This window comes from Enterobacteriaceae bacterium Kacie_13 (assembly GCA_013457415.1).
Classification (GTDB): Bacteria; Pseudomonadota; Gammaproteobacteria; order Enterobacterales; family Enterobacteriaceae; genus Rahnella.
In genome coordinates this window covers 1-115,343 of the sequence record CP045665.1, presented here as the reverse complement: position 1 = coordinate 115,343, position 115,343 = coordinate 1, and the positions used below count along the sequence as shown (strand labels likewise).

Genomic DNA, 115,343 nt, shown 5'->3' with positions numbered 1-115,343 from the left:
CCGGAGCATCCTTTGGCCAGTGGGAAATCAGTATCGTCTGGGGATTCGGTGTGGCAATGGCCATTTACCTGACCGCCGCGATTTCGGGCGCACATCTGAACCCGGCTGTAACCGTCGCATTATGTTTGTTCGCGAACTTTGAAGGACGCAAAGTTCTGCCTTACATCATCGCGCAAGTCGCAGGCGCCTTCTGCGCAGCGGCACTGGTTTACGGCCTTTACTACAACCTGTTCTTCGATTTCGAGCAAAGCCACAACATGGTGCGCGGCAGTGTGGAAAGTCTGGATCTGGCCGGTATTTTCTCGACCTATCCAAACCCACACATCAGCGTGCTTCAGGCCTTCCTGGTTGAAACGGTGATCACCGCTGTTCTGATGGCACTGATCCTCGGCCTGACCGACGACGGTAACGGTCTTCCGCGTGGCCCGCTGGCTCCGCTGCTGATCGGTATTCTGATTGCGGTCATCGGTGCATCCATGGGCCCACTCACCGGCTTCGCCCTGAACCCGGCACGTGACTTCGGTCCAAAACTGTTCGCTTTCTTTGCGGGCTGGGGCAAAGTGGCCTTCACTGGCGCACGTGATATCCCTTACTTCCTGGTACCGATTTTTGGTCCGTTACTGGGCGCTATACTGGGTGCCGCAGGCTATAAAGCTCTGATTAGCCGCCATCTGCCGCATCAGATTAACAATATTGCGGAAGACAAGGCACAGCAGCCTACCAAACAGCGTAAGGCCTGATCGGCTAAACTGTTCCATAGCTTACTTATTCGCAGGATGAAAATTATGTCAGCAGATACGACTCACGAAAAAAAATATATCGTCGCGCTCGACCAGGGTACGACCAGCTCACGCGCCGTGGTTCTGGATCACGATGCCAACATCGTCAGCGTTTCGCAGCGCGAATTCACCCAGATCTACCCGAAATCCGGCTGGGTAGAACACGACCCAATGGAAATCTGGTCATCGCAAAGCTCAGTATTGGTAGAAGTGCTGGCGAAAGCCGACATCAATTCAGACCAGATCGCCGGTATCGGTATCACCAACCAGCGTGAAACCACCATCGTTTGGGAAAAAGAAACCGGCAAGCCTATTTACAACGCGATCGTATGGCAATGCCGCCGTACTGCTGATATCTGTGAAAAGCTGAAGAAAGATGGGATGGAAGAGTACATCCGTCACAACACCGGCCTGGTGGTTGACCCGTACTTCTCCGGTACCAAACTAAAATGGATCCTCGACAACGTTGAAGGCTCCCGCGAACGCGCTGCCCGCGGCGAATTGCTGTTCGGTACTGTCGATACCTGGCTGGTATGGAAAATGACTCAGGGACGCGTTCACGTTACCGATTACACGAACGCCTCTCGTACCATGATGTTCAACATTCATAATCTGGAATGGGACGAACGCATGCTGGAAGTGCTGGATATCCCGCGCGCCATGCTGCCGGAAGTCCGTCCTTCTTCTGAAATTTACGGCCAGACCAACATTGGTGGTAAAGGCGGTACGCGTATTCCAATCGCCGGTATTGCTGGTGACCAGCAGGCTGCGCTGTATGGCCAGCTGTGCGTACAACCGGGTATGGCGAAAAATACCTACGGTACCGGCTGCTTCTTGCTGATGAATACCGGTACAGAAGCCGTGACATCGAAAAATGGCCTGCTGACCACCATCGCCTGCGGTCCGCGTGGCGAGGTGAACTATGCGCTGGAAGGTGCGGTCTTCGTCGGCGGTGCCTCCATTCAGTGGCTGCGTGACGAGCTGAAACTGATCAGCGACGCGACAGACTCCGAATATTTCGCCAGCAAAGTGAAAGACACCAACGGCGTTTACGTGGTGCCTGCCTTCACCGGCCTCGGCGCGCCTTACTGGGACCCGTATGCCCGTGGCGCGATCTTCGGCCTGAGCCGTGGCGCGAACAGCAACCACATCATCCGTGCAACGCTGGAATCCATCGCTTACCAGACCCGCGACGTGCTCGACGCGATGCAGGCTGATTCAGGCACCCGCCTGCAATCCTTGCGCGTGGACGGCGGCGCAGTCGCCAACAACTTCCTGATGCAATTCCAGTCAGACATTCTTGGCACACGCGTTGAACGCCCTGCCGTTCTGGAAGTTACCGCGCTGGGTTCAGCCTTCCTTGCCGGTCTGGCCGTCGGTTTTTGGAACGATCTGGACGAAGTGCGCAGCAAAGCCACCATCGAACGTGAATTCCGCCCAAGTATTGAAACGACAGAACGTAATGTTCGATACAAAGGCTGGCAGAAAGCCGTCGCCCGCGTTCGTTCATGGGAAGATCACGACGAATAATTGTCAGGTTTGAACGCCAGTACCCTTTCTGAAACTCCCCGTCTGGGGAGTTTTTTTATGCCTCTTTCCCACTGTGCTAAAATCCTCGCACAGATGAGCCATAGCTCACCGACCTCTTTTTTTCTTTCTACAGGCTTTCCAATGAAACGTGAATTAGCAATCGAGTTCTCCCGTGTGACCGAAGCGGCCGCGCTTGCCGGTTATAAGTGGCTAGGCCGTGGCGACAAAAACCTCGCCGACAACGCCGCCGTTCAGGCGATGCGCATCATGCTCAACAAAGTCGATATCGATGGCACCATCGTGATTGGCGAAGGGGAAATTGATGAAGCGCCGATGCTGTACATCGGTGAAAAAGTCGGTACCGGCAACGGCGACGCGGTGGATATCGCGGTTGACCCGATTGAAGGCACGCGCATGACGGCGATGGGCCAGTCCAACGCACTGGCAGTGTTGGCGGTAGGTGATCAGGGCTCATTTCTGAATGCGCCTGACATGTACATGGAAAAAATCGCCGTCGGCCCTGGTGCCAAAGGTGCGATTAATCTGGATCTGACGCTGGCGGAAAATCTGGCAAACATTGCCAACGCGCTAAACAAACCGCTGACCGACCTGACCGTCGCCGTGCTGGCAAAACCGCGTCACGATGAAGCAATCCGTGAAATGCTCGCCGCCGGTGTCCGCGTATTTGCTTTCCCGGACGGCGACGTCGCCGCAACCATACTGACCTGTATGCCGGAGAGTGAAGTCGATGTGTTGTACGGCATCGGCGGCGCACCGGAAGGCGTGATTTCGGCCGCGGTGATCCGTGCGCTGGATGGTGACATGCAGGGCCGTTTACTGGCGCGTCATGACGTGAAAGGCGATACGCCGGAAAACCGCCGCATGGGCGAAGAGGAGTTGGCGCGCTGTAAAGCGATGGGCATCGAAGCGGGCAAAGTTCTGAAGCTCGATGATATGGCGCGCAATGATAATGTGATCTTCTCGGCAACCGGCATCACTAAGGGCGATTTGCTGGAAGGCATCAGCCGTCAGGGCAATATGGCGACCACCGAAACCCTGCTGATCCGTGGTAAATCCCGCACCATCCGCCGTATCCGTTCAACCCATTATCTCGATCGTAAAGACGCTGCGCTGCACGAATTTATTATCTGACCCGACGCCTGAAAAATAAAAAGCAGAGCAACTGGCTCTGCTTTTTATTGGCCTGAAAAAAAGATTATACCGTATGGCCCTGCTCTTGCTGGCGGTTGGACATCGGCCACCAACACAACAAAATCAGTAACGACATCGCAAACATCAGCAGGCCAAGACTGAACTGACCGGTTTGCGGCAACATAGCCGACATCCACGCCACCAGCCCGGATCCCATATTCTGCAATCCACCCACCAGCGCACCCGCCGCGCCCGCGAGATAGGGGAAAGGCTCCATCGCACCCGTCGTCGCCAGCGGGAATAACATCCCGGCGCCGAAGAAGAATAAAGATGCCGGAACGATCAGCGTCCAGATGTTCATGATGCCAAGCCAGCCGGGGATCCACATGGTCAGCCCCGCCAGCAAACAGCTGATAACAGAATGCCACATCAGCTGCTGGAAGCTTTTCTCCGAACGACCGGCATACCAGGCACCGAAAAATGCCGCCGGGATCGGCAGGATAAACAGAATGCTGACCATCAGCCCGCTCAGACCCAGTACGCCGCCCATCAGTACGCCACAGCTGGCTTCAAACACCGCCACACCAGCCAAAGCGCCCACCAGCATCACCAGATAACGGCTGAAGTTGCCGTCGGCCAGCAGAAGACGCAGGCTGCTCAGCATTTTACGTGGCTGATGATCGGCGGTGAATGCCGGACGCGTCTCCGGCAGCCAGCGGTACATTGAGAATGCCACGCCGGCACACAGGATCAGCAGGAAACCAAAACTGGCACGCCAGCCTAACCATGCCGAAAGCGCACCACCAATGACTGGTGCCATCAGCGGGCTGACCAGAATGCCCATATTCAGCAGGCTATTGGCATGACGTAATGCCCCGCCGCTGTACAGATCGCGCGGCATGGTGCGCGCCATCACACCCGCCACACCAGTGCCCATTCCCTGAACGGCGCTGGCGACGATCAACATATTCAGACTGGAGGACATCATCGCGCCAGCCGCACCTATCAGAAAAATCATCAGCCCGGTCAGGATCACCGGCCTGCGGCCAATGTTGTCAGACAACGGCCCATAAACCAGCTGCGAAGCACCATAGGTGATCAGATACGCCGCCATCACCCGCTGCACCGCGCCCGGTTTGACCGACAGACTGGTCGCCATATCCGCGATGTTCGGCACGTAAATGGTTTGCGCCATTTGTCCGACTGCCACCAGCAAAATCAACATCACTAGCAGGTGAATGTTTTCCAGGTTTTTCATTTTTCAGTTCATTATCAAATAGAGTAGGGAAAGTGCAGAATAAATAACCGCTAATTTGAGCCTGTTACGGCGGCGCATAAGTTAACAAATTAAGATGAATAAGCGAGGATTACGGCAAACTCTCCTGCGCACCCGCTGGCAGCGGCAGGAGCCAGTGGTGTAACGCAAAGTGTACGGAATTCGACAGGAGATCACGGCGAAGGAACAGACTGATAACATTTAACCGATAAGGGAACGGAAAAAATTGAAATAAAATCAGCAGCTATATTCGGTAATCAAAAAAGACGGGAGTTTTTATGGCTGACTGGGTCACGGGAAAAGTCACAAAAGTTGAGCACTGGACGGACAATTTGTTCAGCATCACGGTCAATGCGCCAGTCGATCCTTTCACCGCAGGCCAGTTTGCCAAACTCTCGTTAGAACTCGGCGGCGAGCGGGTACAGCGCGCCTATTCTTATGTTAATCCGCCGTCCAGCAGCAATCTGGAGTTTTATCTGGTCAACGTGCCGGAAGGAAAACTCAGCCCGCGTCTGCACGTGATGCAGCCTGGTGATGAAATTCAGGTCACGAAAGAGGCTGCCGGTTTCTTCGTCATTGATGAAGTGCCGGAGTGCGAGCAGCTGTGGATGCTGGCGACCGGCACCGCCATCGGACCGTATTTATCAATATTGCAGGAAGGCAAAGGACTGGAGCGATTCAAAAATATCGTTTTGGTGCATGCCGCGCGTTTCGCTGCCGATCTCAGTTATCTGCCCCTGATGCAGGCACTTCAGCGCCGTTATGAAGGCAAACTTCACATTCAGACCGTTGTCAGCCGTGAAGAAATCTCTGGTTCATTGACCGGTCGTGTACCCGCGCTGATTGAAAACGGCGCGCTCGAAGAGGTGGTCGGCCTGAAAATGCTCGCCGACGACAGTCACGTTATGCTGTGCGGCAATCCGCAAATGGTACGCGATACCCAACAGGTGCTGAAAGAGACACGGGGTATGCGAAAACATCTCAAACGCAAACCGGGACACATGACCAGCGAGCATTACTGGTAGCCCCTATTTAAACCTGACCTCATCCGGCTCTGGGCCAAAGCGATTTGTGCCCGGAGTACCGACAAAGGCACCGCAGTCGATAATCAGCATAATAAAAATAACGGACGGCACCAGCCGGCCCAGTACCCAGCTCCATGTCTGCGGCATCGCGGCAGCCCAGTTACCGGCGACCAGCATCCAGGCCAGTACAAATAACAGCGCCCACCATGCCGATTTATTGCGGTCATGTAACCTTTTCACCAGCACTGCAGCAGTCGGCCAGAGTAAAACGACCAGCGCAAATCCGGCGGACTGATAAGTAATCCATTCCTGCGCGGCAAAGAAGAAATCCGCCGCCATCAAAATAAGCCAGCTGACCATCCAGAGCCAAAAATCACGGCGGCCCATCCGGCCATTAAAAGAAAACAGTGCGTGCTGTAACGTCATTGACAGTCAGTTCCATAGAAGACAATGGGAGTAAAAATGATAAACCGAAGCGAGTGTAACCCAGCGATCATCGCCGTGAGAATGTTTAAGGTCTCCTTTTGACATTACCCCTTGATCCCCGCTTTAATCGAACTATTCAGATACGCTAAGAAAACACTTATGAATGCTGCAAAAAACCTTTTATCTTTGACACTCCCGGTATTGCTGATGCTCGCAGGATCAAAGATGGCCTTCGCCGAGCCGCCAGCCGATCACTCAGGCACAGTAGAAATGCCGAAAGCCCCTTATCTGCTCGCCGGTGCGCCGACCTTCGAAACGACGCTTGTCAATTTTCGCGCAAAATATAATGAAGCAAATTCCACTCAGCAGATTGGTGAATTCCGCTCCATTAATGAAAAGGCGGCCAACAGCCCGCTGACCCGCGCGGCCAGCAAGATTAATGAGAATCTCTACGCCTCCACCGCGCTGGAAAAAGGCACGGGTAAGATCAAAACGCTGCAAATCACCTATCTGCCGATTCAGGGCGCAGAGGAAAAAGCCGCGCGTACGCTGGCAATAAGCTACATGGCGAATCTCATGCGCCAGTTTGATGCCACCCTTTCGACAGAACAAAGCGTGGCGAAAGTGGCATCGCTTATCCAAAAAGGCAAAGGCCAGCAGTATTACCAGCAGGAAGTTGGCGCGGTGCGTTTTGTAGTTTCAGATAATGGCGAAAAAGGACTGACGTTTGCCGTTGAACCCGTCAAGCTGGCACTGGCTGAGCCATGAGATGACGGTATTTAATGACAAAAAGCAAAGCCTTTGCCTTCAATGATCTCTATACTGTTGGACAGGTAATCTGCTTGTTTGGCAGAAATTTTAATCGACATTCGCGTCCCCTTTTGGAGGAAAAAACATGCGACATCCATTAGTGATGGGTAACTGGAAGCTTAACGGTAGCACCCACATGGTTAACGAACTGATTGCTGCTCTGCGTACTGAACTGAGCACGGTCGAAGGTTGTGGCGTTGCGATTGCTCCACCAGAAGTTTACCTGTCACAGGCTAAACACGCTCTGGCTGGCAGCCGTATCGCGCTGGGTGCTCAGAACGTTGATGCTAACCTGTCCGGCGCATTCACCGGTGAAATCTCTGCTGAGATGCTCAAAGATATCGGTGCGAAATACATCATCATCGGTCACTCAGAACGCCGTACTTACCACAAAGAAAGCGATGAGTTCATCGCGAAGAAATTCGGCGTGCTGAAAGACGCTGGTCTGATCCCTGTTCTGTGCATCGGTGAAACCGAAGCAGAAAACGAAGCGGGTCAGACTGAAGCCGTTTGCGCTAAGCAACTGGATGCCGTACTGAACACTTTGGGCGCAAAAGCGTTCGAAGGAGCTGTCATCGCTTACGAACCTGTTTGGGCGATCGGTACCGGAAAATCCGCCACTCCTGCGCAGGCTCAGGCCGTTCACAAATTCATCCGTGACCACGTCGCAAAACAAGACGCTGCGGTTGCTGAACAAGTCATCATCCAGTACGGCGGCTCTGTTAACGCGGCTAACGCGGCAGAACTTTTCACACAACCGGACATCGATGGTGCTCTGGTTGGCGGCGCATCACTGAAAGCTGATGCTTTCGCAGTGATCGTGAAAGCGGCAGCCGAAGCTAAAAAAGCGTAAGTCTGTTTCTTCTGCGCACAAAAAACCCCGGCATGCCGGGGTTTTTTATTGCCTGAATATGTTAACTCAGCGCATCAGCGTTTGGAGATTTGGTCGAAAATCCCGTCAGTCGCGAAGTGTTCTTTCTGCGCCTGTGCCCATGTGCCTGCCACCTGATCAATCGTGAACAGTTTCAGTTTAGGGAATTCAGACGCGAATTTTTTCTCTACTTGCGCATCTCGTGGACGATAATAGTTTTCTGCCGCAATGGTCTGGCCTTCCGGTGAATACAGGTATTTCAGGTAAGCATCCGCCACGGTCCGGGTATCACGCTTATCAACCACTTTATCAACCACCGAAACCGTTGGCTCAGCCAGGATGGACTCGCTTGGCGTCACGATTTCAAACTTGTCTTTACCCACTTCTTTGGTGGCCAGCAGCGCTTCGTTTTCCCACGCAATCAGCACATCGCCGATACCGCGCTCCACGAAGGTGTTGGTCGCGCCACGTGCACCGGAATCCAACACTTCGACGTTTTTGTACAACGCTTTCACAAAGTCCTGCGCTTTGGCTTTATCATTATTGTTGTGATGCAGTGCGTAACCCCACGCAGCCAGATAGTTCCAGCGCGCACCGCCTGATGTTTTAGGGTTAGGCGTAATCACGGACACACCCGGTTTGATCAAATCATTCCAGTCATGAATTTGTTTCGGGTTGCCTTTACGTACAAGGAATACGATGGTCGAGGTGTAAGGCGCAGAGTTATCCGGCAGACGGGTGATCCAGTTTTTATCGATACGACCACGTTCTGCAATCGCATCTACGTCATAAGCCAGCGCCAACGTCACCACGTCTGCTTCAATACCATTGATAACTGACGTTGCCTGCTTTCCTGAACCGCCGTGTGACTGACGCACAGTCACAGTATCGCCGGTTTTGCCTTGCCAGTATTTGCTGAAGGCTTTGTTGTATTGTTCATAGAATTCGCGGGTTGGATCGTACGACACGTTCAGAATTTGAATGTCTTTGGCAATCGCCCCTGTTGCTACCAGCAGTAATGCCAGGCCTGCACCCCATTTACGCATCGCACTCTCTCCCGAAGATAGTTTCTATGGATTTCATTTGTTTGGTCTGATGAAGAGAGCGTGCCAGAGAAAAAGAAAACGAATAAAGAATAAAAGGTTTCCTACTATTACTTTATGGAATAACAAAAAAAAGACTAAAAAAAACCTCCGGTTAAGGAGGCTCTTTGACTTAAATAATCCGCTGTTTTAGAACAGTTTTTTAGCGGTGTTATACCAGTCTTCTTTAAATTTGCTTTTCTTATTCTCTGGCGCGATGCACACGGAGATCAATTCATGCACCATTTTTTCGTTTTCAACACCGACGCAGAAACCGCCCTGAGTATAATCACGGCCTTCTTCAAGTAGCAGGTCGACAGCATAAGCGCCCATGCGGGAAGCTAAAATACGGTCGTAAGCAACTGGCGCACCGCCACGCTGGATATGGCCCAGTACGGTACCACGGGTTTCACGACACGTTTCTTTCTCGATGTATTTAGCCAGCTCATCAATATCATCTAACTTCTCAGTGATGGCGACGATAGCGTGCTTTTTACCTTTCGCGATGCCGGCTTTGATTTCAGCAACCAGATCATCACGTTTGAATTCGACTTCAGGAATAGCGATAAATTCGCAACCCCCGGCTATGGCCGCAGCCAGAGTCAGGTCACCACAGTAACGGCCCATAACTTCAACGATGGAGATACGCTGGTGTGAAGAAGAGGTGTCGCGCAGACGGTCAATCGCTTCAACCACGGTGCCCAGTGCAGTAAAGAAACCGATAGTGTAGTCAGTACCGGCTACGTCGTTATCGATTGTGCCAGGCAGGCCGATACAACGGATACCGCCCTCTTTGGTCAGCAGGTCGGCGCCAGCGTAGGAGCCGTCACCACCAATCACTACCAGACCATCAATGCCGCGATCTTTCATATTCTGCAGAGCAATTTTACGCATGCCCGGATCACGGAATTCAGGGAAACGTGCTGATCCCAGGAAAGTACCGCCGCGGTTGATCATGTCTGACACGCTGTAGCGGTCCAGTTTTCTCATGCGGTTTTCATACATGCCGAGGTAGCCATCTTCGATACCGTAAACTTCCAAATCTGCTGATAAAGCCGCACGCACAACGCCACGGATCGCAGCATTCATGCCTGGGGCATCGCCACCGCTTGTCAGTACACCAATTTTTTTGATCATGACTACCTCTGAACTTGTAGATGCAATTTCTTAAGAATCTTGAGCCTGCCTGTTGGGCGGAATTAACTTGTGCTGCCAAAGGGCTTATTAGCGTTTGAGCCTATAGTATAACAAAACAGCGGAGCTGAATTGATTCAAGTCAGCAAGAACACGCATACCACACTCTGTACTTCGCAATTTACTGATTCATACGGCTTTTACAAGATATTTCCGGCTCGTTACCGGCAGATTTCTATCTTGTTAATTGCCCGTTTTATGAAAGTTCGCAAAATGAAGGCAAAAAAAACCCCACCTTTCGGTGGGGGAAGACAGGGATGGTGATATCCATTTTAATGCAACACAATGAAATAAATGGAATTACTTCATTCAATGTCCACACATTGACCACATCAAAATAGCCTCTATTAAACAGGGGCTTTGTTTTATAAATACTCGGCGAGTAACATAATCAATCCAATTGATTGTTTAATAAATGCATATAAGCAATTGATACTTATAATAATAAAGCCCCGCCTTTGGATTTCAGCGTTTCAGCCAGATTTACGCGACAGTCTGCGTAGTGCCATTTTCATCCTGATCCACTGCAAAACAGGCGACAAGCTGATCGCCGTACTGTTTGAGCTGTGGCTGGAATTGTTTGCAGGTGCCGAACGCGCGGCGGCAGCGGGCATTGAATGCACAACCGGCTGGCGGGTTCAGCGGGCTTGGCAGTTCGCCGGTGAGCTTAATGCGTTCCCGACGCTCGTCCGGGTTCAGACGCGGCGTCGCGGAAAGCAGTGCCTGAGTGTACGGATGGCGCGGATTGTTGAAGATGGCGTCTTTTGAGCCCTTCTCCACGCAACGGCCAAGGTACATCACCATCACTTCGTCGGCGATGTGCTCGACCACTGACAAATCGTGCGAGATGAACACGTAGGACAGCCCCAGATCCTGCTGTAAATCCATCATCAGGTTCAGAACCTGGGCGCGCACGGAAACATCGAGCGCGGAAACCGGTTCATCAGCGATGACTACGTCAGGATCCAGCATCAGACCCCGGGCAATCGCGATACGCTGACGCTGTCCGCCAGAGAACATGTGCGGATAACGGTCGTAATGCTCGGTTTTCAGGCCAACTTTCGCCATCATCGCCAGCGATTTTTCACGACGCTCGGCGCTGCTCAATTTGGTATTGATCAGCAACGGCTCTTCGAGGATCTGCCCGACTTTCTTACGCGGGTTCAGTGATCCATAAGGATTCTGAAACACGATCTGGATCTTCTGACGGCGCAGCTTTTCCGCTGTCGCATCAGGTTTCAGCAAATCCTGCCCGCGGTAATACAGCTCGCCGCCGGTCGGGACTTCGATCATGGTCAGCAGACGGCCCAGCGTGGATTTCCCACAGCCGGATTCACCCACCACCGCCAGCGTTTTACCGCGTTCGAGGGTGAATGAAACGCCGTCGAGCGCCTTAACTGTACGTTCCGGGGCGAACATCCCTTTCTTCACCGGGTAATGCTTTTTCAGGTCAATCGCATGCAACAACGGCTGCGATGCGGTGTTATCAGGACTCATAAGTAGGTCTCCCGGCATCATCGAGCGGATAATGACATTTCGACTGACGCCCGTTGGCGAGATCACGCAGCGCTGGCTCTTCTTTACGGCAAAGATCCGTAGCATACGGGCAACGCGGGTTAAGCAGACAACCGTTCGGACGGTCATACTTACCCGGCACCACACCCGGCAATGACTGCAAACGCGCTTTGTCAGCGGCAAATTCCGGCAACGAGCGCAGCAGTGCCTGGGTATACGGATGGCGCGGCGCACGGAAAATCTCCGTGGCTCTTGCCGATTCCACCACCTGACCGGCATACATCACGATGATATGCTGCGCGGCTTCGGCTACCAGCGCGAGGTCATGAGTGATCAGCATCAGCGCCATGTTCTCTTGCTGTTGCAGCTCGAGCAGCAGTTCGATGATCTGCGCCTGAATGGTCACGTCGAGGGCGGTTGTCGGTTCATCGGCGATCAGCAGCTTGGGACGACAGGCGATCGCCATCGCGATCATTACGCGCTGGCTCATCCCGCCGGACAACTGGTGCGGATACACATCGAGACGCGAAGCCGGATCGGGGATACCGACCAGATTCAGCAGATCGATGGTGCGCTGACGACGGGTCTTTTTGTTGCCACCCTGATGCACCTTGATGGCTTCCATAATCTGGAATCCGACGGTGTAGCACGGGTTAAGACTGGTCATCGGGTCCTGGAAAATCATCGCGACTTCGGCACCGACAATCTGACGGCGCTCTTTTTCGCTCATGTCTTGCAGATCACGGCCACCGAATTCCAGTTTTTCAGCCATCACTTTGCCGGGGAAATCGATAAGCCCCATCAGCGCCAGTGAACTGACCGATTTACCGGAACCGGATTCGCCAACAATCCCGACCACTTCGCCCTGTTTTACGCTGTAACTGATACGATCTACGGCGCGAAACGGTGTGCCTTCGTCACCAAAATGCACGGAAAGCTTATCGACGGTCAGCAGCGTTTTGCCGACCGGTACGTCTTGAATTAATGTGGTTTCCATCGCTCGTCCCTTACTGCTTGAGTTTAGGGTCAAGGGCGTCGCGCAGGCCGTCACCCATCAGGTTAAATGCCAGTACCGTCAGCAGGATGACCACACCGGGGAAGGTCACAACCCACCAGGCGCTCTGAGCAAACTGTAAGACGTCGGACAGCATCGTGCCCCACTCCGGCGTTGGCGGTTGCGCGCCCATGCCGAGGAAGCCGAGAGCCGCCATATCGAGGATGGCGTTGGAAAAACCGAGCGACGCCTGAACGATCAGCGGCGCTAAGCAGTTTGGTAAAATATTGATGAACATCTGACGCGTCGCACCGGCACCCGCGACGCGCGACGCGGTCACGTAGTCACGATTTACTTCTACCAGCACTGCCGCACGGGTAAGTCGCACGTAGTGTGGCAGGGCGACGAACGTCAGCGCCAGCGAGGCGTTCACTATCGACGGACCGAAAATTGCCACCAGTACCAGCGCCAGCAACAGGCTCGGTAAGGCCAGCATGATATCGACCACGCGCATGATGATAGCGTCGATGACACCGCCATAATATCCGGCAAACAGACCGAAAATCACGCCGAGGATCAGCGAAAGCACCACGACCAGACAACCGACCAGCAGCGATAACCGCGCGCCGTACATCAGACGCGACAGAATATCGCGGCCCACATCGTCAGTCCCCAACAGGAATTTCCAGCTTCCGCCTTCCATCCAGACCGGCGGACGCAGCAGCGCATCACGGAACTGCTCAGCCGGAGCGTGTGGCGCTATCACATTCGCCCCAATCGCAATTACCAGCATGATGATGATGTAAGCCAGACCTGTAACGGCCCCTTTATTACGCTTGAAGTAATGCCAGAATTCGCGCAATGGCGGCATCGGCACTGGCGCAGCCGTCACGATTTCGTTCGCGACGGGCTCTGTAACCTGAGACATTTTGCGCCCCTTATTTTCTGTGGCGAATACGCGGGTTGACCACGCCGTAGAGCACGTCTACCAGCAGGTTAACCACGATGATCAAAGTAGCGACCAGCAACACTCCGCCCTGCACGACCGGATAGTCGCGGCGCTGGAGTGCATCGATCAGCCACCGGCCGAGTCCCGGCCAGGAGAAGATGGTTTCCGTCAGAATGGCACCACCGAGCAACGTCCCGACCTGCAAACCAATGATGGTCACCACCGGCAGCAGCGCATTGCGCAGTGCGTGGACGACAATCACCCGCATACGGCTGACGCCTTTAGCGCGCGCGGTACGGATATAATCTTCACCCAACACTTCCAGCATGGAAGAACGGGTCATACGCACGATAACCGCCAGAGGAATGGTGCCGAGCACCAGCGCAGGCAAAATCATGTGCATCACGGCGTCTTTGAAATCGCCCGGCTCGCCCCAGATGAGGGAGTCGATCAACATAAAGCCGGTCAGCGGCATGCTGTCATCAAGGAAAACGGTATCGCTTATTCGCCCCGATACGGGCGTGAGGTTGAGCTGCACCGAAACCAGCATCACCAGCATGATCCCCCACCAGAATATCGGCATCGAATAGCCGGTGAGTGAGATGCCCACTGCCGTGTGGTCGAATATTGATCCGCGTTTGACCGCCGCCAGCACGCCCACCGGAATACCGACAATAATCGCGAAAATCATCGCGCAAATGCCCAGTTCCAGCGTTGCTTTGAAGCGCGGGACAAACTCCTGCCAGACAGGGGTTCGGCTTTTTAAGGAAGTGCCCAGGTCGCCGTGCAGCACCCCGTTCACATAGTGGAAGTATTGCTGATAAAGAGGCTTATCGAGCCCCATATCTGCCATTAACTGGGCGTGACGTTCGGGGGAAACACCGCGTTCGCCTGCCATGATGGTGACCGGGTCGCCTGGTATCATATGTACGAAGGCAAAAGTCAGCAAAGTTATGCCGATAAACGTTGGGATAACTAACCCCAAACGTCGGAGTATGAACTGAAACATATCCCGTACTCTCTGTATAAAATGCCCGGAGAACCGTAGCTCGCCGGGCTTATTAGTAGCTCACAAAACTCTTAACTGTCGGATTTAATAGCGCAGGGCTATCACTCCATGCTGACGTTTTCGAAGTGGTGTTTGCCTAACGGGTCAACGACATAGCCTTTGACTTCTTTACGAACAGGTTCGTACACAGTGGAGTGAGCGATGATCAGCGCCGGAGCCTGGTCATGCATGACAACCTGTGCCTGCTGGTAGAGCGCAGCACGTTTGGCATGATCGGATTCAGCACGGGCTGGCTGGATCAAATCTTCAAACGGCTTGTAACACCAGCGGGAATAGTTGGAACCGTCTTTGGCGGCGGCACAGCTGAACAGCGTAGCGAAGAAGTTGTCCGGATCCCCATTGTCCCCGGTCCAGCCCATCATCACAGACTGATGCTCACCGGCTTTAGCACGCTTGAGGTATTCGCCCCACTCGTAGGTGACGATATTGGCTTTCACGCCCACTTTCGCCCAGTCAGCCTGGATCATTTCAGCCATACGGCGCGCGTTCGGGTTGTACGGACGCTGTACCGGCATCGCCCACAGATCGATAGTGAAACCGTCTGCGTGACCTGCTTCTTTCAGCAGTTCTTTGGCTTTCTCAGGATTGTAATCGTAATCCACTACGTCTTTGTTATAGCCCCACATTGTTGGTGGGATCAGGTTTTTAGCCGGCTGGCCAGCACCCTGATAAACCGCATCGATGATGGCTTTTTTGTTCACAGCCATGGTCAGTGCCTGACGCACTTTCACTTCATCCAGCGGTTTTTTCTCAACGTTGAAGGACAGATAACCGACGTTCAGGCCTGGCTGTTGCATCAGGTTGATGGTGTTATCTTTTTTCATTGCCGCGATGTCAGCCGGGTTCGGGTACGGCATCACCTGGCATTCATTTTTCTGCAATTTCGCGTAACGCACGGAAGCGTCAGGCGTGATGGAGAAGACTAAACGGTCGATCTGCGGCTTGGTGCCCCAGAAGCCCGGGAAAGCTTTGTAGAGGATGCGTGAATCTTTCTGGTATTGCACAAGCTGGAACGGACCGGTACCGATCGGATCCAAATCGACTTTCTCAGGGGTTTTCGCTTTCAGCATGTTATCCGCGTATTCCGCAGACAGAATGGAGGCGAAGTCCATCGCGAGGTCAGCCAGGAATGGAGACTCCGGGCGGTTCAGCACAAACTGGACGGTGTTGTCGTCGACTTTGACAATCTTGGCGATCAGGTCGCCCATGCCCATGCCTTCGAAGTATTCGTAGCTGCCGCCAGAAACGCCGTGGTATGGGTTATTTTTATCGAGCTGACGTTCGAAGGAATACACCACGTCATCCGCATTGAAATCGCGGGTCGGTTTAAATTCCTTGTTGTCCTGCCATTTCACGCCTTTGCGCAGATGGAAGGTGTAGGTTTTGCCGTCTGCCGACACGTCCCACTTTTCAGCCAGACCCGGCTGAATTTCAGTGGTCCCGATCTTGAACTCAACCAGACGGTTGTAGATAGGCACGGAGCTGGCGTCATACGTGGTGCCTGAGGTGAACAGCTGAGGGTTGAAACCTTCAGGTGAACCTTCAGAACAATACACTAACGTTTTTGCCTGCACGCTTGCTGCAACGGTCAGCGCAATCAGGCCCATACTGAATTTCAGTAGCCCCGACTTACCTAAGGAGATTGTCATCGCTTCTGCTCCATTGATTAATGGTGATGTGGATGTGTGTGTTGTGTTTGCAGCTCACGTCACCCTTTATTTTTATTTGCGGGTGACTGTGTTGGTGTGCGCTGCATTAAGTCCAACCAGAGCATGGTGAACTGCCATTTTTTTCCTACGGACTGTAAAGCGGGCTTTACGGTTCTTTACCGGAAATAATCACTGGTCTTCCTTGGGGCTATCAATTTGGCAACTCCTATCCCTGACGTCAATATAACCATCAGGCATTTACACAGACTGTGAGTAACAGCAAACAAACATAAAAAAACATTCCGTTAACCAAATCAGGACGAATGTTCAGTTTTTGAACCCGAACCCCACATAATCAACTTTGTAAAAGAATATTCCTGGGGGTTTTGCACATATTAAATCCCTAAAAATTTCTCGCTAAATGATGAATATATGAACGGTTATTTTTGAGATAGGGGTGGAAACCAGCTGAAAATGCTGAGAAGAGCAGCAGATGACACGGGACTGTCACAAAAGGCCTTGGTGCAATGAACCCTTTAAATACCCCAAAAAAGCGCAAATGCGCGATGATGGTGCAGACCCTTCCGGGGGTATGTTCGGTGTGTTTTATCATCGAAAGTCTGGGGACAGGCTGAAATACCTCGAAACCAAACTGTTCTTATAGCTCGAAGACTGGCGCGGTTTTTGCTTACACCAAGGGTGTCTGGATCCATGGCAGAAAGTTTTCTGTATTCCATGACGCGGCTACGCCGCAATTTGCGCGCTAAAGCGCATGAGACGGATGCAACGGTGTGAACAGATTGGGTTTCTTTCGCGACTGCCCACAGAATCCAGAAATTCCGGCCTTATATGCTTTCTGAACCGCGTTCCCGCCGTTATGCTCGCCCTCAGAGCTAGCCGATGTAAAAAAGACAATATGCGACAATTTGTTGCATTGAGCGATGTAATGGCGCACCCTGCTCTCAGGTATAAAAAATGACCAGAGGTAAACGATGGCAACCAGCATTCGCTTAGATGATGACTTCGTCAGTGACGTGAAAATTCATGCCGAAGCCACCCACCGCAGTATCCCGAAGCAGATTGAGCATTGGGCAAAAATCGGCAGGATCGCCGAAGACAATCCCGATCTGACCTACCGGTTTATTATGGAAACGTTATTAGCCAAAAGTGAAATAGATAACAACAAGGTCACGCGCTATGTCAGAAGGACCGACCGGTCAACGGATTGATACGTTTGAATCTCATCGCTTCATCAAAGCATTTGCGCGACTTTCCTTGCCACAACAGGTTGTCGTGGAAGATGAAATCGAGCGCATACAGGAGAACCCGACACTCGGGGAACTGAATAAAGGCGATCTGAGTTATTTACACGTCCATAAATTCTCGCTGGATAAACAGCAGGCGCTTTTGGGGTACAGCTGGCTGGAAGACAAGATCGAGTTGTATTTGCTGAGTCTTGATTCCCATGAAAATTTCTATCAGAGCCATAAAAATCATCGAAAAGGTGATTTGAAACTGATGACGTGAGAGCGTGCACAAAACAAAAAGCCCGCAACCAGAAAGATGCAGGCTTTGTTGAGACGAAAAAAAACCTGCTTTAAAAGCAGGTTTTTCAAATGTGGTCGGCGAGAGAGGATTACGCGCATCTTCGATGCTCGCCCTTCGGGCCGTTGCTAAAGCAACGTGGTCTCGCTTCGCTCGGCTCAAACCTCCTTCGGAGGTTCTCATCCTCTTAAACTACAGACGAAAAAAAACCTGCTTTAAAAGCAGGTTTTTCAAATGTGGTCGGCGAGAGAGGATTCGAACCTCCGACCCACTGGTCCCAAACCAGTTGCGCTACCAAGCTGCGCTACTCGCCGAATGGGGCGCATCTTACTGCGGTGGTTTCAGAGCGTCAACGGCTTTTTCATCCATATTCACCGACTGCCCAGAAATCATCCGATACGCCGCCAATTTGACCTATAACTTCTGTTCTGCCTGAGGTTTAGCACACCAGTTATTCGCCGGATTGATTCCGCCGTTCGGTGAGGTGTAACCCAGACAACCCAGAATCGAGTCGAATAACTCGACGTGACGCTTCTTCGCACCTGCTCGCTGCTGAGCCTGCAGCTGCTCAAATGCCAGTTTGTGATCGGGCTGCTCGAGGAAGCTGTCAGAGGCCCAGACCATCATCGGCACCCGGAACTGCTCCGGCGGTGCCATTTCGCGCGGCGTACCGTGCAGATGCGAGTTCTCATCAATCGACTCACCGTGGTCGGAGGCGTAAAACACCAGCGCTTTCTTGTCGCGCAGCTGGTCAATCACGCTGTCGATGAAGGTGTCGGTATACAGCACACTGTTATCAAAGGCATTGATCAGCTCTTCTTTCGTGCAGTTCGTTTTCTTACATTCCGGCGTATAACGCGCGTAGCTGCGCGGATAACGCTGGGAATAGAGATAATGCGAGCCTTTGGTGTGCAGGATCACCAGATGTTTGCCTTTCGGGTGGTTCTTCAAGGATTCCTGCAATTCGTTCACCAGCAACATGTCGTCCACCGGTTTACCATCATTACGTTTTTCAGAAGCAATAATTTCACGGAAGGAGAAATTGTTGGTATCGGCGTTGTTGTAGAACCACAGCTCACTTTGCATCGCGAAGAGTTCAGAGGTGAAGCCCAAAGATTTCATCACCGCAAAGATATTCTGCTCTTTCAGCGTACGTTGCGGGTTATCTTCCGCTCCGCCTTCGCGCACAAACATACAGCGCAGCGAAAGCTTGGTGGCGGTGTCGCAGGAGGTGCCGCGGAACGCCACCAGATTCTTCTCTTTCGACAGGCGCGGCGTGGTATCACGCTCGTAGCCCAAAATCCCCATGTGATCCCAGCGGGTGGTTTCCCCGATGATAAACACCACGTAGGTGTCATCGATATCCGCTGGCGGTACGTAGGTAAACTCTTTCGCCGGGTCAAAATAATGGCTGGCATCCCGCCCCTCATCAATCTGGGTGTAGGCATATAACCCAAGCGCGGCTACCCAGTTAGAGGGGAGATAAGAGTGCGCGACAACGCCGCCGTAGCTCGGTAAATCGACGTTAGTTTTCTTCTCGTTCACGCTTTGTTCGTGATCAAGATAACGCAACGGCAGCCACACCAGCAGTGCCGTGGCCAGCAAAACGATCAGCGGCAACGCGCGCTGTCCCGGCGTTTTAATCTGCTCTATCAGCGTCAGACGCAGATTATTTTTCCAGATCAGAAACAGCGGTAACGCACTGACCAGCACCATCCAGATAAACAGCTGCGGGCCGATAATCTCTTTACTGAGATCGATATCCGTAGTCATGACCGATACCACGATGCCGTAGCCGATCACCACGTTAAACATCACCATGTAATAACTGGCGGCGACGGAAATCAGAACCAGCAGGCTGGCAACGATGCGGAAAAACAGCCGTCCACCCAGCGATAACAAACGCAGTACGAAAAAGGTAAACAGGACGATTGCACACACTTCGGTGACGGCCTGCAAAAGTTCGGTGGACGTGAAATGATTAATCAAGGCGGCAAAGCGGCGATGAAACACGGAGACATTAAGGAAAATGCCAATATAAATCGCTAACAATAATGAAATATTTTGCTGCGATAGAGTCTTCACTCTATTCATGTAATGTGATTTTCCGGAGGATTTTGAAAGATTCTGAATCATTGTGACATGTTTATGTCTGGTGAGTTCACAGATTATACCGAGATTACGTATATATACAGTTCCGGAATGTTCCGTGCCAAAGCGGCTCACAGGCGAGATGAAGCACAGGTGCAGTCTTTATCAATGATAAATTCAGACATGAAAAAGGAGGCCGAAGCCTCCTGGGTATTTCTCAAAACGCCCCTGGTGAAGGCGGTACTTCTAAAAATCATTTAATATTCAATGTTACATCGATGTTGCCACGGGTGGCGTTGGAGTACGGGCAAACCTGATGAGCTTTGGCAACCAGCGCTTCTGCGTCGCTGCGCTCAAAGCCAGGCAGAGTGATATCAAGCTGAACTTCGATACCGTAACCGCCAGGGATAGCACCGATGCCTACCGCGCCTTCAATTTTGGCGTCAGCAGGGATCTTAATTTTTTCCTGCGCGGCCACGGCTTTCAGTGCGCCGAGGAAGCAGGCTGAGTAACCCGCAGCAAACAGCTGCTCAGGGTTGGTACCGCCGCCCATGCCACCCATTTCTTTCGGCACGCCCAGTTTGATATCTAACACGCCGTCGTCAGAAACAGCACGGCCATCACGACCACCGGTAGCAGATGCATGAGCACGATACACAACTTTTTCGATAGACATATTTCGTTCCTTTTCGGGTCAGATTACTGAGAATCAAAGATGACTTAACTAGAAATATTTAACACGATTTAATCGTGCGCTATGTATTTAATACTAGCAGACAAATTCGAAAGCGCACTGCGGATTTGTCTGTTTGCTGCGATAGGTTTAATCAATCATTCGCTGAACGGCGTACGTATCTATTTACTTTGCGATTCAGGCTTTATCTTTCAAATTCGCGCGCAGGGATTCCAGCTGTTGCTTGAGCGTGACCATTTCGCTGAGCTCACACTCGGTCGCACACAAAATCGCTTCGGGGATCTCTTTGGCTTTGTCACGCAGCTGCCTACCGGTGTCGGTCAGGGTGATAATTACCTGCCGCTCGTCCGCTTTGGCGCGGCGGCGCAGCAGAAAACCGGCGGTCTCCAGCCGTTTTAACAGCGGGGTCAGCGTGGCGGAATCCAGAAAGAGTTTGTCGCCAATCTCCGAGACGGTCACTTCATCACGCTGCCAGAGCACCAGCATCACCAGATACTGCGGATAGGTCAGATCCAGCTGGCCGAGCAACTTGCGGTAAACCTTATGCAATGCAAGATTCGCCGAGTAAAGCGCGAAACACATCTGCTGATCCAGATGCAGCATGCTGTTGGGCGTTGATTCGGTATCTGTTTTCATGTTCATGCCGCCAATGTATATAGCGCGCGATATAATCGCAAGCGCTTTCGGGTGAATGTATTAACACTGGTGAATGCCTTCACTCTGTTGCGGAACTTCAAAACCCCCTGATTCTCTGCAACACGTAAGGGTAAAACGGATTTGATGATACACGCATCAGTTGATCCATACTCACCACCAGCGCACCATTTTCCCCTCTTGCGGCCAGCGTCCCCAGACGAATACCAAACTGCGCCGGGCCCTGTGGCGTGCGGCCATAGAGCGAGTCGTCGCTCGGGAACGGCAGCGCAACATGCGAGAGTGAAAAGAATTCGGAAGGATAATCCAGCCCCAGCGGCGTCGCGACCTCAGCAGTCTGCCCCGCCGGTGTTACCTGCGCAACGGTTGCCGCCTGATCGGGGGCGGCATTGGTAATCACCGTCGTCTGATAGTGCCGTGGCGCAGGCGGCAATAAGCGCTCAACCGCCGTTTCGGACGACGGACGCAATAACGGCCCGACGTACGCGCTGCGATTAATATCAATTAATACCAACTGGCTGCCATTGGCGGGCAACTGATTAAACAAAGCAGTGACTACCGCGCGGGTGCTGACGGTGGAATCCACTACCGACTGGAAGGCCAGCAAAGGCGGAAGTTGCGCCAGCCTGCCCGATTTCGCTTCTTTGATAATCTGCTGTTGCAGGACGTCGGTCAGCAGATAGGACTGGCGAGCTGCTTTTACCGGGAATGAATTGTATTTAAACGGATTGAATTCCGGCATCAGGTTCAGCCACGCGGTTTTGGCAAACGCAGGGAAGATAGCCGGCCAGCCCGCATACCCGGCGAAGCGGGCAAAACGGGTGACGCCAATCATCGGGGAAATCAACACCACGCGGGAAGGGCGAATCAGGGACGCGTCGTCGAGGGTATCGAGGGTGTATTTCATTGCCAGCGCGCCACCGTTGGAAAAGCCGACCATCTGCAACGGCACATTCGCACCGGCGGCGCGGCGGGCTTCACGCACGGCCAGCCGCGTTGCCGCCATCCATTGCTCCCAGTCCACATTGGTCAGGCCGCCCGGTACCGTGCCGTGTCCCGGCAGACGGATACCCACCGCAACAAATCCGCGCTGTCGGTAATCCTCGGCGATATGACGCAGGCTGTAAGGGGAATCCGTCAGCCCGTGTAACAACACAACTGCACCAACCGGCTTGCCCGCAGGCATCAGCTCATAAGAACGGTTCCAGTCCTGCGCAAAATGTTCTGGATAAATCGGGCTGCGATCGTAATAGCGGTTCAGAGGAATACGCTCTTCGGCGTCCAGCTTATCCGTCACTTCGTGCTTCACTTCGGCAAAAGCCTGCTGTTCAGCGCGCAGATATGCCGCCCAGTCGCTGTTATCCATCTGCTCCGCGCTCAGTTCATCCGGCACCAGTTTGTGCCACGGCTCAAGCGGCGGCCCTTGTAAGGCATCATACGTCCGCACGGCCAGCAGCGTGATGACCACCAGAACAAGTGCCAGTAAAAGCTTTTTCAGCCGTCTGAAGAGAGTGCGAAGTGGCATCAATTGCATTTTCCTAAAAACCGTCAAAGCGATATGAATATCTTAAAGATATGCCGTTCTTGCTAATTGTGGGCTAGATGATAATGAATTTAAGTTGAACGACGACTGCACGAAGTGCAAATCTTCGCCCCTTTTTTGTTCAGTTGCCCCCCTGTGGTGGTGCAACAAACGTACAACTCATTCACAAGCCAAATAATAAGTCATTTTAAATCAATAGATAATGATGTGGCACAGGGCTTGCTTAGGTGAATTCAATCTTGTGTACCAGATGGAATTCAACCTATGACCCACGCTTCACATTCTCCACATTCGCCGTATCGCGGTTTTACCCTGCGCGAATGGCAAGAGCACTACCGCACGGCGCCGGGCAGTTTGCGTACCACGCTTTCGATGGTGCTGGGCAGTCTGAGTCATACCGACAATGCCTGGATTTATCGTGCAACAGCCAATCAGCTGGAAGACCAGATTGCCCATCTGGAAAGCCTGCGCCAGAAAGCCGAAGGATCTCTGGACGCCCTGCCACTGTTTGGTGTGCCGTTTGCGGTCAAAGACAATATTGATATTGCAGGCTGGCCAACCAGCGCCGCCTGTCCGGCGTTCACTTACACCGCCGAAGCCGATGCTACCGTCGTCGCCAATCTGAAAGCTAAAGGCGCGATTGTCATTGGCAAAACCAATCTTGACCAGTTCGCCACTGGCCTGGTCGGCACCCGCTCGCCGTTCGGCGCAGTACGTAACACCTTCAACCCGGATTACGTCAGCGGCGGCTCAAGCTCAGGCTCAGCCTCGGTACTGGCACGCGGTTTAGTCGCTTTCTCACTCGGCACTGACACCGCCGGTTCCGGCCGCGTGCCGGCCGGGTTCAATAACGTTGTCGGCCTTAAGCCCACCAAAGGCTGGCTGTCGAACAAAGGCGTGGTGCCCGCCTGTCGCCTGAATGACTCGGTATCCATCTTCGCCCTGACCGTTGCCGATGCCCAGACCGTCGTCCACGCGGCGGGCGGATATGACGCTGCCGATGCCTATTCCCGCCCGAACCCGCGTACTGCGCCGGTAGCAATTTCTGCTCATCCGCGCTTTGCCGTGCCTGACAGCCTGGAGTTTTTTGGCGATGCGCAGGCCGAGTTTGAATTCGATCAGGCGCTGGAACGCCTGAGCAGCAGCGGCGTCACATTGGTGCCGGTCGATTTCACACCGTTTCGCGAACTGGCAGAGCAGCTGTATTACGGCGCATGGGTGGCTGAACGCACGGTAGCGGTCGGGCAGATTTTCGAGGAAAGCCCGGACGTGATGGATCCGGTGGTGCGCGGCATTGTGGCGAACGGCCTGAACTACAGCGCCTGCGACGCCTGGCGGGCGGAATATTTGCGCGCGGAGCTGTCACGCAAAATCAATCTGGCGCTGGAAGGGTTTGATGCACTGGTAGTGCCAACCTCACCCACAATCCGCACGCAGGAAGAAATGGTGCAGGAGCCGGTGCTCTATAACTCACAGTTCGGGATTTACACCAACTTCACTAATCTGGCGGATTTGTCCGCGCTGGCGCTGCCATCGAGCATTCGCGCTGACGGCTTGCCCGCCGGGATCACGCTGATCGCGCCCGCCTGGCACGACGATGCACTGGCCAGCTTTGGTCGCCAGTGGCAGCGCAGCCTAAACCTGCCGCTCGGCGCGACCGGCATTACCCTCAAGCCGGAAGAATATATGACGTCCACGCCACTGACCGCCAGCGTGCGTGTCGCGGTAGTCGGGGCCCATCTCACCGGTATGCCGCTCAATTTCCAGCTCACCAGCCGCAACGCGGTACGCGTCGAGCAGACTACCACCGCCGCCACCTACAAACTCTTCGCCCTCGCCAACACCACGCCGCCAAAACCGGGGCTGGTGCGGGCAGAAACCGGCAGCGCGATCGTCGTCGAACTGTGGGATATCCCGCTGGCGCGCTTTGGCGAGTTCGTCGCCGAAATTCCGGCACCGCTTGGGATCGGCTCTCTGATACTGGCCGATGGCCGCACGGTGAAAGGCTTCATCTGTGAGCCGTGGGCGATCACTGACGCCACTGACATCACCCATTTTGGCGGCTGGAGAAGTTATATCGCCCACCTCGCCTCCCTGAAAAACGCCTGAGGAGCCACACCTATGTTTACGACTGTTCTGGTCGCCAACCGTGGCGAAATTGCCTGCCGCGCCATCCGTACGCTGAAACGCCTTGGAGTCACCAGCGTCGCCGTGTATTCCGACGCCGACCGTAACGCGCCGCACGTCGCCGATGCCGATATCGCCATCGCGCTGGGCGGTGAAAAGGCCAGCGACAGCTACCTGATGATCGACAAAATTCTGGCCGCCGCGAAAGAAACCGGCGCGCAGGCCATTTATCCCGGTTATGGCTTTTTATCCGAAAGCGCCGAATTTGCCGAAGCCTGCGAAACCGCAGGCATTGCGTTTATCGGCCCGACCGCCGGACAAATCCGCGAATTCGGCCTCAAACACCGCGCTCGTGAATTAGCCGGAGCCGCACAAGTGCCAATGACGCCGGGCACCGGTTTGCTGGCAAGCATTGAAGACGCGGTGATTGCGGCGGCGAAAATCGGTTATCCGATCATGCTCAAAAGTACCGCAGGCGGCGGAGGCATTGGCCTGACGCGCTGCGACGACGAAGACGGATTGCGCGCCGCGTGGGACAGCGTGAAGCGCCTCGGCGAGCAGTTTTTCCGCGATGCGGGCGTGTTTCTGGAACGGTTTGTGGATCGCGCCCGTCACGTCGAAGTGCAGATTTTTGGCGACGGTAAAGGCCGCGTGGTGGCCCTGGGCGAACGCGACTGTTCCCTGCAACGCCGCAATCAGAAAGTGGTAGAAGAAACGCCAGCACCGAACCTGCCACAAGCCAGCCGTGAAGCCCTGCATCGCGCCGCCGTGCAGCTGGGCGAATCGGTAAATTACCGCAGCGCCGGTACCGTCGAATTTATTTATGACGCCGCGCGCGATGAGTTTTATTTCCTCGAAGTGAATACCCGTCTGCAAGTTGAGCATCCGGTCACCGAAATGGTCACCGGGCTGGATCTGATCGAATGCATGCTGCGCGTCGCAGCGGATGAACCGCTGGACTGGCCTGCAATGGAAAAAGCGCCACAGGGCGCATCGGTAGAAGTGCGCATTTACGCCGAAGATCCGCTGAAAAACTTCCAGCCGAGTCCCGGCGTACTGACCGAAGTCTTTTTCCCTGAAAACGTGCGCGTCGATGGCTGGGTGTCTACCGGCAGCGAAGTCTCGGCGTTTTACGACCCGATGATTGCCAAGCTGATCGTCCACGGTACCGACCGTCAGGAGGCGCTGGCGAAAATGTCCGCCGCGCTGGCCGCCACCCGTTTGCATGGCATCGCCACCAATATTGATTATCTGCGTCAGGTGGTAGCCACACAGGTGTTCCGCGACGGCGACATGTGGACACGGATGCTCGACAGTTTCACCTACGCGCCGAATGCCATCGAAGTGATCGCACCCGGCACCTACAGCAGCGTGCAGGACTATCCGGGCCGTCTCGGTTACTGGGATATCGGCGTGCCGCCGTCCGGCCCGATGGATGATTTTGCGTTCCGCCTCGCCAACCGCATTGTCGGTAACCATATTGATGCCGCCGGTCTGGAATTCACTTTGCAAGGTCCGACGCTGCGTTTTCACTGCGACGCGACCATTGCCCTGACCGGCGCACACTGCCCGGCGGATCTTGATGGCGAGACGGTGAGCTACTGGCAGCCGGTGACGGTCAAAGCCGGTCAGACACTGACGCTGGGCCGCGCCACGCAAGGCTGCCGCACCTGTCTTGCGGTGCGTAACGGTGTCGACGTGCCGGTCTATCTCGGCAGCCGTTCGACCTTCGCGCTCGGGCAGTTTGGCGGCCACGCCGGCCGCACGCTGCGCGTCGCCGATATGCTGACAATTTCCCAGCCCGAACTCGCCGCCTGCACCACACCCGCGCCGGTCGGTTTACCGCAGCCTGCGGCGGAAAACATCGTGCCTCAGTATGGCGATCTGTGGAACATCGGCGTGCTGTATGGCCCGCACGGCGCACCGGACTTCTTCACCAAAGAATCGATCGATACCTTCTTCGCCGCCGAATGGCAGGTGCATTACAACTCCAACCGCCTCGGCGTGCGTCTGGTCGGCCCGAAACCACAGTGGGCGCGGCAGGACGGCGGTGAAGCCGGTCTGCATCCGTCGAACGTGCATGACTGCGAATACGCCATTGGCGCCATCAACTTTACCGGCGATTTCCCGGTGATCCTGACCCGTGACGGACCAAGCCTCGGCGGTTTCGTCTGCCCGGTGACCATCGCCAAAGCCGAGCTGTGGAAAGTCGGGCAGGTGAAACCGGGCGATAAAATCCGCTTCCATCCGGTAAGTTTTGAACAAGCACAGGCGCTGGAACTGGCGCAGCAGGGCACCATCGATTCGCTGATGCCAGTGAACGCCATGGCGCTGCCGGTGCCGTCGCTGATGCCGGACACTACCGCGTCCGCCACCCTCCTCGCGGCATTACCGGCAACAACGGAGCGTCCTTCGGTGGAATACCGGCAGGCAGGCGACGGCTACGTGCTGATTGAGTACGGCGACAACGTGCTGGATCTGGCGGTGCGGATGCGCATTTATCTGCTGATGAACGCCATCCGTGCCGCGGGTCAGGAGGGTATCGAAGAGCTGTCGCCGGGCGTGCGCTCGTTGCAAATCCGCTATGACAGCCGCGTGCTGCACCAAAGCGCGCTTCTTGAGCATTTACTGACGCTCGAACAAAGTCTGGCGGATGTCAGCCAGCTCAAAATCCCGACCCGCATCGTACATATGCCGATGGCGTTTGAGGATTCCGCCACGCTTGGCGCGGTGGAACGCTATCAGCAAACCGTGCGCGCCGATGCGCCGTGGCTGCCAAATAACGTCGATTTCATCCAGCGCACCAACGGGCTGGCAAGCCGCGACGAAGTCAAAAACATCATTTTCGACGCCAGCTATTTAATTCTCGGGCTGGGCGATGTGTACCTCGGCGCGCCATGCGCGGTGCCGGTCGATCCGCGCCATCGCCTGCTCAGCTCTAAATACAATCCGGCGCGCACCTACACCGCCGAAGGCACGGTCGGCATCGGCGGGATGTACATGTGCATCTACGGCATGGATTCGCCGGGCGGCTATCAGCTGGTCGGCCGCACGCTGCCTATCTGGAATAAGTTTCTTAAAAATGAACAGTTCAAAAACGGCGAGCCGTGGCTGCTGCATTTCTTCGATCAGGTGCGCTTCTATGAAGTGACCGAAGCGGAACTGGATGTCCAGCGCGACGCCTTCCGCGAAGGCCGTGCACAGGTGCGCATCGAAGAGACAGAGTTCGATTTTGCGCAATACACCCAATTCCTTGCCGACAACGCCGCCGATATCGCTGACTTTCGCACAAAACAGGCAGAAGCCTTTACCAAAGAGGTCGCGCACTGGCATGAAGCAGAAAGCGCGGCGGTGGAAGTGGCTGCCAACGCCGTCCAGTTAGTGGAGGACGACGTGGATCAGGACGGGCATCTGGTCAGCGCCGATCTCAACGGCAATATCTGGAAAATCCTGGTTGAACCGGGCCAGCAGGTGGTGGAAGGCCAGCCGCTGATTGTCGTCGAGGCCATGAAAATGGAGCTGTCGGTCAACGCGCCGTGCGCCGGAACGGTATTGAAAATCAGCTGCCAGCAGGGCCGTCCGGTCGGACCGGGCGATGCGCTGCTGTGGCTGGATTTAGCGGTTTAAGCAGGTGAAAACCACAAGGGACTTTTTATGCAACTGACAGGCGCCAAATCGACACGTACGAAAAGCAGCCGTCCTGAAGGGCTGGCGGAACGTATTTATCAGCAGCTGAAGGCCGATATTTTCAGCTTCCGCCTGCTGCCGGGCGACCGCTTCAGCGAGAACGACATCGCCGATCGCATGGAAGTCAGCCGCACGCCGGTGCGTCAGGCGCTGTTCTGGCTCGAGCGCGAAGGTTACGTGGAAGTGTTTTTCCGCAGCGGCTGGCAGGTGCGTCCGTTCGATTTCGACTTCTTCGAGCAGTTGTACGACCTGCGCATTGTGCTGGAGCTTGAAGCGGTAAAACGCCTGTGCGCCTGCCCGCCGGAAGCGCAGCCCCTGCAACTGGCCGAGCTAAAGGATTTCTGGATAGACCAGCCGCGCCTCGAAGACGGCCAGACGGTATCGCGCTTTGACGAAGAGTTTCACATGACACTGGTCGCTGCCGCCGGTAACGCCGAAATGGCGCGTATTCACCGCGAGCTGACCGAAAAAATCCGCATCATCCGCCGGCTGGATTTCACCAAAGACGAGCGGGTGAACGCCACCTACAAAGAACACGCGAGCATTTTGCTCGCCATCATCGGGCAACGCACTGAGGAGGCACAACGCCAACTACATGACCATATTGCCGTCAGCAAAGCCGAGGTGCGCAAAATTACCCTGCATATGCTGCATCAGGCCCGGGCGGAGAATGACGGAAACCTTCCGTCATGACTTTTTTAAATGTGTTTTCGACTTTCACCATAACAGCGTTCTCTTCACTCAATCTCAGAGGGTACATCTATGCAACGTCGACGTTTTATTAAAGCCTTTGCTCTGTCCGCTACCGTAGTCAGCATGGGATTAGCCTGGAGTGCTCAGGCCGCCGAGACCATCAAGGTGGGCATCATGCACTCCCTATCCGGCACCATGGCGATTTCTGAAACGCCGCTGAAAGACATCGCCCTGATGACCATTGACGACATTAACGCTAAAGGTGGCGTACTCGGTAAAAAGCTGGAACCGGTGGTGGTCGATCCGGCCTCTAACTGGCCGCTGTTCGCCGAAAAAGCCCGTCAGCTGCTGACGCAGGATAAGGTCGCCGTGGTGTTTGGCTGCTGGACGTCGGTTTCGCGTAAATCAGTGCTGCCGGTCTTCGAAGAGCTGAACGGTCTGCTGTTCTACCCGGTGCAATATGAAGGCGAAGAGATGTCGCCGAACGTATTTTACACCGGCGCTGCGCCTAACCAGCAGGCGATCCCGGCGGTAGAATATCTGATGAGTGAAGACGGCGGCGCGGCCAAACGCTTCTTCCTGCTCGGCACGGATTACGTCTATCCGCGCACCACCAACAAAATTTTGCGTGCCTTCCTGCATTCCAAAGGCGTGAAAGACAGCGATATCGAAGAGGTCTACACCCCGTTCGGTTACAGCGATTATCAGACTATCGTCTCCAACATTAAGAAATTCTCAGCAGGCGGCAAAACGGCGGTGATCTCCACCATCAACGGTGATTCCAACGTGCCGTTCTACAAAGAGCTGGCGAACCAGGGCGTGAAAGCGACCGACGTACCGGTGGTGGCGTTCTCGGTCGGCGAAGAAGAGCTGCGCGGCATCGGCACCAAACCGCTGGTCGGTGACCTTGCGGCGTGGAACTACTTCCAGTCCGTCGATAATCCAACCAATAAGAAATTCGTCGCCGAATGGAAGGCTTACGCCAAAGCCCATAAGTTGCCGAACGCCGATAACGCCGTGACCAACGACCCGATGGAAGCCACCTACGTCGGCATCCATATGTGGGCGCAGGCCGTCGAGAAAGCCGGAACGACAGATGTGGATAAAGTTCGCGCCGCAATGGCCGGACAGACCTTCGCCGCCCCTTCTGGTTTCACGCTGACCATGGATGCGACCAATCACCACCTGCATAAACCAGTGATGATCGGCGAGATTGAATCCAACGGTCAGTTCAACGTGGTCTGGCAGACTGACAAACCGATCCGCGCCCAGCCGTGGAGTCCGTACATCGCGGGTAACGACAAAAAACCAGACACTCCGGTGAAAACGACGAATTGATTTTTAGCTTCCTCCCCTGCCCAGGGGAGGAGCAATCCACAATCAACTTTTTGCGGCGAGAACATCATGAGAATCCTCTTCAGGCCACTACTTTTCCTGCTTTGTTGCCTTCCGTTGCTGGCCGAAGCGGGTGCGGCGAATGATTTTGCAGCCGCCAGCCGCAGCCAGCAAGCCACGTTATTACAACAATGGGCGGCGGATCCGCAGCCGGAAAGACTGCCGCTGCTGGAGGCGTTGAAGCAGGAAAACGTCGTCATCGACGAATCGAAGCACGCTTTCATCCAAAACGGCGACCAGCTCACGTCGCTGGAAGGGGATGCCAGACCGCAGGGCGATACCAAAAAAGTGTGGCTGAACAACCGCCTGCGCATTCTGATTGCCAACGCCCTTTCCGCCCACCGTTTAGTCAGCACCGACAGCGCCGTGCGTTTGCAGGCGGCAAAATCCTTACAGCGCGAAGCGCAGGCCGATCAGCTGCCGTTGCTGACCCATCGTTTTGAGCTGGAAAAAGACAGCACAGTGCATAACGCGCTGGCCATCGCACTGGCGAATTTACAGCTGGCGGACGCGAGACCGCAGGTGCGACTGAAAGCCGTCGAGCTGCTCGGCACCTCCGGCGACCCGGATACACAAGGCCGGCTGCAAAGCCTGACCGATCCGAAAACCGAAGCCGATGCCACCGTGCGCGCCGCCGCCGTTGTCAGTCTGAAAGCGGTGCAGCACCGGTTGCTGATTGGCGATCTGCTCGGGCAGGCGTTTACCGGTTTGTCACTCGGCTCGATTCTGCTGCTCGCAGCGCTGGGGCTGGCAATTACCTACGGTCTGCTGGGCGTGATTAATATGGCGCACGGCGAGATGCTGATGCTCGGCTCCTATTCCACTTATATGGTGCAGTCTCTGTTTCAGCACTACGCGCCGGGGCTGCTGGCGATTTACCCGCTGGTCGCACTGCCGGTGGCGTTTTTCATCACCGCCGGAATCGGCATGGCGCTGGAGCGCACGGTGATCCGCCATTTGTATGGCCGTCCGCTGGAAACGCTGCTGGCAACCTGGGGTATCAGCCTGATTTTGATTCAGGGTGTGCGTGTTCTTTTTGGGGCGCAGAACCTCGAAGTCGCCAACCCCGGCTGGCTTTCCGGCGGCATTCAGCTGCTGCCGAATCTGGTGCTGCCTTACAACCGCATTGCGGTGATCATTTTCGTCCTGCTGGTGCTCGCGCTGACGTGGCTGCTGCTCAATAAAACACGCCTTGGCATGAACGTGCGTGCTGTGACGCAAAACCGTGCGATGGCGGCCTGCTGCGGCGTGCCGACCGGCCGCGTCGATATGCTGGCGTTCGGCCTCGGTTCCGGCATCGCAGGCTTAGGTGGTGTGGCGCTCTCGCAACTGGGCAACGTCGGCCCCGAACTCGGTCAGGGTTATATCATCGACTCATTCCTTGTCGTGGTGCTCGGCGGCGTCGGGCAACTGGCGGGGACAGTGGTCGCAGCCTTTGGTCTGGGCATTGTGAACAAAATTCTTGAGCCGGAAATCGGCGCGGTTCTGGGGAAAATCCTCATTCTCGCGCTGATTATCCTGTTTATTCAGAAACGTCCACAGGGACTCTTCGCCTTCAAAGGCCGGGTGATTGACTGATGAGCCAACCTCTAACCCTAACCGGCGTGCAGAAAGCGCCGAAAATTGCGATTTCCGTGGGCGCGTTGGTGTTGATTGCGCTGATCGTCATGCCGTTTCTGGCGCTGCTGCCGGCGGAGAATCCGCTTTCGATCTCCACATATACTCTGACGCTGGTCGGCAAGATCCTCTGCTATGCGATCGTCGCGATCGCCCTCGATCTGGTATGGGGCTACGCCGGTTTGCTGTCGCTCGGTCACGGGCTGTTTTTCGCCCTCGGCGGTTACGCGATGGGCATGTACCTGATGCGACAGGCCGCGGGCAATGGCCTGCCGGATTTTATGTCCTTTCTCTCATGGACCGAGCTGCCGTGGTTTTGGGCAGGCACTCAGCACTTCGCGTGGGCGCTGTGCCTGATTGTCCTCGTGCCCGGTACGCTGGCATTTGTGTTTGGCTACTTTGCCTTTCGTTCGAAAATCAAAGGCGTCTATTTTTCGATCATGACCCAGGCGCTGACCTACGCCGGAATGTTGCTGTTTTTCCGCAATGAGACGGGCTTTGGCGGCAATAACGGGTTCACCGGTTTCACCACCCTGCTCGGTTTTCAGGTCACCGCCACCGGTACCCGTGTCGGATTATTTTTGATGACCGTTTTGGTTCTGGTCGCCAGTCTGGCCCTCGGCTTTGCGCTGGCGCGCAGTAAATATGGCCGCGTGCTGACCGCCGTGCGCGACGCCGAAAACCGGCTGATATTCTGCGGCTACGATCCGAAAGGGTTCAAGCTGTTTGTCTGGACGGTGTCCGCGATGCTGTGCGGGCTGGCGGGGGCGCTGTACGTCCCGCAGGTCGGCATCATTAATCCGGGCGAGATGTCACCGACCAACTCCATCGAAGCCGCGATCTGGGTGGCGCTCGGCGGGCGCGGCACGCTGATCGGCCCGATTCTGGGCGCAGGCATCGTTAACGGCGCGAAAAGCTGGTTCACCGTCGCCATTCCCGAATACTGGCAGTTTGTGCTCGGCGGTATGTTCATTGTCGTGACGCTGTTCCTGCCGCACGGCGTGATTGGCCTGCTGCGCAAGAGGAAATCCTGATGAGTCCGATGACCATGACCGAAGATCTGTTTACCCAGCCGCATCTGGCGGACAGGCACCGCGAACAGACTGATCCGATTTTGCAGCTGGAAAACATCAACGTCAGTTTTGACGGTTTTAAGGCACTGACCAACTTGTCTCTGAACATCGGTGTCGGCGAACTGCGCTGTGTGATTGGCCCCAATGGCGCGGGAAAAACGACATTGATGGACGTCATCACCGGCAAAACCAAACCGCAGAGCGGGCGGGTTTTTTACGATCAGCGCACCGATCTGACCAGACTCGATCCGGTGCGCATCGCGCAGTCCGGCATTGGCCGTAAATTCCAGAAGCCGACGGTTTTCGAAGCGCTGACTGTATTCGAAAATCTGGAGATCGCGCAGAAGACCAATAAATCAGTCTGGGCGTGTCTGCGCGCCAAAATGAACAGCGAACAGCGCGACCGCATCGATGAAATGCTCGGCACGCTGCGGCTCTCGGCGGAACGGCATCGTCCGGCGGGTTTGCTGTCGCACGGCCAGAAACAGTTTTTGGAGATCGGCATGCTGCTGGTGCAGGAACCGCATTTGCTGCTGCTCGACGAACCGGCGGCGGGCATGACCGACGCCGAAACCGAATACACCGCCGAGCTGTTTAAACAGCTGGCGGGCAAGCATTCGCTGATGGTGGTCGAGCACGATATGGGATTTGTAGAAAGCATCGCTGACCACGTCACCGTGCTGCATCAGGGGCAGGTGCTGGCGGAAGGCTCGCTGAAACAGGTTCAGGCCAACGAGCAGGTGATCGACGTTTATTTAGGACGCTGAGGAAAGAGTTATGTTGCAAGTGAGTGAACTTAATCAGTTTTACGGCGGCAGCCACATTCTGCGCGGCCTGTCGTTTGAGGCGAAAATCGGCGAAGTCACCTGCCTGCTCGGGCGCAACGGCGTGGGTAAAACCACGCTGCTCAAATGCCTGATGGGGCTTATCCCGGCGAAATCCGGCACTATCAGCTGGCAGGATCAGGTGATAAACACCCGCAAACCACATCAGCGCGTACAGGCGGGCATCGCCTATGTCCCGCAGGGGCGCGAAATTTTTCCGCGCCTGACAGTAGAAGAAAACCTGCTGATGGGGCTGTCACGCTTTTCCGGTAGCGATGCGAAACAGGTACCAGACGAAATCTACCACTTGTTCCCGATCCTGCTGGAAATGAAACATCGCCGCGGCGGTGATTTATCCGGCGGCCAGCAGCAACAGTTGGCGATTGGCCGGGCGCTGGCCTGCAAACCCGGCCTGCTGATCCTCGACGAACCCACCGAAGGCATTCAGCCGTCTGTTATTAAAGAGATTGGCGCGGTTATTAAACAACTGGCCGCCAAAGGCGATATGGCTATCCTGCTGGTCGAGCAATTCTACGACTTCGCCGCCGAACTGGCCGACAGCTACCTGGTGATGTCACGCGGCAGCATCGTGAAGCGCGGTCGCGGGGAAGAAATGGAGGCGGAAGGTGTGCGGGGGTTGGTGGCGATTTAACCCGTATCACACTCCTTCAACAAATTTTCCCCAACCAACGGCGTGCCAGCATCAAATTGTTTGCTGCGCGCCGTGGGCATTTGCGCTGCCTCACACTTATTTCTGCCGAAAAATCCCTCTGCAAAATATTCGGCGCTGGCCGGTAAATCATTTCGCTGTTGCCACCCGCCGACCTCCTTATACTTCCCCCAGAGACTTATTTCCCCACATTGGATGTTCAGGAGATTGACGATGACAACGCATAAATTTCAGGCCGAACCTTTCGCGTTACCTTTTGATCCGCAAACCACCGCGCTGGTAATGATCGACATGCAGCGTGATTTCGTTGAACCCGGCGGGTTTGGCGAAGCACTGGGCAACGATGTTTCATTAGTGCGCACCGCCATTGCGCCGTGCAAAAAAGTGCTGGATGCCGCACGCGCTCACCAGATGTTGGTCATTCACACCCGCGAAGGACACCGCGCTGACCTGAGCGACTGCCCGCCAGCTAAACTGACTCGTGGTGGCCAGACATTTATCGGCACCAAAGGCCCGATGGGCCGCATTCTGGTGCGCGGTGAAGTCGGTCACGACATCATTCCTGAGCTCTATCCGGTGGCCGGTGAACCGGTTATCGATAAACCGGGCAAAGGCGCGTTTTACCAGACTGATCTGCATTTGGTGCTGCAAAATCACGGCATCAAAACCCTCATCGTCTGCGGCGTGACCACCGAAGTGTGCGTCACCACCACCGTGCGCGAAGCCAACGATCGCGGCTTTGAGTGCATCATTCCTCAGGACTGCGTCGGCTCCTATTTTCCTGAGTTCCAGAAATACGCACTGGAGATGATCAAAGCGCAGGGCGCCATTTTCGGCTGGGTCAGCGATGCCCATGCTATCGTCAGAGCCTTAAACGCGAAGGTGTAACGTGCATCTGCCCATCGTGTCCGTCGGTTATCTGGCTGCGCAGCGGCTGACTCAGACCGGGCTGCAACTGAAGATTCATAGCCGCTTTCAGCACGCGATGAATTTCATGGCGGATGACGGACACCTGCTGACGCTGCTCGATGCCAGCCGGTATCCGAACCTTCCCGATGCGGTACGCCTTCAACTGCCGCCTTCCTGGGACTGGCGGGAAATGAGCGGCAAACTGGCGGGGCTGGATAGCGCTGATATCTGGCAGCCGGAACTTCGGTTAGCGCAGGCCGCAGAAAAACCACTGCACTACGCCACGCTGGCAGACGAACTGGGTAAACAGCCGGTGGAAAGCGAATTAATGCTGCTGCCCAGTGGTGATAGTTCGAAGCGCCAGCCACTGATTTCGCTGCACGACCCCCTCGATCAACTGACGTTTCAGGTGGCGAGGTTAGTCGGCTTCGGACGCGGATTGACGCCGGACGGCGACGACTATCTGCTCGGTTATCTGGCCGCATTATGGCGGTGGCAGGAGGTGGCAGCCATCGCCGGACATGCCCGTCAGATCCGGCAAATTATCGCCGGGCAGCTCGTCTGGACCAACGACATCAGCGCGCATTATCTGCGGCGCGCGCTACACGGGCATTTCTCTGAGCCATTGTGTGAACTGCTTGCGCTGCTGACACTTTCCGCCAGCCACGCACAAATTACGGCAGCGACTCAGAAGGTGATGCAGTGCGGTGCCAGCTCAGGAGCGGATTGTCTGGCCGGTCTGCTGCACGGAATGCGCACGCTACAGACCGCGTTGTAATCACTCTTTTTCTTCATGCCGGATGCCTTTCATCTCTCCGGCACGGGATCCCTTTGCCTGAAAATCAGGCAGTAAGAACACAGGTAATTGTTATGAGTGTCATGTATCAGGTTTTCAATAACATGTATCAGGACTCTGTTTCGCTGATGCAAATCTCTGCCAAAATTAACAAACAGCCGGGTATTGAGCAGGCATCGGTAGTGATGGGGACACAAACTAATCTGGCGCAGCTGGCCGACGTCGGGCTGGGTAATGACGTCAAGGCCGGTCCCAATGATCTGATTATCGCCGTCATGGGTGACGAAGCAGCCTGCAACGATGCCATAACGCTGGCGCGCGAACTGCTCAACAGCAAGCCGAAGGAAACCAGTAACGACGGCGTCACCGCACCCAATCTGGTCAGTCTGGACATGGCGCTGGAGCGTCATCCGGAGATCAATCTGGCGCTGATTTCGGTGCCCGGCGATTACGCCGCCGCCGAAGCAATGAAAGCATTGCAGCTGGATATGAACGTGATGCTGTTCAGCGATAATGTCAGCCTTGCGCAGGAAAAGCAGATCAAAACGCTGGCCCGTGAGAAAAACCGGCTAGTGATGGGCCCGGACTGCGGTACGGCGATCATCAACGGCATGCCGCTAGGCTTCGCTAACGTCGTGAAACGTGGCGCTGTGGGCGTGGTCGGCGCGTCGGGGACCGGCGTGCAAGAAGTCACCTGCCGCGTGGATCACCTCGGCGCGGGCATTTCTCAGGCACTCGGCACCGGCGGCCATGATCTGCATGAAGAGATCGGCGGCATTTCTATGCTCTACGGCTTGCAGATGCTGGCCGAAGACCCGCAAACGCAGGTCATCGTACTGATTTCCAAACCGCCAGCCCGCGACGTGGCAGAACGTATTCTTGAGCAGGCAAGCGCCTGCGGCAAAACGGTGGTGGTGAATTTCCTCGGTGCCAACCCCGCAGATATCACCCGCGATCGCGTTTTCGCCGCCACCACTTTATCGCAAGCTGCTGATATGGCTGTGGCACTGCTTGATGGCAAACCCTCAGTGACAGAGTTCGGCGACATCATCAACCCTGAGCAATGCCATGAATTACCGGCAACGCGCACCGATATTCGCGGCGTCTTTGCCGGTGGCACCTTCTGTTATGAAAGCCAGCTGATTTGTCAACAGCAGGGCTTTAGCGCGACCTCCAACACACCGGTTTTTGGCAACAAAAAGCCCGATGATTTGTGGCACAGCAGTGGTCACACCGTGATCGACATGGGCGATGACGATTACACCCGAGGCAAACCGCACCCGATGATCGACCCGACCCTGCGCAATCAGCGCATTGCCGCCGAATTAAACGATCCGCACACCGCCGTTCTGCTGTTTGATCTGGTACTCGGTTACGGCGCCGCCGCGGAACCGGCAACCGAGTTGCTGGAAATTCTCGCGCAGCATCCGCGTGACCAACGCCCGATGCTGGTCGCCCACGTCTGCGGTACCGAAGCCGATCCGCAACAACGTTCACGTCAAATAGCCTCATTGCGCGAGGCTGGCGTTTGGGTTGCCGAATGTAATGCGCAGGCCGCGCTATGGGCCTGCCAGATTGCCCGCATTCAGGCTGAAAAGAAGGAAGCACAATAATGAATACATTACTGAATCAGCCACTTTGCGTGGTCAATGCCGGTCTGAACAGCTTTGCTGACAACCTGAAAACCGCCGGTGGCGAGGTGGTGCCGCTCAGCTGGCAGCCGCCTGCGCTGGGCAATATCGAAGCCGGGCTGGAACTGGCGCAGCTACTGCGTCATCCGCTGGTAGAGCAGGCTAATGAGGTGGCTTTCGCACGTTATCTCAGCGCCCAACCAGCGCTGGTTGACGTACTGTTCGCCCACGAAGCGATTCCGGCAATGGCCGAACGCAAACTGATCCTACACTCCGGCCCACCGATTGCCTGGCCGGACATGTGCGGGCCGGTGAAAGGCGCGATTATCGGTGCCGTTCTGTTGGAAGGCTGGGCAACCGATCATCAACATGCCGAACGCATAATCGAATCAGGAAAAATTGACCTCGAGCCTTGCCATCATTATCACGCCGTCGGCCCGATGGCCGGGATTATCAGCCCGTCGATGCCGCTGTGGGTGATTGAAAACAAAACCAACGGCCAGCGGGCGTACAGCAACTTCAACGAAGGACTGGGCAAGGTTTTACGCTTCGGCGCCAACAGCGACGATGTATTGCAACGCCTGAAATGGATGAGCGAAGAACTGGCGCCAGCCATGAAAGCCGCGGTTCATTACATCGGCGAGCTGGAACTGAAACCGCTGATGGCGCAGGCCCTGCACATGGGCGACGAAGTGCATAACCGCAACGCGGCGGCGACAGGATTGCTGATCAAACGTCTGGTGCCTGCGCTGCTCGACTGCGGCCTGCCGCTGGCTCAGTTGCAACGCTGCGTGGAATTTATCACTGGCAACGATCACTTCTTCCTCAATCTGTCGATGGCTGCCTGCAAAGCGATGATGGATGCCGCCGCTGGCGTGCCTTACAGCTCGATGGTCACCGTTATGGCGCGTAACGGCGTTAATTTCGGCATACGTCTTTCCGGCACCGGCGACCGCTGGTATCAGGCACCGGCTAATCCGGTGGAAGGCTTGTTCTTCCCAGGCTACGGCGTGGAAGAAGCCGCCGCCGATCTGGGTGACAGCGCCATCACCGAAACAGCCGGTGTCGGTGGCTTTGCAATGGCATCGTCTCCGGCGATTGTGAAATTCGTCGGCGGAACGCCAGCCGATGCTTCTAATAACAGCCGCAAAATGCAGTTAATCACCCTTGGCGGTAATCCGGCATTTACCCTGCCTGCGCTGAATTTCGCGCCGACCGCTGCGGGTATCGACGCCCGTAAAGTCGCCGACCGCGGCATCCTTCCGATCATCAATACCGGCATCGCCCACAAACAGGCGGGCGTCGGCCAGATTGGCGCGGGCATCACCACCGCACCGATGTCCTGTTTTGTCGATGCCCTTCAGGCGCTGGCTCAGGAGATCCCGGCATGAACAAACCGTTAGCCGTGGTGGCCGTCGGCGGCAATGCGCTGATCGTCAATGAACAGAAAAACAGTATTCCTGACCAGTATCAGGCGGTGGTCGAAAGCGTCCGTCCTGTCGTCGATATGATTGAAGCGGGTTGGGACGTGGTCCTGACCCACGGCAACGGCCCGCAGGTCGGATTTATTCTGCGCCGCTCAGAGCTGGCTGCCAGCGAAGTCGCCCCGGTACCGCTCGATTATGCGGTCGGGGACACGCAAGGCGCCATTGGTTACATGTTCCAGAAAGCGCTATTAAACGAGCTAAAACGGCGCGGCATTTCGCGTCCGGTGGTAGCGCTCGTGACGCAGACGCTGGTCAGCGCAGAAGATCCCGCGTTTCAACATCCGATCAAACCGGTTGGCGCTTTTATGGATGAACATATCGCGCGCCAGCGTCAGCAGGAACTGGGCTGGAGCATCGCCGAAGACGCCGGGCGCGGCTGGCGCAGAACCGTGCCTTCGCCACTGCCGCTCGACATTCTCGAGCGTGAAACCATCAGCACCTTGTTGGTACAGGGTTGCATTGTGATTGCCTGCGGCGGCGGCGGGATCCCGGTAGTGCGCAATTCCCACCATCAGCTCGAAGGCGTGGAAGCCGTGATCGACAAAGATCTGGCATCAGCGCTACTGGCCGAGCAGCTCGGCGCCGATCTGCTGCTGATCCCGACCGGTGTCGAACAGGTCGCAGTGAACTTCGGTACGCCGCAGCAACAGTGGCTTAGCCAGCTGACCGTGACTCAGGCCGAAACTTTTATTCATGAAGGGCAATTTGGTGCGGGCAGCATGCAGCCGAAAGTCGAAGCCATCGTGAAATTTATCAATAACAGCCAGCAACAGGGAAAGAGTGCCAAGGGGTTGATAACCACCCCAGACGCGATAAAAGCGGCACTCAATCATCAGACCGGCACCTGGATCTCTAACATTTAAGGATAAAACGATGGAAAACAATGTACTGCTCGCCGTAAACGGCACACTGATGCGCGGTCTGGAACTGAACCCTAATATGACTAAAGTCGGCGGCGTTTTCGTACGCGAAGACAGCACCGATGCACATTACCGTGTGTGGACGATTAACGATCGCCATCCGGGCATGATCCGCGTTTCACAGGGTGGAAATACCGTCAGTCTGGAAATTTGGTCACTGCCGCCCGCGTCATTCGCCGCGTTGTTAAGCAGCGAACCGGCCGGACTTTGCATCGGCAAAGTGAAATTACAGGACGGCAGCGAAGTTCTTGGCGTACTGGCCGAACCCTGGCTGGTCGAAGGGCAAACTGAAATCACCGAAACCGGCGGCTGGCGCCAGTACACCGGACATCACCACACAGCCTGATGGATCAGCATCGACTTAAAAGGATTAGGTTATGCGTAAAACAGAAAGTGCTCCAACCACGGCGTCAGGCTTGCGTATTGCGGTGATTTTACTCGGCATTGCGGTCACGCCGGTTTTGCTCTCTTCCTCAAGCCTCGGCAATCAGCTGTCCGGTTCGCAGCTCATCACCGTGGTGGCGTTGGGTGGAATTATCCTCACGCTGCTTTCCGCCATCACTATCTGTGTGGGTGAAAAAGCGCGTCTGCCGACCTACGGCATTGTGAAATACGCCTTCGGCGAGAAAGGCGCGGTGGCGATTAACATTCTGATGGCGGTCAGTCTGTTCGGCTGGATTGCGGTCACTGCCAATATGTTCGGCCATTCGGTACATGATTTACTGGCGCAGCACGGGCTGGAATTACCGACCTCCATCCTCGTGGCGCTGGGTTGCTGTCTGTTTGTCGCCTCGACTGCCTTTGGTTTCGCCGTGCTCGGCAAAATCGCGCAGGTCGCGGTGCCGGTCATTGCGCTGGTGCTGTGCTACATCCTGTATGTCGCAACCCACGGCACGGCGCCGGTGCTGGAGAGCGTCAGCCAGATGAACACCGGCGTTGCGGTGTCTACCGTGGTCGGCACGATCATCGTGTTAGTCGCCACCCTGCCGGATTTCGGCAGTTTCGTGCATAACCGCAAACATGCACTGATTGCGGCAGCGGCAGCATTTCTGGTGGCCTACCCGTTGCTGTACTGGGCCGGTGCGATGCCAAGTGCCCTGAGCGGTCAGGGCTCTTTATTAGGGGCAATGGCTACCTTTGGCGCGGTCTTACCGGCAGCCCTGTTGCTGATTTTTGCCTGCATCACCGGCAATGCGGGGAATATGTTTCAAGGCACGCTGGTGGTGTCCACCCTGCTGACCCGCTTCCCGAGATGGCAAATCACGCTGGCACTCGGCGTACTTTCAGCCGTGGTGGGCAGCATGGACATCATGGCGTGGTTCATCCCTTTCCTGCTGTTTTTGGGCATCGCCACGCCGCCGGTAGCTGGGATCTATATTTCCGACTTTTTCCTCTATCGCCGCAACGGCTATCAGGCTGAGGTGTTAACACGCGAACCACAAATCAAGCTGCTGACCTTTATCGCCTGGCTGCTCGGTTCAGCCGTTGGATTTATGACGGTCAAAGGAATGATCACACTGACGACTATCCCGTCGGTGGATTCAATTCTGGTGGCCTGCGTCTGTTACGCCCTGTTTAGCCGGATGCAAAAACGGTAATTTTTAAGAACGCTTTCTGCGGGTGGGCTTTCTGTAGAAAGGAATTGCGTCATAATGAAGGGAAATCTGTCATAGCGGCAGATTTCCCTTTTTCGCTGGCAGGAGTGCCTGTGGTTATCTCTGACGAAAGTATTCGTATCGTCCATTTAGTGGCGAAATACCAAAGCATCACCACGGCCGCCGAACAGCTCAATAAAGTGCCTTCGGCCATCAGCTATACGGTCAAAAAACTGGAAGAGAGTCTGGGCGTGGCGTTGTTTATCCGTAAAGGCAGCCATATCGGGCTGACCCCCGCCGGCCACTATTTTATCCAGCACAGCAAAACCCTCCTCAGCGATCTCGATGCCCTGAAACGTAACACCACCTTGATCCACGAAGGTGTGGAGCAAGAGTTTATTATCGCCGTAAATAACATCGTGCCGACGCCGGTACTGGTGGAATTTATCAGCGAATTCGAGCGGGCATTCCCCTCAACGCGACTGATGCTCAACGTCGAAGTCTACAACGGCTGCTGGGACGCGCTTTACAGCAAACGGGCCGATCTGGTGATTGGCGCACCGCACAATGTACCGAGCACCGAAGGCATCATCAGCGAGGCACTCGGCCTGTTAGAGTGGGACTTTGTGGTAGGTCCGCAACACCCGCTGGCAACCTTGATGCAACCGCTGACCAACACTGAGCTGAGGCACTATCCGGCAGTGTGTATTCGCGACACCGCCGTGAACTTCGCGCATCAACAGGCGTGGCTACTTGAAGGACAAAAACCACTGTTTGTCCCTGATTTCGCGATGGCCATGGCGCTTATTCAACGCAATATCGGTATCGGCTACATTCCCCATCATTTGGCGTTGCCGCTGTTGAACAATGGCATGCTGACTAAAAAACCCATGCAGGAACATAAACATGCGACACAACTTTTCCTCGCTGCTCGTTCTGACAGCCGGGGAAAAGTGTGTCAATGGTGTCTGGATTATCTGCTGGAATCGGGGGTTAAGGGGGAGCTGTGCGGGAAGTGAATATTTGTCACCTCAGATGAAGATGCAGCTAATGCCAAAAATCAAAAGTCAGGAAGCACTGGTGCGTCAGCGCAAACGCTGGGTAAAGCTTGCATTGCTGCTGGCGATCATTGCCGGGTGTTATTTGTGGTGGAAGCAGGGAAAACTGATTTCAGAAACCTGGAGCCCGAATAAGCAATATGTGGTGCGCGAATACCGGACGTTCAATTTTATTCCGCGCATGACGATGCCGGGCGACGGCGGACATTATTCCGGCTATATCCGCGTGTACAACCGTGAGGGCAAGCAGTTCTACGAAGAGTATTCAGACTTGCTCGATTTCATCGAAGGGCCGTTTTGGGCAAAAGAAGGGGTTTACTGGATGGGCAATGAGTATCAGGACATCGTGAGATTACCGACGCCTCCGGTGGATTGACGTTTTTGAGAAATAAAAAAGCCGCAACACGTCGCGGCTTTTGTCTTCTTCAGGCGTAATGGAAAACCATTAGCTCCTAATTTTGCGGTAGATAAACAGAACCACAATCGCACCGATCACCGCGACAACAAAGCTGCCGAAGTTGAAACCGTCCACGCGGCCAAAGCCGAAGAACGTACTGATGTAACCACCCACCACAGCACCGACAACACCCAGTACTACGGTCAGAATAAAACCACCGCCATCTTTGCCTGGCATGATCCACTTAGCCAGAATACCTGCAATAAGACCAAAGATGATCCAGGATAAAATTCCCATTTTCGACTCCTCCGAATAAATTTCCGTTACCGTGAATATTGTTCAACCAAGTCGGCCAAACAAAAGCAGAACCGTTGAGACTCCGCAAACTGGGTGGCAGGTTTATTTTCATGCCCCACGCACAACCCTTTCTCTTACTACCCTGAAAGCGTAGCACTGAATCAACAAACCCGCCAAAAATCAGCAAGAAGGAGAAAATAGCAGCAAATGATGACGTTTTTTAAGGCAACGTCAGCATCAACGCGGCTTTCGTCAGGTACCCGCACAGGGGCGTAAAATTGCGTAAAAAGTAGACCAAATATTTTGAATGACTTACTCAAATCAATCCGTTTTTCATCTCCCTTCATCAGGCCTATTATACCTCCATCGAAAGGCAACCACCTTTCACTCATACAAACCTGAATGGAATACTTATCATGAAAAACGTCAAAATTTTTGCTGTAGCTGCTACCCTCTCCCTGATTTCTTTCGGTAGCTTCGCGGCTCAGCAGGTCACTCAGCCATCCGGTGACATGCAGAAAATCGGTGTTATTTCTGCGGCTAACTCCACCACTCTGAGTGGCCTGGAAGCAAAATTGTCACAGCAGGCGAAAGACGCCGGTGCTTCTTCTTACCGCATCATCTCGGTGACCGGTAACAACAAACTGCACGCTGACGCAGAAATCTACAAATAATTGCCCTGATCAATTTCCTTTCAAAAAGCCTGTGGAAGCGCAAACTTCCACAGGCTTTTGTCGTTTTGCTCCCAAAACCTAAGAATTTTCGTATCTGAAAGATTGCAACTCCTATGTCTGGTTAACTATTCTGGTTTTTTCGTTCGCCTGCAAAAGGAAGAAAGTCATGAAGACACGTCTCACCCACGCCCCGACTACCGACGATCTCGATGAAATTAAAATTGCTCTGCGTACTTTCAACAGAAGCTATATTCAGCCGTCAAAATTTCGCGAGTTAGGGATTTTTGTTGAAGATGAAAGTGGCAAGAAACAAGCCGGGATTGTGGCTGAAACTGTCGGAAACTGGATGTACATTCAGATGCTGTGGGTCGATGAGTCGCTGCGCGGAAAAGATGTCGGCACGCAGCTGATTACCGAAGCGGAAGAAGAAGCCAAAGCGCGTGGCTGCCGTTACGCGCTGGTCGATACCTTCAGTTTTCAGGCCCGCCCGTTCTATGAACGCATGGGATACCACATGCAGATGGCGCTGGAAGATTACATTGCGGACTCCCGCGCGCCGCAAGATGCGCCTTCCACCCATACGCGCTTTTTCCTGACCAAATCGCTGTAATCCGGTTTTCGCGCAGTCAGTTTTTCGGCTTACTGCGCACCTGTTTTATTTCTTCGCTGATAATTCCAGCCACTCTAAAACTGAAGGTCTTTGCCATTGCGCCTCGGCGTAAGCGGCGAGTTTTTCTGGCATCGGATCGCCGTTTAAGTGCAGACGGTTAAGCATCAGCGCCAGATCCACATCCGCAATACTCCATTCACCAAACAAATGCGTTTTATCGCCAAGCAGACGTTCTGCTGCATCAAAGAGCTTTTCTGCCGCCTGCTGACCTTTGGCGGAAAGCGTCGGGCGTTTCGCGCCGGCAAACACCACTTCGGTCGAACGTTCTTCACGGATGGGCATCAGATCACTGCGCAGCCACGCCTGAACTTCACGGGCTTTGGCGCGGTTTTCCGGATCACCCGGATAAATCGCAGGAAACGTCGGCGCAGGAAACAGCTCATCGACATATTCATCAATCGCGGAAGATTCGGATAACACGAAAGTGCCGTTGGTGAGCGTCGGCACGCGGCGAGTGACGGAAATCGCCGAATAGCTTTCCTTCAGGTTCTCCGCTTCAGCCAGATCGACAGTTTCCAGTTCAAACGGAATGCCTTTTTCAGTCAGCGCAACAAAGGCGGACATCACGTAAGGACTGAAATAATTGGCGTCGGAATACAAAATCAGCGAAGGCTGGCTCATGGCGAACTCCTGAAGAAATAAAGCAAAAGGATAAAAAACATAGCGCAGAAAAGGGGATGTGTCGTCAGAAAAAGCCTTCTCCCCGGCGGGAGAAAGCTTTGTAAATCACTATTTCAACCGGAACACCTGAACGATTTCGTTGAGACGGCGTGCCTGATCTTCCAGCGACGCAGAAGCAGCCGATGCCTGCTGCACCAGCGCGGAGTTTTGCTGGGTAACGCCGTCCATCTCATGCACCGCCTGCGTGACCTGGCTGATGCCGCGCGACTGCTCGTCAGACGCCGAGACGATTTCGCTCATGATGTCCCGCACGTCGGTGATCGCTTTCATGATCTCTTTCATCGTCTCACCGGCATTTTTCACCAGCCCGACACCGTGATCGACGCGTGAGGTAGATTCCGCGATCAGTGCGGAAATTTCTTTTACCGCGTCGGCGCTGCGCTGTGCAAGGCTGCGCACTTCCGATGCGACTACCGCAAATCCGCGCCCCTGCTCGCCCGCACGGGCGGCTTCCACCGCCGCATTCAGCGCCAGAATATTAGTCTGAAACGCGATGCCGTTAATAACCGAGGTGATGTCAGAAATACGGCGCGAACTGTCGTCAATCTCGCCCATGACGCCAACAACGTCGGACATAATGCTATTCCCTTTCCCGGCAATCGTGGTGGCATTTTCGGTCAGTTCGGTAGCAATGTGCGCGTTATCAGCGTTTTGTTTAACCGTAGCGGTCAGCTGTTCCATGCTGGCGGCGGTTTCTTCCAGCGCGGCAGCCTGTTGCTCAGTTCTCGAAGCCAGATCGATATTCCCCGCTGCAATTTGCGACGCGCCGCTGCCGACGGCGTGGCTGGTAGAAATAATGTCAGTCACTACGTGCCGCAGCTGTGCCTGCATGGTTTGCAGCGCGAAGAAGATGCTGGTCCGGTCATTTTTCTGCGTCACAATCGGATGCGTTAAATCGCCGTCGGCCACCGTCAGCGCGATTTTCGCAGCGTCCGCCGGTTCACCGCCGACCGGTCGCAGCACTTTGCGGGTGAAAATAATGCTCAGCACAGCAAAAACTACCACGATGCTCAGCACCATCAGCACCAGCGCGGAATACAACTGTCGCGTGCTCTCTTTCATCACCGCGTTGACCGGCGCCACAATACCCAGCATCCACGGCGTGCCGGTATTGCCAATCTGAATCGGCACAAATTCGGCGAAGGCTTTTTCGCCCAATACAGGATCATGCTGCTCACTGCTAAAAAATGTGCCGGTCTGAATGCTTTTCAGCAACGGCGCATCATTTTCCAGTTTTTGCGTCACCTGATCTTTTTTCGGTGAAGAGATGTAATTGCCGGATTGTGAAAACAGCATCGCATAACCGCTGCCCTGATAAGGTTTGATGCCATTGACCATAGTCTGCAAAGTTTGCAGCGAGAAATCCGCCGTGACCGACCCGAGGAATTTGCCCTCGACGATGATCGGTACAGCAATCGATGTCAGCAGCGTATTCACGCCGTTGTACGGATAGCTGTAAGGTTCAAGGACGACTTCCTTTTTGAGCTTACGCGGCAGCAGATAATAATCACCGCTTCCCGGCGTTTCGTAATCAGTGAGATTGTGCAGTACGACATTGCCGCTGGTGTCACGGTCAACGTAGCGGACATAGCGACCGTCCGGATCCTGTCCTGGCTGCGCGGCTAACTCGTCATCTTTGCCATCGAACGCATCCGGCTCCCACGCCAGCGACATCGAAAGAAAGTCCGGGTGATTTTTGAGGGCGTTTTGCAACAACGTATCGGCAAGTTTGCGATCGGCGTGTCCGGCTTCGCGCAGGCTCAGCATGCTCTGCCCCAGATCGCGGGCGGCATAGAGGGCGGTATCGAGTTTCTGACGGGCGAGATAGCCGTCTGTATTGGCTGTCTGCTGGAGATAACGGCGGGCGATATCACGCTGCTGATTGGCGGACTGCCAGCTCAGCAAACCAACCGTAATGATGTATCCCAGACTGATGGTCAGTAGCCCGACAATTAGCATCAGCGTGCGGGTGCGCATCGCCCTATTTTGCTTTGGTTTTTGCTTCTTTGGCGCAGCCGTGGCCGCAGGTGAGAACGCCTGAATCTGACTCATAAAACTCCCCGGAACAGTCAACGTGCTGTGAAAAACTCACTGTGAAAAATGGGTTATCTGTCCCTGATACATGTCCTCTGAGGATGAGCAGGAATTCCGTTATCGTCTGAATTATCGGCACCGGCTGGAGATGCTTTAGCCAAAACGGTAAATATCCGCACCGGAAAGATAAACGTTCGCATCCTGCCCACGTCTCCCTATACTGCTGTTATGTCGGCTGATTCAGACCTGTTCAGGAAACTCCTATGAAGTCATGGCTTTTACCTCTGTTGCTGCTTGTGCCGCTGTGCTCACAGGCGGCATCGACGCCGAAAGAAATCAAAACCCGCTTTAGTCAATTTAAGGTAGGGGATAAGACCATTTGCCTGGATGACGTGACCTACGCCAACAACAATAAAATGAAGGTGATTGAGAACGGCTTCGTGGTCTCTAAGCGTAAAAATGTGCTGATTTATCAGAGCAATACGCTGTTTTTGTTGGGCAATGAGGTCACGGTAAACATCAAAGCGATCATCGAAAGCCGGATTGGCAAAACGTCGTTCAATAATCAGTTTAAGCAGGCAATGATTCAGGTCGAAGGACTCGACGATCCGGCACGCGCCAACGAGAAAGCCAAAATCATTCAGTCTTTCCAGGAGGTCGTGGCAGATAAAGACAATCAGACGCCGTACAGCTCGGTGGCGCTGACTGACAATGGCTACATCATCACGCAGGCCGAAAGTCATTCGACCACCATTAGCGAATGCTATGTGACACCGTATAAAAAACCCTCAAAGGAGTGATGTCTGTGACCGTTTTATCCCCGATGCGCGAGACCTATTTTCCGCAATTTTTAGCGCAACTCGCCGCAGATTACGCCAGCGAAAATATCCGTTCTGGCCGCTGGCCGCAGGAAAATGCGCTGACGCGTTCGCAAAGTGAGTTGAAGAGATTGCTGCCACAAGGCACCGCCACGCCGGACAATTATTTGTTTGAAATTAAAACCGATCCTGAAGGGCTGACAGCCGGTTATATCTGGTTTGCCGTTAGCGAACGCCAGGGCGAGCGCAGCGCTTTTATCTATGAAGTGTCCGTGTTTAGCGAATTTCGCCGTCAGGGCCATGCCCGCGCCGCGTTTTTACAGCTGGAAGGAAGAGTGCGCGAGCTGGGTTTGAAATCCATCGGGCTGAATGTGTTTTACCACAACAGCGCAGCCCAGGCGTTGTATACCAGCCTGGGTTATGCACCCACCAATCTGACGATGGTGAAAACGTTAAAAACGGATTGACCGCACTGTTTAACGGATATATTTCATAAAGTTGGTCGGCTGTCCAACCCGGTCATACAGTTTGCGCGCGGTATGGTTAGTGGTTTGCGTCATCCAGTAAACGTTGGCTTTGTTAGTTTCGTCAGCGTAGGCGTACACCGCTTCAATCAGCTTCTGCCCGATCCCATGCTTGCGCGCGCTGTCATCAACGTACAAATCCTGCAAATACACCACCTGTTGCATGTGCCAGCCGTGATCGTGATTCAGGCAATTTACCAGCCCGACCAGTTTCCCCTGAATCTGCGCCACAAAGCCTAACATACCCTCGTAATCCGCGTCCGACAGGCGCCGGAACGTAAAATCAAACTGTGAAGGGTCAAGCTTCGACTGATAAAAATCGAGATAACTGCGCCACAGCGTTTCCCAGCCTTCACGGTCAGCGGGTGTTAATGGACGGATAACAATGTCATCAGATTGGCTCATGGGCTTTCTCTCTGTTAAATATATGTAATCTCCATCCAGTTTATTGCAACTGCCGTTCTTTTCGCCAGAAGGATTTTTCAGCCATGTCGTCACGTTTCAACGTCAGAGATTTAACGTTTTCGGCGGTGATCGCCGGGTTTGTCGCCGTGTTGGTCGGATATACCAGCTCGGCGGCAATTATCTTTCAGGCGGCAGAGGCGGCGGGCGCGAGTGCGACGCAAATTGGCGGCTGGCTGAGTATGCTCGGCCTCGGTATGGGCGTGACCAGTATCGGGTTGTCCTTGTATTACCGCACGCCGGTGGTGACTGCGTGGTCGACGCCCGGCGCGGCGCTGCTGGTGACCAGCCTGCCCGGCACGTCGATCAACGAAGCGATTGGCGTCTTCGTGTTTGCCACCGGGCTGATTCTGCTGTGCGGCGTCACCGGGTTATTCGCCAGACTGATGCATTACATTCCACAAGCGCTCTCGGCCGCGATGCTCGGGGGTATTCTGCTGCGGTTCGGTCTGAATGCTTTCACGTCACTGCAAAGCAATTTCGCGCTGGCGGGGACGATGTGCCTGGTTTATCTGCTGGCTAAACGGGCTCTGCCGCGTTATGCCGTGGTGCTCGCGCTGGCCGCAGGGCTTATCATCGCCGGATTACAGGGTGATATTGCCCTGCACGGCCAGACACTGACCTTTGCCACGCCGGAATTCGTGATGCCGCATTTCACGCTCTCCTCGATTATCGGTATCGGCATTCCTTTCTTCGTCGTCACGATGGCTTCGCAAAACGCACCGGGTATTGCCACGCTGAAAGCGCATGGTTACAACCTGCCGGTTTCGCCGTTAATTTCATGGACTGCGCTGACAGCGCTGATTCTTGCACCCTTCGGTGGTTTTACCGTCTGTATCGCCGCCATTACCGCCGCCATTTGCATGGGTGAAGATATTCACCCCGATCCGAAAAAGCGTTACATGGCCGCTGTCGCCGCGGGCGGGTTTTATCTGATTGCCGGTGTGTTTGGCGGGTCGATTGGCATGGTCTTTACCGCGCTGCCTGAAGCACTGATCCACACCATTGCCGGTCTGGCGTTGCTCGGCACTATTGCCGGGAGTCTGTATCGTGCGCTGGAAAACGAACAGCAGCGCGACGCGGCCATCATCACGTTTCTGATCACCGCCTCCGGCGTAACGTTACTCGGTGTCGGATCGGCATTCTGGGGGCTGCTCGGCGGCGTGATCACCCATCTTATCCTGAGTATTCCGGCGCGAAAAAGATGAGTCTGTTCAAGTTATGGGTAACAGGTTTTCGTAACACGGTACAAAGTGATGACGATCACATTTTCTGCCGCCCAAACGCTCTTTACTGGGGACGATCAGGCAGACCACGCCCCCTTTAAAGAGTGAGAAATCCATGACTATTGCCACGCAATCCTGCGTCGTGACCGGGAAAAAAGACGTTTCGGTGATCGACCAGACCATCGACTACACAGGCCAGGGCACTTTGGTGAAAATTACCCGCGGCGGCATCTGCGGCTCCGATCTGCATTATTACGAACATGGCGCGGTCGGTGATTTCAAAGTGCGCGAAGCGATGGTGCTCGGCCATGAAGTGGTCGGCGTGGTGGAGAAATCTGATAACCCGCGCTTGCAGCCCGGCCAGAAAGTGGCACTGAACCCCAGCAAGCCGTGCAAAACCTGTAAATACTGCCTGTCTGGCGACGAAAACCAGTGCACAACCATGAAGTTTTTCGGCAGTGCCATGTATTTTCCACACATCAACGGCGCGTTTACGCAGTACAAAATCGTCGACAGCGAGCAGTGCATTCCTTACGACAATCAGGTCAGCGACCGGCTAATGGTTTTCGCCGAACCGCTGGCCGTTGCCATTCACGCGGTGAATCAGGCCGGTGATGTGCGTGGCAAAACGGTATTTGTGTCCGGCGTCGGGCCGATTGGATGCCTCATCGTACTGGCGGCGAAAGCCAAAGGCGCGGCACAGATTGTCGTCACCGACCCAAGCGAACGCTGCCGCACGCTGGCACTGGCCGTCGGTGCGGACAAAGCACTGGACGCCGCACAGGGCGATTTCACCGCCTATCAGGCAGATAAGGGCTTTTTCGATGTGTCCTTCGACGCTTCCGGCCACCCTTCGTCCATCCGCCGCTGTCTGGAAGTCACACGCGCACGCGGTACGCTGGTGCAGGTCGGGATGGGTCCGGTGGTCAATGAATTCCCACTAATGTTGCTGATTGCCAAAGAAATTAACTGGGTCGGCAGCTTCCGCTTCACCGAAGAATTCAACACGGCGGTGGAGTGGCTGGCGAATAAAACTGTCGAGCCGATGCCGCTGCTCTCCGCCGAATTCCCGCAGGGCGATCTGCTGGTGGCCATGGAGTTTGCACTGGATAAATCCAAGGCCTCGAAAGTGCAGCTGGTTTTCTAACCTGCAATTTTGTGGTCTGCCACTCAACTCACAATATCAAAACATCGTTTCATTTTATTATGTCCTCTGATTTTATCATTCAGAGGACATTGATTATGGCGAAGGAAACTCCGAAAAAGCAGGTTGCCCTGTTGCTGGCAGACGGATTTGAAGAAGGCGAAGCGGTGATTGTGCTCGATATTCTCGAGCGACTGGAGATTCAGGTCACCACACTGGCGTGCCAAAAAAGCCAGACGCTACGCAGTTATCATGGTATTCAGATGCAGGCCAATGAACTGCTGAGTGCGCAGGGCGACCGTTTTTTTGACGCGGTGGTGATGCCCGGAGGTCCGGAAGGCTCCGTGGCGCTGGCCGCAAGCCGGGAAGTCGTGGAGTTTGTCCGGCGCCACGACGAGGCCGGTAAACTGATTTGTCCGCTCTGTTCCGCCGCTGCGCGCGTGCTCGGAGGTAACGGCCTGCTGAAAGGGCGTCGCTACGTCTGTTCCGGGGATTTATACAAAGACGTCAAAGACGGCGTTTACGTGAATCAGTCCTTCGTCGAAGACGGCAATCTGCTGAGCGGTAAAGGATTAGGACTGGCCTTTGATTTCGCCTTCCAGCTGGCGTACCGCCTGACCGGCAACGCCGAAGCCACCGATTTTCAGGCCGATCACATTGATTATCACCACTGGCGCGCCAACCAAAAAATCTGATCGTTTTCGGCGGACGGCGCAGGTCGTCCGCTCTGGTCAGCATCATGTCCGTTTTTGGCATTCCGTCGCCTCTTTTTCAGGCGCACACTGGTTTTACACTGACCTGATGGAGTCCGAAAATGACAAAAAGCGCCCTGCTAAATATCGACGTACAACGTTCGTTTGAGCACAAAGATTTCTGGCAGCAGGATGATTTACCGGCTTTCAGTGAGGCGTTAACCCGCCTCATTGACGGTTGCCAGACACGCAATGTTCCGGTCGTGGATGTGTTTCACGTTAACGCAGAAGGCGTGTTCTCGCTGTCGTCCGGGCTGGTCACGCCGATGACATTCCTGCGCCATACGCCGCAAAAAACCGTTCATAAACACGTACACAACGCGCTGCTGGATTCCGGGCTGGACGCATGGCTGCGAGAAGAAGGCATTACACACCTGATTATCGCCGGGATGCGCACGGAACAGTGCTGCGAAACGACGACACGCGTAGCGTCGGACATTAGCTACAATGTGACGTTCGTGACAGAAGCGACGATGACGTTTCCGATGACGCACGCCAGCGGCAAGGTGTTCACCACTGATTCCATCAAACGTCATACCGAACTGGTGCTGGCCGATCGCTTCGCCACTATCACCAGCGTGGACGGCGCACTGGCGGAACTCGACCGGGCTGTGTGAAGATATGCTTTTGTGCGAACGGGAAAATGAAACGATATGCAGCGAAATGTCTACTTTATGACGCTACCAGGCGTGATGTCGTTAGATCTGACCGGTCCGGCGGAAGCGCTGCGGCTGGCCGGGCAATTTCAGCTGCACTACATCGGCCCGCAGCCGGAAGTGATGATGTCCACCGGGCTGACGGTATCCCATTTGCAGCCGCTGCCAGAAAGTCTGCCGCAAGGCAGTATTTTGATTATGCCGGGCGTGGCCGAATCGGCTGAAAACTTTACCTCACCGGTTGCGCAGACCGCCTGTGACTGGCTGCGTCAGCGAAAAAGTGCCATAGAAAAAGGCCACGTCACGCTGGTATGCATTTGCTCGGGCAGCCTGCTGGCCGGAAAAGCCGGGTTGCTGGATGGTTATCAATGCACAACGCACCATGACGTGATCGACCGTTTACGCCAGCAGGTGCCCACCGCGCAGGTGAAAGATAACCGGATATTTGTCGAAGACCGCTTCGTGCTGACCAGTGCAGGCATCAGCGCCGGTATCGATCTGGCGTTGCACCTTATCGCCACGCATTCAGGGCCACAGGCCGCGCTGGACGTCGCCCGCGAAATGGTGGTCTATTTCCGCCGCAGCGGCGATGACCCGCAACTCTCTCCGTGGCTGCGTTACCGCAATCACCTGCATCCCGCCGTCCACCGCGCACAAAACCTGATGGCTGCCGAGCCGGAATCACCGTGGCAGGTGGAAGACGTCGCCGCGCGGGCGCACATCAGCGGTCGCCACCTGACGCGCCTGTTCCGCCAGCATCTGGGCATCAGCGTGCGCGATTACCACGAGCAACTGCGTATCGCCATCGCGCAACAGCGTATTCAGCAAGGCGCAGGCGTCGAAAAAGCCGCGCTGGCCGCCGGTTTTTCATCGGCCAGACAATTCAGGCGGGCGCAGGAACGGTGGGAGTAACGCCCCTCAACTCACCCAATTCCGCCGATCCACCTTCCCCAGCAGCATCGCCAACCCTAAACCGCCCCCCAGACCCCAGATAAACAGGAACGCGACGTTCAGCAACGGATATTGCGGGAAATCGAGGTGGCGACTACGCAGGGCGATGATGATCAGCGCATGAAATCCGTAGATAGCCAGAGAATGCCGGGAGATCAGGCCAAAACCTGGCAGAATGTGATCAGATAACGCATTTTTGAAGGTCACAAACAACGCCATCGCCGAGATAAACACCAGTGGCCCGCTGTAGACGTAAAAAGTATCGGCAAAGTTCTGATTGATCTGCATCTGACGGTATGTGCCTGCGGCAATCGCCAGTGTGCTGAGAAGGAAAATGGCGGCAGCAGCCAGCGTAATACCGGGCTTTCGGGTATCGAGCTGGCTGATGGCGCGCCCCATGAGGGCGTAGAGGACGTAATAAAACGTATCGCCGCCGATGTACAGATCCAGAGGGAAAAGGTGGATTTTCTGCCAGGTGAGCGCCGGAAGCTGCGGATTCGCCAGCACGCCGAGCAGGATCCCGGCGATCAGCAGATATTTACCGGAGACGGCTTTGACATGAATCAGCGGAGAAAGCAGGTAGATCACGATGATCGCGTAGAAGAACCAAAGGTGATAAAACACCGGTTTTTCCACTATCAGCCGCAGAGACGGCCAAAATCCGATTTTTGTCATGGTGAGGATATAGAGCAATGAAACGGCGCTGTAAAACAACAGGCATAGCGTGACACGAAGAAAATGACGTTGCTGTGCGCTTTTTTCACCAAAGAATAACGCCCCGGAAATCATGAAGAACACCGGTACACAGACACGCGACGCCGAATTTAGCAGGTTTGCCACGGTCCACTCCGCCGTATGTACCGCAGCGAAATTGACCACCAGCGAGGTGCTGGCATGGACCATCACTACCATCATGCAGGCGAGCGCACGCAGATTATCGATCCAGCTTATTTTTTCGCTCATTACCCGCAAATTCCTTCCCGTTGATGTACTGTTTGCAGCCTATCCAGCTTTCTGACGGCTAACAAGCCAAAAGTGCCATTCTCAGATTGTGCTGAACGTGGATCAGAAGATTGCACCGCGCTCAAAAAATGGGCAAAATAGCCGCCATTACTGCCTCGCTTGCGAAACCCGCCCGGACAGTCTCTACTATTTCGCTAATTTTCAAACGATTAGCCTCAGTTTGTGAAATAACAAAAATGCATAATTCTCCAAATACTGCGTCCCTTCTGGGGCGACAGGCGCTTCTGTTCCCTCTGTGTCTGGTGCTGTTCGAGTTTGCGACCTATATCGGCAACGATATGATCCAACCCGGCATGCTGGCTGTCGTGGCCAATTTCAATGCCGGTGAAGAGTGGGTGCCTACCTCGATGACCGCGTATCTTGCTGGCGGGATGTTCCTGCAATGGCTGCTCGGGCCACTGTCTGACCGCCGCGGACGTCGTCCGGTCATGCTTACCGGCGTCATCTTTTTTATCATCACCTGTCTGGCGATTTTGTTCGTGCAGAACATTGAACAGTTTATGGTGATGCGTTTTCTGCAAGGCATCAGCCTGTGCTTTATCGGCGCGGTGGGTTATGCCGCAATACAGGAGTCCTTCGAGGAATCGGTATGTATTAAAATCACCGCGATGATGGCGAACGTGGCGTTGATAGCTCCGCTGCTCGGCCCGCTGGCCGGGGCTGCGCTGATCCACGTCGCACCGTGGCAGCTGATGTTCGTGATTTTTGCCGGACTCGCCGCCATCGCGCTGTGGGGACTGTGGAAATCGATGCCGGAAACCGCGTCGCGCCTCGGCGAACCCTTCTCCATGCCAAGTCTGCTGCGCGATTACAAACACGTGCTGAAGAACCGTCAGTTCGTGTGTGGCGCACTGGCGATCGGTTTTGCCAGCCTGCCGCTGTTGACGTGGATTGCACAGTCGCCGGTCATTTTAATCAGCGGTGAGGGCCTGTCGACCTACGATTACGGCCTGTTGCAGGTGCCAATTTTTGGCGCACTGATCGTCGGTAACGTTACGCTGGCGCGTCTGTCCGGCAAACGCACGGTGGAATATCTGATCAAACTGGGCGCTGGCCCAATGGTGGCAGGCCTGCTGATCGCCGCCGCCGCGACATTAGTTTCCTCCCACGCTTATCTGTGGATGACCGCCGGTCTGAGCCTTTACGCTTTCGGAATCGGGGTAGCGAATGCCGGTTTGTACCGCCTGACACTGTTCTCCAGCGACATGAGTAAGGGCACTGTGTCTGCGGCGATGGGTGTCATCAGTATGATGATTTTCACGCTGGGGATAGAGCTTGCAAAAGTGGCTTACGTCGAAGGCGGTGCGGGGATGTTCAATATGTTCAACCTGTTAAGCGGCCTTTCGTGGCTCGCCCTGGTGGTGGTTTTCCTGCGCAGCCGTCAGGTAGTGATGCCGCCGAATGGCGTGATCTGATACTAAAAACGCCAACAACGCAGATGCCGGGGCGTTATTGGCGACTGCACGCAAAAACCGGAGCGTACACAGAGTACGTGAGGATTCTGTGTACAGCTCCGGTTCAAAATACCAGGCAAAATAGCCCCGTTAAAGCATCAGAACAGCCCCATCGGTTTGCTTGAGTAAGACACCAGCAGACATTTCGTTTGCTGGTAGTGATCCAACATCATTTTATGCGTTTCACGGCCAAGACCTGACTGTTTGTAGCCACCGAAAGCGGCGTGTGCCGGATAGGCGTGGTAACAGTTGGTCCAGACGCGTCCTGCCTGAATGTTACGCCCCATGTGATACGCCACGTTGCCGTCGCGGCTCCAGACGCCTGCGCCCAGTCCGTATGCGGTGTCGTTGGCGATTTGCAGCGCTTCATCCATATCTTTAAACGTCGTCACTGCCAGTACCGGCCCGAAGATTTCTTCCTGGAAGACACGCATGTTGTTTTTACCCAGCAAAATGGTCGGTTGCAGGTAATAACCTTCGTTAAGCGAGCCTTCCAGTTTTTTCTTCGCGCCGCCGGTCAGGACTTCCGCGCCCTCTTTTTTACCGATTTCGATGTAATCCAGAATAGTTTTCATCTGTCCGGCAGAGACCTGTGCGCCCATCTGCGTTTCCATGTCCAGTGGGTTGCCGGTTTTGATGGCCTCAACGCGTTTAATAGCGCGTTCCATAAAGCGTTCGTAGATAGACTCCTGCACCAGCGCGCGGCTCGGGCAGGTACAGACTTCGCCCTGATTGAAGGCGAACAGCGCGAAGCCTTCCAGCGCTTTATCGAAAAATTCGTCTTCTTTATCCATCACGTCAGCGAAGAAAATGTTTGGCGATTTGCCGCCCAGTTCCAGGGTGGCCGGGATCAGGTTTTGCGCGGCGTAACCGGCGATTTGCTGGCCAACCTCGGTCGAGCCGGTAAACGCGACTTTGGCGATGCGTTTGGAGGTCGCCAGATATTCGCCGATTTCACCGCCCGCGCCGTTGACCACGTTAATGACGCCCGGCGGCAGGATGTCCTGCACCAGTTCCATCAGCAGCAATACGGAAAGCGGCGTCAGTTTGGCCGGTTTGAGGACGATACAGTTACCGGCAGCCAGGGCTGGTGCCATTTTCCAGCACGCCATCAGCAGCGGGAAATTCCACGGGATGATTTGCGCCACGACGCCCAGCGGTTCGTGGAAATGATAGGCGACCGTTTCGCTGTCGATTTCGCTGATCCCGCCTTCCTGTGCCCGGATACAGGACGCGAAATAGCGGAAGTGGTCGATGGCCAGCGGTACATCCGCGCCGCTGGTTTCACGGATCGGTTTTCCATTATCCCAGGTTTCGGCGTTGGCCAGCAGTTCGATGTTTTGTTCCATGCGATCGGCGACTTTAAGCAGTAAATTCGCCCGCTGCTGCACCGGCATTTTGCCCCATTCCCCTTTGGCATTATGCGCGGCATCCAGCGCCAGCTCGATGTCATCAGTGCTGGAGCTCGCCACTTTGCACAGTACTTCGCCGGTCACCGGCGTCAGGTTGTCGTAATATTCGTTTTTCACCGGCGCTACCCATTCACCGCCAATGAAGTTTTCATATTGTTTTTTGAGTTGGAGCGGGAAACCGTATTCCCCCGGTTTAACGGCATGAGGATTTTTATCATAAGCCATGATCGGACTCCTTTATGCAGCAGGTTTTAGCAATGCGCTGCATAAAGCGTAGGCTCAGAACGCTTATCGGGTGGGATGTAAAGAGAACTCTTCGAGCGGCCTCACACCTTTTTTAATGCAAAGCTGGCGTTACCGCTTCCGGGGGGAGTGGTGCGCGCAAAACTCTCGCGCTGGAACAGGCGTTCGACCAATTTAATCAGCTCCGGACGCTCGACACACCAGCCCGGTGCGATGCGGCGGAAGTTTATGTAACCCAGCGAGCAGGCGACGGCGATATCGGCCACGTTGAGACTTTCAGAATTGAGCAGCGCGCGTTTTTCGGCGAGTTTTTCCAGCGCGTCCAGCCCACGCAGCAGCTTTTCCCGCTGGCGTAAAACCCAGGCTTCGTTACGTTTATCCGGATCGCGTCTGCCTTCCAGCACCAGCGCCACGGCGGCGTCGGTGACGCCATCGGCCAGCGCTTCGATTTGTTTTACCCGCAGGGCTTCCAGCGGCTGCCACGGCAACAACGTCGGGGCGACGTTCATCAGCTCGATGAACTGGACAATGATCGGGGAATCGTAAAACACTTCGCCGTCGTCGGTGACCAGCGCGGGGACTTTGCCGAGCGGATTAAACTGGGTGATTTTACAGCCCGGCTCGTGCGGTATGTCATTGATAAAATCGAACGAGATACCCTTTTCCAGCAACATCACGGAAATTTTGCGCACATACGGGCTGGTATAGCTGCCAATCAACTTCATCAAACCCTCCACGTTTCACCGAAACCTCTATTAAACCTAGCAGCCGCACGCCTTTCTTTCCATCACACGGCGGCCGCCAGATTCAGAGATTACTGCGCGGGAAACAGAAACGGATTGATGCCGCTGCCAGTGAAGCCCTTTTCTTCCATACGATCGTCAAGTAACAACGTGGCGAGATCGTCCGCGACCGCCTCGGCCTGCGGGTCTTTTTCCTGATAGATGACTTTCAGGTAAGCGCCACAGTCGTCGCAGGTTTCGGCTTTCACCGCCGCCTGTTGGTCATCCACAGTTCCGTCCGACACCGACCAATAGTGCAGATTTCCCATCTCGTCGCAGTTGCTGCATTTGGCGCGCACGACGTGCCATTCGCTTTCGCACAAATTGCAGTGCAGATAACGCAGGCCGCTGATGGTGCCCATCGCTATCACACCCGACACCGGCACACTGCCGCAGACCGGACAGAACTGACGGTTTTCGCCGTAATCTGCGCGCCCGACGCCACGCAGCTGCGCTGCCATTTGCGCCCAGTACAGCGACAGCGCGGCCCAGATAAACGGCGCATGATCGGCAGGAACCGGTTTGAAATCCTGATTCAGCAGCTGCGTCGCCATCATTTCGCGTTGCAAGCTCGGCGCCTGTTCCAGGCGTTCGAGCACGGCCTGTACCGGGCCGGAGGACTGCGGTTTAAGCACGGCGATCAGCGCATCCAGCAACCGCAGCCAGTGCGGCGTACGGGGAAACAAATGGCAATCGAGCGGCGGTTTTCCAGCGGCTTTTTGCAATTCTTTGCTGAGATCGATATTCAGCGGAAACTCCGCCAGCACACGTTGCTGCGCTTCGCACACAGATGCTGCAAAGTTCAGATATCCGTCCAGCGGGCTATCTTCTGCCAGCTTGCGCAGGCGATCGGCACGGCGCTGATACAAAGTGTTGAGGTTGGCGAACAGCACCGGCGGGATGTTCCCCGCCGTTTTTTTGCCGTCGGCCAGTTCGTCCTGAGGGACAATCTGGATACTCATCCGGCTTTCCTCTCGTCTTCGTCTTTTTGCTTCTGTTTCGCCAGCTCTTCGCGATACCAGCGTGGATGGTGGTACTTCGCCCAGGACGCCGGCACTTTACCGCCGGTCATCGCATCGATGGAACCTTTCGCCCACGTCGCGGCGTAGACGTGCATGATGATGACCAGAATCAGGCCAATACCGGCCAGCGAATGCACCAGCAGGGCGACACGAATCAGCGGGATAGGAAAGAAATCCGCAAACCACGGACGCCAGATAATGACGCCGCTGGCCATCAGCAGAACCAGGCAGCTGATCGCTGCCCAGAACACGCATTTCTGACCAAAGTTGTAGCGGCCTGTATCGCCCACTTCATGGTTGGTCAGCACCTTGTCGATATTTTTCGCCCAGACCAGATCGTCTTTTTCCGGCAGATTATGCTTCCAGTAGCGGAAGAACATCCCGAGGAACGAGACGAACATCACCACGCCAAAGAACGGATGAAGAATGCGCGCCAGCTGCGGCGTGCCGTAAACATTCATCAGCCAGTTAAAAGACGGAAAAAAGAACCCCAGACCGCTGAGCGCCAGCGATACAAAACAAAAAGCCACGGTCCAGTGATTGAGGCGTTCCAGCAGGTTGTAGCGTTGGATCATTTTCTCTTTTTTCATGGCTTTTTCTCCTCGTCATCGTGCTCTTCTTCCTCTTTCACATAGTTCGGGCCTACGCCGAGGAAATGGAAAGCGGCAGCAGCAAAGGTCACAGCAAATCCGACGGCTGCGAGAGGTTTCCAGACACCTTTCCATAACGTTACTGCCGGACTGATCGCCGGGTCTTTCGGCAGACCGTGATACAGCTCCGGTTTGTCGGCGTGGTGCAACACGTACATGACGTGTGTGCCGCCGACGCCCGGCGGATCGTACAATCCTGCATGCTCAAACCCACGCCCCTGTAGCTCGCTGACGCGCTCTGCGGCGAGATATTTCATCTCCTCTTTGGTGCCAAAGTGAATCGCACCGGTCGGGCAGGTTTTCACGCAGGCCGGTTCCTGACCTACGCTCACGCGGTCAACGCACAGCGTGCATTTATAAGCACGGTTATCCTGTTTGTTGATGCGCGGAACGTTGAACGGGCAACCGGCGATGCAGTAACCGCAGCCGATGCAGTGTTCAGACTGAAAATCGACGATGCCGTTAGCGTATTGCAGGATCGCGCCTTCCGCCGGGCAGGCTTTCAGGCAGCCCGGATCGGCGCAGTGCATACAGCCGTCTTTGCGGATCAGCCATTCCAGTTTGCCGTTCTCCTCGACTTCAGAGAACCGCATCACCGTCCAGGATTTCGCACTGAGATCCATCGGGTTGTCATACACGCCGGTATTGATGCCGACGTCATCACGCAGGTCGTTCCATTCGGAACAGGCGACCTGACAGCCTTTACAACCGATGCAGGTGGTGACGTCGATAAGCTTCGCCACTTCCTGCTGATGATCGCGGGCACGCGGCGCTGGTGTGAACCCATTGGTTGCGGACTTACGAAGTATGTCCTGAGATTGCATTGCCATAATTCGCCTCCGTTAAACCTTTTCCACGTTAACCAGGAACGCCTTAAACTCCGGCGTTTGCGAGTTAGCGTCACCGACTGACGGCGTCAGCGTATTGGCTAAATAGCCTTTACGCGTTGCGCCTTCAAAACCCCAGTGGCAAGGGATGCCAATGGTCTCGACGTGTTTTCCGTCGATGGTCAGCGGGCGGATGCGTTTGGTCACCACGGCTTTCGCCACGATGAAACCGCGCTTCGAAGACACTCTGACTTCATCACCCTGCGCAATACCTTTCGAGGCGGCCAGACCTTCTCCGATCTCTATAAACTGTTCAGGCTGCGCGATGGCGTTCAGCAGCGCGTGCTTGGTCCAGTGACGGAACAATTCGGTGATCGAATACGTGGTGGCGATGTAGGGAAAATCTTTCGCCGTCCCCATATTCGGCACATCGCTGGCAAAAATACGCGCGACCGGGTTGGAAATAACATTCGGGTGCAACGGATTGGTGCCAATCGGCGATTCGATCGGTTCGTAATGCTCAGGGAACGGACCGTCGGCCATTTTGTCCACAGAGAACAGGCGTCCGACGCCTTCCTGCTGCATGATGAACGGTCCGACGCCAGAGCCCGGTGCAGCATTGCTGTAATCCGGGACATCGAAACCGGTCCACTTCGCGCCATCCCAGCGGATAATTTCGCGTTTTGGATCCCACGGCTGGCCCTGCGGGTCAACGGATGCACGGTTATAGAGAATGCGGCGGTTCAGCGGCCATGCCCACGCCCAGCCGGATGTACAGCCAAGACCGGACGGATCGGCATTATCGCGACGTGCCATCTGGTTACCGGCTTCGGTCCAACTGCCGGTATAAATCCAGCAGAAACTGGCGGTGGTACCATCGTTTTTCAGATGGGCAAAGGTCGAGAGTTGTTGACCTTTTTTCGCCAGCAGAGTGCCCTGATCGTCATGAATATCAGCCAGTGCTTTGCCGTTAGCTTCGCGGGCGATTTCTTCCGGCAGCGGGTCAAGCGGATCCTGATAATCCCACGCCATATTCATTACCGGCAGCGGGTTCGCGCCGCCCTCTTTCTGGTACAGCTCACGCAGTTTCATGAACAAACGGGCGATGATTTTGCCGTCGTGCAGCGCTTCACCCGGCGGCTCCGATGCCTGAAAGTGCCATTGCAGCCAGCGGCCTGAGTTCACAATCGAGCCATTTTCTTCCGCAAAACACGATGACGGCAAACGGAACACTTCGGTCTGGATATCGGCGGTCTGCACGTCATTCATCGCACCGTGGTTCTGCCAGAAGTTCGAGGACTCCGTCACCAGCGGGTCGATCACCACCATGTATTTCAGTTTTGAGAGTGCGCGCGAGGATTTGTTTTTGTCCGGGAACGCCGCCAGCGGGTTGAAACCTTGCACGATATAACCGTTCAGCTTGCCTTCGGTCATCAGCTCGGCCTGTTGCAGCACATCGTAGCTTTTGTCCCATTTTGGCAACCAGTCAAAGCCCCAATCATTCTGCGCCGTAGCGTTATCGCCCCAGAAGCTTTTCATCATACTCACGAAGAAGTTCGGCGTATTTTTCCAGAAGTTAACCTGATTTTCGACCAGCGGCCCCGGCGTGATTTGTTTGAGATAGTCGGTCAGATTAGTTTGTTTTTCAGACGGCAGCGGCATATAGCCCGGCAGGTTCAGCGAGAGCAAACCGAGATCGGTATACCCCTGAATATTCGAGTGGCCGCGCAGCGCATTGACGCCACCGCCGGGCATGCCGATATTACCGAGCAGCAGCTGAATCATTGCCGCGCAGCGGATGATTTGCGCGCCGCCGGTGTGGTGCGTCCAGCCCAGTGCATACAGGATGGTTGAGGTTTTATCGCGCGCACAGGTTTCCGCCAGAATTGAGCTTATCAGCAGGAAATCTTCTTTCGAGGTACCGCACAGGCGCTCCACCAGCTCAGGCGTATAACGGGAGACATGCTCTTTCAGCAGATTCCACACGCAGCGCGGATCCTGCAGGGTTTTATCCTGTTTCGCGAAGCCGTTTTCATCCAGCTGATAGTGCCAGCTGTCTTTGTTATAAGCTTTCTTACCGGCGTCGAAGCCGCTGAACAGTCCGTCGTTAAACGCATAATCTTCCCGCACCAGCAGGCTGGCGTTGGTGTATTCCCTGACGTATTCGGCCTGGATTTTATTATGCGTAATCAGGTAGTTGATCATGCCGAGCAGGAAGGCAGTGTCAGAACCGGCGCGGATGGGCGCGTAGATATCGGCTACGGCGGCGCTGCGGTTAAATCGCGGATCGACGACGATGACTTTGGCGTTATTTTTGGTTTTGGCCTCAATCACCCACTTGAATCCGACCGGATGCGCTTCGGCGGCGTTTCCGCCCATGATCAAAATCACGTTGGCGTTTTTGATGTCTACCCAGTTGTTGGTCATCGCACCGCGACCGAAACTCGGCGCTAAGGCGGCAACGGTCGGACCATGACAAAGACGAGCCTGACAGTCGATGGCAACCATCCCGAGTGCGCGGGTGAATTTCTGATCCAGCAGGCCGGTTTCGTTACTGGCCGCAGAAGAACAGAGCATTCCTGTGGTCAGCCAGCGATTGACCGTCACGTTGTTGTCATTTTTCTCGACGAAGTTGGCGTCGCGGTCATCTTTCATCAGGCGGGCGATACGGGAAATCGCCTCGTCCCAACTCATGCGCTGCCATTTATCAGAGCCCGGCGCGCGATATTCCGGGTATTTCAGACGTCCTTCACTGTGAATGTAATCCAGCACGCCAGCGCCTTTCGGGCACAACGAGCCACGACTGACCGGATGATCAGCGTCACCCTCGACGTGGAAAATGTTCTCAGTGACATTTTTTGCGCCGTCGCCCTGGCTGTAAATCAGCATGCCGCAACCGACTGAACAGTACGTGCAGTTATTGCGGGTTTCACGCGAACGAAGCAGCTTATACTGGCGGGTTTCCGCCAGCGCCAGTGTCGGGGTAAACCCTAATAAAGCCGCCGTGGTGCCGGCCATACCGCCTGCACATATTTTGAATAATTGTCTTCTGCTGACTTGCATGAAAGACTCCTTCCCATCATTTGTTAACACATTGCTTTTCAAATTGTCGCTTTCCGCCGCAGATGCGGAAGCGGTAAAATTTAAGCCAGATACCCATTTTTTTTGTACGGCTTATGTAGCCGGAATGTTTATAAGGTTATTGCCAATGGATGTCCATCAAGTAAACGAACTGGGCAGAAAAGATGATAAAAAAGTGACTCAGATCATCGGAGCGCGCCAAAAACCGGTGATGCAGCGCACACATCTTGGTGAGCCAAAAGACGACTGGATTGCTGAAGAAGTGCCCGTTGCGCTGGTCTATAACGGGATTTCCCACGTGGTGATGATGGCCTCGCCGAAAGACCTTGAAGCCTTCGCGCTGGGGTTTTCGCTGTCGGAAGGGATCATTGAATCTGTCAGGGATATTCAGGGAATGGATGTGACGCCCAACTGCAACGGCATTGAAGTGAATATTGAGCTCTCGAGCCGCCGCTTTTCCGGGCTGAAAGAGCGTCGCCGCGCGATGGCCGGACGCACCGGTTGTGGTGTCTGCGGTATCGAGCAACTCGGCGACCTCTTCCGCCCGCTCGCCCCGCTGCCGTTCACCCAAACGTTTGAGCTGGCGAATCTGGATAAGGCGCTGAGTCAGCTTAAGTCCGTGCAGGAAATTGGCCAGCTGACAGGTTGCACACACGCTGCGGCATGGATTTCCCCGCAAGGGGAATTACTCGGCGGCTGCGAAGACGTCGGTCGCCACGTCGCGCTCGATAAAATGCTGGGAAATCGCGCCCGCCAGCCCGGCTGGAACACCGGCGCCGCGCTGGTCTCCAGCCGCGCAAGTTATGAGATGGTGCAGAAAGCCGCGATGTGCGGCATTGAAATTCTGTTTGCCGTCTCCGCAGCCACCACGCTCGCCGTCGACGTCGCCGAGAAGTGCAACCTGACGCTGGTCGGTTTCAGTAAACCTGGCCGTGCAACGGTGTATACGCATCCGCAGCGGCTGAGGTAGCCATCTAAGCACCCCGTGCCTTTAGACAATTTCAGATTCACTGCTGTTATCTGGTTCTAAGCCCCGTATAACAGGGGCTTACAAGTACCCGCACAAAGTGCGGAGCATAGATAATCATTTTCAATATCATTTAATTAACTATAATGATCCGACTGATTACGCGGTGCTCACAATGACGGTGCCGCCCTACACTATGGAGACGATGAACATGAGTTATTCACTGCCATCACTGCCTTACGCATACGACGCACTCGAACCGCATTTCGACAAAGAAACGATGGAAATCCATCACTCTAAACACCACCAGGCGTACGTGAACAACGCTAACGCTGCACTGGAAAGCCTGCCAGAACTGGCAAAACTTTCTGTTGAAGAGCTAATCGCGAACCTGGACAAAGTCCCTGCGGATAAGAAAGTCGCACTGCGTAACAACGCAGGTGGCCACGCTAACCACAGCCTGTTCTGGAAAGGCCTGAAAACCGGCACCACCTTACAGGGTGAACTGAAATCTGCTATCGAACGCGATTTCGGCAGCGTTGACGCATTCAAAGAGACTTTCGAAAAAGCAGCAACCACTCGTTTCGGCTCAGGCTGGGCGTGGCTGGTTCTGAAAGACGGCAAACTGGCCGTAGTTTCAACTGCTAACCAGGACAGCCCGCTGATGGGCGAAGCCGTTTCTGGCGCTTCCGGGTACCCGCTGTTGGGTCTGGACGTGTGGGAACACGCTTACTACCTGAAATATCAGAATAAACGCCCTGACTACATCAAAGCATTCTGGGATGTAGTGAACTGGGACGAAGCAGCAAAACGTCTGGCAGAAGCGAAATAATTTCGCACTGCCGCCCTTAACGGGCACGATGTTTTCGCCAATGGCGGGTCTGTGACCCGCCTTTTTTATGCGTGTTATATTTTGGATAACGTTACCCTGATCACCATAATCAAGTGAATCATTTTTATTTACTCCGCTTTTTTCCGACTTCTCTCTCATTTATCAAAAATACACCGCAGCCCCTATAAAGTTTATTTTTACTCCACCGATAGATTGTTCACAAAGGCGTTACAAAACCGCTAACTTTTGCAGGGATGTATTACGGAGAACGATTATGGGTAACGGCACGGGTCTTTCGCAGTGGATGAATAATCTCAAGGTCGGCACCAAACTGGGCCTCGGATTTGGGTTGGTGTTATTGATCGCCGCCGTGATCACCGTGGCGGGCATGGTCAAACTTAATGACATCAGCCAGCGCGCTGAGAAAGTCGATTTCAGCAATCAGATGAATGCGTTACTGAACGATGCCCGGCTGAGCCGCACGCTCTATCAGCTTAAGTACGACCCGGTCTATCTCCAGCAGAATCAGGAAAAAATCAACGCCCTGTCGCAGCTGGTCGCTCAGTCCAAAGGCAAACTGGAATGGGGTGCCACCAGCCAGGCCAATCTCGATCAGGTGCCGGTAAAAATCCGCGAATATCAGCAGGCGCAGGACGCGTTTAAAAAGGCCGTCGATAAAAAAGACGCCGTGCGCGCCAGCTGGAATCTTTCTGAAACAGAAACCGTGGTGAAACGCTTACAAGATCAGTTGCGTGTGGAAGACGCCGATCCGTCCATCCGCCTTTCTCTGGCCGAAGTGATTCAGAAACTGATCAGCGTGCGTTACGACGTACGCGGGCTGTTACTCAATATGGATAAAGAATCTGAAACCACGTTACTGAAGGCCATTGACGATACGCAGGCTAATGCCAAAAAACTGAACGCGCTGTTGCTGCCGAATCAGCAGGCTACACTGGCACCGCTGATGAGCGCACTGGCAGACTATAAAAGCCACGTCGTGGCCTATATGCCAGCCTATGAAGAAGAGCAAAAGAACTCGCAGGTGCTGTCGGTCAAAGCCAGTGAGATGAATACGCTGGTCGCGGAAATGTTCAAAAATGAGCTGGCAAATACGCATCTCGACATCAGCCGCGCACAGTTAATGATGATGGTGATAACGCTGACAGTGCTGCTGGCCGGGATTTTGATCGCATGGCGTATCACCCGTCAGATTACTCAGCCGCTGCGCGATACCTTGCATACCGCTGAATTGATCGCCAAAGGCGATCTGACCGCAGCCCATCCGACGACGCGTCGCGACGAGCTGGGTATGCTGATGAATGCAGTCTCAGCGATGAGCCAGAACCTCAGCACCATGATTTATGAAATCCGTTCGGGCGTGACGCAGGTTTCCCACGCGGCAGCTGAAATCGCCGCCGGAAATACCGATTTATCATCACGTACAGAGCAACAGGCCGCCGCCGTTGAAGAAACGGCAGCCAGCATGGAAGAGCTGAGTGCGACGGTGAAACAAAACGCCGATAACGCCCATCACGCCAGTAAACTTGCCAGTGAAGCCTCAGGCACCGCCACGCTCGGCGGCAAGCAAGTCAGCGACGTTGTCGACACCATGCAGCAGATTTCCGGCAGTTCTAAGCGTATTGCTGAAATTACGTCAGTCATCAACGGCATTGCCTTCCAGACTAACATTCTGGCGCTGAACGCCGCCGTCGAAGCGGCACGCGCCGGTGAACAGGGGCGCGGCTTCTCGGTCGTTGCCTCTGAAGTCCGCACGCTGGCGCAGCGCAGCGCGCAGGCCGCGAAAGAAATCGAAGGGCTGATCGCCGAATCGGTCGAGCGCGTCAATACCGGCGCGAAACTGGTGGAAAATACCGGCCGCACCATGCAGGACATCGTCAAATCGGTCTCGCACGTGCGCGATATTATGGGTGAGATTGCTTCAGCCTCTGACGAGCAAAGCCGCGGCATCAGCCAGATTTCGCTGGCGATCGTCGAGATGGACAGTACTACACAGCAGAACGCCGCGCTGGTTGAACAGTCTTCCGCTGCCGCAGACTCTCTGGAAGATCAGGCCGCCACGCTGACCCAGGCAGTATCGGTATTCCGTCTGGCGGACAATCGCAACATGCAGCACGCAACTGCCGCCAATGCCCTGCGCCGCCCGACGTTACCGCCAGTGCAGAATAAATCCAGCCAGGAAAACTGGGAAACGTTCTGATATTCCCTTTCGTCCGGCGTGCGTCTCCCCGACAGCGCGCCGGATGATTCTTCCTACTCACACCCTCTAATGCAGGTTATGCTGAGCTCAACGACTGATGAGTGGCGGAGACCTTATGCATTATCCCGACGTTTATATTGGTGCTATTGAGCAGTATCCCGGCTATTCCCCCAGTGCGATTGCCAAACGTCAGGTCAATGGCGGCATGGTGTTAACGCATCAGGGGCTGGAAGGCGATCAGCAGGCCGAAAAGTCTTATCACGGCGGAGCAGACCGCGCACTTTGCCATTTTCCACGTGAGCACTACGCCTGGCTGCGTCAGCAATTTCCTGAAGAAGAAGAGCGCTTTCATCCCCCGGCATTTGGCGAAAATTTGTCCACGCTGGGTATGACCGAAGAAAATGTCTTTATCGGCGATATCTTCCGCTGGGGCGAGGCGCTGATTCAGGTCACGCAGCCACGTGCGCCTTGCTATAAGCTGAACCATTTTCTCGACTGCAAAAATCTGTCGCCGTTACTGCAAAGCAGCGGGCGCTGTGGCTGGCTTTATCGCGTGGCAGGCACAGGCAATGTCAGCGGTGATCGTCCGCTGGAACTGCTGACGCGCAACAGCGACGTATCTGTAGCAGAAGCGATTTCCATCGCGTTCAACATGCCGTTCGATGAAGAACAGTATCGCCGCCTGATGTCGGCCGCAGGGATTTCTGCCAGCTGGAGCAAGACAATGCAGATGCGTCTGATGAACCGCAAGATTGAGGATTTTGGACGGAGATTGTTTGGGAAGTAGGGTCTTGCTCCTCCCCTGCGAAGGGGAGGAGCAAAAAATCAGAATGCTTTCTTAGCGAAACCGGTGACCACTTTCAGGCCCATTTCGCGGCCCAGCGCCGTCATCGGGTGAACCACCACAATGCCGCGTACGGTTTTCTTCAGCGTGCCCATATCAGCCTGTTCTTTCTTAGTGATTTCACGGCTGAAAGGCAGTTGCTCCAGCTTCTGCGCTTCGGTGCTGAGTTTTTTGACCCGCACATCTTTCAGGCGCGCGATTTCAGCGGCCAGCTTTTCTTTCTCTTCTTCGTGTTTAGCGATGAGATCAGAATTACCCTGCTGGATAACCGTTGGGTCTTTGTGATTCAGTGCGTCAAGCATGTCGCTGAGACGCTTGATCTCGGCTTTTTCAATTTCTTTCATGGTGACCAATTCGTGTAGTGAACAATTGGGGTAAGTGTAACAGCCCGATGCGCGAGATGCTCGATTTGTGGGGCATACATTTTCCTCTTAATACTTTCAGGATGTTTGCATCGGCATATCAGATTAAGGTGTGCGCCATTATTCTCCCTCATGGAAAGAGACATCATGAACCCAACATTCAGCCGCGATCACCGTCTGGAAATGCATTTAAACAACGGCATGTTCAATGGAAAACCGCTTTATATTCATTACACGTCTGCGCAAACCTTCCCCCAGATTATCAACAGCCGTTGTTTTATGGCCCGGCCAAATTATGACCGGCGCGGCGTCGCGGCCAAACCGGGTATCTATCTTGTGCGTAGCATACATGCCTTCAATGCCGAGAAAGCGTTTCAGCAACTGTTTCTCGGCGAAGCTAAATACCGCGACAGCGCTAAGTTCTGCTTCCTCTTTACCTTCAACAGCGATCCCCATTTAACCGGACATCCTGTTTCTGCCGGAAGCAGCGTTGAAGAACTGATCCATCCCGGAAACATCAGTTTTTCAAAAATTAATATTATTTATCAGGGAATGAATCCGTTCCTGTGACTTCCAGCCCAGGCGGTAAACCGCACATCTCGCAGGCGCGCTGACCAATGCGGATCATCGCCGAAATATAACGTGTGTCGAAGACATAGCAGCAGGATAACCGCAGGCCGTTGATATAACGCCCGCTCGGCGAATAGAGTTGCCCCGGCGTCATGCAGATTTTATCTTCCAGCAGTTGGCGGAATAAGGTTACGCAATTCACGCCAGGCGGGAAATCCACCCAAATAACAAAACCGCCCGACGGTTGCGTCGCACGCGTTCCCTGTGGGAAATGCTGAGCAATCAGCGCGCGTGCCTGCTCGACCTGTGAGGCATAGCGCCGGCGTAAGGCGCGCAGGTGATGGTCGTAACCGCCGGACTCCAGAAACACCGTCAGCGTTTGCGAGAGCAACGCAGATTCAGCCATCGACGACACCGCTTTCAGCTTATGCAGCTTCGCAGCGAAACGCCCGCCCTCCATCCAGCCGATACGAAAATCCGGCGCCAGGGTTTTCGTAAAACTGGTGCAGAACAGGATCCAGCCATCGCGATCAAAGGATTTCACCGCCGGAGAGAGCGTCGCGCCGAACTGAATTTCCGCGTATAACCCGTCTTCTATCAGCGGCACCTGATGATCGTTCATCATCCGCGCCAGCCGTTTTTTCGCGGCGAGCGGCATGGTAAAGCCCAGCGGATTTTGCGCCGTCGGCATGGCGATCACCGCGTTCAAGCGCTTTTCGGTGAGCAGCATGTCGAGGACATCCAGCGAAAGGCCCGTTTGCGGATCGGTCGGGATTTCCACCGCTTTCAGCCCGAGGCTGGCAAGCAACGGCAGCAGATAAAAATAGGTCGGCGTTTCCAGCCCCACGCTGTCGCCCGGTTTGGTGGTGACGCGCAGCGCCAACTGTAACGCTTCCATACAGCCGTGGGTAATGGTGATGTCGGTCGGTTCTAATATCATGCCCAGCGTCAGCGCACGGCGGGCAATTTGCTGGCGCAGCGGCGGATGCCCCGGCGGCAGGGCATATTGGCCGATCAGATTGGGCTGACGGCGCAGCAAAGACGACATAATGCGCCCCAGTTTTCCGCCAGGATAAAAGTCATTGGACTGCGGGCAGGCCAGCGACAGATTAGTGTAGGTCGGGTCGATTTGCGCGGCGAACACTTTGTCGATGAGATCCAGCACTTCGTCTGCCGGTTCAGCAGCCTGTGTGTGTTGCTGTTCCTGCGGCTGATGCTGCTCCAGCGCAGGCAGCGCCGCACGCACGTAAAAACCGGACTGCGGCCTCGCCTCGATAAACCCGCGATCTTCCAGCCGCCGGTACGCCGCAACCACCGTATTAATACTGACCGACCAGGTTTGCGCGCTGCGCCGCACGGAAGGCAAACGGCTGCCCGGTGCGAGCGTGCCACGGCGGATGGCTTCTGCCAGTTGCTCCGCCAACTGGTTATAACGGGTGTCGGTCAGATCTGCGGTATCAGTCATGGTGTCAGTTCCGTGAGAAATGGATGGGTACAGTTTTCATCATCTCAATCTGTAACCCTGACAATAGCGTATTTCTGGTTCTGTTACCCTTCCAGGTAACACTTTATTCTGGTTCTCTGGAATACAGGGGAGCAGGAAAACAAAAATGATAGATACCGCTTTTGTCAGTTATGTCACCGTGATGTCAATTACACCAGGCCCGAACAATCTGCTGCTGGCGGCTTCCGGCGTGAATTTCGGCCTGCGCCGAAGCGTGCCGATGATGCTGGGGATCACGCTGGGCTGCGTCGTGCAGTGTGCGCTGATGACTTCGATGCTGGCGATTTTACTGAGCTGGATGAACGCAGTCCGCCTGCCGATGGCCGTCGTCGGCTGTACGTATCTGTTCTGGTTGTCGTGGAAAATCTACCGTTCCGGCACGCCGAAAGAAGGTGAAAAACAACAACCAATGAACATGGTCGGCGGCGCGCTGTTTCAGGCCATAAATCCGAAAGCATGGCTGATGGCGACCAACGTGGCGATCCTGTTTACGCCGCCGGACGGCAATATGCTGCATCACACGCTGCTGATTTGCGTCGGCTTCGCGCTGATCAACCTGCCGTGCATTCTGGTGTGGGTGGTGATGGGTGACAGGTTACGTCAGGCGTTACGCGTAGAGTGGAAGCTAAAACTGTTCAATACCATCATGGGCGGCATGATGGCGCTCACCGCGCTGTGGCTGCTGGTCGGCGAAGTGCGTCATGCGATGATGTAACTACGTTATTTTTGTACGGGAGAAAGTCTTGAGGGCTGCTGGTTACTGATGTGGGCGATAAGGCCGGTCACGGAAAGCACCATGGTGGAGCGGACGATTTGCTGGTAACGCTGACGTTGCATGGCAATCAGCGATTCGTCGGCTTCACCGGGTTTCAGAAATGTCGGCGCTGGCGGTAACTCGGTTACGCAATGCAACTCTCCGAACGGCCCCAGAATTTCATCATCGGTAAAACGGTACTCTTCGCCGTCGTAATTGAGCTCTTCGCGCAGCGCCATCAATAATTCTGCATCTTCATATTCATGACGGCTGATGACACCCAGCGCATAGATAAGCTTAAGACGCACGGACAGATCACCCAGCGGACCGGTGCCGGTCAGCAACGGTTCGACCGCGTATTTCACCGCGTAATCGTCTTTACGGAAAACCTGTACCACCAGAATATCCAGCGCTTCGGCCAGTAATTCGACGGATGTCATCAGAAAGCTGCGAACGGTTTTACCCGCATTGAGCTTTTCGAGGACACGGTTTTCAAATGCCTGAGCTTTTTCCATTGGGCTTTCTTGCAATAAAGAACCGATGCTTTTAACGCCCTTGGCGTCATCCCTGAAACGCACATGTCGGGCAGTCACTGGCTGCCCGACAGGGCTTTCTTTGCCTGGTGTTGGCGAAATCAAAACGAACGCAGTATTAATGCATGGATTCGTAGATTTTTACGGCTTCGGCGACAACTTCGCCTTCTTCTGGCAGACCTGAAATCTGGGCCAGGGCGGCTTTTGGCCCGACTTTCTCCAGCAACTCTGCCAGTTCTTTAGCCTGCGGATCCTGCTCGCTACGATAACGCATTGCGGCAGCAATACCGATAACCAGATTGTTGTGCGGCAGGCGATATTCCTGCGTGCCCAGCAACGGTTTGATCAGACGATCGCCCGCGCTCAGTTTACGCAGCGGCTGACGGCCAACGCGTTCCACGTCATCGTGCAAATACGGGTTCTCAAAGCGTGAGAGAATTTTCTCGATGTATGCGCCGTGTTTTTGCGAATCGAAGCCATAACGGCGGATCAGCACTTCGCCACTTTCGACCATCGCGCCGCGAACGATCAGACGCACTTTCTCATCGAGGATCGCATCACGAATCGTTGCGTGACCGGCCTGCTGGCCGAGGTACGCGGTGATCGCATGACCGGTGTTGAGGGTGAAGAGTTTGCGCTCGACGAACGCCATCAGGTTGTCAGTCAGTTCCATACCGGCGATTTCCGGCAAAGTACCTTTGAACTGCGTTTTATCAACAATCCACTCACTGAAGGTTTCCACCGTCACTTCCAGCGGATCGGTAGTACCTGCTACGGCTGGCGGAACGATGCGGTCTACGGCGGAATCGACAAAGCCGATATGCGCTTCAACCCAGGCTTTCTCTTCTTCCGGCAGTGCGTTGAATACATGCTGTTTGAACTGGCTGGTGCCGCGCACCATGTTTTCACAGGCGATGATATTCAGCGGGGTTTCGTTGCCTTGCTGGTGACGCAGAACCAGACCTTTCGCGACGTTTGGCGCGATTTTTTCCAGTACGGTCGGGCCCACGGCGGTGGTGACTAAATCGACTTCGGCGATCAGGTTAATCGCATCCTGACCAGCGCTGTTGACGGCGCTGACGTTGCTGACCTGCTCAACGGTGGCCTGTTCGCCAACGACATGCACGTCATAGCCTTTACGGCTGTTCAGCGCATCCAGTAAAACAGGGCTGACATCTGCAAACGTCAGTTCAATCCCTGCATCAGCCAGTAATTTTCCGATAAAGCCGCGGCCAATGTTACCTGCGCCAAAATGTAATGCTTTCATAATATTTCCTTCAAATCGGGGGCTAACATGAGGTAAAGCTGGGGAGCCGCCCGGCTCCGAATCAACAAGCGGGTCTCGTAAGACCCGCTGAGTGACGCTCTACTATTTTGATGCTTAAGGCTTAACCGCGAAGAATGCTCAGGACTTCTTCGACGCTGGTGGTATTGGCCAGACGGTCAATCACGCCATCTTCATCGAGCGCAGTGGTCAGTTTAGTGATCACGTTGATGTGCTCATTATTACGTGCGGCGATGCCGATAACCAGACGCGCTGAGTCATCTTCGTCTTCACCCCAGCGGATACCCGCCGGATACTGGCAGAACACGATACCGGTTTTCAGCACACGGTCTTTCGCTTCGATGGTGCCGTGTGGCACAGCGATGGATTCACCCAGATACGTAGAGGTCAGCTGCTCACGGGCCAGCATCGCTTCAACATATTCTGCCTGAACATAACCGCCTTTCACCAGTTGCTCACCGGCGAAGCGGATCGCGTCTTCTTTACTGGTCGCCTGCAGGCCGAGGAAGATGTTGCTTTCGCTCATGCGGAACAGATTTTCGTTTTCAGTATCAGCCACGATGCTGTCGCCGAGCGTGGTGGTCACTTTCTCTTTGTACTGGCTGGCTTTGTTCACTTCAACCAGACGTGAAGTCAGGTCAGTGTACAGGCCGCTGTCGAGGAAGTTGGTCAGCGAAATATGCTGCGCATGCGGTACCTGACGCATGGCACGTTCAGTCAGGTCACGGTGCGTAATCACCAGGTCCACATCATCAGGCAGGTTATTGATTGCGCTGTTGGTGACGCTGATATTAGTCAGACCCGCATCCTGCACTTTCTTACGCAGAACACCTGCACCCATTGCGCTGGAACCCATACCGGCGTCGCACGCTACAATGATTTTACGCACGGTAGACAAGTCGCCTGCCACACCGGTTGCAGCAGGTTTTCCGCCTTTAGATTCGGCTTTCATATCCTGCATGCGACGTGTTGCTTCGTCCAGATCGTCGCCTTCTTTCGCTTTGGTGGTTTTCAGCAACAGCGCAGAGACCACGAAGGATACCGCAAAAGCTGCCACGATAGCCGCGATGTTAGCGAAGTAAGCACCTTTTGGCGTCATCGCCAGCACAGCCAGAATAGAGCCTGGGGAAGCCGGAGACACCAGACCACCGTTCAGCAGAGTCAGAGTGAATACGCCGGTCATACCACCGAGGATAACCGCCAGCAGCAGACGTGGGTTCATCAGAACGTATGGGAAATAAATTTCGTGGATACCACCCAGGAAGTGGATGATTGCCGCACCGCCGGCAGATTGCTTGGCACTGCCACGACCGAAGAACATGTACGCCATCAGGACGCCCATACCCGGACCTGGGTTCGCTTCGATCAGGAAGAAGATAGATTTACCGGTTTCAGTCGCCTGCTGGATGCCCAGTGGAGAGAAGATACCGTGGTTAATGGCGTTGTTGAGGAACAGGATTTTCGCCGGTTCGACAAAGATAGAGGCCAGTGGCAACAGGTTATGAATAACCATGATGTGCACGCCTGCTGCCAGCACTTTAGACAGCGCCTCTACCAGCGGACCGATAGCCAGGAAGGCGAGGATCGCCAGCAGCATACCGATAATACCGGCTGAGAAGTTGTTAACCAGCATCTCAAAGCCGCTTTTGATTTTACCGTCAACCCAACGGTCAAAGCGCTTGATACACCAGCCGCCCAGCGGGCCACCAATCATCGCACCAAGGAACATCGGCATATCCGCACCGACAATCACACCCATAACGGTGATTGCGCCGACCACACCACCGCGATCACCGCCCACCAGACGACCACCGGTGAAACCGATGAGCAGTGGCAGGAGATAAGTGATCATCGGGCCAACCAGTTTCGCTAATGTTTCATTAGGGATCCAGCCGGTAGGAATGAACAGAGCGGTAATGATACCCCAGGCGATGAACGCGCCGATGTTGGGCATTACCATGTTACTCAGGAAGCGACCAAAGTTTTGAACTTTGATCTTAACGTCTGGTGAAAACATAAAACGCACCCCTATTGATACGCGCTGACAATAGAGCGCGTGATATCAGTTAATTATCGGTGACGGTTAATTCGGTTTTATATGCCACGGCTTTAAAAATCCGTCCGTCGAATTGCTGTCTGCGAGGCGGACTCTACCACGTGATTATAGTCACCGCGTACCCACCCGGCACCCCGTGACGCGGATCACACCTATTGACCCATCACCCCCTGCATTTAGGTGATCGCGATCACAAATACCCCCTGTAACCCGGCTACACTGACGATAATTTCGCCACTACGGCGCTAAAAGCGTGACTTAAATCACCTTTTGTTAACGAGTCTTTATCATAAAAATGTGATACTTATCACAAAGTATTTTTTGCCGGACTTGTGTATTTCGCTTAAAAAGCATTCAGACGTGTCGCAGCAGCACAGGAATGAGTTTACGGGGGAGATGTTGAAAGAAAATTACAGGGGACAGGAAACACAAACGGCGAGCAGACAGACAGCCCGCCGTTTTATTTAGAACACTATTTAGAACACTCTTTGAAGAATTACTTCCCGCCCTGCGCTTTTACGATAGCGGCCTGCAAATCGTCGGCGGACACTGCGCCCGGCAGAACAGTGGTATTTTCTGCGGTTGCGCCGCTGGTTGGCATCACCACAAAGCCCGGAGTGCCGCTGAAACCAAGCGTGCGTGCGAGTTCGTCGTTGGCGGCGATGGCTTCGTGGGTGGCTTTACGTTGTACCTCGGTCGGCTGCGTGGCTTTGGCGGATTTCACTGCACCGGCGATATCCGCTTCAGTCAGTTTTCCTTCGTCATGGCCTGTACGGTAAATACTGTTGTGGTAATCGAAATACGCCTGCGCGCCCTTCTCTTTCCACACCGCCATACCGGTTTCAGCGGCAGTGATTGACGGTTTCCAGCGGTCGCCGAAGATTGGCCACTCTTTGAAGACAAAGCGCACATTTGGATTGGCTTTCACCGTTTGCTCGACCACTGGTGCCATGCGACTACAGTACAGGCATTGATAATCGAAGAATTCGACGAACGCAACTTTGGCGTCTTTCGGGCCATAACTTGGGGTCGCCGGATCGCTGGTGAGTTTTTCAGCGTTGGCCAGCACCGCGCTCAGGGTTTGTTGCTGTTGCTGATCTGCCTGCTGTGCCTGCAATTTCTGGCTGACCTGCACCAGAATTTCCGGGTGCTGAAGCATGTAATCTGCTGCGATCTTACCGATAGCCGCCTGCTGTGCAGGAGTGAAATCTGCGGTGGCGCTGTCGGCCGCAGAAGCCAATGTCGGTGCCAGCACCAAAGCAGCCAGCAAAGTCATCGTCTGACGTTTCATCAAAAATCCTTAAAGTGAATACGGGAAAAACGGACAGTTGCCATCAAAAATAGAGGAATTTTACCGGCTTTGCAGGTTAAAAATTGTCATTTTTTATAAATCCCGCCGTCACTATCACTCAAAATGAAACGCGCCATCGCCCGACATTTGCAGCGTGATATCTGCCTGACGGCTATCCCTCAGAACCCGCGCCACATTGGGTCCGTCCGTGGCAGCGTAAAAATCACCGGCCCGGGCAGGCGTCAGTCCACCGCGGATTTTACGTTCAATGAGACGACCGCGCAGGACTTCCGGACTGGCACGAATAAAGACGCTCAGATCGCAATTTTCTGTCAGTTGCCGCCAGCCGTCATCGTCAAGCAGCAGCCAGTTTCCCTCGACGACCAAAACAGGCGCGGTAACATGGATCGCGCCTTCGACCGGCTCATGCAGCGTGCGGCTGTACTCCGGCCAGCGGCTTCCCGGCTCGCGTAAAGCGATCAGTGCGTCCCGCAATTTGGTCACATCAAACGTCTGTGGTGCGCCTTTACGCTGACGCAAGTTGTGTGCGTCCAGCCAGTCATTGCGATGATGGAAACCGTCCATCGGCAGGGTCTGCAAAGGGACTAAATCCGGCGTTTCATGAGAAAGCTTTTGCCAGAATGCGGAAAGCGTCGATTTGCCGGTGCCGGGCGGCGCAACCAGAAACACCACCAGCGGGCGGTTAAGCAGGCGCTGCTGTGAAGAAAAACGTTGAAGAAGGGGAAGGTGTAGTTGTTCGATATCTTCGTCGGGGAAAAACGCCTGCGTGGTCAGTCCGTTAATCGTCAGCGTTACGTTCATAGGTGAGTTCCTTGAGTAAATCCGTCACCGCCAGCGACAGCGCTGTCCTCACCAAATTGCCATAACGTGCATTATTGAATATCTCAAAACCGGCAAATTTCATTTTCTCAATGGACTGAAACATCAACAAATTACCCGTCACACAACGTAGATTCTGGATAAATTCATAAACTCTCTCTTCATGAAATTCCACAATCTCTAAATTCGTTTTCAGGTGCTCGTCCATCTGAGAAAAAAGCAAAATATCTGCATAAACCGATTTTTTGATTTTCCCCAAGGCATAAATGAGCCTCAGGGAAACATCAATATTGTCCAGCGGGCCGGATTTAGCGAGTAAAGGTTTCACAGCAAATTCACGGATATCCTCGTCATTATTAATAAAAAGCTGAGGGAGGAACTGTTTAATACCGCTGAGTAAAATGACATTGGCGGCATCCAGAAAATCATTGAGATTCGTCTGGCTGGAGAGCGTCTCCAGCACCTGATCTTCAGTGAGTACAGTCATCCTTCCCTTAGCCAATTCAGTAATGAGATGAATCGATCATATTACAGCCCGGTGGAAACACCAAAGTGGCTGAGCAACGCCTGCTCCGCCTTCGCATTCCACACGCCGTGCGTTGGCGCCACCAGTTCGGCCAAACGTGCAAACAGCGGGTCACTTTTACCCAGTTCGGCAAAGTCGTCGATGGCCGTCAACGGCATGGAAATTCCGTTATAGATAAGCTTTTTACCACCGGGAATATCCGGCAGATTGAGCACGGTTTCCGGCACGGCATCCAGCCCGCCGATGTGAGTGATCATATAGGAAGGCTGGATACGCCCCGCAGCCGTGAGTGCCAGCGCCTCCTCCATATCACCGGTCGATCCGCCCGAGGTGCCGACAATGTGCGTCGAGGAGTAGTGAACATGATAGAAATTGAAGGGAACGCTGAAATTTTTATCGGTCGGCCCGGCAAAGAAGTTCAGACAACCGTCTTCTGCCAGCAGGGCATCGCCCAGTTCGATCACTTGTGCGACGGCAGCGTAAACAAACACGTCATCGAATCCGTGGCCGCCGGTCAGTTCCCGCAGATGAGAAGCGGGATCTGACAACGTTTTGCTGTTGATGTAGACCAGCTCAACGCCTTTTTCCGCCGCCATGTTCACTGGCAATAACTGCTCTGCCCGCGCCAGACGCTGTTCATCAATATCGACCACCACCACGCGCGCAGGCTTCACATTGCCGTTAATCGCGTAATCAATCGCACCAATCCCCATCGGTCCGGCACAGGCCAGCAGCGCCAGATTGCCCCCGGCTTTGATACCCATCTGATGTTCATACACATACTGGGTGGTGTGATAACTGGCGTGGTACGCGCCGATAATGCAGCACATCGGTTCGGCCAGCGAGGCGGCGGCAAAATAACGCCCTTCGTACGGGAGAACGCAACCCAGATCGATCGCCAGTTTGGGGATGATCATATACGTCGCGTTGCCACCAAAGGTTTCGTAACTGTAACCGGCGGAATACCCGCTGGGCAGCCCCATCGCCGGTTGCAGCACGAAGCGTTTTCCCGCTTCAAACCGGTTCCTGAGATTTTTGCCCACCTGCACAATCACGCCCGCGCATTCGTGCCCCGTTACCGCCGGATGGTCGGCGATATCTTCAGGTACGCGTTTATGTTCACCGCCCAGCAAAGCGGCTTTGTAAGTCGAGAGGCAAACGCTGTCCGACACCACGCTCACCAGCAGTTCGTCATCGGTGATTTCCGGCAGTTCAAATTCACGGAGTCTCACATCTTTTTTACCGTAAATGGCGGCGACTTTGGTTTTCATGCTGTTGCTCCTTGCTGAACCGGGGAAGTGATATCGGCAAACAACGCATCAAGCGCCGGGTCGCCGAGATAATTTTTAATCAGGATTAATGGACGATCGGTAACGCGCTGAGCACGGCCTTCAAGGCTGGCATGGGTAACAATGATGTCGGCATTGGCCGGAATGTTTTCGATGGAGTAATGCTTCACCTCAATTTCGTAACCGGATTTTTGCAACTTCTTGCGAAATGTTGTCGCACCCATCGCGCTCGACCCCATTCCTGCATCGCACACGAAAGCGATTAACCGGATAGTGGCGGCCACAGGCTGCACCGTGCTTTTTCCTTCGGCTTTCCGCTTTTTGCTGGCAGCCTGAGAATCCGCAAAATTGTCTTCCGCAGGCGATTTATCAAATTTCAGAATGGCGGAGGCAACCACGAAAGAGACAACTGTCCCGGCCAGCACGCCCGCGCAGGTTCCCATAAAGCCCCCGCGCGGCGTCAGAGCCAGATAGGCAAAAATAGACCCCGGACTTGGCCCCGCCACCAGCCCTGCGCCAAAAAGTTCGAAAACATAAATGCCGGTCATGCCACCCGCGATCATGGCGATAATCATCAGCGGTTTCATCAGCACATACGGGAAATACAGCTCGTGAATGCCACCGAGAAAATGAATGATCATCGCGCCGGGCGCAGATTTCTTACTCAGCCCTTTGCCGAACAGCGAAAATGCCAGCAGCATACCCAGACCGGGGCCGGGATTTGAGGCCACCATGAAATAAATAGATTTTCCGGCGACGGCGGTGTCCTGCATACCCAGCGGATAGTAAACGCCCTGATCGATAGCGTTATTCAGGAACAGCACTTTGGCCGGTTCGTTAATGACTGACAGCAGCGGCAGATAACCGGTCGCCACCAGCGCTTCAATCCCTTCTTTCACCACATTATTGGCGGCCATCACCGCCGGGCCGATCACTTCATACGCCAGCAGGCAAAGCAGCATGCCGAGAATGCCGAGAGAGAAGTTATTGATGACCATCTCAAAGCCCGCCGGAATACGCTTCTCGAGCGCCTTATCGACCACCCTGATGACATATCCGCCCAGCGGCCCCATCACCATCGCGCCGATAAACATCGGAATATCCGCCCCGACAATCACGCCCATCGTGCCGATACCGCCCATCACCGCGCCGCGTTTTCCGCCAATAAGATGGCCACCGGTAGAACCAATCATCAGGGGTAATAAATAGGTGATCATCGGCCCGACAAGCTGACCGAAGTGCGGATTAGGCGTCCATCCGGTAGGGATAAATAACGCCGTAATAAAACCCCAGGCAATAAACGCGCCTATATTGGGAATAACCATTGCAGTGAGAAAGCCGCCAAAAGCCTGCACTCTGGCGCGCATAGATTTATTAGCCATATTAAAATCCTGTGTGATGTTAGGATAAAACTAATAATGCTGAATGATATTAATTAATTCCTCCGTGCTCTTTGCATTGAGGAGTTGATCAATAACGTCATCTTCACAAAGCATTTCACTTAACGCCTGAATCGCCTCAATATGTGAATCAGAATCTTTCGCGGATAATCCGATAAGCAACCGAACCGGCGGACTTTCAGCTTCAAAGCTGACGCCCTGGCGCAGCAGTGTCAGGCTTAGCGCCGTCTGCAACGCGCCGCACTCCGGCCTTGCATGAGGCATGGCAATGCCGGGCGCGAGCAAATAATAAGGCCCGATTTCCGTTGTGGTATCTTTTATGGACTGAATATAATCCGCAGTAATATATTTTCTTTGTAGCAGGTTTCTCATCGATAAATCTATCGCCTGCGACCAGTCTTCCGCCGATGGATATATGGCAATACTTTCACTGTCGAAAAAATCCATTAATGATGACATTATTTATCCTTATTTTTATCGATGAGAATTTATATTCCTGAGCATATTCTCTGAAAGGGATTTAATCAAACCGGCAGGGATTTGTGATCAACATTATAAAAATGACGATCGCAATAATAAAACCCGACATGGATCACACTGAGGGGATTAATTTCAATTAATTAGAATAAATGCAACAGCCTGTTTGTGAACAACCCCACAAAACATGTTTTTATATTATTATTCATTTTTGTGACGGTCGTCTGATTGGCGTTATTGCGTTTGGTTTTCTCCCATAAAAAAGCCACGCATGGAGGCGTGGCTTCTGTTCATCACATCGTAAACAGGCTTAGTTACTGAAATCACCCTGCGCGACTTTCTGCGCCTGAAGCAATGTCTGCTGCTTACCCACCAGATTCGACATCATAGTGTTGTACTGCGTCGCTTGTTGCTGCGTCGGGAACTGCACGCCGCCGTTGGCAAAGGCGACCTGAGTGCCCTGCTGTTGCAGGTAGTCGCCAACGGAGACGATATCCTGCGTGAAGCTTTGCAGTGCAGGCACCAGCGGTGTCAGCGTGTTAGCAGGCTGAGTCACCACGGTGCTATATACCTGGCTGTAAACCGCTTTCAGATCGTCTGGCTGCTTAAGTGCGGCCATCGCGGTATCGGCTTTGGTTTTGGAATCACGCAACTGTGCATTCAGCAGGCTCAACGTGCTGGCCGCCTGTTGCAGCGCACCGCGCTGGGTGATGTAATCCTGCGGCGTGCGCACCTGACCGATGGCATTAACAACCGGCACGAAGCTGCCGTCGACGGCGCCTTTCATCTGACGAGAGAATGACAAAATAATACCGTAGTCATTCGCGTAATTACCAAAACGTTGTTTCTGATCTTCACTCAGCGATGGCAGGTTTTGCCCGCTGCGCATCACGGTATTTTGCAAATAATCGATAAAGGCTTTGCGTTGTTCCGGTTCTTTATCGCCGCATGCAGTGAGCTGAAACACTACCAGCAGTGCGATAAACGGCGCCAGCCAGCGAGAAAATGCACCGCTTCTGATCCCTACAGCCATGAGTCCTGACTCCTGATTTCAATGTTCTTTTACCGGCAAGTTCCCTGCCGAGTTTATGCATTCCATGCGGGTTATAGGATAGAACAATTGGGGGGAGAACGCTTTTTAAAAAAGCGGAGAAATTGGCATCTGACAGCGAGTCTTCCTCCTCCGCCTGCGAAAGGGGAGGAGGAAAAAGTCACCCGCTTACTGAAGCAGCGAAATATCCGCTACCTGCAGGAATAACTCCCGCAGCTTAGATAACAACGTCAGACGGTTAATACGCACCGCTTCGTTCTCATCCATCACCATCACCGTATCAAAGAATTTATCCACGGTTTCACGCAGCGCAGCCAGTTCGACCAGCGCTTCTTTATACTGACCGGCAGCAAACAGCGGCTCGAGTTTATCGCGCAGAACCACCAGATGCGTCGCCAGTTTCAGCTCGGCAGGCTCTTTCAACACCGAGGCATGAACATGATCGAGCAGAACGTCGGTGGATTTCGCCAGAATGTTGGAAACGCGTTTGTTGGCCGCAGCCAGCGTTGCCGCTTCATCCAGCGTTCGGAAGTAGCTCACCGCTTTAACACGGGCATCGAAATCAGCCGGTTTGGTCGGACGACGCGCCAGCACAGCCTGAATGGTATCGACTGCATGACCTTCTTCCTGATACCACGCGCGGAAACGACCGAGCATGAAATCAACCACTTCATCGACAACCTTGGTGTTGGTCAGCTTGTCGCCGTACAGACGCACCGCTTCTTCAGTCAGGGTTTGCAGATCGAGCGTCAGGTTTTTCTCGACGATGATACGTAACACGCCAAGCGCTGCACGACGCAGTGCGAACGGGTCTTTATCACCTTTCGGATGTTGCCCGATGCCGAAGATACCGGCCAACGTGTCCATCTTGTCGGCGATCGCCAGCGCACACGCCACCGGGGAAGCAGGCAAGGCATCGCCCGCAAAACGTGGCTGATACTGCTCGTTCAGCGCAACGGCGACTTCTTCCGCTTCGCCATCATGACGTGCATAGTGCATGCCCATCACGCCCTGCGTGTCAGTGAACTCGAAGACCATATTGGTCATCAGGTCGCATTTGGACAGCAGACCGGCGCGTTTAGCGTTCTCCACGTCGGCACCGATTTTATCGGCAATCCAGCCAGAGAGGGCTTCGATGCGATCGGTTTTGTCACGCAGCGTACCGAGTTGTTTCTGGAACATCACGGTTGCCAGACGCGGCAGATTATCTTCCAGACGTTTTTTGCGGTCGGTCTTGAAGAAGAATTCAGCATCGGCCAGACGCGGGCGAACCACTTTCTCGTTACCGGAAATAATTTGCTGTGGATCTTTCGACTCAATGTTGGCTACGAAGATGAAGTTCGGCAGAAGTTTGCCCGCGGCGTCGTACACCGGGAAATACTTCTGGTCGCCTTTCATGGTGTAAACCAGGGCTTCAGCCGGAACCGCCAGGAATTTTTCTTCGAATTTCGCAGTCAGAACGACCGGCCATTCCACCAGAGACGCCACTTCTTCCAGCAGGCTTTCGCTCAGATCGGCGATACCGCCAATCTCTTTCGCTGCTTTCTCGGCATCACGTTTGATGATGGCTTTACGTTGCTCGTAATCAGCGATGACTTTGCCGCGCTCCAGCAGGATCTGCGGATACTGATCGGCGTTGTCGATGGTAAATTCCGGCTCGCCCATGAAACGGTGGCCACGGATAGTACGCGCGGAATCGATACCGAGAATTTTCGCCGGGATCAGCTCATCGCCCAGCAGCAGGGTTACGGTGTGAACAGGACGCACGAACTGCACGTCGGAATCGCCCCAGCGCATCAGTTTAGGAATCGGCAGTTTGGACAGCGACGTGGCGATCATCGCAGGCAGCAGTTGTTGTGCGCTTTCGCCTTTAACGTGCGCGCGGTAAACCAGCCATTCGCCCTTGTCCGTGACCAGACGATCGGCCTGATCTACGGTGATACCACAACCACGAGCCCAGCCTTCCGCGGCTTTGCTTGGTTTGCCTTCGGCATCAAATGCCTGAGAAACCGCAGGACCGCGTTTTTCTACTTCGCGATCGGCCTGAGATTCATGCAGGGCAGAGACTTTCAGCGCCAGACGGCGCGGTGCCGCAAACCATTTGACGTCGCCGTGTGGCAGATTCGCCGCATCCAGCTCCGCAGTCAGGTTAGCCGCAAAAGATTCAGCAAGGCTGCGCAGAGCCTTCGGTGGCAGTTCTTCCGTGCCGATTTCCACCAGAAATGTTTTTTCAGTCATCACTGTTTCTCACTTCTCGTTCTTTTTGCACATCGGGAAGCCCAGCACTTCGCGGGAAGCGTAATACGCTTCAGCTACCGCTTTAGTCAGGGTACGGATGCGCAGAATGTAGCGCTGACGTTCAGTCACAGAAATCGCTTTACGCGCGTCAAGCAGGTTGAAGCAATGAGCCGCTTTCAAAATGCGCTCGTACGCAGGCAATGCCAGCGGCTTTTCGAGTGCCAGCAGGGTTTGCGCTTCTTTCTCGTGCTGTTCGAAGCAGGAGAACAGGAAATCGACATCGGCGTATTCGAAGTTATAGGTCGATTGCTCCACTTCGTTCTGATGGAACACATCACCATACGTTGTTTTACCCAGCGGACCGTTGCTCCAGACCAGATCGTAAACGCTGTCCACGCCCTGGATGTACATCGCCAGACGCTCAAGGCCGTAGGTGATTTCACCGGTCACAGGTTTACATTCCAGACCGCCGACCTGCTGGAAGTAAGTGAACTGCGTCACTTCCATGCCATTCAGCCACACTTCCCAGCCAAGCCCCCAGGCGCCAAGCGTTGGGTTTTCCCAGTTATCTTCAACAAAGCGGATATCGTGGATCAGCGGATCAAGACCCAGCTCTTTCAACGAGCCGAGGTACAGCTCCTGAATGTTTTCCGGGGACGGTTTTATCATCACCTGGAACTGATAATAGTGCTGAAGGCGGTTCGGGTTCTCGCCGTAGCGACCGTCAGTCGGGCGGCGTGATGGCTGAACATAGGCTGCCGCAAAAGGCTCAGGGCCGAGTGCGCGCAGGCTGGTCATCGGATGCGAAGTACCCGCGCCGACTTCCATATCCAGCGGTTGAACAATGGTGCAGCCCTGCTGCGCCCAATAATCTTGCAGTGTCAGGATCAGGCCCTGAAATGTCTTGGTATCAAACTTTTGCATGTTGGATTCGCACGCGAGAAAGTGGGTTTATAAAGAGTCGGACAGTATACCCGCTGAACGGAAGATAATCAGCCAGAATCAGGCAACAGCTGCGTAGCGGAGAGAAAGTGTTTAATTTCGGGTGGGATTATGGGGGCTCTCGCCCCCTCAAGGTTTAAAACCGCGCACTGATCCCCGCGTTATAAGAAGTTTGCTCACCGGGATCCAGACCGGCCGTGGTTGAGGCCTTCAGCGCATTGTGAATTGCTTCGGTGCGCGCATCGTTGTCCGGCGTGTTTTGCGCATTGAGATTTTTGCCAGTCATCGTCGTGATATCCCGAAAATATTTGCGGTTCGAATCCCTGAATACGTAAGGATTACGTAATGAATGGCTTTAAATATTGTTCAGATCCGACCAGCGTCAAGTTGGGTGCGCAGAAATTGCGACGTTGCAGAGTTATCCGAGAAGCCACACACTGACTCCACGTTTTCAGGCTTCTTATAAGGATGACAGAATGGCAACCACCCGATGTAGCTGGGTTTCGAAAGAACCGATTTATCTCGATTATCACGATAAAGAATGGGGCGTGCCGGTCAAAGATGGCCGTGAATTGTTCGAAATGCTGTGTCTGGAAGGCCAGCAGGCAGGGCTGTCGTGGATAACTATCCTCAGAAAGCGCGAAAATTACCGCAATAACTTCCACAATTTCGATCCGGTGCGCATCGCCAAAATGACCGACGACGACGTAGAACGTCTGGTGCTCGACGCCGGGATAGTGCGTCATCGCGGAAAAATCAAAGCGATCATCCTGAATGCGCAAATTTATTTGGCCATGCAGGCCAATGGCGAAGATTTTTCGACGTTCATCTGGAGCTTTGTAGATCATCAACCGGTCATCAATAATCCGCTGGGCCCGGAAGGCGTACCGGCCAAAACTGTCGTCTCCGATGCGATGTCTAAAGCGCTGAAAAAGAAAGGTTTCAAATTTACCGGTTCGACCATTTGCTATGCGTTTATGCAAGCCGCCGGGCTGGTGAACGATCATCAGTCTTATTGTTTCTGCCATCCGAAAAATCAACCGCTATGATCCGCCTCTCCGCGCCTGCCGATACCGAAGCCATTATGCGGTTGTGGCTGCGCAGCACACTGGCAGCGCATCCGTTTATTGACGAAACCTACTGGTTTGAAAGCGCACCCATGGTGCGCGAAACCTTTTTGCCTCAGGCGGTGACATGGGTTTCCATGGCTGAAGATGGCACGATCAACGGCTTTATCAGCGTGCTCAATCATCAGTTCATCGGCGCGCTGTTTGTCGATGAAAGCGTTTATGGCACAGGGATCGCACAGCAACTGATGCGGGAAGTAAAAAACCATTATCCGCTTTTGCTGCTCGAGGTTTATCAGGAAAATCACCGCGCCCTGGCGTTTTATCGCAAAGAAGATTTCTTAGTGGTGAACGATACGGTTCACCCTGGAACCGATCTTCCGACCTGGGTTCTGCGCTGGCATCAGCCCCTTTCTGAATAAGTTCCTAAATTCCGAAAAAAGACAAAAACCGATAACCGGAATTCTCCTACTGCTAAACGCCATGAAATTACGCATAAATGGCGCCGGAACGCCGCAGGGCTGATATCTGCCCGTTGCATTTGTTTATGTTTTGTCACCTTTTTCTGTGCAACTTAACGGAAAGCGTGCAGTCATAATGCAGCGGTCAGGTTCTGAAAAAAGAACATAAAGAAAACATCCAGAAAGGAAATAAGATGAACAAAAGACTTCTTGTGGTTGCGGGCGTGCTTTGCGTCACGATGGGCCTGTCAGCCTGTACCACCAACCCGTACACCGGCGAATCAGAAGCAGGTAAATCCGGCATTGGCGCGGGTCTGGGCGCCGCCTTAGGTGCGGGCGTTGGGATGCTTTCTTCATCCAAACACGATCGCGGCAAAGGCGCACTGATTGGTGCCGCTGCAGGCGCTGCGCTGGGTGGCGGTGCGGGTTATTACATGGATGTGCAGGAAGCTAAGCTGCGCGACAAAATGAAAGGCACGGGTGTCAGCGTCACCCGTCAGGGCGACAACATCGTGCTGAACATGCCGAACAACGTCACCTTCGACACCAACAGCAGCACGCTGAAACCGGCGGGCGCGAACACGCTGACCGGCGTGGCGATGGTACTGAAAGAGTATCCAAAAACTGCCGTGAACGTAGTCGGTTACACCGACAGCACCGGTACGCGTACGCTCAACATGAAGCTGTCACAGCAACGTGCTGACGGCGTCGGCAGTGCGCTGATTACTCAGGGCGTCGACGGCAGCCGCGTGCGAACCACCGGCGCAGGCCCGGATAATCCGATCGCCAGCAACAGCACCGAAGCCGGTAAAGCGCAGAACCGCCGCGTTGAGATTACCCTCAGCCCGTTGCAGTAAAACCGCTGAAATACAAAATATGAACGGAGCCGCGAGGCTCCGTTTTTGCGTTTATGTTATCCTCCGGCAACCGCTTCTCTCACCTGCGCAACGGATGCCAGTATGTCTCTGAAAGCTATCGCCAAAGATCTCGGTCTCTCTGTGACCACCGTCAGCCGTGCGCTGAACGGTTATGATGACGTTTCAGCGGACACCAAAGCGCGGGTGCAGGCGGCAGCAGATATACGCGGCTACCGGCCCAACACCCTCGCCCGCCGGCTGAAAATGGGCAAGATCGACGCCGTTGGCCTCATTTTCCCCTTCACATCCCATCCGTTAAGCAATTCTGCGTTTGTCGAAATGGTCGGCTGTATTACCCGCGAACTGGCAAAACATGAGATCGATTTGCTGCTGGTGCCGGATGAGCTGGGAACCTTTTCGTGGCGACGGCTTATTGAAAGCAAGCGCGTGGATGCCATGCTGGTGGCGCATACACTGAATGACGATCCACGCCTGCTTGATTTGCAGCAACGCAATTTTCCGTTTCTGGCGCTCGGTCGCAGCACCTGCCTGACTCAGGATTATGCGTGGTTCGATTTCGATAACCGTGCTGGTATGCAAATGGCGGTCGATCATCTCGCCGGGCTGGGCCATCAGCGCATCGCGTTTCTCGGCGAAAACAATCAGCAGTCTTTTATCAGCCAGCGCCGTCAGGGATATCTCGACGGGCTGATGGCCAATAAACTGCCGCTAAATCCGCAATACGTGAATAAAGTCAGCCCGAGCCGCCGCGCGGGTTATCAGGCAACACAGGCGTTTCTGGCATTACCGCAGCCACCCACCGCCATTGTCTGCGACTGCAATATGCACGGCGAAGGCGCGGCGCTGGCGTTGTACGAAGCCGGATTACTGCAGAACGGCGCAGTTTCGCTGATTATCTACGACGGCTTACCCTCTGACAGCCTGCCCGACGTGGCCGTCACCGCGATTCGTCAGAGCACCCGCGAAGCGGTCGGGCTGCAAATCGCCGAGATGACGATGGCGCTGATTCGCAACGAACCGATGAGCCATTTGCAGGTTCTCTGGCAGCCGGAATTGCAGGCGGGCGTGACCGCACATCCACCGAAGTTATAAATTCCCTTCAGGCTATTTTTCCACCCTGTATCACAAATTTGCATCTTCGCATTTCCCATCCGAAACGTTTCGGATCAATAGTTACTCCACCAGATAACGTTTTATCGCTGCAAATTACCTTGTGGAGTCGTGACACTATGGAAAACCAGATCGTCCATTTAACCAGCGAACACACCAGCCTTATCGTGCGCTGTACGCCGTTCGCTGAAATCCTCTATTGGGGAAATCGTCTGAGCCAGTTTTCATGCGATGACGTCATTTCTCTGGCCCGCGCGGTACCCAATGGCCGTCTGGACGTGGAAGCCCCGCTAAATTTCAGCGCTGACACCGGACGCGGGTCTTTCGGTACGCCGGGCGTTGAAGGCCATCGTGACGGTCTGGACTGGTCACCGGTGTTCAATACCATTGACGTCCGCCACCAGGGAAACCAGCTGACGATCACTACCGAGGATGCAATCGCCGGCCTGCAATTTCGCAGCGAACTTCGCCTCGATGACAGCGGCGTATTGCAAACCCGCAATGCCCTGACCAGTCTCAAATCCGGCACCTTTCAGCTGACGCGCCTGGCCGTTACGCTGCCGCTGCCAGAACGCGCCGCCGAAGTGATGTCGTTTCATGGACGCTGGATCAAAGAGTTCCAGCCGCACCGCACTCAGCTTGATCACGGCGGCATCATTCAGGAAAACCGTCGCGGAAAAACCTCATCAGAATATTTCCCGGCGATGATGATCGGTCATCCGGGCTTTAGCGAAGAACAGGGCGAAGTCTGGGGGATCCATCTGGGCTGGAGCGGAAACCACCGGCTGCGTGCTGACATCAAAACCGACGGCCGCCGTCTGGTGCAGGCCGAAGCGCTGTATCTTCCGGGCGAGCAGCGCCTTGAACAGGGCGAAACGCTGGAAACGCCGTGGCTTTACGCCAGCTATTCCGCCAGCGGGCTGAACCGCATGAGCCAGCAGTTCCACCGCTTCGTGCGCGAGGAGATTTTGCGTTTCCCGACACAGAAACCGCGTCCTGTTCATCTCAATACCTGGGAGGGAATTTATTTCGATCACGATCCCGACTACATCATGCAGATGGCGACAGAATCAGCTGCATTAGGCGTTGAACGCTTCATTATTGACGACGGCTGGTTCCGCGGTCGCGACCACGACCGCGCCGCGCTGGGCGACTGGTATCTGGATGAGAAGAAATACCCGAACGGGCTGAAGCCGGTGATCGACCACGTCAAAAACCTCGGCATGGAATTTGGTATCTGGGTCGAACCGGAAATGATTAACCCGGATTCGGATTTGTATCGCGCCCACCCGGACTGGCTACTGGCGCTGCCGGGTTATCAGCAGCCGAGTGGCCGTCATCAGTTCGTGCTCGACCTGAACAATCCGCAGGTCTTTGATTATCTGGTGGAACGCATGAGCTGGCTGCTCGGCGAGCACGATGTCGATTACGTGAAATGGGACATGAACCGTGAAATCGTCCAGCCCGGCCATGAAGGTCGTGCGGCGCTGACGGCACAAACGCAGCAGTTCTACCGTCTGCTGGATGTGCTGGGTGAACGCTTCCCGCATATCGAGTTTGAATCCTGCGCGTCCGGCGGGGGCCGCATTGATTTCGAGGTGCTCAAACGCAGCCACCGTTTCTGGACATCGGACAATAACGACGCGCTGGAGAGGCAGAAAATTCAGCGCGGCATGAGCTATTTCTTCCCGCCGGAAGTGATGGGCTCGCACATCGGTAACAAGTTATGCCACGCCACCTCACGCCAGCACAGCATCGAATTTCGCGGCCTGACGGCGCTTTTCGGGCATATGGGCATTGAACTCGATCCGGTGAAAGAAGGCGAGAAGGAGCGCGCCGGGTTCGCGAAATATACCCGCCTGCATCAGCAATTGCGGCCGTTGCTGCACAGCGGCGACGTCTATCGGGTCGATAGTAGTGATGACGCGATGCTGATCAACGGCGTAGTCAGCCAGAGCGGCGATCGCGCAGTGTTTCTGGTGAGTCAGCTGGCGATGCCAACCTGGTCATTACCGGGAACGCTGCGGGTACCGGGGCTGCAAGCCGATGCCCGTTATCGTGTGACGGTGCTTGATGAACCGGCGCTGCTGGCCGGTGGCGGTAGCGGTCATACCATGCGGGTGCAGCCAGCGTGGCTGCATGAATCGCCGGTGCTGAGCGGAGAATGGCTGGCGAATGCCGGGCTGACGCTGCCGGTGCTGGATCCGGAAAGTGCCCTGCTGCTCGGTTTTGAAAAGGTGTAATCCGGAAAGTTGAAGCACACATAAACATAAAAAACGCCGGCGCTTCGGGGCCGGTTTTAATGGTTTCGGCAAGGAAATCACGATGAACCCTACACAAACTGGCGATCGTTGCTTCTATAAAAAAAATGCAAACTTCTGGATATTTGGCAGCTATTTCTTCCTCTATTTCTTCATTATGGCGACCTGTTATCCGTTTTTACCGATCTGGCTGTCTGACGTTATCGGCCTGAGCAAAACGGAAACCGGCATCGTGTTCTCCAGCATGTCGCTGTTTGCCATTCTGTTTCAGCCGTTCTTCGGCATCATTTCTGACAAGCTCGGCCTGAAGAAACACCTGTTGTGGATCATCGCCGTACTGCTGTTCCTCTTCGCACCGTTCTTTATTTACGTGTTTGCGCCGCTGCTGAAAATCAATATTGTGCTCGGTGCCATTCTGGGCGGTGCGTACATTGGTTTCGTCTTTGCGGGTGGTTCCGGTGCGACCGAGGCGTATATCGAAAGGGTCAGCCGCAACAGCGCCTTCGAATACGGCAAAGCACGGATGTTCGGCTGTTTCGGCTGGGGGATTTGCGCGTCGACTGCGGGCATCCTGTTTAACATCAACCCCGATATCGTATTCTGGATGGGTTCCGGCGCAGCGGTCATTCTGATGATTTTGCTGCTGATCTCGCGTCCGCAGGAAAACAAAAATGCTCGGGTGCTGGATAAACTTGGCGCTAATCAGTCGCAATTCTCGCTGAAAACGGCGGCTTTGTTGCTGAAAGAGCGAAAACTGTGGATGCTGATTTTATACGTGGTGGGCGTCGCCTGTGTTTACGATGTTTTCGATCAGCAATTCGCCACCTTCTTCAAAACCTTCTTCTCTTCGCCGCAGCACGGCACCGAAATGTTCGGCTATGTCACCACTGCCGGTGAGCTATGTAACGCGCTGATAATGTTCTGTTCGCCATGGATTATTAACCGTATTGGCGCGAAAAATACGCTGCTGCTGGCGGGCACCATCATGTCGATTCGCATCGTCGGCTCTTCATTTGCGACCACCGCGGCAGAAGTCATCCTGTTGAAAATGCTTCACGCGCTGGAAGTACCTTTTCTGCTGGTCGGGGTGTTCAAATACATCACACAGATTTTTGATGTCCGGTTCTCAGCCACCCTTTATCTGATCGGCTTTAACTTCGCCAAACAACTGGCGGCGATTTTCCTTTCCGCCTTTGCGGGCAGTTTGTACGACCGTATCGGGTTCAGCGATACCTACCTGATCCTCGGGGGAATCGCCTTCGGCGTAACGATAATTTCTGCTTTCACACTGAGCAGCCGACCACAGAAACAGGCGGTTCCGGCGGCGACACCGGCGGAAGGATTGCGCTGAGTAACGTTTACAGCCTTTCGACACTCTGTGCTAGTCTCCGTGGGATAAGCATGAGGGGAGAAAGGTTGTGAGTAAAAAACAGGAGCCTGGCGCAGCGGGTCGCGCCACGATACGTGACGTGGCCAGTGCAGCAAAAACCGGCAAAACCAGCGTTTCGCGTTATCTCAACGGTGAAAAACACCTGCTGTCAGATGATCTCAAGGAACGCATCGGACGGGCAATCTCCCTGCTGGATTACCAGCCCAGCCAGATGGCACGCAGCCTGAAAAGTGGTCAGACACGTCTGGTGGGGCTGATCCTCGCTGATATTACCAATCCTTATTCTGTCGAAGTGATGCGCGGCGTCGAAGCCGCGTGCCGTCAGGAAGGGCTGACGCTGCTGGTGTGTAACACCAACAACGAGCTTGATCAGGAAAAACATTACCTCCAGTTGCTCAGCAGCTACCGCGTGGACGGCATTGTGGTGAATGCCGTCGGGATGCGCGAAGCGGCGATTTCCACGCTGCAACAGGCGAACCTGCCGATGGTGCTGATCGACCGCAAAGTCGCGGATTTCGCCTGTGACGTCATCGCGCTGAACAACGTGGAAGCCACGCAGATGATGACCGATCATCTGCTGCAAAATGGTTTTGAAGCCCTGCTTTTCGTCACCGAACCGGCCACAGTTAACACCCGACTGGATCGCCTGCTCACCTTTTTGCAGCATATGCAGCAATCCCCGCAGTGCATCGCCGAACAGGGCGAAATCGAATTAAGTAATACGCAAGGGCTGGAAACGCTGCTGCGCGATTTTGTCGCACGCCATCCGGATAAGCATAAAGCGGTGATGTGTGTGAACGGCGCGTTGACGCTTCAGGTCGCGCGCGCCCTGAAGCGTCTGGATATCACCTGGGGGCCGGATATCGGTCTGTCAGGTTTTGACGAACTGGTGTGGGCCGATCTCGCGGGTGTAGGGATCACCACCTTTAAACAGCCAACATATGAAATGGGCGTTGCGGCGATTAGCCAGCTGGTGACGCGCATTCAGGGCAATACTGAGCCGGTTAAAGACATCGCTTTCTCCGGCGAACTGATTGCGCGCGCATCCACCGCCGCCCGCTAATCTCCTTTTCCTCCCCCTTTTATCTCCCGTTCTTCGTGAGCGGGATCATGTTTCTGGCTTTACGGCCTTTCGATTGGAACCGGTTCCAATTAGGTTGTATAAAGCGAAACAAATTATTAACAAGAACACGTTTAGCCATTTGTTCCACTAAGATTAGGTCTTCTAAACGGTCGCTGGCACCGCAATGCGGTGCGTATTAACAGGATAGAGAGTCATGCAAAGAGAGATCGTCATCGTTACCGCCGCGTACGGTAACAGTGTAGTGAAAGCCCTTGGCGGGCAGGCAGAACTGCTTCCGATTATTGCCGGTGCAAAAGCTGACGGGGTGGAGATCCGCCGTGAATTATTCTCCGATACGGAGCTGGATGCGTTGCCGCAGCTGGCGGAGAAAATTCAACAACACGGGCTGTTTTCGGTCTATTCCGTGCCCTTCGCGCTGTTTGTTCCGGGCGGCAAGCTGAATCCGGATGCTGAGCAGTATTTTGAAGAGGCAAAAGTGTTAGGTGCCCGCACCATTAAGTTTTCACTGGGTGAATTTGAGCCGGGTGCTGATCTGACGCCACTGAAAGTGTTGCTGGCCTCGCAGCCAGTGAAGCTGGTGGTGGAAAATGACCAGTCGAGCGAATGCGGGATTTTGTCGCGCATCAATGCCTTTATGTTTGCTGCTGAATCGCTGCGCCTGCCGCTTACCATGACGTTTGATATGGCGAACTGGCTGTGGGTCGGACAAGATCCGGCCACTGCGGCGGAACGTCTGGCGCGTCACGTCGGGTACGTGCATGTGAAAGCGGCGGAGAAACGCGCCGGAAAATGGCACGCCGTAGCGCTCGATGACAGCGACGGCAGCTGGAAAGCGTTGCTCAAAGCGCTGCCCCAGGATGTACCGCGCGGTATCGAATTTCCGCTCGAAGGTGAAAATTTGACCGCCATGACCAGGTATTACGTCGACTTATTACGTCTGTAAATCATGGCAACAAGAGGTTGTACGTCATTGTGACGAATAATCAGGAGAACCGTTATGAAGCCGTCCAGGATCGCGCCGCGTCGCTGGTGGTACATCATGCCGATCGTGTTTATCACTTACAGTCTGGCATATGTTGACCGCTCGAATTTTAGCTTCGCCTCGGCCGCCGGAATTAATGATGATCTCGGTATCACCAAAGGAATGTCGTCCCTGCTCGGCGCGCTGTTTTTCCTGGGTTATTTCTTTTTCCAAATCCCCGGCACCATTTACGCCGAGCGTCGCAGCGTTAAGAAACTGATTTTTTGGTGCTTACTGCTGTGGGGTGGATTTGCATCACTCACCGGTGTAGTGAACAACATTCCGATGCTGGCAGCGATCCGCTTCGCGCTCGGCGTGGTGGAAGCCGCTGTGATGCCCGCGATGCTGGTGTACATCAGCAACTGGTTCACCAAATCTGAACGCTCCCGCGCCAATACCTTTCTGATCCTCGGAAATCCGGTCACCGTCCTGTGGATGTCGGTGCTTTCCGGCTATCTGATTGAATCCTTTGGCTGGCGCGAGATGTTTATCTTTGAAGGTATTCCGGCGGTGATCTGGGCGATCATCTGGTGGTTTACCGTCAAAGATAAGCCAGAACAGGTTGGCTGGCTGAGCGAGCAGGAGAAGAAAGCCCTGAGCGACCAGCTGGCAAAAGAGCAGAAAGACATTCAGGCGGTCGGCGGCTATCGTGAAGCCTTCCGTTCGCGCAGCGTCATTCTGTTGTGCCTGCAATATTTCTTCTGGAGTATCGGCGTGTACGGCTTTGTGCTATGGCTGCCGTCGATTCTGCACGATGGCAAAGAGATGGGCATGGTCGAAGCGGGCTGGTTGTCCTCCGCGCCGTATCTGGCCGCCACCATTGCCATGATTGTGGTGTCGTGGGCCTCCGACAAAATGCAAAACCGTAAGCTGTTCGTCTGGCCGCTGTTGCTTCTCGGCGCGCTGGCATTCTTCGGCTCATGGGCAGCAGGCAGTCACCACTTCTGGCTGTCCTATGGTTTGCTGGTGGTTGCCGCCGCCGCGATGTATGCGCCTTACGGCCCGTTCTTCGCCATCATTCCTGAAATGTTGCCTAAAAATGTCGCCGGTGGCGCCATGGCGCTGATCAACAGTCTCGGTGCGCTGGGCTCGTTCTTTGGTTCGTGGTTTGTCGGTTATCTGAACGGCAATACCGGCAGCCCTTCCGCTTCCTTTATTTTTATGGCCGTGTCACTCGTACTCTCAGCAGGGTTAACTCTGCTGGTGAAACCGCGACAGGCCGCCACAAAATCCGAAGATGTTTCCTTAACTCAGGGGAGTAATAATTGATGAAGCCGTCTATTGTTCTGTACAAAAAACTGCCAGCCGATTTGCATCAACGTCTCGAGCAGCATTTCGCTATCACCGAATTTGATGGCATCACTGATGAAAACCGTCCTGCGGTGTTTGATGCGCTGCAAAATGCCGAGGGTCTGCTGGGATCTGGCGGAAAGATTGATAAAGAGCTGTTTGACCATGCGCCGCGCCTGCGTGCGGTATCCACCATTTCCGTCGGTTACGATAATTTCGACGTGGCGGAACTGACGCGTCGTGAAATCCCGATGATGCATACGCCGACCGCGCTGACCGATACCGTGGCCGATACCGTTATGGCTCTGGTGCTTTCCACTGCGCGTCGCGTGGTGAATGTTGCAGAACGCGTAAAAGCCGGTGAATGGACCGATAACGTTGGCCCGGACTGGTTCGGCACCGATGTGCATCATAAAACCATGGGTATCGTCGGCATGGGGCGAATCGGCCTGGCGCTGGCGCAACGCGCGCATTTCGGTTTCGACATGCCGATTCTCTATAACGCCCGCAGTCAGCATAAAGAAGCCGAAGAGAAGTTTGGCGCGCGTAAATGCGAGCTGGATGAGCTGCTCAAACAATCTGATTTCGTCTGTATTTTGCTGCCGATGACCGAACAAACGTTCCATCTGATCGGCAAAGACGAACTGGCAAAAATGAAATCCAGCGCGATCCTGATAAGTGCCGGTCGTGGCCCGGTAATCGATGAGCCTGCCCTGATTGAAGCACTGAAAGCCGGTACAATTTATGGCGCGGGCATGGACGTGTTCGAGACTGAACCGCTGCCGAAAAACTCTCCACTGCTGAGCCTGCCGAACGTGGTTGCGCTACCGCATATCGGTTCCGCCACGCATGAAACCCGTTACGATATGGCCGCCTGTGCCGTCGATAATCTGATTGCCGCCCTGAAAGGTGACGTGAAAGAGTTCTGCGTGAACCCGGAAGTCCTGAAGAAGTAAGTCACAAAGAACACCCTGCCCCTATCCTTCCCTGCCAATACCTGTGCAGGGAAGGACATTTCAAAACCCGGTAGCCCGATTGCACTGCTTAGCCGCAGGCGTTATTGTGGGTATCACATTTCGATAACATACAAAGCTTTCTATGACGTTTTCTGCTTTCGGTGACAAATTTACCCGTTTTTCAGGCATCACCCGTCTGATGGGCGACATGAATGACGGTTTACGCACGCCCGGCGCTGTAATGCTCGGTGGCGGCAATCCGGCGCAAATTCCTGAGATGCAGGACTATTTCCAGACGTTGCTTAGCGAGATGCTGGCCGCGGGAAAACTGACGGAAGCCTTGTGTAACTACGACGGACCGCAGGGCAAAGACGTGCTGCGTCATGCGCTGGCTGAGATGTTGCAAAAAGAACTGGGCTGGCAGCTCGACGCGCAAAACATCGCGCTGACCAACGGCAGCCAGAGCGCCTTTTTCTATCTCTTTAACCTCTTCGCCGGACGTCGCGCTGACGGCAGCATGTCCAAAGTCCTGTTCCCGCTGGCACCGGAATATCTGGGCTATGCAGACGCCGGCCTGGATGAAAATCTGTTTGTCTCCGCCAAACCGAACATCGAACTACTGCCGGAAGGCCAGTTCAAATATCACGTCGATTTTGATCACCTCAACATTACCGAAGACATCGGCCTGATCTGCGTTTCACGCCCGACCAACCCGACCGGCAATGTGATTACTGACGAAGAGCTGATCCGCCTCGACGCGCTGGCGCAACAGAAAAATATCCCCCTGCTCATTGATAACGCCTATGGCGTGCCGTTTCCTGGCATCGTTTTCACCGAGGCGACGCCACTGTGGAACCCGAATATTATTCTGTGCATGAGCCTGTCGAAACTCGGCCTGCCGGGTTCACGCTGCGGCATCGTGATTGCCGATGAGAAAATCATTAAAGCGATCAGTAACATGAACGGGATTATCAGCCTGTCGGCAGGCAGCGTCGGCCCGGCCATTGCGCATGAAATGATTTTGCGAGGCGATTTACTGCGGCTTTCCGAAGAAGTTATCAAACCGTTTTATTATCAACGCGTGCAGGAAACTATTGCCACGCTGCGCCGTTATCTGCCGGAAGAACGCTGTCTGATCCATAAACCGGAAGGCGCGATATTCCTGTGGCTGTGGTTTAAAGATCTGCCGATCACCACCGAAGTGCTGTATCAGCGCCTGAAACAGCGCGGCGTGCTGATGGTGCCAGGCGATTACTTCTTCCCCGGACTGGAACATCCGTGGGCGCACACCCACCAGTGTATGCGTATGAACTACGTGCCCGATTCAGAGCAAATTGAGCGCGGCGTGAAGATTCTGGCGGAAGAAGTGGAAAAAGCTCACGCGGAAAATCAGTAGCCCATTACGCCTCGTCAGTATCACCTGTTTCAGAACATAAAAAAACCGGGGCTCATCGCCCCGGTTCTGTTTTGTGCTTAATGCTTAACAACTTATGACGCCTGGTTTTCCAGCGCCGGTTTGTCACTGCCTATCGCGATTTTCTGCGGTTGCAGCGCTTCCGGTACGTCACGCACCAGGCTGATGTGCAGCAGGCCGTTGACGAACTCCGCAGCTGATACGTGCATATGCTCAGCCAGCGTGAAGCTCAGGGTAAATGGCTTGATGACGAGCCCCTGATGCAGATACTCAACTTTGGTTTCAGGCTGTGCCGGCGTGCCGCTGACGGTCAAACGCGGGCCTTCCACTTCAATATTCAGATCGCTTTGTTTAAATCCAGCCAGCGCCAGCGAGATGCGATAGTGGTTATCGTCTGACTTCTCGATGTTATACGGCGGAAATGCCTGGTCAGAACCCTGCATGGAACTGGCCAATTTATCGAAACCAATCCACTGACGCAGTAATGGGGAAATATCGTAATTACGCATGGTGTAACTCCTTCTTTGAAGCGAGATTAACAATCCCGTCGGCCATTCTGGCTGTGACGGGGCAGCTCCCTGACGGCGAGCCTAAACTTTTTCATTTTCTGGCTGTCTTCACATAAGGTTTTTAAAATTTCGACAGCCCGTGAATTAGCGAATTTCGATACGCCGCGGTTTGGATGATTCAGGAACGACGCGTTCCAGATCGATATACAACAAACCGTTCGCTAAGTTGGCAGCTTTAATTTGAATATGCTCAGCCAGCTGGAATTTGCGTTCGAAATTACGTTCAGCGATGCCCTGATATAAATAAGTGCGGTCGGTTTCTGTCGGTGCATGTGCACCTTTGACCACCAGCATGTTGTCATGGGCCGTGATGTCCAGCTCGGACTCGGCAAAACCGGCTACCGCGATCGCAATCCGGTAATGGTTTTCATCCACCAGCTCGACATTATAAGGAGGATATCCGCCGCCCTGATTCTGACCCGATTCGATAAGATTAAATAAACGGTCAAAACCAATAGCAGAACGGTACAGCGGGGATAAGTCAAAATTACGCATTACTACTTCTCCTGATATTCAGCGAGTATATTTGTTTAAGACCTTCCCTTAGGACAGGCCAGCGACACATTTTTTCTGAAAGAGGAAATACCCTTCCGGCGTATCTCTTCCTGCGTCGTAAAATAAAAATGGCGACTAAAGAAAAATTTTCAAGTCCGGCACCACAAAAAAATCGAAAATTTTTGGCTGGCCGGAACAGTAAAAAAACAAAAGACAAAATGCGTGACAGAGAACTGCCTGCGAATAAGGACGGTTTTCAGCAAGATTTCAAATAGTCATTACACTTAATGAGATCGCAGCCACAGAGCTACAGCATGCTTTGTTAAATTTTTTAGTTGAGTGGTATAAGTCGTTTTGACGAAAAAAACTCAGCCTGACAGCATAAGATGAGTTCTAACATGAAGAAATTTGTACTAGCGCCGCTGATAACCGGATGCGCATTTTTAGCAACCAGCGGCTGTTCCAGCGTCATGACCCATACCGGTGGCGATACGGGATATTATTCGGGCACACGCTCGGACGTGGAAATGATGAAGAGTGATGACACCAGCTGGGCAATGACGCCGCTTTTGTTGCTGGATCTGCCATTCAGCGCCGTGCTTGATACCGTTCTGTTGCCGTATGACTATTTCCGCAGCGGCACCGTGACAGCACGGGATCGCATCAAGGCTAGCGAAGAGCGTAATCTCGCGCTGAGTAACGGCGTTGATATCGATCATGTCCCGCCGATGTCCGCCACCACGCATTCACAGAAATCATCGACTCACAAAAAATAGTCCCGCGCCGCCATAAACAAACCGGCCTAAGCAGGCCGGTGAGATTTAGACATCGCGTTAGCGGCTGGATGTTACTGCAATCTGAGCAAATTCCCCGCACTGACGCATGAATGCTACTTTGCTACCATCCGGCGAATAGACCACAGCGTCGGCGCAAGGCGCAATCTCCGTTCTGTCCGTCAACCGGGTCATTTCACCCGTAGCTACATCAAGGCGCATCACGCTGTTGTCACACACCAGCGCCAGCGATTTTCCGTCCGGGCTCCAGCTAAACGCCGACTGAATTCCGCTGGCCGAATGGCTGATCTGCACCGGTTTGCCGCCATTGGGCGACACCGTCCAGAACTGCACCACGTCTTTTTCATCTTTCATCAGAAACGCAATCTGGCTGCCATCCGGCGAAGACCGTAACCAGTGACGCGGCTGAGCGGCGACGCCTTTTTCGGTAAACGTAATGCGCCGCTGTTTCACGCCCGACGGTTGCGCAGGCAGCGTGTCCGGCGTTCCCTGCAACGGTTTTCCCCCTGCTTTCAGGTAATCCGCGTCGTCTTCCGGCAGATCCACCACGAAAATTTCCGGATGCTTTTCTCCGCTGGCGGAAAGCGTGTCGCCAATAAAGGCCAGCGCCCACCGCTGACGTGAACCGCCTGTTTTGACATAGCCTTCGAGCCCGATCCAGCCTTCTTCGTAAGCACGGTTAATGTCATCGCTGCCAGGCCGCGGATGGGACGTTGTTTCGCTGACCAGCACGCTGAAATGGCTGCCATCGTATTCGCGGGGATGATGTTTTGGCGGCATGACGGGGTGTCCGGATAAGGCGACACCGACGTTACGTAAATCCAGAGCAGGATTCAGTTCATGCAAAACATGGTCGTTGTAGGTAAAGCTGAGGCGGGAGCCGTCGGGGCTGAAAACGTGAACATGCGTACCGCCACGCAAAGCGCCGGGCGTAAACGGCGCGGTGATGTCCATCGCATCGAGCGTCACGGCCTGGGCGCGCTGCGGCTCAGAGACAATGACACCGCGGCGATGATGGAAATCATACTGCCAGCAGGCATCCGGGTTTTCCGGACCATGAATAAACGCATAACGGACCGGCTGGACCGGGCTGACTGTGACCACGCCCACATGAGCATTTTCACCGGCACGATAAAGGACTTCCGTCTCGCCGGTTTTCACATTCACACGCTCAATGGTCGAACCGGTGAAAGAGCCGCCGTGCGGACGCACGTCATACACCAGCCACTGACTGTCCGGCGTCCAGACGTTGATATTGGTCAGCTGATGCCCGCGGGCATCAGTAGTGAGTTGTTTTTCATTCATGCGTTCAGGCGCGCCCTGCCGTTTAAAGTATGCCTAAGAATAGGGGACTCAAACGGCAGTGGCAATCTTCAGCAATCTCCGACACGTTTCACTTCACCCACCAGGAAGATATAAGAAAGTGCACCCAGTAAAGCGACAACGGAAATATAAGTTAATGACGGGGCAAAACCGTAATCCTGTGCCAAATAACCGACAACTAACGGAACGGTAATTCCGCCTAAACCGCCTGCCAGATTAAATACACCCCCGGTCAGCCCGATTAATCTTACCGGAGCTAATGATGAAACCAGCGACCAGGTAATAGAGGCAAAACCATTTCCAAAGAAAGCCAGCGCCATTAATATCATGATCCACATCGGGTCATTGGTATAATTCGCCCCCATAATGCAGGTAGATAATAACAACCCGCAGATGATCGGTAATTTACGCGCAAAACCAATCGACTTACCTTTACGCACCAGTTTATCCGCCACCATTCCGGATAATAACACGCCGAAAAAGGCCGCGAGGAAAGGTACCGTTGTCATAAATCCGGCGGTGAGCGCCGCAATATGTTTTTCCTGGGTCAGATAATTAGGGAACCAGGTCAGGAAAAACCATAACGTTGACGCGACAGCAAATTGTCCTAAATAAACCCCGACCAGTTTGCGGTTAAATACCAGTTTCCAGTCTGCGGATGTCAGCGGAGTTCGTGATTTTTTATCAGCCGGTGCATCGCCATCCACCATGCCGCCACCCGCGCGGATATGTTCCAGCTCTTCTGCATTCACGCCTTTGCTTTTACGCGGCGACTGATACACGCAGAACCACAGCAGCGACCAGATAATACCGATGCCACCGGTGATAATGAACACCCAGTGCCAGCTGAGCATTTCCTGGATCCAGATAAGCAGAGGAGTCAGAAACGCCAGTCCGACAAACTGACCGGAGGTGTAGAAACCTACCGCCGAGGCACGTTCCTGTTCCGGGAACCAACTGGTCACCATGCGGTTATTAGTCGGGAAAGCGGGTGCTTCAAACATGCCCGTCACGGCGCGCAGCCCAATCAGTGACGCTAATCCGCCAGCAAATCCCTGTAAAAGGGTGACGACTGACCAGCCGAAAATGGCGATGAAATAAGTCACCCTCGAACCGAACCGGTCAAGGAACCAGCCGCCGGGGATCTGGCAGGCGGTATAGGTCCATGCAAAGGCGGAGAAGATATATCCCATCTGCGTTTTGCTTATTCCGAATTCCTGCTGAATATGGGAAGACGCGACAGCCAGATTCGCGCGATCGACATAACAAATAACAACTGTAATGAAGATCATGAATAAGGTGACGTAACGTCTTTTTGTTGGTCTGACTTGTAGGGTGGTATCCATTTTTATTTCCTGGTAATGGTTATTCTGACTAACAGGCGTAAGGGTGACTCAGAAATTTCCCTGATTATTTAATGTTTGTAATCACTTAGATTATTACCTTAAATCATTCGAACGTTATCAAGGCGGCAATTGAAAGAATCCCTGGGAGCTTACTTAAGTAAGTGACCTGGGTGAATGAAAGCAGCCAACGCAGAAAACGTTTGAAAGATGACAGGTAATTACCATTCAGCGACGGCACCGTCAGGATAACGCCACAACGGGTTACGCCAGTCAGGAGCATTTTTACTGCGTTCAATCACCAGGTCTTCATTTATTTCCACGCCCAGGCCGGGTTTATTTAACGGATAGAAATAACCGTCGGTCATTTTAAAATCGTCTTTATTAATGACGAAATCGAGTAATTCAGCGCCCTTATTATAATGAATGCCCATACTTTGTTCCTGAAGCACGGCATTGCGGGAGACGAAATCAAGATGCAGACAGGAAGCCAGCGCAATCGGCCCGAGCGGACAATGCGGAGCCAGCGCGACATCGTAGGATTCGGCCATCGCCGCAATTTTGAAGCATTCAGTGATCCCGCCAGCGTGCGAGAGATCAGGTTGCACAATCGCCAGACCGCCATCGGCCAGCACGCGTTTGAAATCAAAGCGTGAGAACATGCGTTCACCGGCAGCAATCGGAATATGCGTTTGTGCAGCAAGACGCGGGTAATATTCGGCCTGCTCGGCGAGCACCGGCTCTTCGATAAATAACGGGCGATAAGGTTCGAGTTCTTTGATCAGGATTTTCGCCATCGGCGCACTGACACGACCATGGAAATCCAGACCAAACTCAATTTCATTGCCGAACTCAGCGCGGATTTGCGCAGCCTGTGCGACGGCAGCATCCACCTGCCGGGCGTTTTCTATAATGCCCATTTCTTCACAACCATTCAGTTTGAAGGTATCAAATCCGATGGCGCGCAGTTTGTTGATGCCATCAATCAGCTCTGATGGCCGGTCACCGCCCACCCAACTGTAGGCTTTGATTTTATCGCGCACCAGACCGCCCAGCAGCTGATAAACCGGTACGCCCAGCGCTTTACCTTTGATGTCCCACAGTGCCTGATCGATACCTGAAATCGCACTCATCAGGATCGGGCCGCCACGGTAAAATCCGCCACGATACAACGTCTGCCAGATGTCGTTAATACGCGCCGGATCCTGCCCGATAACGTATTCACTCAATTCATGGACCGCCGCTTCAACGCTGCGCGCACGCCCTTCGATAACCGGTTCGCCCCAGCCCGTTATACCTTCATCGGTTTCAATCTTCAGAAACATCCATCGCGGTGGCAGGCGGTAAGTGGTCAGTTTGGTGACTTTCATTGTGTTGCATCCTTATAAGCCTGGATAAATGCTTTGGCCTGGAGCGACGTCGTTTCTGGCGTCTGGCCTGCGCGGTATAAATCGCTGCCGAGGCCTGCACCGGCACAGCCCGCATTGAGATAGATCGCCAGATTTTCAGGCGTCACACCGCCGACGGCAAATACCGGAACACGTGCGGGCAGCACCGCTTTCAGGGCTTTGATGTAGTCGGGGCCGAAAGCCGATGACGGGAAGATTTTCAGCGCCTGCGCACCGGCTTCCAGTGCTGTAAACGCTTCGGTGGCGGTCGCGCAACCGGCGCAAACCGTCATGCCCAGTTCTACCGCCCGGCGAATAACCTGCGGATTGATATTCGGCGTGACCACCAGTTTGCTGCCAAGCGAATGAAGTACATCAACCTGCTGCGGTTCCAGCACGGTACCCGCACCCAAAAGCGCCTGCGCGCCAAACGTGCTTACTGCCAGCCGGATACTTTCCTGCCAGTCCGGTGAATTGAGCGGGATTTCTACCGCGTCAAAACCGGCCTCCAGCAGGACGGAAATATGCTGATTCACTTCCTGCGGACGAATGCCGCGCAGAATGGCGATAAGCGGGATTTCAGTTGCCCATTGCATTTACGATCCTCCTTATTCCTGATTGAAAAGCCTGATCGCCATCGAAAGCCTGCCAGCTGACTCCCGCCAGACGGAGTGCCTGCGCGTAACGTTCAGTCAGCTGCGGATTTCCGATGAGGGTGACCGAATGATGATGGCCAAAAAGCCTGAGCATCTGCGCGACTTCACTGCCAATCAGTAAGCCGGAAAGCCAGTCGCTGACGGCAGATTTGTCCAGCCGGTTCAGCACATGCGCCGCGCGCACTTCAAATAAGCGACCGGTGATGTCCGGCTGGCTGAAACCTTTGCTGAGCCCTTGCAGGAAGACATCGGCGGCAGGTTGCTGCGCGGGTAAACCTTTGCCGATCAGCGAATGATTCATCAAAAGATAGTGAAGTTCGCCGGTCATGGCTGTCCGGAAATCAAGAACCTGACTGCCGTCAGTCTCAACCCATTTACTGTGAGTGCCGGGCATCAGATACACGGAGGCAGGAGAATCATGAACCGCGCCGAGCAGCTGAGTTTCTTCGCCGCGCATCACGTTGCAGTTGTCGTCACGACTGACGCTGATCCCCGGCACAATCCATGCTTTTACCGGCAATGCGGCGTGGACAGGGTAAAGATGTTGCCCGAGCGCATTGAGGGAAAACGGTGCGGCAAGATAAGGTACATCCACCCAGCCAGCATTACTGCCAATCATCCCCGCCATAATCACGGGGAGATTTAAGGATTGCCATGGTGCAATCACGTCGTTGAATACCTGCTGTGGCGTGGTGCCTTCCAGCCGGGTAATTCCCCGTTCTGAACGGACTTCTGCGGTGCATTCTCCCTGCTGATACAAAAAAGCGCGCAGGTTGGTGGAACCCCAGTCCAGCGCGATATAGCTTGCTGTCATGTAATATCCTTGAGTCGTTTCGTGGAAGAGGCAATCATTTTCATGGCCGCCTGCTCCGCCGCGTTGGCATCCTGATGCCGGATTGCGTGGAACAATTCCTGATGTTCCTGCAACGTCACCGGCATGTTGTCGTCATCCGGCATGTACGTTCTTTCAAACACCGCCCGCTGCAATGAACTGATGGCGATACTCAGCTGCTGTAAAACCGGGTTGTGTACCGCCGCCAGCACCGCTTCATGGAAGCCAATATCCGCTTCGTTAAACGCATCGCGGTCCTGATGATTAGCGATCATGTTGTTCAGCGCTTCTTCGATCACCGCCAGTTCACCGGAGGTCGCCCTTTCGGCTGCCCAGCGCGCAATCGCCGGCTCCACCAGATTACGTACTTCACTCATGGCAGCGATCAGTCGCGGGTCGTAATCACTGGCCAGTACCCACTGCAAAACGTCGGTATCGAGGTAATTCCACTGATTTCGCGGACTGACAAAAGCGCCGCGATAACGTTTGATTTCGACCAGCCGTTTCGCCGTCAGCGAGCGCAATACTTCGCGGATAATGTTGCGCGAGGTATCGAACTGCTCGCAAAGCTCCATTTCAGAAGGCAGTGCCGCGCCGGGAATATATTTTCCGCTGACAATTTGCTGACCCATTTCCAGGACCAGACGGTCGGTTTTACTGATTTCATGTGAAGGCATAACTTCTCCGGGGCTGAAGGATAAAACCCTACTTTACCGCTCAGACCCTTGCCGGTCTCTGGATTGCTGCACAATCTTATAAGCTTCCCTGCTGAATACATGGATATAGTAGTACCAAACTATAATTTTGTACTACAATCCAGATCACAAAACAGACAATTCAGGTATGTTCATCAGGAAGGAAGGGATCAGAAAGGGGAGACGGAGGTGAACGGCCTGCTTTCAGAAAAACAGGCCGGAGATATCAGGAGGGATTTACTGCCCTAACACGAACTTATTCACAGCAAACGCCACACCGTCTTCGGTGTTGGTTTTGGTGACGAACTGGCTGACGGCTTTGACGCTGTCCAGCGCATTGCCCATCGCGACGCCGATCCCGGCGTATTCCAGCATCGCAATGTCGTTTTCCTGATCGCCCAGCGTCATCACACTTTCACGCGCGATACCCAGTTTTTCTGCCAGGACTTTCACGCCTTCGCCTTTATTAACGCGTTTATCCAGGATTTCGAGGAAATACGGTGAGCTTTTCATGATGGTGTAGTTTTCTTTTGCTTCTGCTGGCAGCTGGCTGATGGCGCTGTCCAGCAACTCGGGATCATCAATCATCATCACTTTCGGGAAGGTCAGCGTCGGCTCCATCTCTTCTGCCGGGCAGAACTGCAACGGAATGCCGGTAGTGAAAGATTCATGCACGGTATAGCTGCTGACGTGGCGATTAGCGGTGAACAAATCGGTTTTAGTCAGCGCATGGAAATGTACACCGAGGTCACGCGCCAGTTTCTCGAAGTAGTGATAATCTTCAATACTGAGGGATACTTCGGCAATCACACTGCCATCTTTCGCGTTATGTACCAGCGCACCGTTGTTGGTGATGCAGTAACATCCGTCCTGCTGTAAATCCAGTTCCATCAGATAACGCTGCACACCGACAAACGGACGTCCGGTCGCCAGAACGATTTGCACACCTTTAGCCCGTGCTTCTGACAACGCTTTTTTAACGGCAGGTGTCACTTCATGCTGCGGATTGAGCAACGTGCCGTCCATATCAATTGCAATCAATTCAATAGCCATAGCATCCTCAGAGTTGGAATAATCTTTCTCAATGCTAACGCGATCACAACCTGTAAAGCCAACAGAATGCGGATCGCGTCAGACGAAAAAAAAGTCCGAAGCGGTTTCCCGGTTCGGACTCTGTTCTTTATCGGCCAGCGCTCTATCAGATATCGATATTGGCAGCTTTAAGGGCGTTCTCTTCGATGAAGGCGCGGCGCGGTTCAACCGCATCGCCCATCAGCGTGGTGAACAGCTGATCCGCCGCGATAGCATCTTTCACGGTCACGCGCAGCATGCGACGTTGTGTTGGATCCATTGTGGTTTCCCACAGTTGCTCAGGGTTCATTTCGCCCAGACCTTTATAACGCTGAATCGACAGACCGCGACGCGACTCTTTCACCAGCCATTCCAGCGCCTGCTCAAAGCTGGTCACTGGCTGACGGCGTTCGCCACGTTCGATATAAGCATCTTCTTCGATCAGGCCACGCAATTTTTCACCCAGGGTACAGATTTTGCGGTATTCGCCGCCCTGAATGAAGTCTGCATCGAGATCATAGTCGGTATCCACACCGTGAGTACGAATGCGCAGGATTGGCTCGAACAGCTGATGTTCAAGATTTTCGCGCACAATCGCACTGTAGCTGCTGCCATGCTGCTCTTTCTCGTTCAAACGAGACACCAGCGTTTCAATCCATTCTTTCACTTTCGCTTCGTCGGCAAGTTCAGCACCCGCCAGCGTTGGCTGATAGACCAGATTATTCAGCAGCGCACGCGGATAACGACGTTCCATACGGCCAATCATTTTCTGCACGCTGTGATGTTCAGCCACCAGTTTCTCCAGCGGTTCGCCCGCCAGTGCTGGTGCGTGGGCGTTGGCGTGTAACGTTGCCCCGTCCATCGCGATGGAGATCTGATACTGATCCATCGCTTCATCATCTTTAATGTACTGTTCCTGCTTGCCTTTCTTCACTTTGTACAGCGGTGGCTGCGCGATAAACACGTGGCCACGTTCAACAATTTCAGGCATCTGACGGTAGAAGAACGTCAGTAACAGGGTACGGATGTGAGAACCATCGACGTCGGCATCGGTCATGATGATGATGCTGTGATAGCGCAGTTTATCCGGATTGTATTCGTCACGGCCAATACCGCAACCGAGCGCGGTGATCAGCGTCGCCACTTCCTGCGAAGAGAGCATTTTGTCGAAGCGCGCTTTCTCAACGTTGAGGATCTTACCTTTCAACGGCAGAATCGCCTGGTTCTTACGGTTACGGCCTTGTTTTGCAGAGCCGCCCGCTGAGTCCCCTTCCACTAAATACAGTTCGGAATGTGCCGGGTCGCGTTCCTGACAGTCAGCCAGTTTGCCCGGAAGACCGGCCAGATCGAGCGCGCCTTTACGACGGGTCATTTCACGTGCTTTACGCGCGGCTTCACGCGCACGGGCTGCATCGATGATTTTGCCGACAACGATTTTCGCGTCGCCCGGGTTTTCCATCAGATAATCAACCAGCTTCTCGTTCATCAGAGACTCAACCGCGGTCTTCACTTCGGAAGAAACCAGTTTATCTTTGGTCTGAGAGGAGAACTTAGGATCCGGGACTTTTACCGAAACCACGGCGATCAGGCCTTCACGGGCATCATCACCGGTGGCGCTAATTTTAGATTTCTTGCTGTAGCCTTCTTTATCCATATACGCGTTGAGCGTACGGGTCATCGCAGAACGGAAGCCTACCAGATGGGTGCCGCCGTCGCGCTGAGGGATATTGTTGGTAAAGCAGTAAATGTTTTCCTGGAAACCGTCATTCCACTGCAACGCCACTTCCACACCGATATCGTCTTTTACGGTGGAGAAATAGAACACAGTTGGGTGGATTGGGGTTTTGTTCTTGTTCAGATATTCCACGAAAGCTTTAATGCCGCCTTCATAATGGAAGTGATCGTTCTTGCCGTCACGTTTGTCGAGCAGGCGGATCGCCACACCAGAGTTCAGGAATGACAATTCACGCAGGCGTTTCGCCAGAATGTCATACTCGAATTCCGTTTGATTGGTAAAGGTGGCGTAGCTTGGCCAGAAGCGCACGGTCGTACCGGTCGTATCGGTATCGCCGACCACTTTCAGCGGATCCTGCGGCTCACCGTGGACATAAGTCTGGGTATGCACTTTGCCTTCACGGCGGATAACCAACTCCAGTTTTTCCGACAGGGCGTTAACGACGGAAACACCCACGCCATGCAGACCGCCGGAGACTTTGTACGAGTTATCGTCAAATTTACCGCCGGCATGAAGTACGGTCATGATGACCTGAGCAGCAGAAACGCCCTCTTCTTCGTGAATGCCGGTAGGAATACCACGACCATCATCCTGCACGGAAACAGAGTTATCCGCATGGATCGTGACCTGAATCTCTTTACAGTGGCCCGCGAGGGCTTCGTCGATAGCGTTGTCCACAACCTCGAATACCATGTGGTGCAGACCAGTGCCGTCATCGGTATCGCCGATATACATGCCGGGGCGCTTACGCACCGCGTCCAGCCCTTTTAATACCTTGATACTTGAGGAGTCATAAGAATTCGACATCAACGTTTCTCGCTCATTTTTAGTCCTGTGATAGAACGGCTATTTTACCTTGTTCCACGCGGAACATCTTGCCCTTTTCACCCATCATATCGGTCACTTGTTCAGCGCTTATCGCACTGACAAAAACCTGTGCCTGGGTGGCTTTCAGGCGATCGGCCAGCAACCGACGTCGGTCGGCGTCCAGCTCGGAGGCAAAATCGTCAAGAAGATACAGGCAACGCCGCCCGCTCTGTCGGGTGAGAAACTCACCCTGCGCTAACCGGAGCGCACACATCAGTAATTTCAGCTGTCCACGGGACAGTAAATCCTCCACCGGCGTGCCATCGGCACGAATGCGGAAATCCGCTTTATGCGGACCAGATGCGGTATAGGTTAAGGCTCTGTCGCGCTCAAAGTTACGCTCCAGCAACTCGCCGTACTCAGTTTCCTTGTCCCATCCACGCTGGAAAGAAAAACTAAGGTCGAATTCGGGCAGGAATTGCGCGCAGGTCGCGCTGATATCAGCCGCGATCGCTTCGCTGTATGCTGCCCGCCATTCGCTAATGCGCTCGGCTAACGGGATCAGTTCCTGATCCCAGGCACGAATTTGCGCATAACGACTCACCTGGCGCAGCGCGGCGTTGCGCTGCTTGAGTAACCGTCGCAGGTTGCTCCAGGCGATAAAAAAACCGGGGTCGTGATGAAAACAACCCCAGTCGATAAACGCCCGCCGGTACTTCGGCCCGCCATTGAGCAGGGTGAAGCCTTCGGGCGTGATAAGTTGCATCGGCAACATCTGCGCCAGTTCGGACACTTTGTGGCCGTCACTGCCGTCGATGCGCACTTTACTGTCGCCCTGACGGCTTTTGCTCAGGCCGATCGACACTTCGCGATCGCCGCCGTCATCCACGCGGGCGTGAAGAACGAACTCCGGTTGGTCGTGACGGATCACGCGCCCTGCCTGCAAACTGCGAAAAGCACGGCCGTGCCCGAGCGTATACACCGCCTCGAGCACGCTCGTTTTACCGCTGCCATTGGGACCGACGAGAAAGTTAAAACCGGGCGACGGGTCTAAATCCGCCGCCTCAATGTTGCGGAAATCTTTTATCAGTAAGCGCGTTAAGGCCATTAATTCAGATCAAAGCCTCATCGGCATGACGACATAGGCCGCCGACTGGCTGGCGGCATCTTCGATCTGTACGCTCGACACTGAGTCGGTCAGCAGCAGATTCACGTCTTCGCACTTGAGCGCATTAAGCACATCCAGTACATAACTGACGTTGAAGCCGATTTCCATTTCGGTACCTTCGTAGCCGACGTCCAGAATCTCTTCCGCTTCTTCCTGCTCCGGGTTATTGGCGGTGATTTTCAGCTGGTTATGGCTGACATACAAACGCACACCACGGAATTTTTCGTTGGACAGGATAGCTGCACGGGCGAAGGCCTGTTTCAGCAAATCGCACCCGGCTTGCAGCGTTTTGTCGGGATTCTTCGGCAATACGCGGCGATAGTCAGGGAAACGGCCATCAACGAGTTTGGAGGTAAAGATAAAGTCGCCGACATGAGCGCGAATATTGTTGCTGCCGATTTGCAGCTGCAACGTCGTGTCACCGCCGTCAAGCAGACGCACCAGCTCCATCACGCCTTTACGAGGCACGATCACCGAATGCGACGGCAGTGACTGGCCGATTGGCATGGAACATACCGCCAGGCGGTGGCCGTCGGTCGCGACAGTACGCAGTTCTTCACCTTCGGTTTCGAACAGCATGCCGTTTAAGTAATAACGAACGTCCTGATGCGCCATCGAGAACTGCGTGGCTTCGATCAGACGTTTCAACGTGGCCTGCGGCAGGGTGAATTCCACCTCGCTTTGCCAGTCGTCGAGATTAGGGAAATCTGTTGCCGGCAGGGTTGACAGCGAGAAACGGCTGCGGCCTGAGCGTACCAGCATGCGGTCGCCGTCGAGAGCAACGGAAATTTCCGCGCCTTCAGGCAATCCACGGCAGATATCAAAGAATTTACGCGCCGGTACCGTGGTGGCACCCGCTTCATGTGGCTGAGACAGCGCGACTTTCGCCACCATCTCCATTTCCAAATCCGTCCCGGTCAGCGACAACGCGCCATCCGTCACCTGTAATAACAGGTTACCCAGAATAGGCAACGTCGGTCGTCCACCCAGCGGGCTACTGACCTGTTGCAGTGGTTTCAGCAAATGCTCACGTTCAACAATAAATTTCATAGCGCTAGGAAGATAATGTTCTGATTAAGTTGGAGAAATCTTCTTTGATGTCGTGACTTTCTTCACGCAACTGCTCGATTTTACGGCAGGCGTGCAACACCGTGGTATGGTCCCGACCACCGAACGCATCGCCGATTTCTGGCAGGCTGTGGTTGGTCAGCTCTTTCGCCAGCGCCATCGCCATCTGGCGTGGGCGGGCTACCGAACGGGAACGCCGTTTGGAAAGCAGGTCAGCGACCTTGATTTTATAATATTCGGCCACTGTTTTCTGAATATTATCGATAGTGACCAGCTTCTCCTGTAGCGCTAACAAATCTCGCAGCGCTTCACGGACGAAGTCGATGGTAATCGCACGCCCGGTAAAGTTGGCATTGGCGATCACCCGGTTCAGTGCGCCTTCAAGCTCACGCACATTAGAACGCAGACGTTTAGCAATAAAGAAAGCCACTTCACCCGGCAGACGGATATCGTTCTCGTCGGCCTTTTTCATCAGGATCGCCACGCGGGTTTCTAATTCAGGCGGCTCGATCGCTACCGTCAGGCCCCAGCCGAAACGGGATTTCAGACGATCTTCTACACCATTGATCTCTTTCGGATAACGATCCGAGGTCAGAATGATCTGCTGATTACCTTCCAGCAGGGCATTAAAGGTGTGGAAGAACTCTTCCTGTGAACGTTCTTTATTCGCAAAGAATTGAATGTCATCGATCAGCAACGCATCGACGGAGCGATAGTAGCGTTTGAACTCTTCGATGGCATTGTTTTGTAGCGCTTTGACCATGTCCTGTACAAAGCGCTCGGAATGCATGTACACCACTTTTGCGTTGGCTTTACGCGCCATGATGCCGTTGCCGACCGCGTGCAATAAGTGGGTTTTACCGAGACCTGTGCCGCCATAAAGGAAAAGCGGGTTGTACGCGCCGCCCGGATTATCTGCCACCTGACGCGCCGCCGCACGGGCCAGTTGGTTAGACTTACCTTCAACGAAGTTATCGAATGTGTGTTTCGGGTTCACGTTAGAACGGTAAGACAGCTCAGGTTGTACCGGCGAGCTGTCCCAACTTGGACGAGAGGGCGCGAGGCGTGGGATCGCCGGTGCGGACTGGGAACTGACGCTGGCCGCAACAGGCTGACTCACGCGCTGAATTAACGGTTTACTGCCCACTTCAAAGCGCAGCAACGGTGCGTTTGCCCCGCAGAAGTCATTGAGCAAGCCATTAATATTATTTAGGTATTTGTCACGAACCCAATCAAGGACGAAACGATTCGGAGCGTAAAGCGCCAGCGTATTGTCGTTGAGTTCCGCCTGTAGGGGGCGTATCCACATACTGAATTCTGTGGCAGGTAGTTCATCCTGCAAACGGGCAAGACATTGCTGCCAAAGCGAAAGTGACAC

The 115,343-nt window shown here is 54.3% G+C and carries 104 protein-coding genes, 1 tRNA gene and 1 other RNA gene (1 of these 106 running past the window's edge); 53 read left to right on the top strand and 53 right to left on the bottom strand.

All coding sequences use genetic code 11. The features are described from left to right. The 3 genes from GE278_00530 to glpX all read left to right on the top strand — a co-directional run. Window positions 1-740: the 3' portion of an MIP family channel protein gene (locus GE278_00530; protein QLK59361.1), read on the top strand. It extends 109 nt beyond the left edge of the window; the window shows 740 of its 849 coding nt (coding positions 110-849); its start codon lies off the left edge, out of view; the stop codon is at window positions 738-740. Between the two features lie 45 nt (window positions 741-785). Continuing rightward, entirely contained in the window at window positions 786-2,309 is a 1,524-nt protein-coding gene (glpK, locus tag GE278_00525) for a glycerol kinase GlpK (GenBank protein ID QLK59360.1), read from the top strand. 141 nt (window positions 2,310-2,450) lie between these two features. Then, a complete protein-coding gene (glpX, locus tag GE278_00520) occupies window positions 2,451-3,461 on the top strand; it encodes a class II fructose-bisphosphatase (GenBank protein QLK59359.1) in 1,011 nt (336 codons plus the stop codon). Window positions 3,462-3,525: 64 nt separating this feature from the next. Here the strand turns inward: glpX and emrD are convergent, their stop codons facing one another. After that, on the bottom strand, window positions 3,526-4,719 hold the full coding sequence (emrD, locus tag GE278_00515) for a multidrug efflux MFS transporter EmrD (protein QLK59358.1): 1,194 nt from the start codon (window positions 4,717-4,719) through the stop codon (window positions 3,526-3,528). Between the two features lie 296 nt (window positions 4,720-5,015). On the opposite strand from emrD, the gene GE278_00510 reads away from it, so the two are divergent. Beyond that, window positions 5,016-5,762 carry a ferredoxin--NADP(+) reductase gene (locus GE278_00510; protein ID QLK59357.1) on the top strand — a complete coding sequence of 249 codons (747 nt, stop codon included), beginning with the start codon at window positions 5,016-5,018 and terminating at the stop codon, window positions 5,760-5,762. A gap of 3 nt (window positions 5,763-5,765) precedes the next feature. On the opposite strand, the gene GE278_00505 is transcribed toward GE278_00510, so the two are convergent. Next, window positions 5,766-6,188, bottom strand: a complete 423-nt coding sequence (locus GE278_00505; GenBank protein ID QLK59356.1) for a DUF805 domain-containing protein — start codon at window positions 6,186-6,188, stop codon at window positions 5,766-5,768. A gap of 159 nt (window positions 6,189-6,347) precedes the next feature. On the opposite strand from GE278_00505, the gene GE278_00500 reads away from it, so the two are divergent. After that, window positions 6,348-6,956, top strand: coding sequence for a DUF1454 family protein (locus tag GE278_00500; protein QLK59355.1), 609 nt, complete (start codon window positions 6,348-6,350; stop codon window positions 6,954-6,956). Window positions 6,957-7,083: 127 nt separating this feature from the next. Beyond that, on the top strand, window positions 7,084-7,851 hold the full coding sequence (gene tpiA, locus GE278_00495) for a triose-phosphate isomerase (GenBank protein QLK59354.1): 768 nt from the start codon (window positions 7,084-7,086) through the stop codon (window positions 7,849-7,851). Between the two features lie 74 nt (window positions 7,852-7,925). Here tpiA and GE278_00490 read toward each other — a convergent pair whose 3' ends face one another. The 7 genes from GE278_00490 to GE278_00460 form a co-directional block, all read right to left on the bottom strand. After that, window positions 7,926-8,915: a sulfate ABC transporter substrate-binding protein gene (locus GE278_00490; GenBank protein QLK59353.1), complete on the bottom strand. Its 990-nt coding sequence runs from the start codon at window positions 8,913-8,915 to the stop codon at window positions 7,926-7,928. A 186-nt stretch (window positions 8,916-9,101) separates the two neighbouring features. Then, window positions 9,102-10,088 (bottom strand): 6-phosphofructokinase, encoded by a 987-nt coding sequence (pfkA, locus tag GE278_00485; protein ID QLK59352.1) that lies wholly within the window; start codon window positions 10,086-10,088, stop codon window positions 9,102-9,104. 540 nt (window positions 10,089-10,628) lie between these two features. After that, window positions 10,629-11,642 carry a dipeptide ABC transporter ATP-binding protein gene (locus tag GE278_00480; protein ID QLK59351.1) on the bottom strand — a complete coding sequence of 338 codons (1,014 nt, stop codon included), beginning with the start codon at window positions 11,640-11,642 and terminating at the stop codon, window positions 10,629-10,631. Beyond that, a complete protein-coding gene (dppD, locus tag GE278_00475) occupies window positions 11,632-12,657 on the bottom strand; it encodes a dipeptide ABC transporter ATP-binding protein (protein ID QLK59350.1) in 1,026 nt (341 codons plus the stop codon). Before dppD ends, GE278_00480 begins: the two co-directional genes overlap by 11 nt. A 10-nt stretch (window positions 12,658-12,667) precedes the next feature. After that, window positions 12,668-13,582: a dipeptide ABC transporter permease DppC gene (gene dppC / locus GE278_00470; protein ID QLK59349.1), complete on the bottom strand. Its 915-nt coding sequence runs from the start codon at window positions 13,580-13,582 to the stop codon at window positions 12,668-12,670. Window positions 13,583-13,592: 10 nt separating this feature from the next. Next, window positions 13,593-14,612, bottom strand: coding sequence for a dipeptide ABC transporter permease DppB (gene dppB / locus GE278_00465; protein ID QLK59348.1), 1,020 nt, complete (start codon window positions 14,610-14,612; stop codon window positions 13,593-13,595). A 101-nt stretch (window positions 14,613-14,713) separates the two neighbouring features. Continuing rightward, entirely contained in the window at window positions 14,714-16,321 is a 1,608-nt protein-coding gene (locus tag GE278_00460; protein QLK59347.1) for an ABC transporter substrate-binding protein, read from the bottom strand. 992 nt (window positions 16,322-17,313) lie between these two features. On the opposite strand from GE278_00460, the gene GE278_00455 reads away from it, so the two are divergent. Together GE278_00455 and GE278_00450 are read left to right on the top strand one after the other, a co-directional pair. Next, complete coding sequence (locus GE278_00455; GenBank protein QLK59346.1) at window positions 17,314-17,550, top strand: hypothetical protein; 237 nt, start codon at window positions 17,314-17,316, stop codon at window positions 17,548-17,550. Continuing rightward, complete coding sequence (locus GE278_00450; GenBank protein QLK59345.1) at window positions 17,519-17,848, top strand: type II toxin-antitoxin system RelE/ParE family toxin; 330 nt, start codon at window positions 17,519-17,521, stop codon at window positions 17,846-17,848. The genes GE278_00455 and GE278_00450 overlap by 32 nt, the downstream gene beginning before the upstream one ends. A 92-nt stretch (window positions 17,849-17,940) precedes the next feature. On the opposite strand, the gene GE278_00445 is transcribed toward GE278_00450, so the two are convergent. The 6 genes from GE278_00445 to GE278_00420 all read right to left on the bottom strand — a co-directional run bounded on the left by GE278_00445 (window position 17,941) and on the right by GE278_00420 (window position 22,830). Further along, window positions 17,941-18,069, bottom strand: a non-coding RNA gene (locus GE278_00445) — RtT sRNA. A 34-nt stretch (window positions 18,070-18,103) separates the two neighbouring features. Next, window positions 18,104-18,180 (bottom strand) — tRNA-Pro (locus tag GE278_00440). Window positions 18,181-18,280: 100 nt separating this feature from the next. Beyond that, window positions 18,281-19,960: a kdo(2)-lipid A phosphoethanolamine 7''-transferase gene (eptB, locus tag GE278_00435; GenBank protein QLK59344.1), complete on the bottom strand. Its 1,680-nt coding sequence runs from the start codon at window positions 19,958-19,960 to the stop codon at window positions 18,281-18,283. Between the two features lie 250 nt (window positions 19,961-20,210). Beyond that, window positions 20,211-20,633, bottom strand: coding sequence for an Ohr family peroxiredoxin (locus GE278_00430; GenBank protein ID QLK59343.1), 423 nt, complete (start codon window positions 20,631-20,633; stop codon window positions 20,211-20,213). Between the two features lie 195 nt (window positions 20,634-20,828). Then, window positions 20,829-21,287 (bottom strand): MarR family transcriptional regulator, encoded by a 459-nt coding sequence (locus tag GE278_00425; GenBank protein ID QLK59342.1) that lies wholly within the window; start codon window positions 21,285-21,287, stop codon window positions 20,829-20,831. A 97-nt stretch (window positions 21,288-21,384) separates the two neighbouring features. Further along, window positions 21,385-22,830: an alpha/beta hydrolase gene (locus GE278_00420; protein ID QLK59341.1), complete on the bottom strand. Its 1,446-nt coding sequence runs from the start codon at window positions 22,828-22,830 to the stop codon at window positions 21,385-21,387. Window positions 22,831-23,112: 282 nt separating this feature from the next. On the opposite strand from GE278_00420, the gene atzF reads away from it, so the two are divergent. The 17 genes from atzF to GE278_00335 all read left to right on the top strand — a co-directional run bounded on the left by atzF (window position 23,113) and on the right by GE278_00335 (window position 43,706). Beyond that, window positions 23,113-24,957: an allophanate hydrolase gene (gene atzF / locus GE278_00415; protein QLK59340.1), complete on the top strand. Its 1,845-nt coding sequence runs from the start codon at window positions 23,113-23,115 to the stop codon at window positions 24,955-24,957. A 12-nt stretch (window positions 24,958-24,969) separates the two neighbouring features. Next, window positions 24,970-28,602 (top strand): urea carboxylase, encoded by a 3,633-nt coding sequence (gene uca / locus GE278_00410; protein QLK59339.1) that lies wholly within the window; start codon window positions 24,970-24,972, stop codon window positions 28,600-28,602. Window positions 28,603-28,629: 27 nt separating this feature from the next. Continuing rightward, window positions 28,630-29,355, top strand: a complete 726-nt coding sequence (locus GE278_00405) for an FCD domain-containing protein (GenBank protein QLK59338.1) — start codon at window positions 28,630-28,632, stop codon at window positions 29,353-29,355. A 69-nt stretch (window positions 29,356-29,424) separates the two neighbouring features. Next, entirely contained in the window at window positions 29,425-30,693 is a 1,269-nt protein-coding gene (gene urtA, locus GE278_00400; protein QLK59337.1) for an urea ABC transporter substrate-binding protein, read from the top strand. A gap of 66 nt (window positions 30,694-30,759) precedes the next feature. Beyond that, a complete protein-coding gene (gene urtB, locus GE278_00395; GenBank protein QLK59336.1) occupies window positions 30,760-32,328 on the top strand; it encodes an urea ABC transporter permease subunit UrtB in 1,569 nt (522 codons plus the stop codon). Continuing rightward, window positions 32,328-33,401: an urea ABC transporter permease subunit UrtC gene (gene urtC / locus GE278_00390; protein QLK59335.1), complete on the top strand. Its 1,074-nt coding sequence runs from the start codon at window positions 32,328-32,330 to the stop codon at window positions 33,399-33,401. The genes urtB and urtC overlap by 1 nt, the downstream gene beginning before the upstream one ends. Window positions 33,402-33,409: 8 nt before the next feature. Next, window positions 33,410-34,207 carry an urea ABC transporter ATP-binding protein UrtD gene (urtD, locus tag GE278_00385; GenBank protein QLK63155.1) on the top strand — a complete coding sequence of 266 codons (798 nt, stop codon included), beginning with the start codon at window positions 33,410-33,412 and terminating at the stop codon, window positions 34,205-34,207. A gap of 10 nt (window positions 34,208-34,217) precedes the next feature. After that, complete coding sequence (urtE, locus tag GE278_00380) at window positions 34,218-34,916, top strand: urea ABC transporter ATP-binding subunit UrtE (GenBank protein ID QLK59334.1); 699 nt, start codon at window positions 34,218-34,220, stop codon at window positions 34,914-34,916. Window positions 34,917-35,147: 231 nt separating this feature from the next. Further along, window positions 35,148-35,822, top strand: a complete 675-nt coding sequence (locus tag GE278_00375) for an isochorismatase family protein (protein QLK59333.1) — start codon at window positions 35,148-35,150, stop codon at window positions 35,820-35,822. A 97-nt stretch (window positions 35,823-35,919) separates the two neighbouring features. Then, the gene (locus GE278_00370) at window positions 35,920-36,621 is read left to right on the top strand and encodes a DUF2877 domain-containing protein (GenBank protein ID QLK63154.1); all 702 of its coding nucleotides are present in this window, start codon (window positions 35,920-35,922) and stop codon (window positions 36,619-36,621) included. A 92-nt stretch (window positions 36,622-36,713) separates the two neighbouring features. Next, the gene (fdrA, locus tag GE278_00365; protein QLK59332.1) at window positions 36,714-38,252 is read left to right on the top strand and encodes an acyl-CoA synthetase FdrA; all 1,539 of its coding nucleotides are present in this window, start codon (window positions 36,714-36,716) and stop codon (window positions 38,250-38,252) included. Beyond that, a complete protein-coding gene (locus tag GE278_00360) occupies window positions 38,252-39,661 on the top strand; it encodes a DUF1116 domain-containing protein (GenBank protein QLK59331.1) in 1,410 nt (469 codons plus the stop codon). The genes fdrA and GE278_00360 overlap by 1 nt, the downstream gene beginning before the upstream one ends. Next, window positions 39,658-40,620, top strand: a complete 963-nt coding sequence (locus tag GE278_00355; GenBank protein QLK59330.1) for a carbamate kinase — start codon at window positions 39,658-39,660, stop codon at window positions 40,618-40,620. Before GE278_00360 ends, GE278_00355 begins: the two co-directional genes overlap by 4 nt. 10 nt (window positions 40,621-40,630) lie before the next feature. Continuing rightward, entirely contained in the window at window positions 40,631-41,023 is a 393-nt protein-coding gene (locus GE278_00350; GenBank protein QLK59329.1) for a glutamyl-tRNA amidotransferase, read from the top strand. 31 nt (window positions 41,024-41,054) lie between these two features. After that, window positions 41,055-42,275: a cytosine permease gene (locus tag GE278_00345; GenBank protein ID QLK59328.1), complete on the top strand. Its 1,221-nt coding sequence runs from the start codon at window positions 41,055-41,057 to the stop codon at window positions 42,273-42,275. Window positions 42,276-42,385: 110 nt separating this feature from the next. Next, window positions 42,386-43,291 carry a LysR family transcriptional regulator gene (locus GE278_00340; protein QLK59327.1) on the top strand — a complete coding sequence of 302 codons (906 nt, stop codon included), beginning with the start codon at window positions 42,386-42,388 and terminating at the stop codon, window positions 43,289-43,291. Window positions 43,292-43,322: 31 nt separating this feature from the next. Next, complete coding sequence (locus tag GE278_00335; protein ID QLK59326.1) at window positions 43,323-43,706, top strand: hypothetical protein; 384 nt, start codon at window positions 43,323-43,325, stop codon at window positions 43,704-43,706. A gap of 69 nt (window positions 43,707-43,775) precedes the next feature. Here the strand turns inward: GE278_00335 and GE278_00330 are convergent, their stop codons facing one another. Beyond that, complete coding sequence (locus GE278_00330) at window positions 43,776-44,024, bottom strand: GlsB/YeaQ/YmgE family stress response membrane protein (GenBank protein QLK59325.1); 249 nt, start codon at window positions 44,022-44,024, stop codon at window positions 43,776-43,778. Window positions 44,025-44,440: 416 nt separating this feature from the next. On the opposite strand from GE278_00330, the gene GE278_00325 reads away from it, so the two are divergent. Together GE278_00325 and GE278_00320 are read left to right on the top strand one after the other, a co-directional pair. Beyond that, window positions 44,441-44,698 carry a DUF1471 domain-containing protein gene (locus GE278_00325; protein QLK59324.1) on the top strand — a complete coding sequence of 86 codons (258 nt, stop codon included), beginning with the start codon at window positions 44,441-44,443 and terminating at the stop codon, window positions 44,696-44,698. Window positions 44,699-44,864: 166 nt separating this feature from the next. Continuing rightward, window positions 44,865-45,308 (top strand): GNAT family N-acetyltransferase, encoded by a 444-nt coding sequence (locus GE278_00320; GenBank protein ID QLK59323.1) that lies wholly within the window; start codon window positions 44,865-44,867, stop codon window positions 45,306-45,308. A 45-nt stretch (window positions 45,309-45,353) separates the two neighbouring features. On the opposite strand, the gene GE278_00315 is transcribed toward GE278_00320, so the two are convergent. Together GE278_00315 and GE278_00310 are read right to left on the bottom strand one after the other, a co-directional pair. Then, entirely contained in the window at window positions 45,354-45,989 is a 636-nt protein-coding gene (locus GE278_00315) for a glutathione transferase (protein ID QLK59322.1), read from the bottom strand. A 108-nt stretch (window positions 45,990-46,097) separates the two neighbouring features. Beyond that, window positions 46,098-48,008 (bottom strand): methyl-accepting chemotaxis protein, encoded by a 1,911-nt coding sequence (locus GE278_00310; protein QLK63153.1) that lies wholly within the window; start codon window positions 48,006-48,008, stop codon window positions 46,098-46,100. Between the two features lie 338 nt (window positions 48,009-48,346). Between GE278_00310 and GE278_00305 the strand changes: the two genes are divergently transcribed. Both GE278_00305 and GE278_00300 read left to right on the top strand, forming a co-directional pair. Then, window positions 48,347-48,883, top strand: coding sequence for a hypothetical protein (locus tag GE278_00305; protein QLK59321.1), 537 nt, complete (start codon window positions 48,347-48,349; stop codon window positions 48,881-48,883). A gap of 5 nt (window positions 48,884-48,888) precedes the next feature. Next, a complete protein-coding gene (locus GE278_00300; GenBank protein QLK59320.1) occupies window positions 48,889-49,368 on the top strand; it encodes a GNAT family N-acetyltransferase in 480 nt (159 codons plus the stop codon). A gap of 9 nt (window positions 49,369-49,377) precedes the next feature. Here GE278_00300 and GE278_00295 read toward each other — a convergent pair whose 3' ends face one another. Then, the gene (locus tag GE278_00295; GenBank protein QLK59319.1) at window positions 49,378-49,830 is read right to left on the bottom strand and encodes a GNAT family N-acetyltransferase; all 453 of its coding nucleotides are present in this window, start codon (window positions 49,828-49,830) and stop codon (window positions 49,378-49,380) included. 83 nt (window positions 49,831-49,913) lie between these two features. On the opposite strand from GE278_00295, the gene benE reads away from it, so the two are divergent. The 5 genes from benE (at window position 49,914) to GE278_00270 (ending at window position 54,577) form a co-directional block, all read left to right on the top strand. Then, window positions 49,914-51,095, top strand: a complete 1,182-nt coding sequence (benE, locus tag GE278_00290; GenBank protein ID QLK59318.1) for a benzoate/H(+) symporter BenE family transporter — start codon at window positions 49,914-49,916, stop codon at window positions 51,093-51,095. A gap of 133 nt (window positions 51,096-51,228) precedes the next feature. Then, a complete protein-coding gene (locus GE278_00285; protein QLK59317.1) occupies window positions 51,229-52,260 on the top strand; it encodes an alcohol dehydrogenase catalytic domain-containing protein in 1,032 nt (343 codons plus the stop codon). Window positions 52,261-52,355: 95 nt separating this feature from the next. After that, a complete protein-coding gene (locus tag GE278_00280; GenBank protein ID QLK59316.1) occupies window positions 52,356-52,952 on the top strand; it encodes a DJ-1 family protein in 597 nt (198 codons plus the stop codon). Between the two features lie 119 nt (window positions 52,953-53,071). Then, window positions 53,072-53,626, top strand: a complete 555-nt coding sequence (locus GE278_00275; protein ID QLK59315.1) for an isochorismatase family protein — start codon at window positions 53,072-53,074, stop codon at window positions 53,624-53,626. Window positions 53,627-53,662: 36 nt separating this feature from the next. Next, complete coding sequence (locus tag GE278_00270) at window positions 53,663-54,577, top strand: helix-turn-helix domain-containing protein (protein QLK59314.1); 915 nt, start codon at window positions 53,663-53,665, stop codon at window positions 54,575-54,577. Between the two features lie 6 nt (window positions 54,578-54,583). Here the strand turns inward: GE278_00270 and GE278_00265 are convergent, their stop codons facing one another. Next, entirely contained in the window at window positions 54,584-55,579 is a 996-nt protein-coding gene (locus tag GE278_00265) for an acyltransferase family protein (protein ID QLK59313.1), read from the bottom strand. A gap of 236 nt (window positions 55,580-55,815) precedes the next feature. On the opposite strand from GE278_00265, the gene GE278_00260 reads away from it, so the two are divergent. Beyond that, entirely contained in the window at window positions 55,816-57,054 is a 1,239-nt protein-coding gene (locus GE278_00260; protein ID QLK59312.1) for an MdfA family multidrug efflux MFS transporter, read from the top strand. 137 nt (window positions 57,055-57,191) lie between these two features. On the opposite strand, the gene GE278_00255 is transcribed toward GE278_00260, so the two are convergent. The 6 genes from GE278_00255 to fdnG form a co-directional block, all read right to left on the bottom strand. Beyond that, window positions 57,192-58,730 (bottom strand): aldehyde dehydrogenase family protein, encoded by a 1,539-nt coding sequence (locus GE278_00255; protein QLK59311.1) that lies wholly within the window; start codon window positions 58,728-58,730, stop codon window positions 57,192-57,194. A gap of 101 nt (window positions 58,731-58,831) precedes the next feature. Then, complete coding sequence (locus GE278_00250; protein QLK59310.1) at window positions 58,832-59,473, bottom strand: glutathione S-transferase; 642 nt, start codon at window positions 59,471-59,473, stop codon at window positions 58,832-58,834. Window positions 59,474-59,562: 89 nt separating this feature from the next. Next, window positions 59,563-60,492 carry a formate dehydrogenase accessory protein FdhE gene (gene fdhE, locus GE278_00245; GenBank protein ID QLK59309.1) on the bottom strand — a complete coding sequence of 310 codons (930 nt, stop codon included), beginning with the start codon at window positions 60,490-60,492 and terminating at the stop codon, window positions 59,563-59,565. Beyond that, window positions 60,489-61,142: a formate dehydrogenase cytochrome b556 subunit gene (gene fdoI / locus GE278_00240; GenBank protein QLK59308.1), complete on the bottom strand. Its 654-nt coding sequence runs from the start codon at window positions 61,140-61,142 to the stop codon at window positions 60,489-60,491. The genes fdhE and fdoI overlap by 4 nt, the downstream gene beginning before the upstream one ends. Continuing rightward, window positions 61,139-62,032: a formate dehydrogenase subunit beta gene (fdxH, locus tag GE278_00235; GenBank protein ID QLK59307.1), complete on the bottom strand. Its 894-nt coding sequence runs from the start codon at window positions 62,030-62,032 to the stop codon at window positions 61,139-61,141. Before fdxH ends, fdoI begins: the two co-directional genes overlap by 4 nt. A 12-nt stretch (window positions 62,033-62,044) precedes the next feature. Beyond that, window positions 62,045-65,092, bottom strand: a complete 3,048-nt coding sequence (fdnG, locus tag GE278_00230) for a formate dehydrogenase-N subunit alpha (GenBank protein ID QLK59306.1) — start codon at window positions 65,090-65,092, stop codon at window positions 62,045-62,047. Window positions 65,093-65,237: 145 nt separating this feature from the next. On the opposite strand from fdnG, the gene fdhD reads away from it, so the two are divergent. The 4 genes from fdhD to GE278_00210 all read left to right on the top strand — a co-directional run bounded on the left by fdhD (window position 65,238) and on the right by GE278_00210 (window position 69,914). Continuing rightward, the gene (gene fdhD / locus GE278_00225) at window positions 65,238-66,080 is read left to right on the top strand and encodes a formate dehydrogenase accessory sulfurtransferase FdhD (GenBank protein QLK59305.1); all 843 of its coding nucleotides are present in this window, start codon (window positions 65,238-65,240) and stop codon (window positions 66,078-66,080) included. Window positions 66,081-66,288: 208 nt separating this feature from the next. After that, entirely contained in the window at window positions 66,289-66,909 is a 621-nt protein-coding gene (gene sodA, locus GE278_00220; protein QLK59304.1) for a superoxide dismutase [Mn], read from the top strand. 274 nt (window positions 66,910-67,183) lie between these two features. Then, window positions 67,184-69,127, top strand: coding sequence for a HAMP domain-containing protein (locus GE278_00215; GenBank protein ID QLK59303.1), 1,944 nt, complete (start codon window positions 67,184-67,186; stop codon window positions 69,125-69,127). A gap of 115 nt (window positions 69,128-69,242) precedes the next feature. Next, window positions 69,243-69,914 (top strand): 6-N-hydroxylaminopurine resistance protein, encoded by a 672-nt coding sequence (locus GE278_00210; GenBank protein QLK59302.1) that lies wholly within the window; start codon window positions 69,243-69,245, stop codon window positions 69,912-69,914. A gap of 38 nt (window positions 69,915-69,952) precedes the next feature. Here the strand turns inward: GE278_00210 and GE278_00205 are convergent, their stop codons facing one another. Then, the gene (locus GE278_00205) at window positions 69,953-70,315 is read right to left on the bottom strand and encodes a YibL family ribosome-associated protein (GenBank protein ID QLK59301.1); all 363 of its coding nucleotides are present in this window, start codon (window positions 70,313-70,315) and stop codon (window positions 69,953-69,955) included. A 165-nt stretch (window positions 70,316-70,480) separates the two neighbouring features. On the opposite strand from GE278_00205, the gene GE278_00200 reads away from it, so the two are divergent. After that, window positions 70,481-70,903: a hypothetical protein gene (locus tag GE278_00200; GenBank protein QLK59300.1), complete on the top strand. Its 423-nt coding sequence runs from the start codon at window positions 70,481-70,483 to the stop codon at window positions 70,901-70,903. On the opposite strand, the gene GE278_00195 is transcribed toward GE278_00200, so the two are convergent. After that, entirely contained in the window at window positions 70,872-72,368 is a 1,497-nt protein-coding gene (locus tag GE278_00195; protein ID QLK59299.1) for an aminotransferase class I/II-fold pyridoxal phosphate-dependent enzyme, read from the bottom strand. The two genes, GE278_00200 and GE278_00195, sit on opposite strands and share 32 nt — an antisense overlap. 145 nt (window positions 72,369-72,513) lie before the next feature. On the opposite strand from GE278_00195, the gene GE278_00190 reads away from it, so the two are divergent. Beyond that, window positions 72,514-73,122 carry a LysE family translocator gene (locus GE278_00190; protein QLK59298.1) on the top strand — a complete coding sequence of 203 codons (609 nt, stop codon included), beginning with the start codon at window positions 72,514-72,516 and terminating at the stop codon, window positions 73,120-73,122. A 5-nt stretch (window positions 73,123-73,127) separates the two neighbouring features. On the opposite strand, the gene GE278_00185 is transcribed toward GE278_00190, so the two are convergent. From GE278_00185 to glyQ, 12 genes are all read right to left on the bottom strand, one after another. After that, complete coding sequence (locus GE278_00185; GenBank protein ID QLK59297.1) at window positions 73,128-73,676, bottom strand: MltR family transcriptional regulator; 549 nt, start codon at window positions 73,674-73,676, stop codon at window positions 73,128-73,130. Between the two features lie 136 nt (window positions 73,677-73,812). Next, window positions 73,813-74,961, bottom strand: coding sequence for a mannitol-1-phosphate 5-dehydrogenase (locus GE278_00180; protein ID QLK59296.1), 1,149 nt, complete (start codon window positions 74,959-74,961; stop codon window positions 73,813-73,815). Window positions 74,962-75,082: 121 nt separating this feature from the next. Then, window positions 75,083-76,996: a PTS mannitol transporter subunit IICBA gene (locus GE278_00175; protein QLK59295.1), complete on the bottom strand. Its 1,914-nt coding sequence runs from the start codon at window positions 76,994-76,996 to the stop codon at window positions 75,083-75,085. A 535-nt stretch (window positions 76,997-77,531) separates the two neighbouring features. Next, window positions 77,532-78,326 (bottom strand): thioredoxin domain-containing protein, encoded by a 795-nt coding sequence (locus tag GE278_00170; protein ID QLK59294.1) that lies wholly within the window; start codon window positions 78,324-78,326, stop codon window positions 77,532-77,534. Between the two features lie 114 nt (window positions 78,327-78,440). Next, the gene (locus tag GE278_00165; protein QLK59293.1) at window positions 78,441-79,148 is read right to left on the bottom strand and encodes a nucleoside/nucleotide kinase family protein; all 708 of its coding nucleotides are present in this window, start codon (window positions 79,146-79,148) and stop codon (window positions 78,441-78,443) included. Beyond that, complete coding sequence (locus tag GE278_00160) at window positions 79,126-79,653, bottom strand: transcriptional regulator (GenBank protein QLK59292.1); 528 nt, start codon at window positions 79,651-79,653, stop codon at window positions 79,126-79,128. The genes GE278_00165 and GE278_00160 overlap by 23 nt, the downstream gene beginning before the upstream one ends. Window positions 79,654-79,694: 41 nt before the next feature. After that, window positions 79,695-80,963 carry a zinc-binding dehydrogenase gene (locus GE278_00155; GenBank protein ID QLK59291.1) on the bottom strand — a complete coding sequence of 423 codons (1,269 nt, stop codon included), beginning with the start codon at window positions 80,961-80,963 and terminating at the stop codon, window positions 79,695-79,697. Further along, window positions 80,960-82,363 carry a PTS mannitol transporter subunit IIBC gene (locus GE278_00150; GenBank protein ID QLK59290.1) on the bottom strand — a complete coding sequence of 468 codons (1,404 nt, stop codon included), beginning with the start codon at window positions 82,361-82,363 and terminating at the stop codon, window positions 80,960-80,962. The genes GE278_00155 and GE278_00150 overlap by 4 nt, the downstream gene beginning before the upstream one ends. A 30-nt stretch (window positions 82,364-82,393) precedes the next feature. Continuing rightward, window positions 82,394-82,840: a PTS mannitol transporter subunit IIA gene (cmtB, locus tag GE278_00145; protein ID QLK59289.1), complete on the bottom strand. Its 447-nt coding sequence runs from the start codon at window positions 82,838-82,840 to the stop codon at window positions 82,394-82,396. 328 nt (window positions 82,841-83,168) lie between these two features. After that, window positions 83,169-83,891 carry a DUF3053 family protein gene (locus GE278_00140; GenBank protein QLK59288.1) on the bottom strand — a complete coding sequence of 241 codons (723 nt, stop codon included), beginning with the start codon at window positions 83,889-83,891 and terminating at the stop codon, window positions 83,169-83,171. A 186-nt stretch (window positions 83,892-84,077) separates the two neighbouring features. Beyond that, window positions 84,078-86,147, bottom strand: a complete 2,070-nt coding sequence (glyS, locus tag GE278_00135; GenBank protein QLK59287.1) for a glycine--tRNA ligase subunit beta — start codon at window positions 86,145-86,147, stop codon at window positions 84,078-84,080. Window positions 86,148-86,156: 9 nt separating this feature from the next. Continuing rightward, the gene (glyQ, locus tag GE278_00130; protein QLK59286.1) at window positions 86,157-87,071 is read right to left on the bottom strand and encodes a glycine--tRNA ligase subunit alpha; all 915 of its coding nucleotides are present in this window, start codon (window positions 87,069-87,071) and stop codon (window positions 86,157-86,159) included. A 494-nt stretch (window positions 87,072-87,565) separates the two neighbouring features. Here glyQ and tag point away from each other — a divergent pair, with 494 nt between their 5' ends. From tag to GE278_00075, 11 genes are all read left to right on the top strand, one after another. Further along, window positions 87,566-88,138, top strand: coding sequence for a DNA-3-methyladenine glycosylase I (gene tag, locus GE278_00125; protein QLK59285.1), 573 nt, complete (start codon window positions 87,566-87,568; stop codon window positions 88,136-88,138). Next, on the top strand, window positions 88,135-88,578 hold the full coding sequence (locus tag GE278_00120) for an N-acetyltransferase (protein QLK59284.1): 444 nt from the start codon (window positions 88,135-88,137) through the stop codon (window positions 88,576-88,578). The genes tag and GE278_00120 overlap by 4 nt, the downstream gene beginning before the upstream one ends. Window positions 88,579-88,811: 233 nt before the next feature. Beyond that, entirely contained in the window at window positions 88,812-89,474 is a 663-nt protein-coding gene (locus tag GE278_00115) for an OmpA family lipoprotein (protein ID QLK59283.1), read from the top strand. A 102-nt stretch (window positions 89,475-89,576) separates the two neighbouring features. Further along, a complete protein-coding gene (locus tag GE278_00110) occupies window positions 89,577-90,587 on the top strand; it encodes a LacI family DNA-binding transcriptional regulator (protein ID QLK59282.1) in 1,011 nt (336 codons plus the stop codon). Between the two features lie 137 nt (window positions 90,588-90,724). Then, complete coding sequence (locus GE278_00105; protein QLK59281.1) at window positions 90,725-92,848, top strand: alpha-galactosidase; 2,124 nt, start codon at window positions 90,725-90,727, stop codon at window positions 92,846-92,848. Between the two features lie 82 nt (window positions 92,849-92,930). Continuing rightward, window positions 92,931-94,217, top strand: a complete 1,287-nt coding sequence (locus GE278_00100) for an MFS transporter (protein QLK59280.1) — start codon at window positions 92,931-92,933, stop codon at window positions 94,215-94,217. 67 nt (window positions 94,218-94,284) lie between these two features. Beyond that, the gene (locus GE278_00095; GenBank protein QLK59279.1) at window positions 94,285-95,319 is read left to right on the top strand and encodes a substrate-binding domain-containing protein; all 1,035 of its coding nucleotides are present in this window, start codon (window positions 94,285-94,287) and stop codon (window positions 95,317-95,319) included. Window positions 95,320-95,533: 214 nt separating this feature from the next. After that, entirely contained in the window at window positions 95,534-96,283 is a 750-nt protein-coding gene (locus GE278_00090) for a sugar phosphate isomerase/epimerase (GenBank protein ID QLK59278.1), read from the top strand. A 54-nt stretch (window positions 96,284-96,337) separates the two neighbouring features. Then, window positions 96,338-97,630 carry an MFS transporter gene (locus GE278_00085; GenBank protein ID QLK59277.1) on the top strand — a complete coding sequence of 431 codons (1,293 nt, stop codon included), beginning with the start codon at window positions 96,338-96,340 and terminating at the stop codon, window positions 97,628-97,630. Then, complete coding sequence (ghrB, locus tag GE278_00080) at window positions 97,630-98,607, top strand: glyoxylate/hydroxypyruvate reductase GhrB (protein QLK59276.1); 978 nt, start codon at window positions 97,630-97,632, stop codon at window positions 98,605-98,607. Before GE278_00085 ends, ghrB begins: the two co-directional genes overlap by 1 nt. A 142-nt stretch (window positions 98,608-98,749) precedes the next feature. After that, a complete protein-coding gene (locus tag GE278_00075) occupies window positions 98,750-100,003 on the top strand; it encodes a valine--pyruvate transaminase (GenBank protein ID QLK59275.1) in 1,254 nt (417 codons plus the stop codon). Window positions 100,004-100,095: 92 nt separating this feature from the next. Here the strand turns inward: GE278_00075 and ibpB are convergent, their stop codons facing one another. Together ibpB and ibpA are read right to left on the bottom strand one after the other, a co-directional pair. Further along, complete coding sequence (ibpB, locus tag GE278_00070; GenBank protein QLK59274.1) at window positions 100,096-100,530, bottom strand: heat shock chaperone IbpB; 435 nt, start codon at window positions 100,528-100,530, stop codon at window positions 100,096-100,098. Between the two features lie 144 nt (window positions 100,531-100,674). Continuing rightward, window positions 100,675-101,085, bottom strand: a complete 411-nt coding sequence (gene ibpA / locus GE278_00065; protein QLK59273.1) for a heat shock chaperone IbpA — start codon at window positions 101,083-101,085, stop codon at window positions 100,675-100,677. A 398-nt stretch (window positions 101,086-101,483) separates the two neighbouring features. On the opposite strand from ibpA, the gene GE278_00060 reads away from it, so the two are divergent. Beyond that, complete coding sequence (locus tag GE278_00060) at window positions 101,484-101,861, top strand: YceK/YidQ family lipoprotein (protein ID QLK59272.1); 378 nt, start codon at window positions 101,484-101,486, stop codon at window positions 101,859-101,861. 57 nt (window positions 101,862-101,918) lie between these two features. Here GE278_00060 and GE278_00055 read toward each other — a convergent pair whose 3' ends face one another. The 11 genes from GE278_00055 to dnaA all read right to left on the bottom strand — a co-directional run bounded on the left by GE278_00055 (window position 101,919) and on the right by dnaA (window position 115,343). After that, complete coding sequence (locus GE278_00055) at window positions 101,919-103,184, bottom strand: DUF3748 domain-containing protein (GenBank protein ID QLK59271.1); 1,266 nt, start codon at window positions 103,182-103,184, stop codon at window positions 101,919-101,921. A 68-nt stretch (window positions 103,185-103,252) separates the two neighbouring features. Then, on the bottom strand, window positions 103,253-104,548 hold the full coding sequence (locus GE278_00050; GenBank protein QLK59270.1) for an MFS transporter: 1,296 nt from the start codon (window positions 104,546-104,548) through the stop codon (window positions 103,253-103,255). Between the two features lie 218 nt (window positions 104,549-104,766). Then, window positions 104,767-105,915, bottom strand: a complete 1,149-nt coding sequence (dgoD, locus tag GE278_00045) for a galactonate dehydratase (GenBank protein ID QLK59269.1) — start codon at window positions 105,913-105,915, stop codon at window positions 104,767-104,769. After that, on the bottom strand, window positions 105,912-106,529 hold the full coding sequence (locus tag GE278_00040) for a 2-dehydro-3-deoxy-6-phosphogalactonate aldolase (GenBank protein QLK59268.1): 618 nt from the start codon (window positions 106,527-106,529) through the stop codon (window positions 105,912-105,914). Before GE278_00040 ends, dgoD begins: the two co-directional genes overlap by 4 nt. After that, entirely contained in the window at window positions 106,513-107,403 is an 891-nt protein-coding gene (locus tag GE278_00035; GenBank protein ID QLK59267.1) for a 2-oxo-3-deoxygalactonate kinase, read from the bottom strand. Before GE278_00035 ends, GE278_00040 begins: the two co-directional genes overlap by 17 nt. Further along, window positions 107,400-108,098: an FCD domain-containing protein gene (locus GE278_00030; GenBank protein QLK59266.1), complete on the bottom strand. Its 699-nt coding sequence runs from the start codon at window positions 108,096-108,098 to the stop codon at window positions 107,400-107,402. The genes GE278_00035 and GE278_00030 overlap by 4 nt, the downstream gene beginning before the upstream one ends. Window positions 108,099-108,353: 255 nt before the next feature. Further along, window positions 108,354-109,169 carry a sugar-phosphatase gene (locus GE278_00025; GenBank protein QLK59265.1) on the bottom strand — a complete coding sequence of 272 codons (816 nt, stop codon included), beginning with the start codon at window positions 109,167-109,169 and terminating at the stop codon, window positions 108,354-108,356. Between the two features lie 145 nt (window positions 109,170-109,314). Continuing rightward, window positions 109,315-111,729 (bottom strand): DNA topoisomerase (ATP-hydrolyzing) subunit B, encoded by a 2,415-nt coding sequence (gene gyrB, locus GE278_00020; GenBank protein ID QLK59264.1) that lies wholly within the window; start codon window positions 111,727-111,729, stop codon window positions 109,315-109,317. A 19-nt stretch (window positions 111,730-111,748) separates the two neighbouring features. Continuing rightward, window positions 111,749-112,837: a DNA replication/repair protein RecF gene (recF, locus tag GE278_00015; protein QLK59263.1), complete on the bottom strand. Its 1,089-nt coding sequence runs from the start codon at window positions 112,835-112,837 to the stop codon at window positions 111,749-111,751. A gap of 9 nt (window positions 112,838-112,846) precedes the next feature. Beyond that, window positions 112,847-113,947, bottom strand: coding sequence for a DNA polymerase III subunit beta (gene dnaN / locus GE278_00010; GenBank protein QLK59262.1), 1,101 nt, complete (start codon window positions 113,945-113,947; stop codon window positions 112,847-112,849). A gap of 4 nt (window positions 113,948-113,951) precedes the next feature. Further along, window positions 113,952-115,343, bottom strand: coding sequence for a chromosomal replication initiator protein DnaA (gene dnaA / locus GE278_00005; GenBank protein QLK59261.1), 1,392 nt, complete (start codon window positions 115,341-115,343; stop codon window positions 113,952-113,954).

What these genes read in the sequence shown, in the direction of transcription:
- fdhE (QLK59309.1), bottom strand. Translation starts at nt 60,492, where the DNA reads ATGAGTATCCAGATTGTCCCTCAGGACGAACTGGCCGACGGCAAAAAA.
- GE278_00305 (QLK59321.1), top strand. Translation starts at nt 48,347, where the DNA reads ATGAAGTCATGGCTTTTACCTCTGTTGCTGCTTGTGCCGCTGTGCTCA.
- GE278_00355 (QLK59330.1), top strand. Translation starts at nt 39,658, where the DNA reads ATGAACAAACCGTTAGCCGTGGTGGCCGTCGGCGGCAATGCGCTGATC.
- GE278_00360 (QLK59331.1), top strand. Translation starts at nt 38,252, where the DNA reads ATGAATACATTACTGAATCAGCCACTTTGCGTGGTCAATGCCGGTCTG.
- ibpA (QLK59273.1), bottom strand. Translation starts at nt 101,085, where the DNA reads ATGCGTAATTTTGACTTATCCCCGCTGTACCGTTCTGCTATTGGTTTT.
- GE278_00250 (QLK59310.1), bottom strand. Translation starts at nt 59,473, where the DNA reads ATGAAGTTGATTGGCAGCTATACCAGCCCGTATGTGCGCAAAATTTCC.
- pfkA (QLK59352.1), bottom strand. Translation starts at nt 10,088, where the DNA reads ATGATCAAAAAAATTGGTGTACTGACAAGCGGTGGCGATGCCCCAGGC.
- recF (QLK59263.1), bottom strand. Translation starts at nt 112,837, where the DNA reads ATGGCCTTAACGCGCTTACTGATAAAAGATTTCCGCAACATTGAGGCG.
- tag (QLK59285.1), top strand. Translation starts at nt 87,566, where the DNA reads ATGGCAACCACCCGATGTAGCTGGGTTTCGAAAGAACCGATTTATCTC.
- GE278_00115 (QLK59283.1), top strand. Translation starts at nt 88,812, where the DNA reads ATGAACAAAAGACTTCTTGTGGTTGCGGGCGTGCTTTGCGTCACGATG.
- GE278_00025 (QLK59265.1), bottom strand. Translation starts at nt 109,169, where the DNA reads ATGGCTATTGAATTGATTGCAATTGATATGGACGGCACGTTGCTCAAT.
- GE278_00060 (QLK59272.1), top strand. Translation starts at nt 101,484, where the DNA reads ATGAAGAAATTTGTACTAGCGCCGCTGATAACCGGATGCGCATTTTTA.
- GE278_00180 (QLK59296.1), bottom strand. Translation starts at nt 74,961, where the DNA reads ATGAAAGCATTACATTTTGGCGCAGGTAACATTGGCCGCGGCTTTATC.
- dppD (QLK59350.1), bottom strand. Translation starts at nt 12,657, where the DNA reads ATGGAAACCACATTAATTCAAGACGTACCGGTCGGCAAAACGCTGCTG.
- GE278_00370 (QLK63154.1), top strand. Translation starts at nt 35,920, where the DNA reads ATGAATTTCATGGCGGATGACGGACACCTGCTGACGCTGCTCGATGCC.
- emrD (QLK59358.1), bottom strand. Translation starts at nt 4,719, where the DNA reads ATGAAAAACCTGGAAAACATTCACCTGCTAGTGATGTTGATTTTGCTG.
- GE278_00335 (QLK59326.1), top strand. Translation starts at nt 43,323, where the DNA reads ATGCCAAAAATCAAAAGTCAGGAAGCACTGGTGCGTCAGCGCAAACGC.
- GE278_00200 (QLK59300.1), top strand. Translation starts at nt 70,481, where the DNA reads ATGAACCCAACATTCAGCCGCGATCACCGTCTGGAAATGCATTTAAAC.
- GE278_00510 (QLK59357.1), top strand. Translation starts at nt 5,016, where the DNA reads ATGGCTGACTGGGTCACGGGAAAAGTCACAAAAGTTGAGCACTGGACG.
- GE278_00285 (QLK59317.1), top strand. Translation starts at nt 51,229, where the DNA reads ATGACTATTGCCACGCAATCCTGCGTCGTGACCGGGAAAAAAGACGTT.
- GE278_00325 (QLK59324.1), top strand. Translation starts at nt 44,441, where the DNA reads ATGAAAAACGTCAAAATTTTTGCTGTAGCTGCTACCCTCTCCCTGATT.
- fdnG (QLK59306.1), bottom strand. Translation starts at nt 65,092, where the DNA reads ATGCAAGTCAGCAGAAGACAATTATTCAAAATATGTGCAGGCGGTATG.
- GE278_00490 (QLK59353.1), bottom strand. Translation starts at nt 8,915, where the DNA reads ATGCGTAAATGGGGTGCAGGCCTGGCATTACTGCTGGTAGCAACAGGG.
- GE278_00210 (QLK59302.1), top strand. Translation starts at nt 69,243, where the DNA reads ATGCATTATCCCGACGTTTATATTGGTGCTATTGAGCAGTATCCCGGC.
- GE278_00075 (QLK59275.1), top strand. Translation starts at nt 98,750, where the DNA reads ATGACGTTTTCTGCTTTCGGTGACAAATTTACCCGTTTTTCAGGCATC.
- dppC (QLK59349.1), bottom strand. Translation starts at nt 13,582, where the DNA reads ATGTCTCAGGTTACAGAGCCCGTCGCGAACGAAATCGTGACGGCTGCG.
- dnaN (QLK59262.1), bottom strand. Translation starts at nt 113,947, where the DNA reads ATGAAATTTATTGTTGAACGTGAGCATTTGCTGAAACCACTGCAACAG.
- glyS (QLK59287.1), bottom strand. Translation starts at nt 86,147, where the DNA reads ATGACTGAAAAAACATTTCTGGTGGAAATCGGCACGGAAGAACTGCCA.
- GE278_00170 (QLK59294.1), bottom strand. Translation starts at nt 78,326, where the DNA reads ATGAAACGTCAGACGATGACTTTGCTGGCTGCTTTGGTGCTGGCACCG.
- GE278_00320 (QLK59323.1), top strand. Translation starts at nt 44,865, where the DNA reads ATGAAGACACGTCTCACCCACGCCCCGACTACCGACGATCTCGATGAA.
- GE278_00215 (QLK59303.1), top strand. Translation starts at nt 67,184, where the DNA reads ATGGGTAACGGCACGGGTCTTTCGCAGTGGATGAATAATCTCAAGGTC.
- GE278_00345 (QLK59328.1), top strand. Translation starts at nt 41,055, where the DNA reads ATGCGTAAAACAGAAAGTGCTCCAACCACGGCGTCAGGCTTGCGTATT.
- sodA (QLK59304.1), top strand. Translation starts at nt 66,289, where the DNA reads ATGAGTTATTCACTGCCATCACTGCCTTACGCATACGACGCACTCGAA.
- urtD (QLK63155.1), top strand. Translation starts at nt 33,410, where the DNA reads ATGACCATGACCGAAGATCTGTTTACCCAGCCGCATCTGGCGGACAGG.
- GE278_00120 (QLK59284.1), top strand. Translation starts at nt 88,135, where the DNA reads ATGATCCGCCTCTCCGCGCCTGCCGATACCGAAGCCATTATGCGGTTG.
- GE278_00205 (QLK59301.1), bottom strand. Translation starts at nt 70,315, where the DNA reads ATGAAAGAAATTGAAAAAGCCGAGATCAAGCGTCTCAGCGACATGCTT.
- GE278_00165 (QLK59293.1), bottom strand. Translation starts at nt 79,148, where the DNA reads ATGAACGTAACGCTGACGATTAACGGACTGACCACGCAGGCGTTTTTC.
- GE278_00480 (QLK59351.1), bottom strand. Translation starts at nt 11,642, where the DNA reads ATGAGTCCTGATAACACCGCATCGCAGCCGTTGTTGCATGCGATTGAC.
- dgoD (QLK59269.1), bottom strand. Translation starts at nt 105,915, where the DNA reads ATGAAAGTCACCAAACTGACCACTTACCGCCTGCCACCGCGATGGATG.
- GE278_00185 (QLK59297.1), bottom strand. Translation starts at nt 73,676, where the DNA reads ATGGAAAAAGCTCAGGCATTTGAAAACCGTGTCCTCGAAAAGCTCAAT.
- GE278_00195 (QLK59299.1), bottom strand. Translation starts at nt 72,368, where the DNA reads ATGACTGATACCGCAGATCTGACCGACACCCGTTATAACCAGTTGGCG.
- GE278_00260 (QLK59312.1), top strand. Translation starts at nt 55,816, where the DNA reads ATGCATAATTCTCCAAATACTGCGTCCCTTCTGGGGCGACAGGCGCTT.
- GE278_00160 (QLK59292.1), bottom strand. Translation starts at nt 79,653, where the DNA reads ATGACTGTACTCACTGAAGATCAGGTGCTGGAGACGCTCTCCAGCCAG.
- GE278_00110 (QLK59282.1), top strand. Translation starts at nt 89,577, where the DNA reads ATGTCTCTGAAAGCTATCGCCAAAGATCTCGGTCTCTCTGTGACCACC.
- GE278_00455 (QLK59346.1), top strand. Translation starts at nt 17,314, where the DNA reads ATGGCAACCAGCATTCGCTTAGATGATGACTTCGTCAGTGACGTGAAA.
- GE278_00255 (QLK59311.1), bottom strand. Translation starts at nt 58,730, where the DNA reads ATGGCTTATGATAAAAATCCTCATGCCGTTAAACCGGGGGAATACGGT.
- GE278_00315 (QLK59322.1), bottom strand. Translation starts at nt 45,989, where the DNA reads ATGAGCCAGCCTTCGCTGATTTTGTATTCCGACGCCAATTATTTCAGT.
- GE278_00150 (QLK59290.1), bottom strand. Translation starts at nt 82,363, where the DNA reads ATGGCTAATAAATCTATGCGCGCCAGAGTGCAGGCTTTTGGCGGCTTT.
- atzF (QLK59340.1), top strand. Translation starts at nt 23,113, where the DNA reads ATGACCCACGCTTCACATTCTCCACATTCGCCGTATCGCGGTTTTACC.
- GE278_00265 (QLK59313.1), bottom strand. Translation starts at nt 55,579, where the DNA reads ATGAGCGAAAAAATAAGCTGGATCGATAATCTGCGTGCGCTCGCCTGC.
- GE278_00310 (QLK63153.1), bottom strand. Translation starts at nt 48,008, where the DNA reads ATGCTAATTGTCGGGCTACTGACCATCAGTCTGGGATACATCATTACG.
- GE278_00505 (QLK59356.1), bottom strand. Translation starts at nt 6,188, where the DNA reads ATGACGTTACAGCACGCACTGTTTTCTTTTAATGGCCGGATGGGCCGC.
- benE (QLK59318.1), top strand. Translation starts at nt 49,914, where the DNA reads ATGTCGTCACGTTTCAACGTCAGAGATTTAACGTTTTCGGCGGTGATC.
- urtC (QLK59335.1), top strand. Translation starts at nt 32,328, where the DNA reads ATGAGCCAACCTCTAACCCTAACCGGCGTGCAGAAAGCGCCGAAAATT.
- GE278_00040 (QLK59268.1), bottom strand. Translation starts at nt 106,529, where the DNA reads ATGCAATGGGCAACTGAAATCCCGCTTATCGCCATTCTGCGCGGCATT.
- GE278_00035 (QLK59267.1), bottom strand. Translation starts at nt 107,403, where the DNA reads ATGACAGCAAGCTATATCGCGCTGGACTGGGGTTCCACCAACCTGCGC.
- ghrB (QLK59276.1), top strand. Translation starts at nt 97,630, where the DNA reads ATGAAGCCGTCTATTGTTCTGTACAAAAAACTGCCAGCCGATTTGCAT.
- eptB (QLK59344.1), bottom strand. Translation starts at nt 19,960, where the DNA reads ATGAATAGAGTGAAGACTCTATCGCAGCAAAATATTTCATTATTGTTA.
- fdrA (QLK59332.1), top strand. Translation starts at nt 36,714, where the DNA reads ATGAGTGTCATGTATCAGGTTTTCAATAACATGTATCAGGACTCTGTT.
- GE278_00330 (QLK59325.1), bottom strand. Translation starts at nt 44,024, where the DNA reads ATGGGAATTTTATCCTGGATCATCTTTGGTCTTATTGCAGGTATTCTG.
- GE278_00350 (QLK59329.1), top strand. Translation starts at nt 40,631, where the DNA reads ATGGAAAACAATGTACTGCTCGCCGTAAACGGCACACTGATGCGCGGT.
- GE278_00460 (QLK59347.1), bottom strand. Translation starts at nt 16,321, where the DNA reads ATGACAATCTCCTTAGGTAAGTCGGGGCTACTGAAATTCAGTATGGGC.
- GE278_00450 (QLK59345.1), top strand. Translation starts at nt 17,519, where the DNA reads ATGTCAGAAGGACCGACCGGTCAACGGATTGATACGTTTGAATCTCAT.
- GE278_00175 (QLK59295.1), bottom strand. Translation starts at nt 76,996, where the DNA reads ATGTTTTCACCAGACGTTAAGATCAAAGTTCAAAACTTTGGTCGCTTC.
- GE278_00425 (QLK59342.1), bottom strand. Translation starts at nt 21,287, where the DNA reads ATGAAAACAGATACCGAATCAACGCCCAACAGCATGCTGCATCTGGAT.
- gyrB (QLK59264.1), bottom strand. Translation starts at nt 111,729, where the DNA reads ATGTCGAATTCTTATGACTCCTCAAGTATCAAGGTATTAAAAGGGCTG.
- glpK (QLK59360.1), top strand. Translation starts at nt 786, where the DNA reads ATGTCAGCAGATACGACTCACGAAAAAAAATATATCGTCGCGCTCGAC.
- GE278_00140 (QLK59288.1), bottom strand. Translation starts at nt 83,891, where the DNA reads ATGGCTGTAGGGATCAGAAGCGGTGCATTTTCTCGCTGGCTGGCGCCG.
- fdoI (QLK59308.1), bottom strand. Translation starts at nt 61,142, where the DNA reads ATGAAAAAAGAGAAAATGATCCAACGCTACAACCTGCTGGAACGCCTC.
- urtE (QLK59334.1), top strand. Translation starts at nt 34,218, where the DNA reads ATGTTGCAAGTGAGTGAACTTAATCAGTTTTACGGCGGCAGCCACATT.
- GE278_00420 (QLK59341.1), bottom strand. Translation starts at nt 22,830, where the DNA reads ATGCCACTTCGCACTCTCTTCAGACGGCTGAAAAAGCTTTTACTGGCA.
- GE278_00030 (QLK59266.1), bottom strand. Translation starts at nt 108,098, where the DNA reads ATGCCTTCACATGAAATCAGTAAAACCGACCGTCTGGTCCTGGAAATG.
- glyQ (QLK59286.1), bottom strand. Translation starts at nt 87,071, where the DNA reads ATGCAAAAGTTTGATACCAAGACATTTCAGGGCCTGATCCTGACACTG.
- glpX (QLK59359.1), top strand. Translation starts at nt 2,451, where the DNA reads ATGAAACGTGAATTAGCAATCGAGTTCTCCCGTGTGACCGAAGCGGCC.
- GE278_00500 (QLK59355.1), top strand. Translation starts at nt 6,348, where the DNA reads ATGAATGCTGCAAAAAACCTTTTATCTTTGACACTCCCGGTATTGCTG.
- fdhD (QLK59305.1), top strand. Translation starts at nt 65,238, where the DNA reads ATGGATGTCCATCAAGTAAACGAACTGGGCAGAAAAGATGATAAAAAA.
- GE278_00090 (QLK59278.1), top strand. Translation starts at nt 95,534, where the DNA reads ATGCAAAGAGAGATCGTCATCGTTACCGCCGCGTACGGTAACAGTGTA.
- dppB (QLK59348.1), bottom strand. Translation starts at nt 14,612, where the DNA reads ATGTTTCAGTTCATACTCCGACGTTTGGGGTTAGTTATCCCAACGTTT.
- GE278_00100 (QLK59280.1), top strand. Translation starts at nt 92,931, where the DNA reads ATGAACCCTACACAAACTGGCGATCGTTGCTTCTATAAAAAAAATGCA.
- GE278_00280 (QLK59316.1), top strand. Translation starts at nt 52,356, where the DNA reads ATGGCGAAGGAAACTCCGAAAAAGCAGGTTGCCCTGTTGCTGGCAGAC.
- GE278_00295 (QLK59319.1), bottom strand. Translation starts at nt 49,830, where the DNA reads ATGAGCCAATCTGATGACATTGTTATCCGTCCATTAACACCCGCTGAC.
- uca (QLK59339.1), top strand. Translation starts at nt 24,970, where the DNA reads ATGTTTACGACTGTTCTGGTCGCCAACCGTGGCGAAATTGCCTGCCGC.
- cmtB (QLK59289.1), bottom strand. Translation starts at nt 82,840, where the DNA reads ATGTCATCATTAATGGATTTTTTCGACAGTGAAAGTATTGCCATATAT.
- urtA (QLK59337.1), top strand. Translation starts at nt 29,425, where the DNA reads ATGCAACGTCGACGTTTTATTAAAGCCTTTGCTCTGTCCGCTACCGTA.
- ibpB (QLK59274.1), bottom strand. Translation starts at nt 100,530, where the DNA reads ATGCGTAATTACGATATTTCCCCATTACTGCGTCAGTGGATTGGTTTC.
- tpiA (QLK59354.1), top strand. Translation starts at nt 7,084, where the DNA reads ATGCGACATCCATTAGTGATGGGTAACTGGAAGCTTAACGGTAGCACC.
- GE278_00375 (QLK59333.1), top strand. Translation starts at nt 35,148, where the DNA reads ATGACAACGCATAAATTTCAGGCCGAACCTTTCGCGTTACCTTTTGAT.
- GE278_00430 (QLK59343.1), bottom strand. Translation starts at nt 20,633, where the DNA reads ATGTCTATCGAAAAAGTTGTGTATCGTGCTCATGCATCTGCTACCGGT.
- GE278_00050 (QLK59270.1), bottom strand. Translation starts at nt 104,548, where the DNA reads ATGGATACCACCCTACAAGTCAGACCAACAAAAAGACGTTACGTCACC.
- urtB (QLK59336.1), top strand. Translation starts at nt 30,760, where the DNA reads ATGAGAATCCTCTTCAGGCCACTACTTTTCCTGCTTTGTTGCCTTCCG.
- GE278_00190 (QLK59298.1), top strand. Translation starts at nt 72,514, where the DNA reads ATGATAGATACCGCTTTTGTCAGTTATGTCACCGTGATGTCAATTACA.
- GE278_00275 (QLK59315.1), top strand. Translation starts at nt 53,072, where the DNA reads ATGACAAAAAGCGCCCTGCTAAATATCGACGTACAACGTTCGTTTGAG.
- GE278_00405 (QLK59338.1), top strand. Translation starts at nt 28,630, where the DNA reads ATGCAACTGACAGGCGCCAAATCGACACGTACGAAAAGCAGCCGTCCT.
- fdxH (QLK59307.1), bottom strand. Translation starts at nt 62,032, where the DNA reads ATGGCAATGCAATCTCAGGACATACTTCGTAAGTCCGCAACCAATGGG.
- GE278_00055 (QLK59271.1), bottom strand. Translation starts at nt 103,184, where the DNA reads ATGAATGAAAAACAACTCACTACTGATGCCCGCGGGCATCAGCTGACC.
- GE278_00105 (QLK59281.1), top strand. Translation starts at nt 90,725, where the DNA reads ATGGAAAACCAGATCGTCCATTTAACCAGCGAACACACCAGCCTTATC.
- GE278_00270 (QLK59314.1), top strand. Translation starts at nt 53,663, where the DNA reads ATGCAGCGAAATGTCTACTTTATGACGCTACCAGGCGTGATGTCGTTA.
- GE278_00085 (QLK59277.1), top strand. Translation starts at nt 96,338, where the DNA reads ATGAAGCCGTCCAGGATCGCGCCGCGTCGCTGGTGGTACATCATGCCG.
- GE278_00155 (QLK59291.1), bottom strand. Translation starts at nt 80,963, where the DNA reads ATGAAAACCAAAGTCGCCGCCATTTACGGTAAAAAAGATGTGAGACTC.